We start from the raw sequence: 114,249 nt of genomic DNA, 5'->3' as shown, positions 1-114,249 counted from the left end.
GACGTGCTCGGCCAGGGCATCCACCAGGTCGGTGATGCCGGCGCGCTCGGGCATGACGTCGACGCGCAGGCCGTACTCGCGGGCGGTCGCCGCGGCCATCGGGCCGATGCAGGCGATGATCGTGCGCGCGTGCGGCTTGCCGGCGATGCCGACCAGGTTCTTCACCGTCGAACCGGACGTGAAGCACACGGCGTCGAAACCGCCGGTCTTGATCATGTCGCGGATCTCGGCGCTCGGCGGGGCGGCGCGCACCGTGCGGTAGGCGGTGACGTCGTCGACCTCCCAGCCCAGGTCCATCAGGCCGTCGACCAGGACGTCCGTGCCGATGTCCGCCCGCGGCAGCAGCACCCGGTTGACCGGGTCCATGCCCTCGATGAACTCGGGGAACACCTCCACGACGCCGGCGGCGTTCTGGCGGGCCTCGTCGGGAAGCAGCTCCGGGGTGATGCCCAGCTCGCGGATCGCCTCCGCGGTCTTGTGCCCGACTGCGGCGATGCGCACGCCCGCGAACGACCGCGCGTCCAGGCCGAACTCGACGAACTTGTCCCACACCGCGTTGACCGCGTTGACGGACGTGAACACCACCCACTGGTAGCGACCGTCGACCAGGCCCTTGACCGCGCGCTCCATCTGGGCGGGGCTGCGCGGCGGCTCGATGGAGATGGTGGGCACCTCGATCGGGATCGCGCCGTGGGCGGCCAGGCGCGTGCGCATCGGGCCGGCCTGGCCCTTCGCGCGCGGCACCAGCACGTTCCAGCCGTACAGCGCACGGTTCTCCCACCAGCTGTACTTGGAGCGCTTGTCGACGCCCTTGCCCAGCGTGACCACCAGGGGACCCGACAGATCGCCCGACAGCTGCGCCAGCGTGCCCAGGGTGACGTCGTAGGTGCGCTGCAGGCGCGTGGTGCCGTGGACGGTGACGGACGTCGGCATCGAATCCGGCAGACCGCGGGCCGACAGCTCGCCGGCGATGGCCGACAGGTCGTCCTCCACCGCCTGCAGCACCAGCGGCTGCGGCGCGGCGGCCAGCTCGTCCCAGTCCACGTCGGCGCGGCCGAGGTCGGTTTCGGTGTACGTCGAGCCCAGCGCGATGCCCGCGAAGGCGGGGACCGTCGACGGCACCGACATGCCGGGCACGATCTGGAACTCGATGTTGTTGCGCGACACGGCGTTGATCTCCGCCAGGATGGCGTCGCTGGTCAGGGGGTTGCCCGCGACCAGGCGGACGACGTCGTGGCCCCGGCGGGCCTCGGCGACGAGCGCGCGGCTCATCTCCGTGGGGTCGCCCACGGGCTCGCGGATGTCGGCGGCCGTCGGCGGCGCGGGGCGCGGCGGCTTGCGGCGCGAGCCCGACGCCTTCGCATCGGCGCACAGGCGCTCGTAGGCTTCCTCGGCCTCGCGGAGGACGTCCTCGGGCACCGGGAGATCAGCGGCGACGAGTTCGCGTACGCCCGGCATCACGTCCGGGTCGACGTAGGCGACGGAAGTGCCGGCGAGGACTTCGCGGGCGCGCAGCGTCAGCAGATCCGGGTTGCCCGGGCCTGCGCCGACGAACAGGATGCGTCCGGCGGGCGTCGTGCGGGGGGTGCTCATCGTGGTGGCGTTGCTTTTCTTCTCGGTTGTTCGTGGCGGGTTGTGCGGGTTCGGGTGGGGCGGGCCGGGCCCGCGGGGCGGCGCGGGTTCGCGCCCGGCGCCCCGGGGGTCAACGCAGGGTGTCCCCCATGACGTCGTGGGCCCCCTGCTCCAGCAGGTGCGCGGCGACGGAGCGGCCGATCTCCTCGGCGTCCTCCGGGGCGCCGACGCCGGATTCGATCAGCCGGCGGGAGCCGTCGAGGGCGAATACGCCGGCGGTCAGCTCCAGCTGCCCGTCCTCGGTGATCACCGCGTGCGCGGCGACGGGGGCGGTGCAGCCGGCCTGCAGCTCGGACAGGATCATCCGCTCGGCGCGGGCGCGGGCGTGCGACTCGGCGTCGTCCAGGCGGCCGAGGATCAGCGCCAGGCGCTTGTCCGCGGCGCGGCATTCGACGGCCAGGGCTCCCTGGGCGGGCGCGGGCATGAGCACGTCGACGTCGAGCGACTCGGCGGCGCGGTCGAGCCGGCCGGTGCGGTCCAGGCCGGCGCGGGCCAGCACCACCGCGTCGAGGTCGTCGTCGACGCGGCCCATGCGGGTCTCGATGTTGCCGCGCAGCGGTCGGATGTCCAGGTCGGGCCGCACGGAGCGCAGCTGGGAGACGCGGCGCGGCGCGGAGGTGCCCACCTTGGCGCCCTCCGGCAGCTCGGCCAGCGGCACGTTGCCGCGGGAGACGAGCACCTCGCGCGGGTCGACTCGCTCCGGCACGGCGGCGATGATCAGGTCCTCCTCCGGCGCGGTCGGCAGGTCCTTGAAGGAGTGCACGGCGATGTCGCAGACGTCCTCGCGCAGCGCGTGGCGCAGGGCCTGGGTGAACACGCCGATGCCGATCTTCTCCACCGGGTCGTGCCGGTTGGCGTCGCCCTCGGTCTTCACGATCACCAGCTCGGCGTCGTGGCCCATGCGGATCAGCGCGTCGCGCACGTGGCCGGCCTGCGTGGTGGCTAGCTCGGAACCGCGGGTGCCGATGCGGATGACGGGCCGGTCGTCCCCGGCCACGCCGTCGGTCGAATCGGCGCCCTGGGTGTCGGTGCCCTGGATGTCGTTGTCAGCCACGGTTTCCTCCGGTTCCGGGTCGCATGATGCCGTCGATGTCCGCGGTGCCGCCCATGCGGCCCATGCGGTTGCCGACCATCAGGTCGGCGGGGATGTCGGTGTCCGCGTACAGCGCCTGGGGCGTGGACAGCGGAAGGTCGAACAGGCGCTGCAGGGCCTGGGCGTAGGACGTGCCGCCGGGTTCGCCGGACAGCTTCTTCACCTGGATCGTCGGCACGTGCAGCAGCTTGTCGACGACCCGGCGCACGGTCCGTCCGACCTCCTGGCGCTCGCGGTCGGACAGTCCCGGGGTCTTGGCCTCCAGGCGCAGCAGTTCGGCGGAGACGACCTCGGCGGCCTTCTCGCGCAGGGCCTTCACCGTCGGCGCGACCTCGAGGGCGCGCTGCGCCTGCAGGTAGCCCTCCAGTTCCTCGTCGACGATGGCGCGGGCGGCGTCCTCGTCGTCGCGGCCCAGCTCGCGGGTGGAGGTCATCTGCAGGTGCTCGATGTCGAACAGCGCGATGCCCTGCAGCTCGCCGACGCCCTCCTCGACGTCGCGCGGCATGGACAGGTCGGCGATGGCCAGCGGGCCGACGTCGCGCACGTCGTCGGCGAGGACCACGGGGCTCATGGCGCCGGTGGCGGTGACCAGGATGTCGACGTCGGACAGCACGTCGCGGTAGTCCTCGAGGGGGATGCCGCGGGCCGGGATGCCGGCCTCGATGGAATGGTCGGCGAGGGTCTCGGCGCGGTCGACCGTGCGGTTGGCGACGGTGATGTGCGAGACGCCCGCCCGGCCCAGGTGCGTGGCGGCCAGGGAGCTCATGGCTCCCGCGCCGAGGATCAGCGCGTGGCGGCCGGCCAGCCCGTCGGCGTCGCCGGGCTGGTAGTCGGGGTTGATGGCGCGGATGGCCTCGTCGACCGCGACGGAGACCATGGAGGCGCCGGCTTCGTCGATGCCGGTCTCCGAATGCACGCGCTTGCCGGTGTGCAGCGCGCGCTGCGCGAGGTCGTGGAGGGTGCGGCCCACCGCGCCGCATTCGTCGGCGTCCTGGTAGGCGGCGCGGAGCTGGCCGATGATCTGCTGCTCGCCGAGCACCATCGAATCCAGCCCGGAGGCCACCGACAGCATGTGCTCCGCGGCGCCCTCGGCGTAGCGGACGTACAGGTGCGGCGTCAGGTCGTCGACGTCGACCCCGGAGCGGTCCACGATCTCGCGCACGACGGCCGACAGGCCGGCGTGGAATCCCCGGGCCGCGACGTAGTACTCGACCCGGTTGCAGGTGGAGACCAGCATGGCCTCGGACACCGCGTCCTCCGAGAGAAGGCGGGCGAGCGTCTTGGGCTGGTCCGCGTCGGCCACGGACACCCGCTCCAGCAACGACACCGGCGCGGATCGGTGCGACATTCCCACGAGCAGCACACTCACGGCATAACCACCGCTATCCGTTCCTCCTCCATCCGGCGTCCGCATCGGCGGCCGGATCTCGACTTCCGCGTGGCGCACACGGGGTTCGGCGCCTTCGCTTCGCGGATCTGGATCGAGGTGAAAACGGCGCGAACCGGGGCGACGGCGCCAAGCGCCGACCCCGGTGCGGATGCCAGATCCACCGTGCCCTAGGCTCATGACAGGCGTTGTGCGCCCGCCCATGCCGTGGGCTCATTTTCACCAACGGTAGACCGTGGCGGGGATATTCCACAAACGCGCCCATCCCCCATCGCGCCCCGATGGGCCCGATGCGCGATTCCTATTCACCGCCGTTTCGGGGGCACGGGCCCCGATGCCCCCACCCCCATCGCGGGAGTTTCACCGCAGCGCGTCGATCAGATCCTCGTCGTCGATCTCCCAGCAGGCGATTTCCTCGCCGTCGACGAGCACCACCGGCACGCGGTCGCCGAACTCGACGGCATCGGCCCCGTCGCCGGCATCGACGTCGACGATCTCCACCTCCGCGCCGAAGCGTTCGGCGATCGGGCGGATCTGGGCTTCGACCCGGGCGCAGGAGCCACAGGTGGCGCGGGTCATGAGAGTGACGACGGACATGTCGGCGCCCCTTTCGTTGCGTGCGCGGGCGGCCGGCCGGGCCCCGCCGCCCGCCGCCGGGGCCTCCCCGGCGGAGTGATCGGTGGAAGCATACGATGAACCCCACCGGCGTCCGGCCCGTGGGCCGCCCACCGGCGGCCAAACCCGCAACAATCGCGGCCACCCCGCAAAAGTTTAGGAACCCCCAGTGCCAAGTCCAGGATCCGACCTGCCGTCCCTGCTCCCGGGCGACATCCTGTCGGAACTGCTGCCGTCACACGGCAACGTGCGCCACTTCCTCGAAACCGTGGCGCTGCAACCCCTCGACCCGGAATCGCAGCGGGCCGCCGGCGAGGCCGCGGCGCTGACCGCGATGAGCGAGGTCTACGGCATCGGCTCCGACGAACTGCTGGTCGGCTACCGATCCGTCCACGGCGCCGCGGAATCCGCGGGCGGGCGGGAACGGCTCTCGGACCCGCATCCGGACATCCCCCAGGACAATGGCGCCGCGGCCTTCTTCGACGTCGACAACACGCTGGTCCAGGGTGCGTCGATCTTCCTTTTCGGCGCGGGCCTGGCCCGCCGCGGCTTCTTCGACTACCGCGAACTGGCCGGGATGCTGTGGAAGCAGATCAAGTTCCGGGTGTCCGGTTCCGAGGACGCCGTCGACATCGCGGACACGCGCGAGCAGGCGCTGGCCTTCATCAAGGGCCACGACGTCGACGAGACCGTGGCCATGGCCGAGGAGATCTTCGACGAGATCATCGGCGACCGCGTCTACGCGGGCACCCGCGAGCTGGCGAACCTGCACCTGCAGGCGGGTCAGGAGGTCTGGCTGGTGACCGCCGCGCCGGTGCAGCTGGCGCAGGTCATCGCGAAGCGGCTGGGGCTCACCGGCGCCCTGGGCACCGTCGCCGAGGTCGAGGGCGGCGCGTTCACCGGCCGCCTGGTCGGCGACATCCTCCACGGCCCGGGCAAGAAACACGCCGTCGCGGCGCTGTCCGCGTCCTCGGGCCTCGACCTGTCCCGCTGTACCGCATACTCGGACTCCGCCAACGACGTGCCCATGTTGTCGATGGTGGGGTCGGCCGTCGCCGTCAACCCCGACCGGCGGCTGCGCCGCATCGCGGAGGAGCGCGGCTGGTCGATCCGCGATTACCGGAAGCTGCGCCACACCATGTTCACCGCCGCCCGGTGGGGTGGGCTCGCCTCCGGCGTCGGCGCGACGGCGGCCGGCGGGTACCTGGCCTGGAACGGTCTGCGGTCGCGCGGCCGGTAGGCGACGGCCACTCGGTAGGCGGGCGGCGGCACGGCAATCGGCCGGCGCCCGGATCAGCGGCAGTCCGCGCCCGCCCCCTCAGTAAAAGGCGCTCCTGCGGTCCCGCAGGTTCTTCAGCAGCGTGGACTGGATGCGCCCCTTGACCTCGCCGGACAGCCCCAGCACCGACACCGGGTCGTCGTGAAGCGCAACGGGGCCGGGCACGCCGCCGCCGGCCCCCGGCGCGGGGTCCTCCATGAACCCGCCGCGGTAGCCCTCGGCCCAGTCGCGGGGATCGATGGGGTCGAGGACGTCGATCCGCCACTTCGACGGCAACGGCACCGCGCCCGCCACGCCGAGCCACGGGAAGAACGGCGTCGTCGGGATGTAGGGGATGCCCAGGCCGCGGGCGACGGACAGCACCACGTCGCGCACCAGCTCCAGCAACACCTTCCGTTCGGCGGCGCCCTCCGCGCCGACCAGCCAGGCCGGCAGGTCCTTCAGCGGCGTCGACGCGCCCTCCGCGAGCACGTCGGCCACGCCCAGGACCAGGGACTCCAGGGCCTCGTCCACGGGCGCGGCGCCCTCGGCGCGGCCGATGTTGGACGTCTTCATGCCCTCGGCGCCCAGCAGCGCCGACCCGCGGAACACCGCGCCCAGCTGCGGGTAGATCTCCTCCGCGCCGGTGATGGCCACGGGCACGATCGTCGCCCCGTGGCGCAGCGCCGTCGCCGCGAATCCGCCGCGGCCGAACGCCTGCAGCTGGTACCGCTCGGTGTACGGCTTGCCCAGGCCGCGGTAGCCCTCGGGGAACACGCCGACCATCTCTCCGGCGCGCAGCAGGTCGCCGGCGGCGTCGCGGCTGGCGCGCACCGCGCCCACCATCGTGGCCAGCTCGGACACGATGGGCAGGGAAAACGCCACGTCACCGGCCAACAGTCGCATCAGCCGCCCCGACGCGCGGTGCAGCGACAGCTGGGCCATCAGCGCGTCGACGGGCAGGTTGCCCGAATGGTTGGCCACGATCATCGTGGGGCCGTCGGCGGGGATGCGCTCCCCGCCGTGCAATTCCACGCGGAACCAATGGTCGTGCAGCGGGGTCAGGGCGGGGAACCACGTGTCCTCGACGAACTCGAGGTCCGGTTCCGGAATCATGCCCCCGACGATACCGGGAGCCCTCCCCGGAACGCCGAAACGCCCGCCCCACGCGTGGTGGGGCGGGCGTCGCGGGCCCTCGGGGCGGGAAACCCGCCGCGGGACCTACTTGCCGAGCTTCCGGCGCTGGACTCGGGTGCGTCGGAGCATCTTGCGGTGCTTCTTCTTCGACATGCGCTTGCGGCGCTTCTTGATGACGGAACCCATCGGCTCGACCTCGCTATTCGTTGACTTCTGTGCTGGTTATCGCGTCCGACGCAATGCCCCGGGCGCTACCTCCGCGGGGTGCGGGGGCGAATCATGGGGCGCATCGGGCGCCAATCGGGTCAATCATAGCGGGGAGCCGGGTGCCGGGGTCAAACGCCCCTCACCCGCCACCCTGCGCGAAACGCGGCGGACGACCCGTCGGATGGCCTACCCGGCGTCGTAGAAGGACGAGTCGAGGTACGTCTTCACCGCGCTCTCGTGGACGCGGAAGGAGCGTCCGACGCGCACGGCAGGCAGCTCGCCGGCGTGGACCAGGCGGTACACGGTCATCTTGGACACCCGCATGATCTCGGCGACCTCGGCCACCGTCAGAAACGTCCCGTTCTCGGCATTCGTCATAATCGCATTCCCTTCAGCGCACTCCGCGCGCTGCAGGCTTCCCCTCCTGCAGAGACTGTGAACACGCGGTTGCTTCTTAAACCCTACCGTTATCGGTGGTGCCAATGCGATACAAGGGCGCGAATGGGGCGACCGTTACTGTTGTTGTCGGAACACCCGGGCAGGTGGAAACCGCCCCGCGCCACCCTTCAACTGCGAAAACCCTCCCGCGGGGGCGGGAGGGCTCGGTCCGGCGTTTTTCGCCGGGGTGGGGCGGTCGGGGGCGGTGCGTGCGGCGCGAGGCCGCAGATCTCCTACCCGGTCCCGCTTGACGACGGGTCGGGTCCGCTCACTTGCCGGAGGATTTGCCGGAAGACTTGCCGGCCGGGCGGCCCATCGACGCGGACTTGTCGTGGCAGGCGCGCATGGCGCGGATGACCGCGCGGCGCAGGCCCTCCTCCTCGAAGGTGCTCGTCGCGGCGGCGGTGGTGCCGCCGGGCGAGGAGACGTCGGCGCGCAGGTTCACCGGGTCGGCGCCCTCCGCCATCATCATCTCCGCGGCGCCCAGGGCGGTGGCGGTGGCCAGGCGCTGCGCCTGATCGCGCTTGAGGCCCAGCGTCACGCCCGAGTCGACCATGGCCTCGACGAACTGGAAGAAGTACGCGGGGCCGGAGCCGGACACCGCGGTGACGGCGTCCATCTGCTTCTCCTCGACGACCTCGACGTGGCCGACCTTCTCCAGCAGCGAGCGGACCTGATCGACGTGGTCGTCGTTGGCGAAGCGGCCCGGGGCGATGGCGTTGACGCCCCGGCCCACGAGCATCGGGGTGTTGGGCATGACGCGCAGGACGGGCGTCCCGACGGCGCAGACGGACTCCAGCTCGTCGAGGGTGATGCCCGCGGCCATGGACGCCACGACGGTGTCGCCCTCGCCCTCGTCGATGACCCCGGAGATCTCCTCCAGCAGCGGCACGATGCCGTGCGGCTTCACGCACAGGAACACGACGTCGGCGCCGTCCACGGCCTGCTCGGCGTCATCGGCGTCGACGATGCCGTACATGTCCCGCAGCGCCTTGCGACGCTCGGGCGACCGCTGCACCAGGTAGATGCACTTGGGGTCCACTCCGCCGTCGATGAGGCCGCCGATGAGGGCGCCGCCGATCTTTCCTCCGCCGATAACCGCAATTCGTGTCATGGGAGGCCAGTGTGCCAAAAGCGCCCCTCCTTGGCTAACCGGGGAGGGGCGCTTGCGGGGCACCGGGGGCGACGCCGCCCCCGGCGGGCGATCACAGCAAAGTGATCACGTACGGCGCGAAGGAAACGACCAGGCCGACGATGCCTGCGAGGATCGGGGTCAGTCGGTCTCGTTCGCGGCGGACGAGGTTGACGGCGACGACGAGCCCCAGCGCGAAGACCACCGCGATGACGGCGACGACCGGCACCGGGAGGCTCACCCACAGGAACGTGAAGAGCGCGAAGACGAGGCCGCCGATGAGCAGGCCGACGACGGTCTGGGCGATCAGCAGGCCGATGCTCAGCGAGTTGTCCTCGGCGTAGTCGTCGCGGGACTTCTTCGTCGCACCCGACTCCGGCACGGCCGGAGCCTCGGCGGTCGCCGGGTCACCGTCGAAGTCCGCGGCATCGCGGCGCCGGTCCTCGCCGAAGTCCTCGTCCGCGTACCGGGCGTCGTCACGGCGGTCGTCGTATCGCTCGTCGTCGTAGCGCGCATCGTCATGGCGATCGTCGTAGCGCTCGTCGTCGTAGGGCGCATCGTCGTACCGTGCGTCGTCGTAGCGCTCGTCGGTCAGCGACGACCCGTCGAAGGCGCGGGTGGCCTCGGCGTCCTCGTGATCGGGGCCGTCGAAGGCGTCGGCCCCGACCTGGTGCTCCGCATGCTCCCGCTCGCGTTCGCGGTAGGCCGCGGGCACGTCGTCGACGTGGTCGGCCATGGCGGCGGCACCGCCCGCGGCGCCGGTGCCCGCGATGGCGGAACCGTCGAAGGCGCGATCGTCGGACTCGCCGTCGACCCGGGTGAACTCCGACGTCTTGGCGGAGGCCGGCGACGGCTCGTCCCCGCGGTCGTCGCGGTAGCCCTCGCCGTCGTCGATCACCGGGAGGATGTTCGTCGGACGGTCGTCGTAGGCCATCGAGCCCTGGAGAACCTCGCGGGCCACCGGGCCGATGTCGGCGACGGGCCGGCTGGCCGTGCGGGCATCGTGGAATTTGGTGAACGTGAAGGTGATCTCGCCGGTCTCGTCGTTGGCCATCACCGGGCGCGGGTCGACGGGGACGGCCTGCGGGACCGCGAACGGATCGCGGGTCTCGGCGGGCTCGGGCTCGGCGACGCGTTCCGGGGCGGGCTTTGCGACGACCGGCTCCTCCGCGGGAACCTCGGCGACCGGCTCCTCGGCCGGCGCCTCATCAACCGGCACTTCATCAACCGGGGCCTCGACAACCGGCTCCTCGGCCGGCGGCTCCGGAGCGCGTTCGGTGGCCCGCTCGGCAACCGGCTCGTGAACGTACTCGTACTCGGGCTCCTCGGCCACGGGCTCGTCCGCGACCTCGGCGGCGGGTTCGTCCGCAACAGGTTCCTCGGCGACGGGCGCTTCGGCGGCGGGCTCTTCCACGGGCTGCGGCGCCCGCTCGGCGACGCGCTCCTCCGCGGCCGCAGCCTCCTCGGTCGCCGAAACCTCGGCGGCCTCGGTGGCCTCGGCGGACTCCGCCGCTTCGGCGGGTCGGGCCGCGTGCCGGTCGTCGCGATCCTCGTCCTCGACCACGGCATGGGCGCCGCGCCGCGGCCCGGCGGCCTTGACGCGCGGGATCCCGCCCGTCAGTTCGGCGACGGAGACGCCGCCTTCCTCCAGGCTGCGGCGCCGGCGGCGCGGGCGATCCTCGGACGCGGCGGAGTCGCCCCGTTCCTTTTCACGGCGCGCCAGCAACTCGGCAACGGTGAGCTTTTCCTCGCTCATCTCATCCCTTTCCGTACAGATTGCTGTCGAGTCGGCGCAGGATCACGCCCTCTCGCAGCGCCCACGGGCAAATCTCCACCTGCTCAATCCCCAATGCTCGCATACTTGCCTCGGCAACGAGCGCACCGGCGACGATCTGGTGCGAGCGATTCGAGCTCACGCCCTCCAGTTCGGCACGGTCGGCGGCGGTCATGCGGGAGATGAAGGCGATCAGTTGGCGCAGGCCGGGGGCGGTGAGCGTGCGTTTGACGCGCGGCCCGGCGGAACTCGGCGCGGCACCGGTGAGGCGAGCCAGGGTGCGGAACGTCTTCGACGTCGCCACGGCCAAGTCCGGGTCGCCCAGGGTGCGCAGATGTCGGGCCGGCTCGACGAGCTCGGCGTCGATGTAATCGCGCAGCAGGTCGATCTTCTTGCGCTCCGGCGGGTCGGTGTCGAACCATTCGTGGGTCAGCCGGCCCGCACCCAGCAGCAGCGAGTACGCCGCATCCGGGTCCTCGTCGGTGCCGGAGGTCAGCTCCAGCGAGCCGCCGCCGATGTCGAGGTTGACGATGCGCCCGGCGGACCAGCCGTACCAGCGGCGCACCGCCAGGAAGGTCAATCGCGCCTCGTCCTCGCCGGAGAGGATCTCCAGCCGGATGCCGGTCTCCTTCTCCACGTGATCCAGGACTTCGTCGGAATTGCGGGCGTCGCGGACGGCCGAGGTGGCGAAGCTGATCATTTCCTCGCACCGCATCTGGTCGACGAGGCCCTTGGCCTCGGCGACGTAGCCCGTGAGCTTGTCGATGCCCTTCCTCGACAGATCGTTGTCGTCGTCCAGGTACTCGACCAGCTTCATCGTCGACTTGGTATCGCTCATCGGCGTGGGGTGCCCGCCTCGGCGGGCATCGACCATCACCAAATGAACGGTATTGCTGCCAACGTCCAATACACCTAATCGCACGTGTCTCAGGGTAGACGGTCTACCGTGTTCCGGTGTGAATCAGCTCCACCCCCGCGCCGGACGCGGAACCGCGCCTTCGCCGGCGGAGGTCGCCCCCGACTTCCCCCGCGAATGGTTCGAATTCACCGATCCGGACGACCCCGACCACACGATCACCTGCGATCTCACGTGGCTCCTGTCCACGTACTCGTGCGTGTTCGGCACCGACGCCTGCCGCGGCATCGACTCCGGAAACCCGGACGTCGGCTGCTGCGGCCACGGCGCGTTCCTCTGCGACGAGGACGACCGCGACCGCCTCACGAAAACCGTCCGGGCGATGGAGGCCGACGCCGGGGACGGGCCGTCGGAAAGCGGATGGTGGCAGAACCGGCCGAAGGCCGTCACCGCCTGGTTCCGCGAAATCGACTCCGGCACGGGCGAGCCGCTGGAGCCCTGGCTGGAGTGGGACGAGCTTGACGACGAGGAGGGCAACCCCGAGCCCGCGCTTAAGACGCCCGTCGTCGACGGCGCCTGCATCTTCGCCAACCGCGCCGGCTGGCCCGGCGGCGCCGGCTGCGCCCTGCACCAGTGGGCCGCCGCCCACGGCGTCGACCACGTGAAGGCCAAGCCGGACGTGTGCTGGCAGCTCCCCCTCCGCCGCCTGGAGGCCTACGAGGACCGCCCCGACGGCCACGAGATCCTGCGCACCACCATCACCGAATACGACCGCCGCGGCTGGGGCGACGGCGGCGAGGACTTCGACTGGTACTGCACCGGCGACCCGGGCGCCCACGGGCACGCCGACGCGATCTGGAAGTCGCACAGGTCGGAGCTCGTCGAGCTGATCGGCGAGGCCTGCTACGAGATCCTCGCCGACCACTGCCGCGCCCGGGAATCCGCCGGGCTCGCGGGCGCCTTCGGCCCCTCCGGATATCCGCTGCTGGCCATCCACCCCGCGACGCGGGCGGCACGCGAGGGGCTGGCCGCGGGCGAGGTCTGACCCCGCTTCACGACGACGCCGGGGGCGGGGTCCGGCCTACTCCTCGAACTTGTAGCCCAGCCCGCGCACCGTGACCAGATGGCGGGGGCGCGACGGGTTGACCTCGATCTTCGAGCGCAGGCGCTTGATGTGCACGTCGAGGGTCTTGGTGTCGCCGACGTAATCGGCGCCCCACACGCGGTCGATGAGCTGGCCGCGGGTGAGCACCCGGCCGCTGTTGCGCAGCAGGTACTCCAGCAGGTCGAATTCCTTCAGCGGCATGGACACCGGCTCTTCGTCGACGGTGACGACGTGCCGCTCGACGTCCATGACCACGCGCCCGCCGCGCAGGACGTCCTCCTCCAGCTCCTCGTCGTCGAACTCCGGCTCGCCGCCGCGGCGCAGCACCGCGCGGATGCGGGCGATGAGCTCGCGGGAACTGTAGGGCTTGGTCACGTAGTCGTCGGCGCCGATCTCCAGGCCCACGACCTTGTCGATCTCGCTGTCGCGCGCGGTCACCATGATCACCGGGACGTTGGAGCGCAGGCGGATGTTCTTGCACACCTCCGTGCCGCTCATGCCGGGCAGCATGAGGTCCAGGAGGACGATGTCGATGGGGTTCGCCTCGAACTCGGCCAGCGCCGTCGGGCCGTCGCCCGCGAGCCGGACCTCGAAGCCCTCCTTCCTCAACAGGAACGCCAGGGGTTCGGCGAGGGCGGCTTCGTCTTCGACGATCAGAACGGAGGTCACGGGTGGATCATCCTTCCTTTTTCAGGGCCGGCAGTTCGAGTGTGAAGGTCGACCCCGTGCCGGGCCTGCTCCAGATCTTAATGGCACCCTTGTGGTTCGCGACGACGTGTTTGACGATCGCCAGCCCCAACCCGGTTCCCCCCGTCGACCGCGAGCGGGCCTTGTCGACGCGGAAGAACCGCTCGAAGATGCGCTCCTGGTCCGCCAGCGAAATGCCGATGCCACGGTCGGTGACGCGGATGGCGACGGTGTCGCCGTCGGTCAGCTTCACCGACACGCTCACCGGCGTCTGCTCGGGCGAGTAATTCACGGCGTTGGTGATCAGGTTCGACACCGCGGTGATCAGGAGCGACCGGTCGCCCATGACCATCAGCCCGTCCTCGCAGTCGGTGCCGACGGTGATGCCCGCCTGATCCGCCAGGATCTTGGTCCGGCGCACCGCCGCGTCGATGATCTCGTCCACCGGCAGCGGCTCCATGTCCGGCAGCGCCTCGGCGCCCTGCAGCTTGGACAGGGAGATCAGCTCGGTGATCATCATCGACAACCGCTTGGCCTCGCGCGTCAGGCTCTCGCTGAAATGCTCGACCGCCTCCGGGTCGCCCTTCGCCTCGGCCAGCGCCTCCACCAGCAGGCTCATGGCGCCGACGGGCGTCTTCAGCTCGTGCGACACGTTGGCCACGAAGTCGCGGCGCGCGGCCTCCATGCGGACCAGCTCCGACTCGTCGGTGGCGTAGAGCACCACGAACCTGTCGTCGGACATGGTCAGGGGGCTGACCAGACACCGGACGGACTTGTCGGGCGCGCCGGCGCGGCGGGCGGGGATGACCAGGTTGAGCTCCTGCTCCTCCTGGGTGTCGAACACGCGGAGCGCGGCCTCCCAGCCGAGATCGTGCAGCACGCGCTCGTGCATCAGGCCCAGCTGGTGGGCCTGGGGGTTGGACAGCAGCACGTCGCGCGAAATGTCGACGACCACCACGCCGGTGGGCGAGCCCTGGATGGCCAGGTGCAGGACCTGCGCGATGGTGGTGACGCGCTCCTCCGCCCCGGAACGCTTGCGGGACACCGACTTGACCACACCTGCCACGGCACCACCGCCGATGAGTACCGCGGCCATGACGGCCGCGCCCACTAGAGCCGCGAGGATGGTAGATGTCACGGCACCAACCCTATCGCCCCTCGGCCGAGCCCGCCGACCGACCCCGGCACCCCTTCGCGAGCCCCGCCCCGCGTCCGGCCCGGAGCCGTGCCGGCCCCGCCGGTCCCGCCGGGACGCCGGTCGAAGCCGTTCCCCCGGCACGGAAAAGGGCCGCGCCCGCCGAAGCGGACGCGGCCCGGGGCCTCCCGGGGCGTGCGCCCGGAAAGCACGTTCCTCTCGCAGCCGTCTATTCGCTGCTCGTTGCCCTGGTTTTAATCGGCGCCCGGTTTTACTCGGCGCCCGGTTTTACTTGTTGCCCTGGTTGGCCACGGCGGCGGCGCCGGCCGCGGCGGCCTCCGGGTCCAAGTAGGTGCCGCCCGGGTTCAGGACCTTGCCGTCGGCGTCGATCTCGTAGACCAGCGGGATGCCGGTCGGGACGTTGACCTCGGCGATGTCCTCCGGGGTGATGCCGTCCAGGTACATGAGCATGGCGCGCAGGGTGTTGCCGTGCGCGGCGAGCATGACGGTCTCGCCGTTCTTCAGGCGCGGCAGGATCTCGGCCTCGAAGTACGGGATCATGCGCTCGCGGACGTCCTTGAGGCACTCCGTCTTCGGCGGGTTCTCCACGTGCGCGTAGCGCGGGTCGTTGGCCTGCGAGTACGGCGAATCGTCGGCGAGCTCCGGCGGCGGGGTGTCGTAGGAGCGGCGCCACGTCATGAACTGCTCGTCACCGTACTTCTCCTTGGTCTCGGCCTTGTTCAGGCCCTGCAGGGCGCCGTAGTGGCGCTCGTTGAGGCGCCAGTCGCGCACGACCGGGATCCACAGGCGGTCCGCCACGTCGAGGGCAATGTGGGCGGTGTTGATGGCGCGGCGCAGCAGCGACGTGTACAGGATGGTCGGCTCCAGGCCGGCCTCGACCATCATCTCGCCCGCGCGAACGGCTTCCGCGCGGCCCTTGTCGGTCAGGGCGACGTCATACCAGCCGGTGAACTGGTTCGACGCGTTCCACTCACTCTGGCCATGGCGGACGAGGACAAGTTTTCCGTTGCTCATGCCATCGATCATGCCCGAAAAAAAGGGCGGGCGCTCGTGCTCCCCCCTTTGCGGGAACGCCCGCCGACGCCGCGGGCGCGGGGCGGGGCGGCCGCTCAGGACCCGCCGGTCAGGTGGCGGAATTGCTCCAGATTGGCCAGCGACTCGCCGCGGTCGACGCGCCATTCCCATTCCCGCTTGATCGACGTGGAGAAGCCGCGTTCGAGGATCTTGTTGAAGTCCCCGTCGGACGCCTCGAGCACCTGGCCGAGCACGCGGTCGAGGTCGTCGTCGGCAAGCGAGGGGGGAAGCTGCCCCACCAGATAAATGTCGCCCTGGGCGTCGACCGTGTACGCGATGCCGAACAGGCGGCGATTGCGCTGCAGCAGCCATTCGTGGACGCCGGCGTGGTTCTCCTCGGGGTTGCGGCACACGAACGCCTCGATGCGCAGGGAGTCCGGCGCGGGCGTGAGCAGGCACACCGTCTTGAGCTTGCGGGTGCCCGGCAGCACCACGATCGCCGACCCCTCGGCGGTCTTGTGCTCGACGCCCATGCGGTCGAGCTGGGCAGTCAGCGCCGCCAGTCCCCCGCCCGGCGCGGCCGCCTCCGCCCCGTTTCCTCCGGTCGTCGGCCCATTCTGCCCGGCATCGTCCATTTCATCGGCTCCCTTCGGCTTCGCGCGGGCCGCAATCGTCGTCGTCGAGCCCGGACAAGGCCCGATCGTAAACGGAAAGCAGCTTGTCGACGGTCCGTTCCCACGCGAAGCACGCCGCATGGGCGGGCGCGGCCGACGCCATGGCGATGCGGCGGTCATCGTCGTCGAGCAGTTCCTCCAGCGCATCGGCCCAGCGCTCGGGGCCGTGGCCGTCCACGAGGACGCCGGTCTCCCCGTCCGAGACCGCGATGGGCAGGCCGCCCACACGTGCGGCGACGACCGGGGTGCCCGTCGCCTGCGCCTCCATGGCCACCAGGCCGAAGGACTCGTTGTAGCTGGGCACCGCGACGACGTCCGCCGCGCGGTACAGGCTGACCAGTTCCTCGGGCGGCCGCGGCAGCAGGAAGCGGACGACGTCGCCGAGCTCAAGTTCGTCGGCGAGCTCGAGGAATTCGTCGGGGCGGTCCAGGCCCGTGCCCGACGGGCCTCCGCAGATGATGACCTTGAGGTTGCGGCGCGGCCGGCGCGACACCAGTTCCGCGACGGCGCGCAGCAGCACCTGGGGGCCCTTGAGCCTCTGCAGCCTGCCGACGAAGAGCACCACCTTCGCCTGCAGCGGAATGCCCAGCTCGCGGCGGCAGCGCTCGGTCGCGCGGTCGCTGCCGGGGCTGTAGCGGTGCACGTCCACGCCCGGCGGGATGACCTCGATGCGGGAGGCGTCGGCGTCGTAATGCCGGGTGAGATTGTCCTTCTCCTCGTCGGTGTTGACCACCATGACGTCGGCGTTGTCCGCGATCTGCTGCTCGCAGATGCGGCGGGACTCCGGCTCGGGGGAATCGCCCTCGGCGAGGTGGAGGTTCTTCACCGCCGCCAGGGTGTGCGCGGTGTGCACCAGAGGCACGCGCCACAGATCCCGCAGCAGCCACCCGACCTGGCCCGACAGCCAGTAATGGGAATGGACGACGCAGTAGCGCAGGCCGTGGCAGCGGGCGAAGGCGATCACCCCGCCGGTGAACGCGGCCAGCTGCGTCGGCAGCTCCGACTTGGACAGGCCCTCGTACGGGCCGGCGACGACGTTGATGACGCGCAGGTTCGGCGCGACCTCCACGATTTCGCCCTGGCTGGGGCGCGTGGCGCGGGTGAAGACGTCGACCGCGACGCCGCGCGAGGCGAGCTCCCGGCAGGTGCGCAGCACGTAGACGTTCATGCCGCCGGCGTCGCCGGTGCCCGGCTGCTCCAGCGGCGAGGTGTGCATGGAGATGACCGCGACCCGCTCGGGGCGATGCCCGGCGTGCGCCTCGTTATGGCCGTTCATGGCTCCACAATGCCCGTCGTCAAGCGGGGTCCGCAAACGCCCTTCACCGTCTCACCGCCCGGCCGGAGCGCTTTTCCCGCGCGCGCGTCCGCGCGGCGGGTGCCCACGGTCACGGCGGGAAAACGGCGTTTGGCGGAGACTTGGGGGCGTGGGGAGCGACCGCGGGGCCCCTTCCCGGAAATATGGAAATGATGATAAGTTACGCTCTCGTAGGTTACGAAGGAGGCACCTCATGAGCGCATCGGCCAACAGGACCTGGCTCGAGCATTACCCGGAATGGACCACGCCCCATCTCGATTACGGGGACACCACCCTCATCGACGTCTACGACCGGACCATCGACCGCCACCCGGACCGCACCGCGCTCCGGTTCTTCGGCCGGGGCTGGACGTACGCCGAGTTCGACGAGCAGGTGCGCCGCGCCGCCGCCGGCCTGCGGGCCCTCGGCGTGCGCCGCGGCGACCACGTCGCGCTGGTGCTGCCCAACTGCCCCCAGCACGTCATCGCCTACTGGGCGGTGCTGCGCCTGGGCGCGATCGTCATCGAGCACAACCCCCTCTACACCGCCCACGAACTGCGCCACCCCTTCAAGGACCACGGCGCCCGCGTGGCCATCTGCTGGGACAAGACCGTCCCCGTGCTCGAGGAACTGCGCCGCGAAACCCCGCTGGAGACGATCATCGGCGTGGACATGCGCCGCGACCTGCCCTGGCTCATGCGCACCGCCCTGAAGCTGCCGCTGCCCGCCCTCAAGGCCTCCCGCGACAAGCTCCACTCCCCCGCGCCGCAGGTGATGGGATTCGACGCCGTGCTCGGCGACGGCGTCGGCGGCGACGGGCGCGACATCGTCTCCCCCACCGACATCGGCGTCGACGACGTCGCCGTGATCATGTACACCTCCGGCACCACCGGCACTCCGAAGGGCGCGCAGCTCAAGCACCGCGGGCTGGTGGCCAACATCCTCATGGGCGAAGCATGGGTGCCCGGGCTCGGCGAGGAGAAGGAAACCGTCCTCGGCGTGCTCCCCCTCTTCCACGCCTACGGCCTGACCATCGTCAACAACCTGGCCATGCTCATCGGCGCCGAACTCGTCCTGGTCCCGGCGCCCGAGATGGATCTGATCATGAAGGTGATGAAGAACCACCGGCCGACGTGGGTGCCCGGCGTGCCGACGCTCTACGAGAAGATCATCGCCACCGCCGAAGAGAAGAACATCGACATCACCGGCGTGAAGTACTCGTTCTGCGGCGCCGCGACGCTGCCGGTGTCGACCGTCGAGAAGTGGGAGCGCCTCACCGGCGGCCGCCTGGTGGAGGGGTACGGCCTGACCGAAACGTCGCCGATCATCGTCGGCAATCCGATGGACGGCAACCGCCGCCCCGGCTACGTGGGCATCCCGTTCCCGGACACCGACGTCGCCGTCGTCGACCCCGAGAACCCCACCGAATACGTCCCGGACGGCTCGGAGGGCGAGGTCATCGTCCGCGGCCCGCAGATCTTCGCCGGCTACCTCAACCGGCCCGAGGAGACCGAGGCGTCCTTCACCGACGGGCCCGACGGCGCGGCGGGCGGCCGCTGGTACCGCACCGGCGACGTCGGCGTGATGGAGGCCGACGGCTTCCTGCGCCTGGTGGCGCGCATCAAGGAGGTCATCATCACCGGCGGCTTCAACGTCTACCCCGCCGAAGTTGAGGAGGTCCTGCTGGAGCACCCCGACATCGTCGACGCGACGGTCGTGGGCCTGCCCAAGGAGGACGGCTCCGAGCTCGTCGTTGCCGCCGTGGCCCTGGGCGACTACGCGAACCTGGATGTCCAGGCCTACCGCGCCCACGCCCGCGAGAACCTGACCGGCTACAAGGTGCCGCGGGCGTTCTTCCACCTGGATGAAATGCCGCGCGACCAGATGGGCAAGGTCCGACGCCGCGACGTGCGCGACGTTCTTCTGAAGCAGCTCGAGGACTCCGGCCAGACGGTCGACTCGCTGGCGCCGCGAAAGCGCTGATCCTCACGCCCCGGGTCGTGGCCCGGCAGGTCGCGGACGCCGCCTGCCGGGCGAACCCCTAGTCCAGCTCTGCGCCGATCCACACCGGCTCGGGCACCAGCGTCACGCCGAATGCGTCGCGGACGCCGTCGCGGATCTCCCGGGCCAGGGCGATGAGGTCGGCCGCGGTGGCGTCTCCCCGGTTGGTCAGCGCCAGGGTGTGCTTCGTCGACAAGCGGGCCGGGGCTCCGTCGCCCGGATGTCCCTTCGGGAAGCCCGCGCGCTCGATGAGCCACGCCGCCGACAGCTTGCCGCCCGGGTAGGACGGCATCGACTCGGCGACCCCGGCACCGCACTTCTCCGCGACGCGCCCGCGCACGACCTCGACTTCGGCCTCGCCGACGATGGGGTTGGTGAAAAACGACCCGGCCGACCAGGTGTCGTGGTCGGCGTCGTCAAGCACCATGCCCTTGCCGCGGCGCAGGGCCAGCACCGCCTCGCGGACGTCGGCCACCGGCCGGCGCGCCTGGCCCGACGCGCCCTCCTCCGGGCCGACGCCCAGGCGCTTGGCCAGCTCGCCGTAGCGCAGCGGCGCGGACAGGCCGTCAACGGTCAGGCGGAAGCGCACCGCCAGCACGACCGCGCGGGCGGTGAACTTCAGGTTCGAGTACCTGTACGCCAGCTCGAGCGAGTCGGGCGAGACCCATTCGTCGACGCCGGTGCGGCGGTCGTACAGGCGCACGGCCTCCAGGGTCGAGGACACCTCCGCCCCGTACGCGCCGACGTTCTGCACCGGCGTCGCGCCCGCGGAGCCGGGGATGCCGGACAGGCACTCCAGGCCGCCGAAACCCGCGGCGACGGACATCTCCACGACGTCGTCCCACACCGCGCCGGCCTCCGCCTCGACGGTCGCGCCGTCGACGTCGAGGCCGTGGCCGGACGTGCCCAGCACGACGGCGTCGGCCTCGATGATCACCGCCACCACGTCGCCGGGGTCGTCGGCGACGACGAGGTTCGAGCCGCCGCCGACGATCAGCAGCGGCACGCCCGCGGAGTCGAGCTCCCGGACGACGTCCACGACGGCGTCGACGGTCGCGCAGCGCACCGCGGCGGCGGGTTTCCCGCCGATCCGCAGGGTGGTCAGATCGCGGAAAGCCACGTCGTGGTCGATTTCGGCCCCGGAAACACCGGAGATTCGCGTCAAGGCTGATTCGTGCACGTCCACCACGTTAGTATCGGGGGCATGGCTTCCCACACCGAGATCACCGCCAACGTCAATTACGCCCCCGCCAAGGTCCACGAGGCCCTGTCGGACGTCGCCTACTGGACGTACCTGGCCGAGAACCTTTCCACGCCCGCGGGCGAGGTCGTCTCCTTCGACAACGAGGGCGACCGCATCAACGTCGAGCTCAAGCAGACCCTGGCCACGGACGCCCTGCCGGACGCCGTGAAGACCCTGATCAAGAACGACCTGATCGTCGTGCGCAAGATCTCCTGGGGCCCGCTGGCCGGCGATTCCGCCGACGCCACCGTCGACGCCGACGTCACGGGCATGCCGGTGACCTTCTCCGGCACCCAGAAGCTGACCCCGGCGGGCGACGGCTCGGCCATCGTCACCGGCGCGGACGTCACCGTGAACGTGCCGATGATGGGCGCCGTCCTGGAGCCGAAGGTCGCCGGCGCGGTCGACGGCCTCTTCCAGAAGGAAGCCGGCATCCTGCAGGAGTACCTGGCCAAGAACGCCTAGTTCCCCCGTTCCCGGCCGGGGCCGATCGGCCCCGGCTCCGCGTCGCTTTGCGACGGCCCCTGCCCGCGTGCCCGCCCGGCGCGCGGGTTTTTCCATGTCCGGGGCACCCGTTGGCCCCGGCGGCGAGTTTCCGCCATGCTGTGACTCGTGAACGCCAAGAGGAACGCCAGAACGAATCAGTCCAAGAAACGCGGCAACCCGGTGGGGACGATCGTGGGCGTCGTGCTCGTGATCGCCCTGGTGTTGGTGGCCGGTGAAATCGCCGTGCGCATGTTCCTGGGCAAGGAGATCTCCGACGGTTTCCGCGAGCATGAGCGGGCCCGCGGCGTGGAGGTGACGGAGGACGTGGAGACGTCCTTCGGCTCGAACCCGGTGCTGATGGCCCTGCTGACCAAGAAGCTCGGCGGCATGGACCTGAAGACCCCGTCGACGCTGAAGATCGACGATCCGCGCGGCGACAAGGGCACCCCGTCCATCAAGGGGTCGCCGGCGGCGACCGTGACGCTGACCGACGTCGACGTGTCGAACACGAGCGATCCGGTGGCGGCGAAGGTGGACGTCGTGTCCGATCTGCCGCCGGACCTGATGATCGCCGAGGCGAACATTCGCGTCTCCGACGCCGCCGGCGGTTCGGGGAACATCCTCGAGGACATCGTGTCCTCGGCCGTCCGCCTGACCAACCTGACCCCGCACCCGGACCGCGGCGTGCTCACCGCCGAGTTCTCCGGGGGCATCGCCACCGTCGACATCCGCCCCGTCGTCCGCGACGGCGGCGTCACCGCGGAGGTCGAGGGCGGCTCCGTCCTGGGCGTCGACGTCTCCGGGATGATCTCCCGCTTCGCGGAGGCCGCCGTGGCGGGCCCCGCGCAGCAGATCGGCCACGGCTTCACGGTGAAGGACGTCGCCGTCACCGAGCGCGGCGTGACCGTGACCCTCGAGGGCCGCGACATCGCGCTGTCCGGCATCTCGGCGATCGAGTACCGCTAAACGCCGCGTTCGCGGGGCTTCCACTCGGCCCCCGCGTCCACGACCCGATCGCACCAGCGGGCCAGGAAGCCGTGGTCGTGGCTGATGACCAGCACCGCGATCCCGCGGTCGCGGGCCAGGTCCCGGAGCAGACGGCCGATTCGCTCCGAATTCGCCGCGTCGAGCGCCGACGTGGCCTCGTCGCAGACGAGCACCCGCGGCCCGGCGGCGAGTGCGCGCGCGATGGCGACGCGCTGCCGCTGGCCTCCCGATAGCCGCGGAGGGGTAGCGGCGAGGACCGCATCATCGAGGCCCACGGCGCGGAGGAGATCGACGATCCGCTCCCGCCCGGCGCGCTTTCCGCTTCTCAGCTCGAGCGGGCGCCCGAGGATCCACTCCACGCTGCGCCGGGGATCGAGCGTGCCCCGGGTGTCCTGGGGCACCAGCTGAACCAGGTGGCGGTCCTTCCGCGGCCTGCGCCGGCTCGAGGGCAGCTCCCTGCCATCCACCCGAATCGTCCCGTCGCAGCGGTCCCATCCCGCGAGCGCGCGGGCGACGGTCGTCTTTCCGCAGCCGGAGTCCCCGCAAATCCCGAGGACTTCGCCGGCCGCGGCGGTCACGCCGACGGCATCCGCGATGATCCGCCCATCCGGAGCCGCGACCGTCCGGAGCATCGCGTCGAGGACCTGCGCCCCACCACCGGGATGATCCGGAGAACCCTCCGGCGAGTCGGCCGTGTGCCGGTCCCGCGGTTCCGTCGTCAAGCCCGATCGCCCGGAACCGCCGGATGCGGGCGCCAACGGGCGGGCGATGCACGCGACGTCGTCGAGTCGCGCGCGCACCTGCGGGTCGGAGTCGATCAGATGGCCGGTGACCACGATGGCATGGCCGTGCTCGTCCGCGATGCGGCGCAGCATGTCCACGATCCGCACGCGGGCGCGCGGGTCGAGCCCGGCGAGCGGTTCATCGGCCAGGATCAGTCCGGCATCCTTGGACAGCGCGCGGGCCAGGGCGACGCGGCGCTGCTGGCCCCCGGACAACTGCCCGATGCGGCGGCGCAGAAGACGGTGATCCAGTCCGACCAGATCCGCCAGTTCGCGCGCCGAATGCCGCCCCGCGGACACTTCCCGGAGTATCCGATTCACCGAATGCGTCGGGTTGAGGGCGGTCGCGGGATCCTGATCCACGTACGCGACCGCGGTCCCGCGGAAGTCGCGCAATTCCCGCTCGGCGAGCGCCAGGGGGTCCCTGCCATCGACGGCGATGGACCCCGCGGCCGAGGCCCCGTCCGGCAGCTCGCCCAGGATCGCGCGCAACAACGTCGACTTCCCGGACCCCGAAGCGCCGGTGACCGCGACGACGGAGCCCGCGCCCACGTCGAGGTTCACCGGCGGCAGCAGCGTCCGGCCGCCCGCCGTGACGGAGAAGTCCGCGACCGTGAGCCGGCGGGTCAGCCGCGCGGTCTTCGGCAGCGAGGCATTGACGGAGGTCATCCGCCCACCTCCGCCCGTCCGGACCCGGGTTGCCCGCGGGTGGCCGCCAGCACCGCGATGGAGGCGGCGGCGATGGCCAGAGCCGGGGCGAGGGCCGCCCACGGATTCAGCAGCAGGCCCGCGCCGTTGTCGCGCACCGACTGCGCCCAATTCGTTTCCGCCAGCCCCGTGGGAATGTGCAGGAAAGCCGCGGTGGACACCAGATACGTGGCCTCGACCAGGCGCAGCCCGAAGACCGCGATGATCGTCTGCCGCAGCATCGGCAGCACCTCCGCGAAGATCAGGCGGGGCAGGGATTCGCCGATCCCCTCGGCCGCTTCGACGTGCCCGTTCATCACGGCGACCGCCGCCGCGGATTGGAACACCTTGGCCGCGTACGGGGTGCCGAGCACCACCCCGGCGATTCCGATGGCGGTGAACCCGGCGTCGGGGAGGGCCGCGCCGAGCACCAGCATCGCGAGCACCGCGGGAATCAGCACCGCCCCATCGGTGAGCCACCGCAGGCCGGCGTCGGCGGCCGGCCGGAGCGCGGCCAACGCGCCGAGCACCGCGCCCAGCGCGGTGACGGCCGCGGCGAGGACGAGCGCCACCGCCAGCAGCCCCGCTCCCCCGACGAGCAGCCGGTCGAGGACGTCGCGCCCGAGTTTGTCGGTGCCGAGCAGGTGCTCCGCCGACGGGCCGAGGAAGGGGACGGCCGTCGCGGCACCGGCGTCGAAACCGTCCGAGAACCTTCCGCGGAGGAATCCGCCGATGACGAAAAGCGCGACGGCCAGCGCCGGCACGCACCTTCGAATGACCCCGGCGCTCATGCGGCGCGCCCCGTGACGGCGACCCGCACCGCATCGGAGGCGGTGAGGACGCAGGCGATGAGGATGCCGACGACGGCGACGATCGCGGCGGCGGTGACGGAATCCTTCGCCGCCACCGCCGAGGACAGGAGGTTGCCGATGCCGGGGTGGTTGAACGCGGTCTCCACGACGACGGCGCCGCCGACGAGCATCCCGGTGGAGGTGGCCGCCGACGCGGCGATCGTCGGCAGCGCCATCGGCAAAACGTGATGGAGCAACACCCGCCGGGGCGGCACGCCGTCGAGAATGGCCTGCGTGACATGCGGATCGCCCACGTGATCGGCGACGGCGGCGTGCACCACCCGGCCATTCCAGCCGATTTGGGGAATGACCAGCGCAAGGGCCGGCAACACCCTCATGTCGGGCGCGGCGATCGAACCATCGGCGGTCACGATCGTCGCGGCGGGCAAGGCGTCGAGAAGCAAGGCGAAGAGGACCACCAGCATGGTCGCGATGACGAACTCGGGCACGGCGATCGCGGTGGTCGTGAGCGCGTCCGCCGATCGCCGCGCACGGCGCCCCGCCGACGTCGCCCACCATGCGCCCAGCGCCACCGAGCACGGCACCGCGACGAGCACGGCCGCGCCGACGAGGATCATCGTCTCCGGCAGCGCGGCGGCGACGAGTTCGCCGACCCGCCGGCCCCGGATGGAGGTGCCCATGTCGCCGGACAACAGTCCGCCGAGCCACCGCAGGAACCTGATCGGCCACGCCCGGTCGAGCCCGAGCTCCAGGTTCTTCGCGTGGACGGCGTCATCCGTCGCGTTCGCCCCGAGTACCCCCTTGGCCGCCGATCCGGGCAGCATGTCGACGGCGGCGAACACCAGCGCCAGCACTCCCGCCAGCAGGGCCAGGCGGCCCAGGAAGCGCCGCCCGAGCCGCCGCGCCGGGGATTCCCGCGTGGCCGCGCGTCCGGATCGGGTCCGCCGCACTACGACGCGAGCCACGCTTTCTCCAGCTGCATGCGGCCGAATCCGGGGGCGGTCGGCAGCCCGCGGACGGTTTTCGCGGCGACGTCGATGCCGTCGACGATCCCCCACACCACGTAGCCGCTGCCGTCGTATTCGGCCCGCTGCATCTTCTTCGACGCCGCGCGTTGGGCGGATTCGTCCCGGGCGGCGAGCAGCTCGGAGTACGCGGCCTCGAACGCCGGGTCGTCCCATCCGGTCTCGTTGTTCTTCGCGTCCTTCTTCAGCACCTTGTCCGCGAAGAAGGCCACGGAGTCGTTGGTGCCCCAGGTCATGATGTACAAGTCGGCCTTGCACCAGGTGGAGTCGTAGAAGGTCGTCGAATCCTGCACCTTCACCTCGATCTTGACGCCGGCTTCCGCGGCCTGGCGGGCGAAGAGCTTCGCGGAGTCGACCTGCCCGGTCGCCTCGTCGATGGTGAAGAAGTCGTACGTCCGGGCGGTGTCGAAGTTCGCTTCGGCCAGCAGCCGCTTGGCGCGCTCCAGGTCGCGTTCCCGCTGGGGCAGCGACGCATCGTGGAATTGGTCGCCGGTGCCGAGGATGTCGTTGCCGACCGCGCCGTACCCGGAGAGAATCGACTCCACCATCCGGGGCCGGTCCACGATCAGCCGCATGGCCTCGCGGACCCTCGGGTCGGCGAAGGGCCCCGAGGCCGTGCGCATGATGATCGGCATCACGGAGTCGTTGGGGCGGCGGATCACGGTGAGCCGGTCGTTCGCCTCCGCGGTGCGGCCGGCGACGGCGCCGACGGCCGAGGCGAGGTCGATGTCGCCGCCCTGGATCGCGTTGCCCATTGCTTCGGCGGAGGCGAACGGGATCACCTCGATGGCGTCGAGGTGCGGGGCGCCGCCGTGCCACGCTTCGTTGCGCACCAGCCTGGCGCGGCCGTCGGAGTACGAGTCCATCTTGAACGGCCCGGAGCCGCTCCAGTCCCCGGGCTCGGCGCCCTTCTTCATGACGAAGGTGACCAGCCGCACCAGCAGCGGGATCTGGCTGTTCGGCTGCGGAGACGTCAGCGAGAAGCGGGTGTCGTCGACGACCCGCACCTGGTCGGCGGGCACGGGCACCTTGAACGCGATCGTCTTGTCCTTCGCGATCCGCCGCAGGGACCACACGACGTCTTCCGCGGTGACGGGCGTGCCGTCGTGGAACGTCGCGCCATCGGCGATGGTGAACGTCCAGGTCCGGCCGTCCGGGGATTGCTCCCAGCTGCGGGCCAACCGCGGGGCGACGTTCTCGTCCCGGTTCGGCACGGTGAGCGCGTCGTAGACCAGCGACATGATCAGGAAGTCGCTGTCGTTGGACAGGTTCTGGTGCGGGTCCTGCTGGGTGGCGTCCGGCTTCCCCAGCACCCCGACGCGGAGCGTGCCGCCCTCCCGGGGCGCGTCGCCGGCGCCTTCCGGGGTGTCCTCCGTCCCGCTGTTTCGCCCGCAGGCGGACAGCGCCGCCAGTGCCGCGACCCCGGCAGTTCCGATCAGAAAACGCCGCCGGTCAATTGCGGGCATGTCCCCACCTTCCTGTCGGGCCCGGGGTGCCGGGCCGACGAAGCTTTGCGACGGCCACCGCACCGGACGGTTCGCCCGGCACCCTGGAGCAGCCTCGCGTCGATGTGCGTGAAAGAATCACAGCATAACCTAGCGTGGTTTGCCTCACCTATGGTGAGATTCCTCGGAGTGATGCTCCGGCGATTCGGCCCGCCGGCGCAGCGCCCCGGTTTCGCACGGCGGACCCCGGTCCCCGCAGCCGATCGCCCCCTCCGCCTACTCCGCACCCACCGGCCCCGCCCCCAACCCCGCACAGGAATCCGATGAGCTCAGCCCCCGCCGCGACCCCGCCCGGTTCCCTCCGCCGGCAATTGGTGGCCCTGGCGGCCCCCATCGCGGGCACCCAACTGGCGCAGATCGCCCTGTCCACGACGGACACCGCGATGATGGGCTTGCTCGGGGTCGAGGCGCTCGCCGGCGGCGGTCTCGCGGTCGTGATCTTCAATCAGGTCCGCACCATGGGCGTCGGTCTCGTCGTACCGCTCGGCAACCAGGTCGCGGCCGCCGATTCGTCATCCGCGGGCCGCGACCGGGTGCGCGCGCACGTCCGCGCGGGTTTCCTCGTGGCCACGGTCGCCGCGCTCGTCGGGGCGCTGGCCATCGTCGGCATCGGCGCCCTGCTGCCGTTTCTCGGCCAGCCCGGCGGGGTGGTCGACGCCGCGCGGCCGATGCTGTGGGCGCTCGCCCCGGGCCTTCTGCCCTGCCTGTGGTTCCAGGTGATCCGCCAGTTCACGGTCGGCATGCGGCGGCCGCGCGGCATGCTGGGGATCACGGTCGCCTCCATCGCGGTGAACGCCGCGCTGAACCTGGCGCTGATCCACGGTTGGGGGCCTTTCCCGGTGATGGGCCTGGCGGGCATCGGCGCGTCGACGTCGGTTGTGCATGCGGCGGTCCTGGTGGCGTTTTGGGCGGTGGTGCGCCGCGACGACGTCCTGGCCCCGTGCTTCTCCCCCGCCTTCTGGTGGGCCGCCGCTGCGGACGTCCGCTCCCTCGCGCGGCTCGGCGTCCCGGTGTCGGCCACCTACGCGTCCGAGGCCGGCATGTTCTCCGTGCTGGCCTTCGTCATGGGGTCGATCTCGGCGACCGCGCTGGCCGCGCACAACGTGGTCTACCAGGTCACCTTCATCGTCTTCCAGCTCGCCATCGGCTTTTCCCACGCCTCCTCGATCCTCGTGAGCCGCCAGACGGGCTCCGGTGATGCCGCCGGGGCGCTGGCGGTCATGCGGCTCGCGCTCGGGCACATGCTCGCGGCGGTGGTCATCTCGGGCGTCTTCTACGCGGCGGCCCCGGAGCTGGTCCTGGCGCCGTTCCTCGGCCGCGACGGCGATCCCGCCACGGTTTCCCTGGCCGCTTCCCTGCTGCTCATCGGAGTCGTCATGCAATTCGCGGACTCGGCCCAGAACATCGGCCTCGGTTTGCTGCGCGGGCTCGGCGACACGGTCTCCGGGTTCCGGCTTTCGGTGGTCGGCTACTGGATCGTCGGGCTGCCGGCCGCGCTGGCGCTCGCGTTCGGGGCGCATCTCGGCGCCGCCGGCGTGTGGTGGGGCCTGACGCTGGGCTTGGCGACGACCGCCGTCCTCATGCTCCGCCATTTCCGCCGCAGCCTCCGCGACGTCAGTCCCCGCGATGTCGGGGGCTCTCCCGCGGACGCCTGAACCCGGCCCTGCCCCGACGATTGGGCACGCGGGCCTACTGCGGCTCGTATTCCGCCTGCACCACGTGGGCCCCGGCGGCCAGCAGCTCACCGGCCCGATCGCTTGACGACGCCGACGCCTCCCCCGCTTCCCCGTCGACCGTTTTCACATCGACCGCTTCCCCGTGCACTACGGCGATGATGCCCAGTCCCGGCGCCGCGGCGCGGATGCGGAGGATCTGCTCGGCCCCGGCCGCGGCGGCCGCGCCCCCTCCACCCGGCCGCGCCCAACCCGTGGATGTGGCCACCGCGTCGGCGCCGCCGGCCGCGATCGCCCCGATGATCGCGTCGAAGGTGTCGTCGTCGAGCACCCCCGACGCATGGAGACCGGCCTCCACGACGATGGTCAGCTGCGTCGGCGCCGCCACCGCCCCGCGCAGCGCCACGACCTCGGACAGCACCGCGTTGGCGTCGCCGGCCGCCACCGCCGCCCGATCCACGACCACCGCCACATCATGGGCGCCGTGTTCCGCGGCCAACCGCGCTTCGGCGGCCTTCACCAGAACGTGGGACCGGCCCGTCGGAAAGCCGCAGACCGCCCCGAGCCGGAGCCGTCCCGCCCCGCCCTCGCCGAGCTGATCGAGCATCGCGGGCAACAACCGCACGCCCGCGCACCCCGCACCGGCCGCGGCGGCGACGGCCGACCGGACGACGGCGGCGGGCAGTTCGGGATCGAGGACGGCGACATCGGTTTTCGCGGCATGCCGCGCGGGGATCCGCGGCGTGGGCGGCAACTGCTGGCTCATGGCCCCCAGCGTAGGCGCGGGGACTAAAATCCAGGGAATGACCCGTTCACCGTTGGCCCAACCGAAGCAGGCCCCCCAGGAGCGCCAGTACATCCTCACGCTCGGCTGCCCCGATTCGACCGGCATCGTCTCCCACCTGTCGTCGTTCCTCACCGGGATCGGCGCCTGGATCACCGAGGCCCACTTCTTCTCCGACCCCGAGAGCAAGTGGTTCTTCACCCGCCAGGCCGTCCGCGCCGACGAACTCGACATGACCCTCGAGGAGGTCCGCGAGGCCTTCCGTCCCATCGTCGAGCAGCTCGGCCCCGAGGCCCGCTGGAAGATCTCCGACAACGGCGTGCCCAAGCGGGCGGTCATCCTGGTGACCAAGGAAGGCCACTGCCTGCAGGACCTCCTGGGCCGCGTGGACCAGAACGACTACCCCATGGACGTCGCCGCGGTCATCGGCAACCACGACAACCTCGAGCCGCTGGCCCGCGCCCACGGCGTGCCGTTCCACCACGTGCCGTTCCCCAAGGACGCCATCGGCAAGCGCCGCGCCTTCGACGAGGTCGCCGAACTGGTCAACGCCGAAAACCCCGACGCCATCGTCCTGGCCCGGTTCATGCAGATCCTGCCGCCGGACCTGTGCGAGATGTGGGAGGGCCGCGCCATCAACATCCACCACAGCTTCCTGCCCTCGTTCATGGGCGCCCGGCCGTACCACCAGGCGCACAAGCGCGGCGTGAAGCTCATCGGCGCGACCTGCCACTACGCGACGTCGGACCTCGACGACGGCCCGATCATCGAGCAGGACGTCATCCGCGTGTCCCACAAGGACACCCCGCGCGACATGCAGCGCGAGGGCCGCGACGCCGAGAAGCAGGTGCTGGCCCGCGGCCTGCGTTGGCACCTCGAGGACCGCGTGCAGGTCTACGGCAACCGAACGGTCGTCTTCGACTAGTTGCGGCGGCTAACCCACCCAGAATGGTGACCGGCCGCGCCGGCGGGGCTGCCGTCGCTGCCACGCCGCACCTTCACGGGCTCAACGACGGCACCTCCGCGGCTAACCCACCCCGAATGGTGCCCGGCCACCTGGCCTTCGCCGCTAACCCACCCCGAATGCGCAGACCCACCCGTTACAGCGGGTGGGTCTGCGCATTCGGGGTGGGTTAACCAGCGGGTGGGTTGACGAGCGGGACGACGGGACGCTGCACGGGGTGGGTTAACCAGCGGGTGGGTCGCACGGCCACGCCGGGTACGTCAATGCCCTGGTGGGCGGCGTCAGCTGCCTACCGGGGCACGACAGTCGGTGAGCGGGGACGCTCCGCGCGGTGCGTAACCGGGCGGCGCTACCAACCGCCCTGGGCGTTGTCCAGGATGCCGCGGATCTGCGGGCGCACGTCGAGCCAGTAGATCCCCGTGATCACGAGCGACGCGATGATCGGGATGCCGAGCATCATCCACCCGATCATCGGGAACGCCAGGAACGCCGCGGAACCCGCGAGCATCCCCGCCCACACGCCCTTGCTCTTGCGGTCGGCCGCGTCGAACGCGTCGGCCCGCGTGGTCAGAACCATCACCAGCCCGACCACTGCGGCAACGGCCAGCAGCATCGGCAGGGCGATGCGGAAGATGACCTCGATCATCCTGTAGATCTCGAAAATCATCGGTCCGCTGCATCCCCCTTCGTCTCGTCGGCGCCACCGGTGCTGCCGGCGTCGTCGGCCTTGTCGGCATCGGTCTCGCCGGCAGCGGCCTTCTCGCCGCCCATCGCGTCGGCGACGGCTTCGTCGCCGGCGGACACGGTCTCCGCCGCGTCGGCGGCCTCATCGGCGGCGGGAACGTCCGCCGCCATCCCGGCCGCGTTCTCGGCGCCGCCGAGATCCACGACCTCGCCATCCACGACGTCAGGCTCCGCGTCCACCACATCGCCCTCCGCGGCCTTCTCGCCGGACCCCGCCGAAGCGCTCTCGGCGCGGAGGGCGCCCAGCAGCTGCTCGGTGACGTCGGCGGCCTGGTGCAGGATCGACTCCACGCGGTTGGACAGCTCATCCTGGTCGAAACGGCTCAGGAATTCCTGGCCCGCATCCTGCAGGGGCTTCATGGTCTCGCGGGCGACGTCCTCGAGGGAACCCGTCACGCGCTCGGCGGCGGCACCGGCGAAGGGCAGCTTGCCGAAGATCGCCGACACCGGGTCGGTGGCGCGGCCCGGCTTGTTCTCGTCGCCCTCGGCGCCCGCGCGCCCGCCCGGGAAGCCCACGGCCCCGAAGGACGCACGGCGCTCCCTGGCCACGTTCACGCCCTCGTCCACGGCCTGCTCGCCGCGGGCGGCGAGCTCCCGGTAGATCTTCGAGGCGGCCTCGAGGTAACCGTCCGCCACCGCGCGCAGCTGCTCCGGCTTGAGCTGCTCCGCGCGGGCCGCGACGTCGTCGGGCAGCGAATGGGCCGTGGCAAACGCACGGTCGCCGCCGGCCTGCGCCTTCGTCAGGGCATCATTGAACGCCGTCTGGGCGGCGTCGAGAGCCTTGAGGAACGCCTCCCGGGACTGCTCCCCGGCGTTGTCCCCGAGATCGCGGACCTTCCGGCGCGCATCGGCCACGCGGCCGGCGACGTCATCGGCGATGCCCGAGGGCTCGCGATCCCCGGCCGCACCGGCGGCCGCGGCGTCGTCGCCAAGCGAATCGCCCGCCGCATCGCGGGCCTCCTCCTCGGCGCGGACCCGGGCCCCGATGTCGCCCAGGATCTCGACCGTGCGCACGCCGGCGCCGATCCACGCGTAAAACGGGGTCTTGATCAGATCCAGGACCTGCGCGCGCATCTCGTCGCGGGCCTCGCGCTCGTCGCGGGCGCCCGCATCGGCGCCGCCGACGGCATCGGTGCCGCGGTCATCCCGCGCACCCCCGCCGGTGCCCTTGGGGTCCTCGGGACGGTCGGTGCCGTCGTTGCCGTCGATGGGATCGGTGCGGTCGTGATCGGACATGTCTGCTCCTCGCTGATTGGCCGTGTGCCCCAGTCTACGTACCCCAACGCTCCACGTCAGCGCATTGTTCCCGGCACTGGTCCCGAATGCGGCGGAGCGTGCCCGGTGGGGCTCAGCCGCCGAAGATCAGCGTGGAAAACGTGTAGATGGCCAGCCCCGCCAGCGACCCGACGAGCGTGCCGTTGACGCGGATGAACTGGAGGTCGCGGCCGACCATCAGCTCGATTTTCCGCGAGGCCTCGTCGGCGTCCCACCGCTCGACGGTCTCCGAGATGATCGACGTGATCTCGCCGGCGTAGTTCTCCGCCAGGAAAGCGGCGCCCTTCTCGATGCGGCGATCGATCGACGCCCGCAGCTCGGCATCATCGTTGAGCCTGTGCCCGTAGCGCTCCGCGGCCTCCGCGATCTTGCGGCGCAACAGCGACTCCGGATCGCGGGCGGAGTCGATCAGCGACTGAGACGTCGACTTCCAGATCGCACCCGGCGCGGCCACCACGGCCCGCGAACCCAGCAGATCCGCCTTGAGTTCCTCCACGCGGGCCACAGTGGTGGGGTCCTCGCGCAGGTCGCGCGCCAGCTTCTCCAGCCCCCGCCGCAGCGCCTGGCGCGCCTCGTGGTCGGGGTCGGACTGCACGTGCCACGTCCACTCCACGACCTCGCGGTGGACGCGGTCGCCGATCATGTCGTTGACGAACCGCGGCGCCCACGACGGCGCCCGCTCCCCCACCATCGAATCGATGAGCCCGTGGCTGGTCTGCGCCTTCCGGTGCAGCCATTCCGACAGCTGCTGGATGATCGGCTCGGTGCGGCCTTCCTCGATGAGCTGCCCCAGGATGCGGCCGGCGGGCGGCCCCCATTCGGGCTCCGCCAGCTTGTCGACGACCGCGGATTTGATCACGGCTTCCGCATCCGCCGGATCGACGGCCTCCAGCGCATTGCCGATGAACTTGCCCACGTGCTCGGACACCTTGTCCCCCGACCCGGGCTCGACGAGCCAGCCGCCCACGCGATCGGTGATCCGCAGCGAGCGGACCTTCTCCAGCACCAGTGCGGGATTGAGGAAGTTGTCGCCGATGAAACTCGCCAGCGACTGGCCGACCTGGTCCTTCTTCCGCCGCACGATGGCGGTGTGCGGGATGGGGATGCCCATCGGGTGCCGGAACAGCGCCGTCACCGCGAACCAGTCGGCCAGCGCGCCGACCATGCCCGCCTCGCTCGCCGCGCGGACGTAACCGATCCACGTCGCCGGCATTTCGCCGTCCGCCGCGGCGTCGGCCTCCAGCCACCGGCAGCCGAGGTAGATCAGCGTCGCGATGACCAGGAGGCCCGTGGCGAAGGCCTTGGAGTTGCGCAGCTCGCGCCTCTTGCGCGCCTCCGTCTCCGGGGATGGCCCGGGCACGGCCAGCGGCCCACCACCGGGGGCGGTCGCGGGGGTGCCGCCGGTTCCCGCGCCTGCGGGGCGGCGCGCGTCGCGGGCATCGGCGCGGTGCCGGCCGGAGGCGGGCGGCGCCGCCTGCGCGACGGCGCCGTCGCCGCGGCGAGCGTCATGGGCGTTGTCGTTCACGTGGGCTGGCATGCCCTCGATTATGGCCCCTGCACCGCGCGCATGGGAAAGGGCACGGCCCCGCCTCCGCATGACGCGGCGGCGGGGACGTGCCCCGGAGGTGCCGGACCGGGTCCGGCTGAGTTCGGCGGCCTTTTAGTGACGGGTGCCGAACTCGCGACGGTACGCGAGGTACTGCTTGCGACCGACGAGAATGAGGATGAAACCGGCCACGTCCATCACGATTGCGGTGATCAGGCCGCCCCACATGAACAGCGAGGGGTTGAACGGGCCGCCGCCCGACGGGTGGTAGCCCGGATCGCCCAGGGCCACGTGCCCGGCCTCGTGGGCGGTGGTGCTGTCCATGCCCATCACGGCCAGGCCGAAGATGAAGCAACCCCACGCCGCGAGGGACGCCAGCCACAGGCCGGCGCCGATCCACGTGGCGGAACGGTGCAGGGACGAGTACTCGGCGTTCATGCTCTGCGGCACGTAGCCATCGACGAAGTGCTCTTCGCCGCGGTATCGCTTGGCGGTGGACGTAGCCATTTCTTAATCCTTCCTGAGACCCCGGTTAGTGGGTTCCCAGCTTAGTCTTCCTTGGAGCGGAATGCCGCACGGGCCCGCTCCTTGTTGATCGCGGCAACCGCGGTCAGGGGGATTCCGGCCGGGCAGACGTCGGCGCACTCGCCGTAGAGCGAGCAGGGGCCGAAGTTGGTCTCCATCTCGTCGACCATCTTCGTGGCGCGGCGGCCGCGCTCCTGCTTGCCCATCGGCAGCAGCGACAGGTGCACCAGCTTCGCGCCGGTGAACAGGTGCGCGGCACCGTTCGGGCAGGCCGCGACGCAGGCGCCGCAACCGATGCACGCGGCATGGTCGAGGGCGAGCTCGGCGGTCTGGTGGTTGACGTGCAGGGTGTCGGCGTCCGGGGCGGTGCCGGCGGCCACGGAGACGTAGCCGCCCTTCTCCATCACGCGGTCCAGCGCGGAACGGTCGACGACCATGTCGCGGATGACCGGGTACGCGGCGGAGCGCATCGGCTCGATCTTCAGCGTGTCGCCGTCCTTGTACTGGAACAGGCGCTGCTGGCAGGTCGGGGTGTTCTTGCCCGGGCCGTGCGGACGGCCGTTGACGTTCAGGCCGCAGGTGCCGCAAATGCCCTCGCGGCAATCGGACGCGAACGCGAACGGCTCCTTGCCGGACTCGACGTACTTGGAGTTGACGTGGTCGAGAAGCTCCAGGATGGACATCTCGGCGACGGCGTCATCGACGTCGACGCTCTCGAAGTGCCCCTCGGTCTGAGGACCGGCCTGGCGCCAGATTTCAAGGTGCAGTTTCATTACTTGTAGTTCCTTGTCATGAGCGGGACGGCCTCGAACGTGAGCGGCTCGGCGTGGCGGATCAGGGTGTTGCCCTTCAGATCCCACGCGGGGCCGTTGTCGCCGCGCTCCCACGCGGAGACGAAGCACCAGTTCTCGTCGTCTCGACGGGCCTCGCCCTCGTCGTCGATGTGGTCTTCGCGGTAGTGCGCGCCACAGGACTCGTCACGGTCCAGGGCGTCCACGCACATGAGCTCGCCGAGGTCGAGGTAGTCGGCCACGCGGTTGGCGTACTCGAGCTGCTGGTTCATCTCATCCGGGTTGCCCGGGATGAACAGGTCGGACCAGAACTGCTTGCGCAGCTCGCGGATCTTCTCCAGGCCCTCGGCCAGGTCCTCCTTGTTGCGGGCGACGCCGCACACGCGGTACAGCTCCTCGCCCAGCTGGCGGTGGAAGTACTCGGCGCCGTGGGTGCCGCCGATGCTCATCAGCTTGTCCAGGCGGGTCCGGGCACGGTCCACGGCCTCGGCGACCTCCGGGGCGTCCTCGGAGAGGCGGTCCTCGCCGAGCAGCGGGCCGAGGTAGTTCGGCACGGAGAACGGCAGGGTGAACCAGCCGTCGACGGAAGCCGACAGCAGCGAGTTCGCGCCCAGGCGGTTGGCGCCGTGGTACGTCCAGGAGCACTCGCCGCCGGTGAACAGGCCCGGGATCGAGGTCATCTGGTTGAAGTCGGACCACAGGCCACCCATGGTGAAGTGGCAGGTCGGCGCAATGCGCATCGGGACCTCGTACGGGTCCTCGCCGATGGCCTCCTCGTACATCTGGATGAGGTTCGAGTAGCGCTCCTTGATGGTGTCCTTGCCCAGGCGCTCGATGGAGTCGCGCAGGTCCAGGTACACCGAGTTGTTCAGCGGGCCGACGCCGTAGCCGGCGTTGATCTGCTGGGCGTTCGCGCGGGACGCGACGTCACGCGGAACCAGGTTGCCGAAGGCCGGGTAACGGCGCTCGAGGAAGTAGTCGCGCTCGTCCTCGGGGATCTCGTTGGCCGGGCGGTCGTCGCCCTGCTTGGCCGGCGTCCAGATGCGGGCGTCGTTTCGCAGCGACTCCGACATCAGGATGGTCTTCGACTGCCAGTGCGCGTTGACCGGCAGGCCGGTCGGGTGGAACTGGATGAACGACGGGGACGCGAAGTAGGCGCCCTGGTCGTACGCGCGCATGATGGCCGACGCGTTGGAGTTAATCGCCAGCGTGGACATGTGGTACACGTTGCCGTAACCGCCGGTGGCCAGCACGACCGCGTGCGCGGTGTGGGCCGTCAGCTCGCCCGTGATCAGGTTGCGCATGACCGCGCCCTGGCAACGGCCGTCGGCGACGATGATGTCGACGAGCTCGTTGTGGGTGAACATCTCGACGTTGCCCAGGCCGACCTGGCGCTGCAGGGCCGACGCGGTCGACAGCTGCAGCTGCTGGCCCGTCTGGCCGCGGGTGTAGTACGTGCGGGAGACCTGCACGCCGCCGAAGGAGCGGGTGGCCAGGGCGCCGCCGTACTCGCGCGCGAACGGCGCGCCGATGGCGTTCATGTGGTCGATGACGCGGGTGGACTCGATGCCCAGGCGCCAGCAGTCGTTCTCGCGGCAACGGAAGTCGCCGCCCTTGACGGTGTCCTTGACCAGGCGGTAGGCGCCGTCGTTGTCCACCTTCTTGCCGCGGGCGGAGTTGACGCCGCCCTGCGCGGCGATGGAGTGGGCGCGACGCGGGGCGTCGTGGTAGGTGAAGGCCTTCACGTCGTAGCCGAGCTCGCCCAGGGCGGCCGCGGCGGCGCCGCCGGACAGGCCGGTGCCCACGACGAGGATGCGGAACTTGCGGCGGTTCAGCGGGGAGACCAGGTTGTAGTGGTCCTTCTGGTACTCCCAGTGATCGCGCATCGGGGCCTTGTCGCCCGGCGAGTTGTCGCCGAGGACGCTGCCGATGACAACGCCGTCGACGACGGACTCGGGCGCCTTGAATTCGGTGGCGCCAGTCTGCATTTCAGTGTTCGTCATTATCGATTACCCCTTCTAGGCCTAGCCGACCAGACCGGTGAGGACGGCCACCGGGATCGCGATGTTGCCCACGACCACCAGCAGCGGGATCAGGCCGGACAGGAACAGCAGGACCTTGCGCCAGCGGGCACCCGTGATGCCGAGGTCGCTGGTCGCGGTCCACAGGCCATGGGACAGGTGCAGCAGCAGCGCCAGCTGGGCGATGATGTACCAGATGGCGACGAGCGGGCGGGAGAACGAGGCGACCAGGTTGGCGTAGGCCTCGCCGTGGACGAAGTTCTCCGGGGCCACGGCCGCGCCGATGGTCAGGTCCAGGATGTGGAACACGATGAACGCCAGCAGCACGATGCCGGTGATCAGCATCGTGCGGGCGGTGAACGTGTTCCAGCCCCCGACCATGCCCTGGCGGCGGAACTTGCCGCGGGACTGGCGGGCCCGGCCGCTCAGCGCGAAAGCGCCGTAGACGTGCAGGACGACGGCGACGAGAAGGACGATTCGGAAGATCCACAGGACGCCCTCGTGCGGGATGGCCGGGTAGCCGACCGAGCGCAGGAACGCCGCGTAGGCGTTGAAGTCCTGCTCGCCCATGAAGATCTTCAGGTTGCCCACCATGTGGACGATGACGTAGAGCCCGAAGAGAAGGCCGGTGACGGCCATAATCAGCTTCAGGGCCCAGGACGGGAACTTGGGCCGCTCACGCAGCGGCTCAAAAGTGATTTTTCCGTGCGCGATCGCGTCACGGTTGGAACTTGTAACAGTCATGGCACCTCCAGTGTCACGTTCACTCTAAAGTCACTGAGCCGAACGTCACCATTTATCCCCCATCCGGGTGAGGAGTTTCACAGATTCCGCCGCCTGAGCCGCAGGCAACTCTCAGAATTGGGGATTTTCGCAGGTTTTGCGCGCATAATTCCCCACGAATCACACCCGGGATGAGGCAACGCGGGCGTCGCAAAGCGAAAAGCGGGCGGGATCGGAGATCCCGGCCCGCATGGGTCTGGCTTTTCGACGCCGAAGGTGCTAAACGGAGAAGTTTCGGCGCCGTCCGCCGCCCGCCGTCACCGCTTCGCGCCGTTCGGCTCGCCGGGGTCGCTCTGCATCCCCGTGCCGTTCGGGCCGGGAGGCACGATGGGCGCGTTCTCCTCCTCCGCCTTCCGCGCCCGCTCGGCGACGCGCGCGACCTCTTCCTCCGACGGCTCGGACTCCAGGGGCGGGCGGTAATCCACGCGCTCGCCGACGACGATGGTCATCGGTTCGTGGCCGACGATCACCTCGTGGCCGGCGACGTGGATCGGCCCCAGCGCGTGCTCTCCCTCCTCCACGACGAGTTCGACGGTGCGGCGGCGGACGGTCACGCGCATGCGGCAGCCGTGGATCGTGACGCGGTAGGTCAGGCCGTCCCATTCGTCGGGCAGGCGCGGATCGATGGTGAACACGCCGTCGTGGTCGCGGAAACCGCCGAAGCCGTAGACCAGCGACTGCCACACGCCGCCGGCCGACGCCACGTGGACGCCGTCGGCCGCGTTGCCGTGCAAGTTGGCCAGGTCGACGTACAGGCCGCGGATGAAGAAGTCGATGGCCTTCTCCCCGTAGCCCAGCTCCGCGGCGAGGATCGACTGCACGACCGCGGACAGCGACGAGTCGCCGGTGGTCAGCGGATCGTAGTAGTCGTAGTCGGCGCGCTTCTGGTCCTCGGTGAACTTGTTGCCCTGCAGGAACAGGGCCAGCACCACGTCGGCCTGCTTGATGATCTGGTGCCGGTAGATGGTCAGCGGGTGGTAGTGCAGCAGCAGCGGGCGCTTCGGCCCGATCTCGGGGTCGTCCAGGTTCCAGCGCTTGCGCAGCAGGAACTGGTCGTCCTGGGGGTGGATGCCCAGCCGTTCGTTGAACGGCACGTACATCTTGGCCGCGGCCTCCTCCCACTCCTCGACCTCGGCCATCTCCAGGTTGTAGCGGTGGCACACCTCGCGGAAGGCCTCCGGGCGCTCCACCATCATCTGGCGGACCACGTCGGCGGCGGCGGTGAGGTTATATTGCGCCATCACGTTGGTGTACAGGTTGTTGTTCACCACGGTGTTGTACTCGTCCGGCCCGGTCACCGAGTGGATCTGGAATTCCTCGCGCTCGGCGTCGAAGAAGCCCAGCGACATCCAGAACCGCGCCGTCGACAGCAGCAGGTCGGTGCCCTCGCGCAGCAGGAAGTCGACGTCGCCGGTGGCGTAGACGTACTTCATCAGCGCGTACACGATGTCCGCGTCGATGTGGTACTGCGCCGTGCCGGCGGCGTAGTAGGCCGAGGACTCGAGGCCGTTGATGGTGCGCCACGGGAACAGGGCGCCGTCGTGGGCCAGTTCGTCGGCGCGCTGCCACGCCGCGTCGAGCATGTCCCAGCGGAAGCGCAGCGCATTGCGGGCGAACGCCGGGGAGGTATAGGAGAGGAACGGCAGGACGTAGATCTCGGTGTCCCAGAAGTAGTGGCCGCCGTAGCCGGTGCCGGTCATGCCCTTGGCCGGCACGCCCTGGATCTCCGCGCGGGCGGAGGCCTGGACCAGCTGCCAGATGTTCCAGCGCACGGCCTGCTGGATCTCGGGCTGGTTGTGCACGACGACGTCGGAGCGCTCCCAGAAGCGCTCGAGCCATTCCTGCTGGTTCTCCTGCAGGGTGCGCAGGCCGATGCGGCGGACGCGGTTGAGCGTGCGGGCGCAGCGGAAGGCGAGTTCCTCGCCGCGCACGTGGCGCGACGAGTGGTAGGAGACGAACTTCTCCAGCCGGATGATCGAGCCCTTCGGCGCGTTGACGTGGTAGAGGATCTGCGCCGAGTCCTGTTCGGTGCGCTGGTCGATCTCCAGGTAGGGGTCGCTGCCGTCGGGCGTCGTGATGCTGAACCGGTGGTCCATCGCGCAGGCGACGGTCATGCCGGAGCGCGCGCAGCGGAAGGCGAGCGTCGAGCGTTCCTCGCCCTCTGCCTGGAACGTCGGGTTGAGCACCCGCTCCTCCAGCGTCTCGGCGCGCCGCGGGTCGAGTTCGGCGCCCTGGGCGGCGGAGGCGTCGTGGTATTCGTCCTCGCCGTCCTGGCGGTTGAGGATCTGCGAGTTGATCAGCACCGCGGCGCCGGCGTCGAGGAGCTCGACCTCCAGCGACATGACGGCGACGTGCTTCTCCTGGAAGCTGACCATGCGGTCGCTGGTGACGCGCACCATCTTGCCGCCCGGGGTGCGCCAGTTGAAGCGCCGCCGCAGCACGCCGTCGCGGAAGTCGAGGGACCGCTCGTAGTCGTGGACTTCGGCGTTGCCCAGGCGCAGCGGTTCGTCGTCGATGTACAGGCGCATGGCCTTGGAGTCGGGGGCGTTGATCAGCGACTGGCCCTCGCGAGCCAGGCCGTAGGCGTCCTCGGCGTGGCGGATGTGCCAGGTTTCGTGCAGGCCGTTGATGAACGTGCCGTGTTCGGCGGAGTCGCGGCCCTCCGGCGGGTTGGCGCGCATTCCGATGTACCCGTTGGACAGCGCGAACAGCGTCTCGGACACGCCGAGCGGGATGCCGCCCGGCTTGGCCTCGACCAGCCGCCATTCGTCGACGGGCGTTATGTCGCGGTCCATCATCCCTTCGGCGTCGACCAGGTGGTGGTGGATGTCCGCGCGGGTCGGCTCGAATTCGCGGCGCTTGCGGCGCCGCTCCTCGGAGGTCCGGCTGCCGGGCGCGGTTCCGCTTGACGACGGCCCGCCGCCCGCGTCACCCGGCGCGCCCTTCATTCCGGCCGTTCCCGTCATTCCCGCCGCGCCCGGATCCGCGTCCCGCGGGGTCTCGCCGGCGCTCATCGGATCAGCTCCGCGAGGTCGTCGACGACCTCGTCCGCGCCGCCGTCGAGCAGCGCCTCATGGCCGGCGCCGCGATCGACGCCGACGACCAGTCCGAACTTCCCCGCCGCCCCGGAGCGCACCCCGGAGATCGCGTCCTCCACCACGACGGCGTCGGCGGCGGGCACGCCCAACCGCTCGGCCGCGTGCAGGTACGTCGCGGGCGACGGCTTGCCGTCCAACCCGAGATCGTGGGCGACGTTGCCGTCGACGACGAGCTCGAAGCGATCCAGCAGCCCGGCGGCCTCCAGGACCGGCCGGGCGTTGCGCGACGAACTGACCACCGCCAGCTTCGGCCTGCCGCCGCCCTCCCCCGCGGCCACGGCGTCGAGGTGGTCGAGGAACCGGACCGACCCCTCGTAGGGCTCCACGCCCTCTTCGACCCGCCGCAGGAAGTCCTCGTTCTTCCGCAGTCCCAGGCCGGTGACCGTGTCATCGGCGGACGTGTCGGAGGGCGAGCCGTCGTCAAGCGAAATGCCGCGCGACGCGAGCAGGGCCCTGATGCCCTCGTCCCGCCGGCGCCCGTCCAGGTGCTCGAAATAGTCGGCGTCGGTGTACGGCTCGGCGCCGCGCCCGTCGAGGAACGCGCGGAACATGTCCCCCCACGCCCGCTCGTGGATGTCGGCGGTCGGGGTGAGCACCCCGTCCAAATCGAACAGCACCGCCCCGAAACTCGCGGGGTCGGTCACGCCGGACTGATGGGCTCCCATGTGGCGGTCTCCTCGTCGTGTCGCGGTGGATGCGCCACCCGTTGCGGGCGGCCATTCGGTCATCCAGCCTAGCCGCTGAGCATGCGGGCACCGGGCGCGCGGCGCGCGCGGGCGAGTTCGCCGCCGAATCGTTATCCGGGGCGTCGCGGCGGCGCAATCCGCGAGCAATCTGCGCTCGGGCGCGAAAACGCCCCCGCCCCGGCCGCGGGGTGCGGTCGGGGCGGGGGCGGGTCAACCGGGCGGGCACGGGATGTGCCCGGGGCGGGCCGGGGGCGGGCGGGTTTAGCCCTGGTCGATGCCGTGGCGCTTCTTGAAGGCCAGGCGGGCGCGGTGCAGGATCGGCTCGGTGTAGCCGGACGGCTGCTCGGTGCCCTTGAGGATCAGATCCTTCGCGGCCTGGAAGCCGATGGACTGGTCGAAGTCGGCGGCCATGGGCAGGTAGGCCTCGTCACCCTCGTTCTGGCGGTCGACGACCTCGGCCATGCGGTGGAGCGAATCCATGATCTGCTCCTCCGACACGACGCCGTGCAGCAGCCAGTTGGCCAGGGTCTGCGAGGAGATGCGCAGCGTGGCACGGTCCTCCATGAGGTCGACGTCGTTGATGTCCGGGACCTTGGAGCAGCCGACGCCCTGCTCGACCCAGCGGATGACGTAGCCGAGGATCGACTGGCAGTTGTTGTCCAGCTCGTTCTGCTTCTCCTCGTCGGACCAGTCGGCGCCCGGGTCGCCGGCCTTCGCGGCGGCGACCGGGATGGTCAGCAGGTCCTTGCGGGTGTCGCGGCGGCCGTCGGTGATCAGCTTGTCCTGGACCTCGAACACGTCGACCTGGTGGTAGTGCGTGGCGTGGAGGACGGCGCCGGTCGGCGACGGGACCCACGCGGTGGAGGCGCCCTGCTTCGGCTGGCCGATCTTCTGCTCCAGCAGCTCGGCCATCAGCTCGGTCATGGCCCACATGCCCTTGCCGATCTGCGCCTTGCCCTGCAGGCCGTGCGCCAGGCCGGCGTCGACGTTGTTGTCCTCGTAGGCCAGCATCCACGGCGCGGTCTTCTGCACGGCCTTGCGGAACATCGGGCCCGCCTGGATGGAGGTGTGGATCTCGTCGCCGGTGCGGTCCATGAAGCCGGTGTTGATGAACACCACGCGCTCGGAGACCTCCTTGATGGCGGCGTCGAGGTTGACCGAGGTGCGGCGCTCCTCGTCCATGAGGCCGACCTTCATGGTGTTGCGGTCCAGGCCGAGGAGGTCCTCGACGGCGGCGAACAGCTCGTTGGTGAAGGCGGACTCCTCCGGGCCGTGCTGCTTCGGCTTCACGATGTAGATGGAGCCGGTGCGGGAGTTCTTCCGCGCGTTGTCCTGGTCCAGGCCGGGCATGGCGCAGATCGGGGTGATGACCGAGTCCATGATGCCCTCGTAGATCTCCTCGCCGTTGCGGTCGAGGATGGCGGGGTTCTGCATCAGGTGGCCGACGTTGCGGACCAGGTTGAGCGAGCGGCCGTGGAGGGTCCGCTCATTGCCCTCGAGGTCGGTGTAGGTGCGGTCGTCGTTGATGGCGCGCTTGGCGGGCTTGCCGCCCTTGACGATGTCGACCTCCAGGTCGCCGACGTTCAGGCCGAGCCAGTTGGTGTAGCCCAGGACCTTGTCGGCGGCGTCGACGGCGGCGACGGAGTCCTCGAGGTCCATGATGTTGGTGACGGCGGCCTCGAGGATGATGTCCTTGACGCCGGCCTTGTCGGTCTTGCCGATCGGCGACTCCGGATCGATGAGGATCTGGATGTGCAGGCCGTTGTGCTTGAGGTAAATGGAATCCGGGTCGGCGATCTCGCCGGTGTAGCCGACCAGGGCCTCGGGCTCGCGCAGGCCGATCTGCTCGCCGTCGATGGTGGCCAGCAGGCGGCCGTCGACGATGTCGTAGGACGTGGCGTCGGCGTGGCTGCCCTCGAGCAGCGGCACGGCCTTGTCCAGGAAGTCGCGGCCCCAGGCGATGACGCGGTCGCCGCGGACCTTGTTGTAGCCCTTGCCGTCCTTCTCGGCGCCGCCCTCTTCGGAGATGGCGTTGGTGCCGTAGAGCGCGTCGTAGAGGGAGCCCCAGCGCGCGTTGGCGGCGTTGATGGCGAAGCGGGCGTTGAGCACCGGCACGACCAGCTGCGGGCCGGCGGTGGAGGTGATCTCGGTGTCCACGTTGGCGGTGGTCACCTCGTACTCGCCCGGATCCGGCACGAGGTAGCCGATTTCCTCGAGGAAGGAGACGTAGGAGTCCAGGTCCTGCTCGCCCGGGTTCTCGCGGTAGTAATCGTCGAGCTTGGCCTGCAGCTCGTCGCGCTTGGCCAGGAGCTCGACGTTGCGCGGGGTGAACTTCTCGACGATGTCGCCGAAGCCCTGCCAGAAGGCGTCCTTGTCTTCGATGCCGGCGGCGGGAAGGGCGGTGTCGTTGACGAAGTCGTAGAGGACCTTGGCGACCTGCAGGCCGCCGGCGGTGATGCGCTCGGTCATTGCTCTCCTTAATTAAGGGTTCGGGTTCACGCTCGCTGCGCGCCCGTCGCGGGCGCACCGCGGAATCCGGGGGCACCTGGTCGTGCGGGGACCCCCGCTTCACGACGGCCGGTCTTCGGGCTTTCGGCCGCCATGACCCAAAAGGCCATGGCGGAAAAGGCCGATGCGTCGGACCGCCTTCCGCTTGCGATGCCCCAACCTTATGTGATGCGGGTCTCGCGCGGCACCGTTCCGCCGCCGGAGACCGGGCGGCCCGCCCCGCCGCACCGGGGCTTCCACCGTTCCGCCCGACCCGGGCCACCCCCGGAACCCCGCGAAACGGGGATCCACCCGTTCGGGTTCCGCGAATACGCGCTGACCACGCAATCTCCGCCACACCCGCAGCACCCCCGAACACCGTTCCCCGGCCGCCGAAACGTATGCGACCGATCACATCCGGGAACGTGACGGGGGCCACCCCAAAGCGGGGGGGGTGATCTTCACCGTCTTGCCATGGTCACTGCCGTTATCCGGGCCATCATGTGTTTCGACCTGCAACTAAGGTGAAGTGAACAACCGCATCCGTCTCTTCGCAATCTTTGCACCTTCGCCGAAAAAAAGCACTTAAATTTACAACCCACTTTTCTTGACGGAATGCACGTCGTACCCCATGATGTGAACCACGGCACGCGAAAGCGGGCAGTCACCGTAGCCGTTCGTTGGGTGTGTTTCTCCGCCCGGCGGCGAAGAATCACGGGAGACGTCCGCCTCCGCCGTGTAATCCAGTATCCCGGTTGCCGAAAGCCGCTCGCCGCGTCGGGCGCAGCAAACGGCCCCGGATCCCCAACGTCCTACTTAAGGAAGTGACCCGGATATGTCGAACGTCGGCAAGGCCCGTACCGCCCAGGAAATCCAGAAGGATTGGGACGAGAACCCCCGCTGGAAGGGCATCCAGCGCGACTACACCGCCGAGCAGGTCGCCGAGCTCCAGGGCACGGTCGTCGAGGAGCACACCCTCGCCCGCCGCGGCGCCGAGATCCTGTGGGAGGGCGTCAACGTCGACGACGACTCCTACATCAACTCCCTGGGCGCGCTGACCGGCAACATGGCCGTCCAGCAGGCCCGCGCCGGCCTGAAGGCCGTCTACCTGTCCGGTTGGCAGGTCGCCGGCGACGCCAACCTCTCCGGCCACACCTACCCGGACCAGTCGCTGTACCCGGCCAACTCCGTGCCGTCCGTCGTCCGCCGCATCAACAACGCCCTGCTTCGCGCCGACGAGATCGCCCGCATCGAGGGCGACACCTCGGTCGACAACTGGCTGCTGCCGATCGTCGCCGACGGCGAGGCCGGCTTCGGTGGCGCGCTGAACGTCTACGAGCTGCAGAAGGCCATGATCCAGGCCGGCGCCGCCGGCACCCACTGGGAGGACCAGCTGGCCTCCGAGAAGAAGTGCGGCCACCTGGGCGGCAAGGTCCTGATCCCGACCCAGCAGCACATCCGCACCCTGACCTCGGCCCGCCTCGCGGCCGACGTCGCCAACACCCCGACCGTCATCATCGCGCGCACCGACGCCGAGGCGGCCACCCTGATCACCTCCGACGTCGACGAGCGCGACCAGAAGTTCATCGAGGGCGACCGCACCGCCGAGGGCTACTACCGCGTGAAGAACGGCATCGAGCCCTGCATCGCCCGCGCCAAGTCCTACGCCCCGTACTCCGACCTGATCTGGATGGAGACCGGCACCCCGGACCTGGACGTCGCCAAGCAGTTCGCGGAGGCCGTCAAGGAGGAGTACCCGGACCAGCTCCTGGCCTACAACTGCTCCCCGTCCTTCAACTGGTCGGCGCACCTCGAGGCCGACGAGATCGCCAAGTTCCAGAACGAGCTGGGCAAGATGGGCTTCAAGTTCCAGTTCATCACCCTGGCCGGCTTCCACGCCCTGAACTACGGCATGTTCGACCTGGCGTACGGCTACGCCCGCGAGCAGATGACCGCCTTCGTCGACCTGCAGAACCGCGAGTTCAAGGCCGCCGAGGAGCGTGGCTTCACCGCCGTCAAGCACCAGCGCGAGGTCGGCGCCGGCTACTTCGACCGCATCGCCACCACGGTCGACCCGAACTCCTCCACCACCGCCCTGAAGGGCTCCACCGAGGAGGGCCAGTTCCACTAAGCCGATTCGCGCCCGTCGCCTGACGACGGGACCGTGACACGGCTGGAACGGCGAGGCGGCTCGGATCGGGTCGCCACGTGGCCACCGCGAGAAACCGCCCGGGATTTTCCCGGGCGGTTTTTCCGTGCCCGGGGCATGGAATGATCGGCGGCGATCACACCGAAACGGATGCCGCCCCCCTCGGCGCAGCCCGTCTACCGCGCCGCCCGCACCATGGACGGACTTACACTTGGCAGACTTAACGGATGAAGTTGGCCATTTTGCCAGGGCTGCTAACATTGTTCCATGGCCAAGACGTATGTGGGTTCCAGGCTGCGGCAGCTGCGCCGCGAAAGGGACATGAGCCAGGCCGCGCTCGCGCAGGCGCTGGGGCTGTCCGCCAGCTACGTGAACCAGATCGAGCACGACGTGCGCCCGCTGACCGTTCCGGTGCTGCTGAAGATCACCGAGACGTTCGGCGTCGACGCGACGTTCTTCTCCCGCGACGACGACTCGCGCCTGCTCGCCGAGGTCCAGGACGTGGTGCTGGACAAGGAGGTCTGCCCGGAACCGGTGGATCTGCAGGAGATCTCCGACATGGTGCGCAACCACCCGGAGATCGCGCGCGCGATGGTCGACGCGCACCGCCGCTACCGCAACGTCACCGACAAGCTGTCGCTGGCCACTGATGACCGCAACTTCCCGGGCGACCCCGGGGCCACCGCGGCGTCGAAGGCGCTGACCATGCCGCACGAGGAGGTCCGCGATTACTTCTACACGCGCCAGAACTACATAGACTCCGTCGACCTGGCCGCCGAACGGCTGGCGCTGGAGCTGGGGACGACCGACGACGACAAGGACGTCGAGGAGGTTCTGGCGCGGCGCCTGACCCAGCGGCACGGGGTGACCATCCGCACCCGGTCCGACATGGGCGACACCCAGCACCACTTCAACCCGGACACCGGGCAGCTGGACCTCGCGCGGGGCCTGTCCCCCGGCCAGCGGGCCTTCCGCATGGCCACCGAGCTCGGTTACTTCGAGTGCGGCGACCTGATCCGCGAGGAAGTCTCCGCCGGTCATTTCACCTCGGACGACTCCCGCGAGCTCGCGTTGCGCGGCGTGGCCACGTACTACGCCGGCGCGCTGATCCTGCCGTACGAGAAGTTCCACGCCCTCGCGGAATCCAACCGGTACGACATCGAGTTCCTGTCGCGGCATGCCGGCGTCGGCTACGAGACCATCTGTCACCGGCTGTCCACCATGCAGCGCCCCAGCCTGCGCGGCATCCCGTTCACGTTCGTCCGCGTCGACCGCGCCGGCAACATGTCCAAGCGGCAGTCGGCCACCGGCTTCCACTTCACCAACTCCGGCGGCACGTGTCCGCTGTGGAACGTCTACGAGACGTTCTCGTATCCGGGCAAGATCATGCGGCAGGTGGCCATCATGCCGGACGGCCGCTCCTACCTGTGGATCTCCCGCACCGTCGAGCACCACACCGCCCGGTACAACCAACCGGGCAAGACCTTCGCCATCGGCCTGGGCTGCGAGGCCCGGCACGCCCACCGCACGGTGTACTCCGAGGGCCTGGACATCAACGACGAAAAGGCCGCCACGCCGATCGGCGCCGGCTGCCGCGTGTGCAGCCGCGACGACTGTCCGCAGCGGGCGTTCCCCCCGATCCACCGGGCGATCGACGTCAACGCGCACCGGTCCTCGGTCGCGCCGTACTAGCCGTCATGTCCCGCGGCGTTGCGATTGGCTTCCACGACGTTGCGCTTGGCTTCCGCGACGATCGCGCCTTCCGGCCACCGCGCCCCGCCCGGGACCCGACGGCTAACCCACCCCGAATGCGCAGGCCCACCCGTTACAGCGGGTGGGTCTGCGCATTCGGGGTGGGTCTGCGTGAAAGGGCGCGGCGGCGGACTGGCATTGGTCGCCGTCCCGCCCGCTAGCTCGTCGCCGCCCGGCGGTGCGCGCGGTTCATGTCGGCCATCATCTCGCGCAGATCCGGCTCGGCCATGACCATGGCCACGGTCTGGCAGTCCTCCGGCCCGTTCGCGCCCGGCTGGCACAACGTGCACGGCTCCCCGTAGCGCAACGGGCACCGCGCCTGGGCGACGCGCCGCTTCCGCTTGACGACGGTCGCGGCACCCGAGGCTCCCCCGGTCGTCCCGGCTCCCCCTCCATCATTCCGCGCATTCTTCATGCGCATTACGCTACGCCGCTCGGCCGGGGATGAAAAGGCCGGGTCGTCGTCAAGCGAAAAGCGGCGCGGGCCCGGCATTGCCGGACCCGCGCCGCGAAGCCGAACCCCCGGGTACCACGCGCACGCGGGCCCCGGGAAGTGGCTCGCTAGAGGTTGATCATCTGGCCCATCAGGCCCTCGGCGGCTTCCTTCATCGCCTCGGACATGGTCGGGTGGATGTGGGTGGTGCGGCCGATCTCCTCGGAGGTCAGCTCGTACTTCTGCGCCAGCACCAGCTGCGGCATGAGCTCGGAGACGTTGGCGCCGACCATGTGGCCGCCGACCAGCTCGCCGTGCTCGGCGTCGGCGATGAGCTTGACGAAGCCGGTCGCCTCCGCCAGGCCCTGCGCCTTGCCGTTGGCGGAGAACGGGAAGGTGGAGACGGTGATCTCGCGACCGTTTTCCTCGGCCCACTTCTTCGCCTGCGCCTCGGTCTTGCCGAAGGACGCGACCTGCGGGTTGCAGAACGTCGCACGCGGCATGTTCAGGTAGTCCTCGATGACGTCGGTCTCGTGGCCGGCCATGTGCTCGGCGGCGATGACGCCCATCGTCTCGGCCACGTGCGCCAGCTGCAGCTTCATGGTGACGTCGCCGATGGAGTAGATGTGCTCGACGTTGGTGCGCATGTACTCGTCGATCGGGATCTCGCCGCGCTCGCCGACCTCGACGCCGGCCTTGTCCAGGCCGATGCCCTCGGTGCGCGGGGCGAAGCCGATGGAGACCATGACGCGGTCGACGGTGATGGTCTCGGAGTCGCCGCCGTCCTTCGGCTCGACCTTGACCTCGACCGAGTCGCCCTTGTCTTCGATGGCGGTGGTCTTGTGGCCGGTGAGCAGCTTGACGCCGAGCTTCTTGTACTCCTTGGCGATGACCTTGGAGACATCCTCGTCCTCGTTCGGCAGGACGCGGTCCATGAACTCGACGATGGTGACGTCCACGCCGTAGTTGGCCAGGACGTAGGCGAACTCCATGCCGATGGCGCCGGCGCCGACGATGACCATCGAGTCGGGCAGGTCGGAGGAGAGGATCTGCTCCTCGTAGGAGACGATGTTGCCGCCGAGCTCGACGCCCGGCAGGGAGCGGACCACGGAGCCGGTCGCGATGATGGCGTTGTCGAACGTGAGCTCCTTGCCCTCGTCCTCGCCGTCGGTGATGGCGATGGTGTTGGCGTCCTTGAACTCGCCCCAGCCGTCGACCTCGTCGATCTTGTTCTTCTTCATCAGGTAGTGGACGCCCTTGACGATGCCCGCGGACACCTTGCGCGAGCGGTCGTGCGCCGCACCGAAGTCGAAGGAGGCGTCGCCCGAGATGCCGAAGGTCTTCGCCTGGTGGTTGAAGATGTGCGCCACCTCGGCGTTCTTCAACAGCGACTTGGAGGGGATGCAGCCCACGTTGAGGCAGACACCGCCCCAGTACTGCTTCTCCACGACGGCGACCTTCAGGCCGAGCTGGGAGGCGCGGATGGCGGCGACGTACCCGCCGGGGCCGGCGCCGAGGACAACGAGATCATAATGTTCAGCCACGGGAACAAGATTACGCGGCGTCGTGGTCCGAGTCATCCTCGCCTCGACCGTGGGGGGCGGGGCGGTTTGCTTTGCGACGGCCCGGCCGCCGCACGGTGCCGTCGGCGGCTCGGTGGCCCGGCCAGCGCCTCGGTCAGTGCCTCGGTCAGTAGATGCCGAGGGCGACGAGGATGTCCGCGAGCGAGGCGGACCCCTGGTCGAGGCCGACCCCGAGGAGCTCGAAGAGCTTCACGAGAAGGGATTCATGGGGCTGCATGTCGGTCCTTTCGGTTGGGACGGGTGTCCCCGCGGGGTTCTTCCGGAAATGAGCCTAGTTCACATTCGTCCCAATTTTAACTCCCGTAACACCAGTTCATGCGGGGAATCCGGTTTTCCCAGGCCGTGGACCCGCCGCGAACCCGGCCGCGACCATCTCGCACAACGCTTTCGCACCGGCGTGCGCTGGGGTAATCTCCCCATTGATTTACGCCGCACAGCGTGGACTCAGCGGCATCGAAGGATGCGCGCAGGCGGTCCACGGCATCGACTTGGCCGCCAACCCGGCCGCAGGGAGCCCACGATGAAGAACACCCGCACGCGCCTCTTGTCCGCGACCGCCGCCGCGATGGTCGCCCTGATGCCCGTTGCGCTGGCCCCGACGACCCTGGCCCAGCCGGCCGCCGAGTCGCCGGCCCCGAACCCCGTCGCCACCCCGATCGCCGATGCCGCGGGCGTCACCCCGGCGCCGATCGCGATCGGCAAGCTGGAGAAGGTCAACCCGCACTGGCGCAGCCAGATCGAGGGCCACGACAACGTCAAGGAGGTCTGGGCGGGCTCGACGTCGATGGACCGCGGCGTGCCGCTGGTCTGGATCCACCCGAAGGGCCTGACGGGTAACGACATCTACAAGCCGCGCCCGACGCTGTACGTGCTCAACGGCGCCGACGGCGGCGAGGGCAAGGCGTCGTGGCTGTACCAGACGGACATCATCGACTTCTTCTCCGACAAGGACGTCAACGTCATCATCGTCCAGGCCGGCGAGTTCTCGTACTACACCGACTGGGCGGACCCGAACACCAAGCTGGGCGCCCAGACCTGGGAGACGTTCCTGACCAAGGAGCTGCCGGAGTCCCTGGAGGCCAAGATCGGCGGCAACGGCAAGCGCGGCATCGTGGGCATGTCCATGTCGGCGACGTCGGTGCTGAACTTCGCCCAGCACAGCCCGGATCTGTACGACGGCATCGGCTCCTTCTCCGGTTGCGCCCAGACCTCCGACGAGATCGGCGCGCAGGCCATCAAGCTGGTGCTCGACCGCAAGGGCGTCACCGGCGAGCAGATGTGGGGCCCGCGCCCGGGCGAGCGCTGGAAGCACAACGACCCGCTGGTCAACGCGGAGAAGCTGCGCGGCCAGCAGATGTACATCTCCAACGGCACCGGCCTGTGGGGCGAGTGGGACACCACCGCGCACCCGAACGTCACCGACGAGTCGCAGTTGATCGCGCAGCGCACGACCGGTTCGGCCATCGAGGGCGGCACGAACTTCTGCACCAACGTGTTCAAGGCGAAGCTGGATTCCCTGGGCATCGACGCCCACTGGGATCTGGGCAACGCCGGCACGCACTCGTGGGGCTACTGGCAGGATGATCTGCACGATTCCTGGAACGTGCTGTTCTCCCGCGTCCTCTACTGAGTTTCCGCGGCCGGCGGCCGCCCGGGGAGCTTCCTCCGGGTTCCGCCCGGTTGCGCCCGCCCCATGACCTAGATTCGGGTCATGGGGTTTTCCTTTTCCGACGCCGCCACCGCCACCTCCGATGCCGCGCAGCGTTTCCTGCCCACCGACGGCGTGCCCGGCTGGCTCGACGAGATCACCGGCGAACGCGCGCTGGACTGGGCCCGGGCCCGCAGCGCGGAAACGGAGTCGCTTTTCGACGGCGACGCCTCCCGCGATGAGCTGGAGTCCGCGATCCGCGCCGCACTCGACACCGATGCGCACATCCCCTACCCGGTCCGCCGCGGCGAGCACCTGTACAACTTCTGGCGCGACGGCGATCACCCGCGCGGCCTGTGGCGTCGCACGTCGCTGGAGTCGTTCCTCTCCGGGGAGACCGAGTGGGAGGTGCTGCTCGACGTGGATGCGCTGGCGGCGTCGGAAAGCGAGAACTGGGTGTGGAAGGGCGCGCAGTGCCGGTACCCGGACTACGACCGCGCACTGGTGCATCTTTCGCGCGGCGGCGCCGATGCGTCGGTGATCCGCGAGTTCGACCTGGAAAAGCTCGCGTTCGTCTCGGACCGGCCGTTCGAGCTGCCGGAGGCGAAATCGGACGTGTCGTGGGTCAGCCGGGACGAGATCCTGGTGGGCACCGACATGGGGCCCGGCACGCTCACGGCGTCGGGGTACCCGAAGCAGGTGTTCTCGTGGCGGCGCGGGCAGGCGCTCGGCGACGCGGAGCTGATCTTCGCGGGCCACGATGACGACGTCGCCGTCGGCGGCTGGTTCGACGCCACCGAGGGCTTCGAGCGGCTGTTCGTGGAGCGGGCCATCGACTTCTACCGTTCGCGGCGGTTCGTGCGCACGGACGAGGGCCTGCAGATCATCGAAGTGCCCGACGACTGCCGCGTGAGCGTGCACCGCGAGCACCTGCTGCTGATGCCCCGCACCGATTTCAACGGCGTCCCCGCCGGAGGTCTCGCCGTGGCGGCGCTGGACGACTGGCTGGCGGGGTCGCGGGACTGCGAGGTGCTGTTCTCCCCCGACGCGCGGACGTCGCTGCAGTCGGTGGCGTGGACGAAGAGCCACCTGGTGCTGACGCTGCTGCACGACGTCGCCACACGCCTGGTCACCATGACCATCGGAGACTGGGCGGAAGGCACCGTCCCCGGGCTGCCCGAATCGGCGTCGGTGTCCGTGGTGGGGACCTCGCCCACGCGCGACGACGAACTGTGGCTGGCGGGCTCGTCCACCCTGGAGCCGGCGACGCTGTGGCTGACGGAGTCCGGCGCCGACGACGCTCCCCGCGTCGCCCGGCGCGCCCCCGCCTTCTTCGACGCCGCGGGCATGTCGACCCGCCTGCACTGGGCGACGTCCGCCGACGGCACGAAGATCCCCTACCGGATCACCGGGCTCCTGGACGACGCCGACCCGGAGGGCGCGGGCGAACCGCGGCCCACGCTGGTCCACGCCTACGGCGGGTTCGAGGTGTCGCTCGTGCCGGGTTACTCGGTGACGCGCGGACTGGGCTGGCTCGCGCGCGGCGGGCTGGCCGTCGAGGCGAACCTGCGCGGCGGCGGGGAGTTCGGCCCGGAGTGGCATTCGGGAGCGGTGAAGCTGAATCGAGGGAAGGTCCACGAGGATCACCGGGCGGTGCTCGACGACATCGTCGCGCGGGGCTACGCCTCGCCGGAGACCCTGGCGATCCGCGGCGGGTCCAACGGCGGACTGCTGTCGGCCGTGGCGCTGACGTCGTACCCGGAGAAGCTCGGCGCCGTGGTCTCCCAGGTGCCGTTGGCCGACATGCTGCGCTACCACCGGCTGTCGGCGGGCGCGTCGTGGATGGCCGAGTACGGCGACCCGGACGACGGCGCCGAAGGCGCGGCGATCCGCGAGTGGTCGCCGGTGCAGCGCATCGCCCGGCGCGCCGACCGCCCCTATCCCCCGGCGCTGGTGACCACGTCGACCCGGGACGACCGCGTGCACCCCGCGCACGCCCGGAGTCTGGCATGGTTGCTCCGCGAGGCCGGTCAACCCGTGGACTACCACGAGAACACCGAGGGCGGCCACGCCGGCGCCGCCGACAACTCCCAGGTCGCGCACCTGGAGGCATTGATCCATTCCTGGCTGTGGAGGACCCTGGGATGACCTCGTACGACGACTTCGACGAAGAGTTCCGCCGAGAGTTCGGCCACGCCCGCGATGGGCGGGGCGACGCCGATTGGCACGGCGACGTCGACCCGGAGCGGTCCTCCCGCATCGACGACGCATCGCTGATGATCAGCATCATCGGGATCATGGTCACGCTGGCCGGGCCACTGTCCGGGCTGGTGACGCTGAGCGGCCTGTTCATTCCGGTGGGCGTCGCCGGCATGGTGGCCATGATCCTCGCCGCCGTGACGCGGCAGTGGGTGCTGGTCGGCCTCGGCGCCATCACCGCCGTGTTCCCGCTGGTGGCGCTGCTGGTGATCTCCGAGGTCTTCGGCGCCGCGTGACCCGGCTCCCCCGCTTCCGGTTGCCCGCGGCCGTGCGTCGGTGGCGCAGGCGTCGCAAAGCGGTCTTTTCCGCCCGCCCGGCGCCCCTCCGGGCCCGCCCGTTTACAGTGAGTGGCGTGCAACCGACCAACGACTACACCGGCATCCCGTTCAACCTCGGTTTCCGGGTCGACCACTACGACCTGGACCTCGACTACCGCGTCGGCCCCAACCGCCTGAAGGCGACGGCCGTGCTGCACATCGAGGTCAACGCGTACATCGAGAGCCTGACGCTGGACTTCGCGGACGTCCTCGGCGTCGATTCCGTCGACGCGGACACCGACGTGCGCAACTCGCGGGTCGACGTGGCGCGGTGGCGGCAGTCGGGCCGGAAGCTGCGCGTGACGTTCGACCGGATGCTGGAGCCGGAGGAGACGCTGAACCTGACGGTGCGGTACTCCGGCAACCCCGGGCCGGTGAAGTCGAAGTGGGGCGAGCTGGGCTGGGAGGAGCTGACCAACGGGTCGCTGATCGCCTCGCAGCCCATCGGCGCCGCCAGCTGGTTCCCCTGCGACGATGACCCGGAGGCGAAGGCCCGTTACGACATCGCCGTGACGTGCGACGCCCCGTACACGGTCGTGGCCACCGGCCGCCCGTCGGCGCCGCAGCGGGTCGGCGGGTCGCGCCGCCGCTGGACGTTCGCGTCCGCAGAGCCGATGGCGTCCTACCTGGTCACCATCCAGATCGGCCAGTACTCGCGCATCGAACTGCCGTGCTCCGTCGCGCCGGTGGTGGCCTACGCGCCCATGCACCTGGTGCAGCGCGTCAAGCACGATTTCCGCGACCAGGGACGCATGCTCGAGCTCTACCGCGACCTGTTCGGCGAGTACCCCTTCCCCGGCTACCGGGTGGTCATCGTCGAGGACAACCTGGAAATCCCCCTGGAGGCCCAGGGCCTGTCCATCTTCGGCGCCAACCACGCCGACGGCAAGGACACGTGGAACCGACTGATCGCCCACGAGCTGTCGCACCAGTGGTTCGGCAATTCCGTCGGCCTGTCGCAGTGGCGGGACATCTGGCTCAACGAGGGCTTCGCCTGCTACTCGGAGTGGATCTGGGCGGAGGCGGCCGGCGGCCCGACGGCGGAGGAGTCGGCGCGGAAGCATTACGACGAACTGGTCCGCAAGCCGCAGGACCTGCGCATCGCCGACCCCGGGCCGACCGACATGTTCGACGACCGCCTGTACAAGCGCGGCGCCATCACGGTGCATGCGCTGCGGCTGCTCTTCGGCGATGACGCCTTCTTCGACTTCGTGCGCACGTGGACCAACAAGAACCGCCATTCGGTGGTCGACGCGGTCGATTTCCGGGCGTTGGCCAACCGCATCTGCCGCGAGCGGGGCATCACCACCGCGCACCTGGACGCGATCTTCGACGCCTGGGTGAACCGCACCGAGCTGCCGCCCTTCCCCGTCGACCCGGCGGCGCGCCCGTGAAGTGGTTGACCCTGGCGACGCTGGTCGCCGCCGCCGGCAGTTTCGCCATCCTCTTCCTTTCGGCGTGGGGGCTGGCCACGGACGTCAACATCCAGTTCGTCGCCTACTGGGGCCTGTTCTTCGCCATGACGGGCGTGCTCGGCGGCCTGATGCAGGAGACCACCCGCGCGGTGGGTTCCTCGCTGCGGCCGGTTGGGGGGACGCTTGACGACGCCCCGGCGCCCGCGGAGGTCCACCGTTCTGCCGGCGGCGACGGGGCCGTGATTCGGGCGCGGCCGATGACGGTCGCCGCCGGGGTGGCGGCGGTGACCTTCGTGCTGTTCGCGGCGTCGGGCCCGCTGTGGGTGGACTTCGTGGTCCACGACGGCCACGTGCTCGCGGTGCTGCTCATGGCGGGCGGCCTGGCCATGTACGCCATGCAGGCGGCCGTGTCCGGCGTGCTGTCGGGCGCGCGGCTGTGGGGGCAGTACGCGGCGCTGATCATCCTGGACATCGTCGTCCGCGTCGTGCCGGCCGCCCTGGCCTGGTGGCTCGGGTGGGGGCTGGGCGCGTGGCTGTGGATCACGGTGATCGGCACCGTCAGCTGGCTGCTGCTGGCCGCGGTCTCGCCGGCCACCCGCCGGGCGATGATGCTGCGCGCCGACGTGCCGGTGCGCCGCTTCGTGCCGCTGATGGTCACCGCCATGGGCGCCGCCGGAGCCTCGGCCGTGCTGGTCACGGGCTTTCCCACGCTGGTGAAGATCAGCGCGGACCACGGCGCGGGCGCGCTCGGCGCGGTGACGGCGGCGGGCATCGCCTACGCGGTGACGCTGACCCGCGCGCCGCTGCTGATGCCGCTGGAGAAATTCCAGAACGCCATCATCGTCCACTTCGTCCGCGCCACCGGCGGCCCGCTGGCGGCGCTGGCCAAGCCGCTGGGCGCGCTGTTCGCCTTCGGCCTGTTCGGCTCGGCGCTGGCGTGGCTGATCGGCCCGTGGATCCTGGAGGTCATCCTCCAGCCCGACTACTCCGTGCCGGGCCGCACCCTGGCCGGGCTGACGCTGGGCGCCACGTTCACCGCCGTGCTCATGGTCACCGGCGCGGTCACCCTCGCCATCGGCCGGCACCGGGCGTACCTGCTGGGCTGGCTGGTGGCCACGGTCGTCGCCACCGCCATCCTGTTCGGCCCGGGCACGCTGGAGCTGCGCAGCGTGCTGGCGCTGGTCGTGGGCCCGTCGCTGGGCGTGGCCATCCACCTGCTGGTGCTCAAGGCCGTCGCCCCCGAGGGTGCGGCGGGCATGGCAGCGGCGGCGGCCGCGGAAGGCGCCGGGGAGGGCACGGTCCCGCCCACCGCGCCGCCGCCGGCCGCGCAGATCTAAGGTGTAGCCGTGAGCACCACCCGCGACGATCTCGCCGTTTTGATGACCGTGTACCACCGCGTGGACCCGTCCCACCTCGACGCCGCGCTCGAGTCCCTGTGGGCCCAGACGGTCCGCGCGGGCCGCGTCGTCCTGGTCGGCGACGGGCCGCTGACGCCGGACCTCGACGCCGTCATCGCCCGCCACGCCGCCGCGCACCCGGAGCTGGACTTCCGCCCGCAGCCGGAGAACCTCGGCGCCGGACCCGCGTCGCAGGCGGGCCTCGGCCTCATCGACGAAGAGTGGTGCGCCCGGCTGGACACCGACGACATCGCCGAACCGGAGCGGTTCAAAAAGCAGCTCGCCGTGGTCGACGGGCCCGGCCCGGTCCCCGACGTCGTCGGCACCGCGATGGCCGAGTTCGACGATGACCTGGGCGGCGACATCACCGGCATCCGCGCGCTGCCGGAGAGCCACGACGAGATCGCGAAGTACGCGCGCATCAATTCCCCGTTCAACCATCCTTCCGTGCTGTTCCGCACCGAGCGGGTGAAGAAGGTCGGCGGCTACCGCCACGCCCCGTACATGGAGGATTACGACCTCTGGGCGCGGATGCTCGCCGACGGCGCCCGCTTCGCCAACCTGCCGGAGCCGCTGACGCGCTTCCGCGTGACGGGGATGCTCGACCGGCGGCGGGCCAAGGGCATCGTCGCCTCGGAACGCCGCATGCAGGCGACCCTCGTCGACCTGGGCCTGGTGTCGCGGCCGCGGGCCGCGTTCAACTTCGCCGCGCGCTCGGCGTTCCGGGCCCTGCCGACCGGCCTGCTGCGCCGCGCGTACCGCGCTTTGTTCCATCGCCGCGCGCGCAGTCGCTGATAAGCGGAACCACCCGCTACGATGAGCCACATCATGGATCACAGCGCAACCCCCAACGATGGCGGGATCGATTCCGCGGCCGCGCCCCATCCCGGCGAATTCGCGGACACCTGGCTCATCGTCCCCTGCTTCAACGAAGCGACCGTCATCCGCGGCGTCCTGGAGAACGCCCTCGGGACCTTCCCCAACATCGTCGCCGTCAACGACGGCTCCCGCGACTCCTCGGCGTCGGAGATCCACGCCGCCGGGGCGCACCTGGTCAACCACCCGGTGAACCTCGGCCAGGGCGCGGCGATCCAGACCGGCATCGAGTACGCCCGGTCGCAACCCGGCGCGGAGTACTTCGTCACGTTCGACGCCGACGGCCAGCACCAGGTCAAGGACGTCGTGGCCATGGTGCGCAGGTTGCGCGCCGAACCGCTGGACATCGTCGTCGGCACGCGCTTCGGACGGCCGAAGTCGGAGGATGACCAGGTGCCGCTGATCAAGCGCATCGTGCTGAAGACCGTCGTGGCGCTGTCACCGCGGACGCGGCGCCTCGGGCTGACCGACGCGCACAACGGGCTGCGCGCGTTCAACCGCAAGGTCGCGCTGGAGACGAACCTGCGCATGAACGGCATGAGCCACGCCTCCGAATTCGTGGGGCTGATGGACGAGTTCGGCTGGCGCGTCGCCGAGCAGCCCGTCGACATCCTGTACACCGAATACTCGATGTCGAAGGGGCAGTCGCTGTTCAACGGCGTCAACATCCTCTCCGACTCGCTCATCGCCAGGAGGCTGCCGTGAACGCCAACTACATCCAGATCCTCCTGCTGGCGGCGATGGCGGCGCTGGTCTGGTATTTCGTGTCCAACCGCCGCAAGGCCCGCGCGAAGGCCGGCGTGAAGCTGGGGTTCCTGGTGTTCCTGGCGGCGTGCGTGTGGGCGATCGTCCGCCCGGATGACCTGACCATCGCGGCGAACTGGGTCGGCGTGTCGCGCGGCACGGACCTGCTGCTGTACATGCTGGTGCTGGCGTTCGTGTTCACCACGGTGAGTTCGTACATCCGTTTCCGCGAGCAGGAGCTGCGCTACGCCCGGCTGGCCCGCGCGGTGGCGCTGCAGACCGCGGTGACGCCGGAAGAAGCGATGCCGGAGGGCACCGGGGAAGCCGCCGCGCGCGACGACGGCTGACGCTTCGCGCGTCGTTTCCGGGCCGGCCTTCGGGCCGGCCCGCTTTTTTCGCTCGACGACGCCCCGGTTCTGCGCGGGATCGGCCCACCCTGCACAATGGTCGCCATGACTCGATCCGACGACGACCACCGCAAGCCCGACGACGCCGCCGTGCCGGAGGACAGGCCCGTCGAAGTGGGATGGGGCCAGGACCCGAACGAGGCCGCCACCCGCGCCAACGTGGACGCCAACTCCGATGTCGGCGCCGTGATGGCCGGCGACGGCGAGGCCGCGAAGGCCGACGGCGCGGATTCCGACGCCGACGGCGACGCCGGTGACAAGGCCGGTGCCGACGACAGGGCCGAGGCCGGCACGGACACCCGGTCCATGAAGACCGTCCCGCCGGCTCTGTGGGTGTGGCTCGCCGCCGCCCTGCTGCTGGTGGCGGGCCTGGGCTTCCTGGCCGGCGATCGCTTCGGCCCCGGCATCGGCGACACCGGCGTCAATCTCGCCGGCGCCGCGGCCGGCAAGAAGAACGACGGCCCGGTGGCGAAGGAGGACGGCACCTACGACGCGTCGATCGTCGGCCCGCGCCAGGGGACGGCCGTCGCGACGATGGAGGACATCGAGAACGTCCACCGCCGCAACGAGGCCGACCCGTTCGCCCTGGGCGCCGTCGACGCGCCCGTGGTCATGACCATGTTCTCCGACCTCGAGTGCCCGTTCTGCGCCCGCTACGCGGTGACCACCCAGCCGAAGCTGATCGCCGACTACGTCGACGCCGGCCTGGTGCGCATCGAGTGGAACGATTCGGCGGCGCCGGGCCCGGCCGCGCAGGCGGCCCAGGCGGGTCGCGCCGCCGCGGCGCAGGGCAAGTTCTGGGACTTCCAGCAGGCCGCGTTCGAAGCCGCGACGGCCAAGGGCAACGGCCACCCCGAGTTCACCGTCGAGGAGCTCGTCGACATCGCGCGCACCGCGGGCGTGGAGGACATCGGGCTGTTCGAGAAGCAGCTGAAGGACGGCACCTGGGAGAAGGCCGTCCAGGAGTCCACCGCCTACGCGCAGAGCGTCGGCGTGCAGGGCACCCCGCAGTTCGTCATCGGCACCAAGCCCGTGACCGGCGCGCAGCCGGAAGAGGTCTTCCGCGACACCATCGAGCTGGAACTGATGAAGGCCAAGCGCGCCCGGTAGCGGGCCGCGGCTTACCCGCGACTTACCCGCGACTTACCCGCGGAAGTAGTCGACCGTGCGGCGCACGCCCTCGGCGATGTCCACGGTCGGCTCCCAGCCCAGCACCTCGCGGGCCAGCGAGGGATCCAGCGCCGAACGGGGCACGTCGCCCTGGCGGGCGGGGGCCTGCTCGGGCTCGTCCGGGGCGCCCGCGGCCTCGGCGACCAGCGAATGCAGCCGCCGGTCGGTGGTTTCCACGCCGGTGCCGATGTTGAACCTCATGCCGGACCCCGCGGTGCCGGCCGCCCGCACGAACGCGTCGACGACGTCGCCGACGAACACGTAATCGCGGGTGTTGCCGCCGTCGCCGAACACGCGCGTGCCCTCGCCCGCCAGCAGGCGCTGGGCGAAGATCGCCACGACCCCGGCCTCGCCGTGCGGATCCTGGCGCGGGCCGTAGACGTTGGCCGGCGCGATGTGCGAGCAATCCAGGCCGTGGAGGCGGCGGAACATGTTCAGGTACTGCTCGGCCGCCGACTTCGACGCGGCGTAGGGGCTCAGCGGGCGGACCTCCTGGTCCTCGCCCACGGGAAAGGAATCGGGCGTGCCGTAGATCGAGCCGCCCGAGGACGTGAACACGATCTTGCGCACCCCGTGCCGCCGGGCGGCGTCGGCGATGCGGATGGTGCCGATGATGTTCAGCTCCGCGTCGTGCACCGGGTCCGCGACGGATTCGCGGACGTCGATCTGCGCGGCGAGGTGGAAGATCACCTCGGGGCGCACGCGCCCGAGCAGCCCGTCCCAGTCGACGCCGAGGACGTCGCCCTCCACGAATTCGAACCGGTCCGCGCCCGCCGCCCGCGCGTCCCGCAGATTGTCGAGCTTGCCGTGCGAGAGGTCGTCGACCACCGTGACCGAGTGGCCCTCGGCCAGCAGACGATCCACCAGGGTCGAACCGATGAACCCGGCACCGCCGGTCACCAGCGCGCGGCCGGGCGGGAAGGACGTGTCGGGGGCGGCGTTGTCTCGCGATACGGCTGGCATGAATGGCATGGTACGCGCCCGGTGCCCGCTTGACGACGCCCCTGCGCCCGGCACGTCGGCGTCGTCAAGCGGAAAAGCGCCGGGTCAGTCCCGCCGCAGCCCCCGCCGCGAGTTCAGCGCGATGACCGCCATCATCAGCACCGCAATGACCATGCCGCCGCCGAGCATGACCGGGTACGTCATCCACTCGATCGACTCGGACAGCTTGGTCAGGATCGCGGGGAACGCAAACCCGATGTAGGTGAGGCAGTAGAAGATGCCCGTCAGGCCGGCCAGATCGCGCGGGCCGGCGATGCGCTGGACCTCGTTGAGGCCCGTGAACATGGACAGGCCGTAGCCCATGCCCAGCACCAGCGCCGCGACGATCGCCGCGGGGATCGACGGCGACGCCGACATCCACATGGCCAGGCCCATGCCCACCACCACGATGCCCATCGCCGCCAGCGGGCCGCGGGCGGAGGACTCCGACGCGATGCGCGGGCCGACCTGCTGGATGCCGAAGCCGAACAGCAGCGCGAAGAACGTCACCAGCGCGGAGAAGAACACCGGCTGGGCCACCTCGCCCTGCATCAGCGTCGGGATGATCGCGTAGGCCACGCCCGCCGCGCCGAACACCCACGGGGCGACCATCGCCGCCACCAGCAGGAAGCGCGGGTTCGTCACCGACGGGGTGCGCAGCGACTGCAGGATCGTCTCGCGCGGGCCGCCCGCCAGATGCGGCGACTGGCGCGTTTCGGGGACGACCGTCATCGCGATGATCGTCGGGACCGTCAGCACGATGTGCAGGATGTACGGCAACTGCCCCGGCAGCGGCGCGAACTGCGCCAGCGACCCCGCCACGCCCGCGCCGATGCCGAAGCCCAGCGTCAGCGCCATCGACTGGCGCTTGGCGCCCGACGTCGACTTCGCCGTCGGATCGAAGCGCTCGTGCGACAGCTCCTTCACCCACGACCCGCCGACCGCCATGGCGATGCCCACGCCGACGCCCGACAGCGCGCGGCCGACCAGCAGCAGCGGGCCCGTCGTCTCGCCCGCCGCGATAAGCACCGAACCGATGATGGAGAACAGCGGCGACGCCAGCATGACCGGCTTGCGGCCGACGCGGTCCGACAGCGGGCCGGAGATCAGCAGCGCCGGGGCGATGCCGAGCGCGTAGATGAACAGAAGGAGGTCGACGAAAACCAGGTCGAGGTCGCCGTTGAGGCGGTACATCACCATCAGCGGCGTGAACTGATTTCCGCCCCAGGCCACCGCGAACACGGCGATGGCGACCAGAAACCACGGGGGCATGTGGCTGCGGCGCGCGGCCGCTCCTTCGGTTCGTGACATGCGGCACACTTTACGACGCGACCCCGCGTACATCTCAAATTATTCGCAAACGCCGTTGCCGCCGCCCCGATCGGGGTTGCGGATGAATCGTTTCGCTTGGCTAGGCTTGACCTCGACCACCGCACCCGGCGATCACCTGACCAATCCCGGAATTCTGCGGGGCGATTTTGCCACGCCCGAAAATCCGAGGAGCACCATGCGATCACGAGCACATTCACTTTTGGCCGGATTGGCGGGGATCGTCGTCTCCGCCCTGGCCCTGACGGCCTGCGGTTCCGGCGGGGACGGAGGAGCCGGCACCGGCGCGGACGGCGGCGGTGCGGCCGGGGGCGACGGCGCGTTCCCGGTGTCCGTCGCCTCCGGCGGAGCCGGGTCCGGCGACGAGGTGACCATCGAGAAGCGCCCCGAGCGCATCGTCAGCCTCTCCCCGACCGCCACCGAGTCGCTGTTCGCCATCGGCGCGGGCAAGCAGGTCGTCGCCGTCGACGAATACTCCAACCACCCGGCCGAGGCACCCGTCGTCGAGGGCCTGTCGGGGTACCGCACGAACGTCGAGTCGGTCCTGTCGCACGACCCGGACCTGGTGGTCGTGATGACCCCGGATGACGCACTGGCGCAGGGCATGGCCGCGGTGAACGTGCCGGTCCTGGTGCTGCCCGCTGCGAAAGACCTCGACGGCGCCTACGCGCAGATCGAGACCCTCGGCACGGCCACCGGCCACGTCGGCGACGCCGTCGAGGTGGTGCGGAACATGTCCACCGAGATCGACGAGGCCATCAAGTCCGTGCCGGCCGGCGTGCGCGACGCGGGCCTGAAGTACTACCACGAGGTGACGTCGGATTATTACTCCGTCACCGACGACACCTTCCTGGGCGAGGTGTACCGGAAGTTCGGGCTGTCGTCGATCGCCACCGGCGATTCCGGCTACCCGCAGTTGAGCGCCGAGGCGATCATCGCCGCCGACCCGGACCTGATCTTCCTGGCCGACGCCACCTCCGAGTCGCTCACCGCGGACGACATCGCGGCCCGCCCGGGCTGGGACAAGATCAAGGCGGTGAAGGACGGCAACATCACCGCCCTCGACGAGAACCTCGCCTCGCGCTGGGGCCCGCGCCTGCCGGAGTTCTACCGTTCGCTGGCCGCGGCGCTCAACGACGCCCGCGTCCCCGCGGCCGCGAAGTAGCCGGGGGCGCACGGTGCCCGAGATGGCGACGGCGACGACGAAGGCGGAATCGGGGCGGCGGCTCACGCGGCCCAACGCCCTGGCCGTCGTCGCCGCATCCCTGTTGCTGCTCATCGGCGCGGCGCTGCTGTCCGCGTTCACCGGCGCCGTGAAGCTGCCGCCCGCCGACGTCGTCCGCGAGCTCGTCGGCATCGGCGCGCTGTCCGCCCGCGACCACGCGATCCTCTGGGACATCCGGCTGCCGCGCGTGGCCATGGGCATCGTCGTCGGCGCGACGCTCGCCATCGCGGGCGCGGCGTACCAGGCGGTGTTCCGCAATCCGCTGGCGGACCCGTACCTGCTCGGCGTGTCCTCCGGCGCGGGCCTGGGGGTGACGCTGGCCGTCGTCGCAGGCGGGGCCGTGGGCTTCGGCGGCGGTGGCGCGGGAGTGGTGGCCGCCGCCTTCGCGGGCGGCGTGATCGCCGTGAGCGCGACGTACATGGTCAGCCGCGGCGTGGGGCACGGTGCGTCGGCGACGGTGGTGGTGCTGGCGGGCGTCGCGGTGGCGGCGTTCGCCAATGCGGCGCAGACCTTCATCCAGCAGCGCAACATCGAGACGATCCAGCGGGTGTACTCGTGGATGCTCGGCAACCTCGGCGTGACCCGGTGGGGGTCGGTCGCGCTGGTCCTGGTGCCGGCGGCGGTGTGCTGGCTGGTGCTGCTGGGCGCCGCGCGCGTGCTCGACGTCATGACGGTGGGCGACCTGGAGGCCCGCACCCTCGGCGTCGACCCGGCGACGGCGCGGCTGCTGCTCGTCGCCGTGGCGACGCTGGGCACCGCCGCCGTGGTCAGCGTTTCCGGGCTGATCGGCTTCGTCGGCATCATCGTGCCGCACGCGCTGCGGCTGGTCGTCGGGCCGGGCCACCGCCTGCTGCTGCCGCTGACGCTGATCTGGGGCGCCATCTTCCTGCTGCTCGCCGATACCTTCGCCCGCACGGTGCTGGCGCCGGCGGAGCTTCCCGTGGGCGTGGTCGCCGCGGCCGTGGGTGCGCCGTTCTTCCTTTTCATCCTCCGTCGATTCAGCAAGATGGGCAGGGCCGGGGCATGACCGATCCGACGCGCACCCGCACCGCCGCGGCCGCGGTCGGGGCCGACAACTCCATCCACTGCCATGACGTGCGCGTGCGCCACGAGGGCGCCGACCGCGACGCCGTGGCCGGCGTGACCTTTTCCGTCCCCGCGGGCGGCTGGCTGACGCTGGCGGGCCCCAACGGCTGCGGCAAGTCGACTCTGCTCCATGCGCTGGCGCAGGTGCTCGCCCCGGCCGCGGGCACCATCACGTTGGCCGGCCACGACATCGTGGGCGGTTCGGGGCCGCTGCTGGCGCTGCGGGCCCTGTCCCCCGCCGCGTGGCGGCGCCGCCGGGAGCTCGCGCGCACGGTGGCGCTGATGCCGCAGACGCCCGTCATCCCGGAGGGCATGCACGTGCGCGAGTACGTTCACCTGGGCCGCCATCCCCACGGCGGTGCGTTCGGTTCCGACGACCACTCCGTCACCGACGCCAGCCTGGAGACCCTTCACCTCACGCGCTTCGCCGACCGCCGCGTCGCCGAGCTGTCCGGCGGCGAGCGCCAGCGGGTCACGCTGGCGCGCGCCCTGGCCCAGGAGCCGTCGATCCTGCTCCTCGACGAGCCGACCTCCGCGCTGGACATCGGCCACGCGCAGGACGTCCTGGAGCTCGTGGAGGACGTCCGCGCCGAGCGCGGCCTGACCGTCGTCGCGGCCATGCACGACCTGACGCTGGCGGGCCAGCACGGGGAGCGGGTGGCTTTGCTTCACGACGGCGCGCTGTCCTGCATCGGCGCCCCCGCCGAGATTCTCACCGCCGAACGGATCCGCGACATCTACGGGGCGAGCGTGGAGATCCTGCAGCGCCCGGATGGCCCGGTGGTGGCTCCGGTGCGCGAGCGCCGCCGCTGAGCGGGTCGGGCGTTCCTCTCCGATTCGGGCGCGTTCGCAGGCCCGGGCGGGTCAGCCACCCCCGAATCGGGGTGCGCATTCGGCACCCCCGCCGACCGGCGAGTGACGGCCATGAACCGCACCGCAATCAGGCCGTTGCCGTTCCGTGATGGTCGACTTAACTTGCGTCACAGCACCCTCTCAGCACACACGGATTACGGCCCGCAGGCCCTTCACCACACAAAGTTATGTACTTATCTGGCGTAGGACATTTCATCGTCCGCGCAGGTTATGTGGAAAGTCGCCGAACGGGTGCCCCCGTCGCAAAGCAGCCAGCCCACCCCCGGCCAATACCCCCGGCATGCGCGGGCATGCCCGAGTTGCCCGAAAACACCCCGGGGAGCACCTCCACGGGGTCAAGCAAACACCGGAAATCGCTACCCCCGAGGCCCGAAATCGGCGGTGTCGCGGAAACTCAACGAGCTGCCGGGAGCCCCGGTGCTGTGTCAAAATACGTTCCGCTCGCGACGCGTTCATGCGCCGCCCGCTTTCGCGGCCGCCCACAAGGCAGTCGCGCACCCGATTCCCCCGTGCACCGGGGCGACGCCCCGACAACACGCACACGAACCGACCCGAAAGCCGGAGACTCCATGACCACGTCCGTCATCGCCGCCGAGAAGGACCAGCGCACGCGCGTCCTCTCGGGCACGCTCATCGGCACCACCGTCGAGTGGTACGACTTCTTCATCTACGCGCAGGCCGCCGCCATCATCTTCGGCAGCCAGTTCTTCGATCCCGCCGGCGGCAAAGACTCCCCCGTCGGCCAGATCATTTCCTGGGCCACGCTGGGCATTTCCTTCCTCTTCCGCCCGCTGGGCGCCGTCGTCGCCGGCCACATCGGCGACCGCTTCGGCCGCAAGGGCGTGCTCGTCTTCACGCTCATCGGCATGGGCCTGGCGACGTTCCTCATCGGCGTCCTGCCGACCTACGCCAGCTGGGGCATCGCCGCCCCGCTGATCCTGGTGGCGCTCCGCATCATCCAGGGCATCTCCGCCGGCGGCGAGTGGGGCGGCGCCGCCCTGATGGCCGTCGAGTACGCGCCGAAGAAGCGCCGCGGCCTGTTCGGCTCCGCGCCGCAGGTCGGCGTGCCGCTGGGCCTGGTGCTGTCCACCGCCGTCCTCGTCGCCGTCCAGTCCAACCTGGGCATGGAGGCGTACAAGGAGTGGGGCTGGCGCATTCCGTTCCTGCTCAGCTTCGTGCTGATCATCGTCGGCTACATCATCCGCAAGGCCGTCGACGAGTCCCCGGTCTTCCGCGCCATGCAGGAGGAGTCCGCCGAGCGTTCCGCTCCGCTGCCGCTGCTGTTCAAGAACCACTGGCGCAAGGTCATCCAGGGCGCGCTCATCTTCGGCGCCCAGCAGGCCCCGGGCTACCTGGTCATCGCGTTCTTCGGCAAGTTCGCCCAGATCCCGGTCGAGGCCGGCGGCGCGGGCATCTCCTCGCAGGTCGCGTGGACGGGCACTCTGGTGGCCGGCATCTTCTGGACCATCTTCATGGTCCTGTCCGGCGCCATCTCCGACTCCATCGGCCGCGGCCGCACCTTCATCATCGGCTACGTGCTGCTGATCATCGGTGAGGTCGTCATGTGGAACCTCATCGCCACCGGCAACCCGTGGATCTACGTCGCCACGCTCGGCTTCCTGGCGCTGCCGCTGGCCCTAACCCTCGGCCCGCTGCCGGCCATGTACGCCGAGATGTTCCCGGCCGACGTCCGCTACTCGGGCGTGTCCATCTCCTACGCCCTCGGCGCGATCCTCGGCGGCGCGTTCGCCCCGATGATCACCCAGCTGATCCTCGATGCCACGAAGACCGACACCTACGTCGGCGACACCTGGATGGTCTCCGTGTACCTCATCGCGCTGACCATCCCGGCGTTCATCGCGCTGTTCATGCTCCCGAAGAACCTCGAGGAGCGCGACCTGCTGGCGCTGAAGCACGACGAGGCGTAATCCACGCCCTTCGCTCGCGCGCGAGCCGCGCAGGCCCACGTACGGTCCACGTACGGCCCGCGCAGTCCGCACGCGGCGATCCCCGGCCCCGCAGGGGTCTCCGCGAAAAGAACCCGCCGTCCCGTTTCCCGGGCGGCGGGTTCTCGCGTGTGCGACGATGAAACCCCAATTGCTTCGGGAGGCGCGCAGTGAACATCGGAATCATCGAAGTAGGGATCATTCTTGCGGTGATGCTGTTGGTGCTCCTGAAGGCGGCCGTCGGTGTTCTCGCCGTGCTGGCGCTGGTGTGGGTGGCGCGGGCGATGCTCCGGAAGTAACGGTCGCCGCCGGCGGGGCATCTGCAGTTGATGGGCACGCCCATGGAAGCGGCTCGGCTGCGAGTCGATGCGGGACAGGGCCGGGCACCCCCGAGGAGCGGATGCACACCACCAGTCAGCACGCGCCCAGGCACTGTTCGAACATGTGCGCGCAGCCGATCCGCAACATAGTGAAAGATGACGACTCGACGGTCGGCATCGTGCCGACCCGGTACACGATGCTCCCGTGGACCGAACCACCTCAAGGACGAATCCCCAATCTCTGACAGGGAAACCCGTGAAAGGTACGGTACGAGTCATGAACAGGACGAACGCGATGACCAGGGGAGCCGGCCGGATGACGCTGGCAACCTCCCCGCGGATCCGCGACGTCGCGGAGGAAGCTCACCGGCGCAACCGGACCCGAACGCTTCGGTCGTTCCAGAAGGTCGGGAACTCGATCCGTCTCGAGATCAACCGACGCTCCCCGGACTAGACGTCGTTCAAGCGTACTCCCTGCAGTATGAGGGCCCCCTGCCCCCGCCGGGAGTCCTCGCCGAATACGAGCATTTCGCCCCGGGAACCGCACGCCGAATTCTCGATGACGCCCACGAGAACGAAGTTCTCGACCGCGAGGTGACCCGCAAATCGTTCGAGACTGCATTGTGGCTGGAGAAGGGTGGGTTCATTGCCGCTGCCGCAATCACCGTCACATGCTTGGTGTTTGCCTTGCTGTGCTTGTTCTTTCTTGAACCACCGGAATCGATCGCGGGCACCGTGGTCTTTGCCCTGGGAAGCGCCACGCCCATCGTTCTCGGTTTCCTTGGCAACCACGGAGCGGTGAAACGCGGCGATGCAAAGCGGTCCACCGAGGAGTCACGGGATGCGTGACGCCCTCCCCCGGGGGCCGGGCGGACAGCGGATCCGTACGGTATCCGTACGGTTTCGGTACGGTACGTCGGGCCACGACCAGCAACAACGCGCAACAACGTCCGTGCCCGAAAAACGAGGAAACCCCAGGCCAACCGGGTGGTTGACCTGGGGTTTCGGTGGAGCCGCCTGCGAGAATCGAACTCGCGACCTTTTCATTACGAGTGAAGCGCTCTACCAACTGAGCTAAGGCGGCGCAGTCGCCACGGCATGCGTGGTTACCGCCGAAATCTTATCGCACCACCCCCGCGCCCCAAAATCCGCCCCCTACCGGCCAGAACGCGCCTGCTTTACGACGACCGCGTCACCTCTGCCCCACCCGGCACGCCACTTGCATCGCGCCCATCATCCCGTCGAGGGCGACGGCGGACCGCACGTTTCGGGCCATGGCCTTGCGGGCCCCCATCACCGCGTCGATGCATGCCACCAACCCTTCCGGAGGAACCCGGCGCGCCAATTCCGAGGCCGTGCGCCGCCGGTCGGGATTGATCGGCGTCGGACCGGCTCCCCCGCCTGTGCCACCACCGGAGCCACCACCGCCGCTCCCATCCGCACCGATCCCCGAGGAGACCAGCAGCGCGTCGCGAAGCAAACCGACCATGTCCATCAGCGCCATGTCCACCAACTCGAACTCGGTGCGCTTGCGGCGGCGCTTCTGGTTCTCCTCCAGCTCCTTGATCACGCCCGCCGACCCGCGCGTCGCCGCCTGCGCGCCCTTGCCCTTCGCGCCGAGGCCCAGGGAATTGGTCAGCTGCTCCAGCTCCTTCTCCTCGCGCGGGGCATTGCGCCGCTTCGACTCGGCCTCCGCCTTCGACGCCAGCTCCCGAGTGCGCAGGTACGCGCGGGAAGGGTCGAACACCGCCTCCACCAGATCCAGCGCCCGGCCGCGCCACTCGCGCGTGCCCTCATCGGTGGCCAACCCCTTCGCCCTGCCGATGTGGCCGTTGGCGATGGTGCCCGCCCACTCGGCCTGCTCCACGGTCAACTCGGGGTTGCTCATCCGCAGCGCGGCCACCACGTGCTCCCGCGTCGGAGTGGGCACGTACACGTGCCGGCACCGCGACCGCAGCGTCACGGAAAAGTCCGACGGATCCGTCGTCGGCGCGCACAACAGGAACACCGTCCGCTCCGGCGGCTCCTCCACCGCCTTCAGCAGGGCATTGGCGGACTCGTCGTTGAGCCGGTCGGCGTCCTCGATGATCACCACCCGCCACTCCGCCGTCGTCGGCCGGCGGTGCGCCCACGGGATCACCTCCGAGCGCACGACCTTCACCTGGATCACCGCGCCCTCGGTGGTCACGTTCATCAGGTCGCCGTGCGTGTTCGCCTCCGCCGTCAGGCACCCCCGGCACCGGCCGCAGCCCACCACGTCCGGGTCGGTGCACAACAGCGCCTGCGCGAACGCCTTCGCCGCCACGGACCGCCCCGACCCCGGCGGCCCCGTGAACAACCACGAATGCGTCATCGCGCCGTTCGGGTCCGCCGCGGCACGCGCCGCCGGATCATCCCCCGCCCGGGCCATCGCACGCGCCGCACGGGCCGCGGCCGCCAACGTCGCCCGCGCTCCCCCGGACTCCGTCACGCGGTCGAAAACGCCGGTTTCATCCATGGGCACCACGATAGCCGCCGCACCGGACCGGACCGTCGCAAAGCAATCCCCGCCCCCGCCGACCAGCGTTCGCCATGGCGTCCCAAGCATCCGCGAGGGGCGATAAGGTGGTCTGCATGCAACGGTTGTGGAGGAACCTCCGGTGGCTGCGCAGCACGCCCTGGCCCGCGTACGCGGCGGCGGTGTTCCTGTGCAACCTCATCGGCGCCGTCGGCGTCGGGTTCTTCCTCGGTGCCCTGCTGCCGCTCGAGGGCCTGTCGGGGTTCACCGAACTGCCCGGGCCCGCGTTCATCGGGCTGCTCGTGTACCTCGCCGCCGCCGTGGCGGCGGGCATCGGCACGACGTGGCTGCTGTTCAAACCCGTGCTGCGCTGGCAGCGCAACCCCGACGGCCACGACCCGCGGCGCGTGCGCTACCTGGTCATGCGCATCCCCGGGTACCAGGCGATCCTCGGCGCCATCATCTGGGGCGTCGGCGTGCTGGTGTTCGGCATCGTCGCACTCGTGCATTCGCCGCGCCTGGGGCTGGTGGTGGTGATCACCTCGGTGTTCGGCGGCGCCATCGTCGCGCTGATGACGTACCTCATCTCCGAACGGCTCGTCCGCCCCGTCGCCGCGGAGGCCCTCGCCCGCCGCGCCCCCGACTCGTCGCTGGAACCGCCGATCGGCCAGCGCCTGCAGCAGACGTGGGTGCTCACCTCCGGGCTGCCCGTCGTCGGCATCCTGCTCGTGTTCCTCGCCCAGAGGCTCGGGTACTTCACCGACGACCTCGGCGACATCCTGCCCGCCATCGTCGCGCTCGCCGTGCTGGCGCTGGTGACCGGCTACGTGGGCACGTCACTCGCCGCCATGAGCATCGTCGACCCCATCCGCGACCTCACCGGCGCCGTCAACCGCGTCCGCCGCGGCGACACCGGCACCCGAGTGCCCATCTACGACGGCTCCGAAATGGGCGTCCTGCAGGCCGGCTTCAACGAAATGATGCGCGGCCTGCAGGAACGCCAGCGCGTCCGCGACCTGTTCGGCCGCTACGTCGGCTCCGAAGTCGCCCGCAAGGCACTCGAGGAGAAGCCGACGCTGGGCGGCGAGGACCGCCTGGTGGCCGTGCTGTTCGTCGACGTCATCGGGTCGACGACGTTCGCCGTGCAGAACTCGCCGGAGGTCGTCGTCCGCGAGCTCAACGCGTTCTTCGAGCACGTCGTCGACTGCGTGCACCGGAACAAGGGGATCATCAACAAGTTCCAGGGCGACGCGGCGCTGGCCGTGTTCGGCGCCCCGCTGCCGCTCGACGACACCGCCGGGCACGCCCTCGCCGCCGCCCGCGAGCTGCGCCAGGAGCTGCGCGACCTGAAGCTGTCGGCGGGCATCGGCGTCTCCGCCGGGCGCGTCGTCGCCGGGCACATCGGCGCCCACGACCGTTTCGAGTACACCGTCATCGGCGACGCCGTGAACCAGGCCGCCCGCCTCACCGAGCTGGCCAAGGACACCCCCGGCCAGGTGCTGGCCACCGCGTCGACCGTGCGCCTGGCCAACGAGGACGAGCAGGCGCGCTGGACGTCCCTGAAGTCCGTCGAGCTGCGCGGTCGCACCCACATGACGCAGCTGGCGAGGCCGATCCGCCCGACGCTCGCGGACCGTTCCTGACGGCCGCCGCGGCCGGCGGCTTTTGCTTGACGACGGCCGGCCCACGGCCCGTTCGCCCGCGCCCGTGCCCGGGCCCGCGCCCGCCGAACGGAGGAAAGGCCGACCGACGCGAAAACGGCCGGCCCGGGAAACCGGACCGGCCGCGGGCGGCTCAGGACTTCTTGGCCGTCTTTTTCGCCGTCTTCTTGGTGGCCTTCTTGCTTGTCTTCTTGGCGGCCTTCTTCGCGGTCTTCTTGGTCGTCTTCTTCGTCGACCGCTTCGCCGTCTTCTTCGCCCCCGGGCCACCCGTGGCGGCCTCCTTCGCGCGGCGCTCCGACAGCAGCTCGTTGGCGCGCGCGTCGGTCAGGGTCTCCGGGTTGTCGCCCTTGCGAAGCGACGCATTCGTCGTGCCATCGGTGACGTACGGGCCGAAGCGGCCGTCCTTCACGGTCATCGGCTTGCCGGACACGTCGTTGTCGCCCAGCTGCTTCAGCGGCGGCTTCGCGGCCGCGCGGCCCCGGCGCTTCGGCTCCGCGTAGATGCGGCGGGCCTCGTCGAGCGTGACCGTGAAAAGCTGCTCCTCCGACGCCAGCGACCGCGAGTCCGAGCCCTTCTTCAGGTACGGGCCGTAGCGGCCGTTCTGCGCCGTGATCAGCTCCCCGTCGGTGGGGTCGACGCCGACCTCGCGCGGCAGCGACAGCAGCTTCAGCGCCTCCTCCAGCGTCACCGTCGACGGCTCCATCGAGGAAAACAGCGACGCCGTCTTCGGCTTCAGCGTCTCCTCGACGATCTGCGCGATGCGCTTCTCCTTCTGGTTCGCCGCGGTCTTGGTGTCCCAGTTCTTCTTGCGCTTGCCCTCGGCGGCGCGCTGGGCGTCCTCCGCGGCACGCTCCTCGGCGACGATCTGCTCCGCCTTGACCTCGACGCCGGCCTTCTCCTCGTCGGTGACGATCTCGGTGACGTACGGGCCGTAGCGGCCGTCCTTGGACACGATCATGCGGCCGTTGGCCGGGTTGAGGCCCAGCTCGCGGCCGCCCTGCGGCATGGCCAGCAGCTTCTCGGCGGTCTCCAGGTCCAGCTCGTCGGGGGTCATCGACTCCGGCACGTTGGCGCGCTGCACCAGGTCGGCGCCCTCCTCGCCGGCGCCGGGGCGCACGCGCTCCAGGTACGGGCCGTAGCGGCCGACGCGGACGACGATGGGGTTGCCGTCGGCGTCGTCGAAGATGTGCAGGGAGTTGACGCGGCGGGCGTCGATCGCCTCGAGGTTGACGTCGATGATGTTCTTCAGGCCGCCGCGCGCCGCGATGACGTCGGCACCGCCGGATCCGTTTTCGGCGGAGTCTCCGAAGTAGAACCCGCTGAGCCAGCGCGTGCGGTCCTCGGACCCGGCGGCGATCTCGTCGAGCTCATCCTCCAGGTCGGAGGTGAAGTCGTAGTTGATCAGGTCGGCGAAGGAATCCTCCATCAGGCCGACGACGGCGAACGCCACCCACGACGGCACCAGGGCGTTGCCGCGGGAGTACACGTAGCCGCGGTCCTGGATGGTCTTGATGATCGACGCGTACGTCGACGGGCGCCCGATGCCGAGGTCCTCCATCTTCTTCACCAGCGACGCTTCGGTGTAGCGCGCCGGCGGGTTGGTGGAGTGGCCTTCCGGGGTGACGGAGTCGACGCCGAGTTCCTGGCCGGTTTCCAGGCGCGGCAGGCGGCGTTCGGCGTTGTCGGCGACGTTGCGGCCGTCGCCGAGCTGCGACACCTCCACGTAGGCCTTCAGGAAGCCGGGGAAGGTGATGGTGCGGCCGGTGGCGGACAGTTCCACCTCGCGGGCCCCGGCCCCGGCCCCGGCACCTTCACCGGCGGCTGACGTGCCCGCGACGACCACCTTCATCGACGTGCCGCGCGCGTCGGACATCTGGGAGGCGACGGTGCGCTGCCAGATCAGCTCGTAGAGCTTGAATTCCTCGGCATCGAGGGATCCGGCGAGCTCGCCGGGCGTGGCGAACCGTTCGCCGGCGGGGCGGATGGCCTCGTGGGCCTCCTGGGAGTTCTTCACCTTGCGCTGGTACTGGCGCGGAGCGTCGGCGACGTACTCGGGGCCGTAGAGGTCGCGGGCCTGACGGCGGGCGGCCTCGATGCCCGACTTCGACAGTGTGGTCGAGTCGGTTCGCATGTAGGTGATGTGGCCGTTTTCGTACAGGCGCTGGGCGATGCGCATGGTGCGCTCGGAGGTGAAGTGGAGCTTGCGGCCGGCTTCCTGCTGCAGCGTCGACGTCATGAACGGCGCGTAGGGGCGGCGGGTGTACGGCTTCTCCTCGACGGACGCGACGGTCAGCGTCGCGCCGGTCAGGCCATCGGCGAGCGAGCGGGCATCGGCTTCGGCGAGGACGGTGACGCCCTCGGGCTTCTTCAGCTGCCCGCGGTCGTCGAAATCGCGGCCGGTGGCGACGCGCTTGCCTTCGACGGAGGTCAGGCGGGCGTCGAAACGCCGCGGCTGGGTGGAGTCGACGGGCTCGGATCCGGTGTCGAGCGTCGCGTCGAGGTCCCAGTAACCGGCGGAGATGAACGCCATCCGCTCCCGCTCGCGCTCGACGATGACGCGGGTGGCCACGGACTGCACACGGCCGGCGGACAGGCGCGGCATGACCTTCTTCCACAGCACGGGCGACACTTCGTATCCGTACAGGCGGTCGAGGATGCGGCGGGCTTCCTGGGCGTCGACCAGGTTCTGATCGAGTTCGCGGGTGTTGGCGGCGGCTTCGAGGATGGCGGGCTTGGTGATCTCGTGGAACACCATGCGGCGCACGGGCACCTTGGGCTTGAGCACCTCGAGCAGGTGCCACGCGATGGCCTCGCCCTCGCGGTCGGGGTCGGTGGCGAGGTACAGCTCGTCGACGCCGGCGAGCAGCCGCTTCAGCTCGGTGACCTTCTTCTTTTTGTCGGGGCTGACCAGGTAGAGGGGCTGGAAGCCGTGGTCGACGTCGACGCCGAGGCGGGCCCAGGGTTCCTTCTTGTATTTGGCGGGGATGTCGGCGGCGCCGCGGGGCAGGTCGCGGATGTGGCCGACGGATGCCTCGACGATGTAGTCGTCGCCCAAGTACGGCTGGATCTTGCGCGCCTTGGTCGCCGACTCGACGATGACGAGTCGCTTCGTGCCTTTGTCGTCTGCCACCTGGAATCTGCCCTGCAACTTTCGGGGTCGGTTCGGGGCCCTTCAGGCCGGGCCCCAGGTCGGGCGCATTGCCTTCACCTGAATCTAAAAGCACACCGTACACATGCCCCGACGCCGCACAGTCGAATAGGGGTGTGACGGGAATCCCCCTCACGGGGGTCTCGGGGCGCCCCTGACCCGTGCGTGACCTGCGATTTCGCGGGGTTGTTGCGGTCCGTGAAATTTTTCGCCCCCTGCTTTGCGACGGCCGGTCCACCGTGGGCGCGGTTCGTCGTAAAGCGCGACGGCGCGAAACCGGCGGCGCCCCAGGAGAAGGAGCTGCGGCAAAGCCGAGGCAGAACCACTGCAGAGCCGAGGAAGAACCAGTGCAGAGCCGAGGCGGAACCCGCGAAGAAGCCGCCGAAGACCCCGGGAACGACGACGGCCCGCCGTGGAGAACCACCCTGGGGTGGAACTTCACGACGGGCCGTTGGCCCCGCTTGAACTGCAGCGGAACCGGCGTCTGTTCAGCTCAGGCGCGAACGCCCACAACCGATGTAGATGTGTCGATTAGAGACCGCGGACGTTCAGGGCCTGCGGGCCCTTCTGGCCTTCGCCGATCTCGAACTCGACGGGCTGGTTCTCCTCGAGGGTCTTGAATCCGGAACCCTGAATCTCGGAGTAGTGGACGAAGACGTCGTTGCCTCCGTCGGCCGGGGCGATGAACCCGAAGCCCTTCTCCGAGTTGAACCACTTAACGGTGCCCTGTGCCATTGTTGATGTACCCCTTTAGGTTGTTGGACGTGAGCGCGCCGCCTTAGAGACGACGATTCAATCCGTCAGTCTGCCACGTATCGCCCGAATGTTCTGCTTTCGGGGTAGACCAATACGCTCACGGGGCACGCCGCGCAGACGTCGATTTCACGGAGGGGGTGGTCAGGTGCATGGTTTCGGGAGAGAACTACTCGAACCGGTGATCTCCGCCCACCCCCGCGCGACCGTCACGCACATCGCCGATCTGCCGCCGCGGGTCGGCCGGACCGCCGAATGGCCCGAGTGGGCCCCCGGGCATTTGCTGTCCGCGCTGTCGGATCGGGGCATAGAAAAGCCCTGGACGCATCAGGCCGAAACCGCCGCCCACGCGTGGGCCGGGCGGCACTGCGTCGTGGCCACGGGCACGGCGTCGGGGAAGTCGCTGGGCTACCTGCTGCCGGTGCTCACCGAGCTCATGGCGGACCCCGCCGCGACCGCGCTGTACCTGTCGCCGACCAAGGCGCTCGGCGCGGATCAGCTCGCCGCCGCGCGCGAGATCGCCGTCGACGCCGTGCGATACGGGCGCGAGGGCGGCGGGAGCGACGCGGATGTGGGACGCGGCGGCGCGGGAGGCGGCGGCGCGCGCGAGCGCGGTACTGGCGGAAACGGCGCGGACCCGCACCCCGTCGCCGTGGCCTCCTACGACGGCGACACCCCGAAGGACGTCCGCCGGGCCGTGCGCGAGGGCGCGCGGTGGATCTTCACCAATCCGGACATGCTGCACATCGGCATGCTCGCCCGGCACCAGTGGTGGGCGCGGGTGCTGCGCAAGCTGCGGTACGTCGTCGTCGACGAGTGCCACGCCTACCGCGGCGTGTTCGGTGCGAACGTCGCGCTGGTGCTGCGGCGCCTGCTGCGGATGGCCCGCCACTACGGCGCGGAACCGACCGTGGTGTTCGCCTCCGCCACGACGGCCGACCCCGCCGCGCAGGCCGCGCGGCTGATCGGCGAGCCCGTCGAGGCCGTGCTCGACGACGGCGCGCCCGTCGGCGAACGCACCATCGCCCTGTGGGAGCCCGGCCTCCTTCCCGACCTGGCCGGAGAAAACGGCGCCCCCGTGCGACGCCCCGCCGTCACCGAAGCCGCCGACATCATGGCCGACTTGCTTGCCGACGGCGCCCGGACGCTGACCTTCACCCGGTCGCGGCGTTCGGCGGAGACGATTGCGCTGGGAGTTCGGGAGCGGCTGGACAAGCGCGGGCGCGGGGACGTCGGCAAGCGGGTCGAGTCCTACCGCGCCGGCTACCTGGCCGAGGACCGCCGCGACATCGAGCGTCGCCTCGACGACGGCGACCTGCTGGGCGTGGCCACCACCAACGCGCTGGAGCTGGGCATCGACGTCGGCGGCCTGGACGCCGTGGTGCAGGCCGGGTTCCCCGGGACCGTCGCGTCGTTCTGGCAGCAGGCCGGGCGCGCGGGCCGCCGGGGCCAGGGGGCGCTGGTGGTCATGGTCGCCCGCGACGACCCGATGGACACCTACCTGGTGCACCACCCATCCGCGCTGCTCGGCAGACCCGTCGAGGCGACCGTCTTCGACCCCGCCAACCCGCACGTGCTGCGCGGCCACATCTACTGCGCGGCAGTCGAATTGCCGCTGACGGATGCCGTGCTCGAGGAGTGGGGCGCGCTCGGCGTCGCGCGGGAGATGGCCGGCGACGGGTGGCTGCGCAAGCGCCGCGACCGCTGGTACCCCACCGACCGCGACGAGGGTCCGCGCATGTCGGGGGCGCATGCGGCCGTGGATCTGCGCGGCGGGAGCGGTCAGGACGTCGCCATCGTCGACGGCACCGACGGTCGGCTGCTGGGCACCATCGACGTCGGCCGCGCGATGCAGCAGATCCACGACGGCGCGGTGTACCTGCACCGGGGCGAGAGCTTCGTCATCGACCACCTCGACCTGGACTCGCTGCTGGCGCTGGCGCACCCGGAGGACCCGGAGTGGTCGACGCATGCGCGGATGGACACCGACATCCGGATCCTCGAGGTCGACGTCGTCCGCGACGTGGCACCCGGCATCCAGGTCGCGTCGGTCGACGTCGAGGTGGAGCACCGCGTGACGTCGTACCTGCGGCGCCTGCCATCGGGCGAGGTCCTCGACTCGGTGGAGCTGGACTATCCGCCGGAGGTGCTGGAGACCCGCGCCGTGGCCTACACCCTGTCGCCGGCGGTGCTGCGCCGGTGGGGCGTCGACGTCGCCGACGTGCCCGGTGCGCTGCATGCGGCGGAGCACGCGGCGATCGGCCTGCTGCCGCTGGTGGCCACCTGCGACCGGTGGGACATCGGCGGGGTGTCCACCGCGCTGCACGTCGACACCGGCCAGCCGACGGTGTTCGTCTACGACGGCCACCCGGGCGGGGCGGGGTTCGCCGACCGCGGTTTCGAGGCGTTCACCGCCTGGATCCGCGCCACCCGCGACGCCGTCGCCGCCTGCGAATGCGAGGCCGGCTGCCCGTCGTGCATCCAGTCCCCCAAGTGCGGCAACGGAAACGAACCGCTGGACAAGGCCGGCGCCATCAAGGTGCTGTCGGGGCTCGCGGCGGCGCTGGAGGGCTGACGGCGCGGGGCTTCCGCGTCGGCGCTCGGCCCGGGCCCAACCCCGAGCTCCGGTTCCGGTCGCCGGTTCCGGGCTCGACCTCGGATCCAGGTTCCCCTCTCCGCCGTTTTTCCCGACCCGCCCGGCGACGGGCCGCGCAGGCAGTTAGTATCCGGAAACATGATCGACGCCGACCAGATCCCCGTCAATGCCCTGAAGGGCCTCAAGGTCCTCAACCTCGCGGTCAACGTCCCCGGCCCCTTCGCCGCGGCGCGCCTGAGGAGGCTCGGGGCGGAGGTCGTCAAGGCCGAACCCCCGGTGGGCGACTCGCTGGAGACGTGGTGCCCCACCTGGTACCGCGAGATGGCGGAGGGCTGCGAGATCGAGCGCATCGACGCGAAATCGGGCGAGGGTCGTGCCCGACTGGGCGAGCTCCTGGAAGGAGCGGACGTCCTGATCACCTCCGTGCGTCCTTCGGCGCTGGCCCGCATGGGCATCGCCGATGCCGTCGAGGATCACCCGCACCTGTGCCACGTCGAGCTCGTCGGCGATTCCGACGATCCCGAGCACCCCGGCCACGACCTGACCTACCAGGCCGCGGCGGGCACGCTGGTCCCGCCGACGATGCCCCGCGTGCTGCTCGGCGATCTGCTCGGCGCGGAGCGCGCGGTGTCGGCGGCGCTGGCGCTGCTGGTGCGCCGCGGCGTGACGGGCCACGGCGGCCATGCCCGCATCGGCCTGCGCCAGGCCGCCGACGCGGGTGCCGCCGGCCACCGCCACGGCCTGACGTCGGAGGGAAGCCTGCTCGGCGGCGCCGTGCCCACCTACGGCATGTACGAGGTCGAGGACGGCTGGGGCGCCGTCGCCGCCCTCGAGCCGCACTTCCACTCGCGACTGCAGGACCTCACCGGCGCGACCGATCACGAGTCGCTGGCGAACTACCTGCGCGGACGCAAGCTCGCGACGGTGCTGCGCTGGGCGCAGGACCACGACCTGCCCATCGCCGCGGTGGAGTAGCGGCAGAGTAGCGGCGGGGGCTCCCGTCACCCGGGTTCTTCCGCCGGGCCCGCCCGCGCCACCGCGGAGCGTTCCCCGCGGCTGACGGTGACCTGGACGTCCTCGCCCGCGACCGCGCACCCGGTCAGGTCCGCGCCGTTTTCCGCCGCCACCGTTGCGGCGGCGTCGCATCCTCCTCCCCCTTTTTGCTTGTCGACGGCCCCGGCCACCGCCGCCAGATCCGCCGCCGTCTCGGTACGCCGCTGCTCCACCAGCACCGCGCCGGCCTGGATCGCCACCATGGTCAGCGCCAGAACCATTGCCGTGATGAACGCCCCCGTCACCGTCGTCGAGCCCCGCTCATCGCGGCACAGTTCCCGGAAGCTCTTCCCTCGCCGGCCCTCCCCTCGCGGGCTTTTCCCCATCCAGCTTTCCCGGCGACGGCTCTCCCCTCGGAGGCTCCCCCGCCGACGCCTCAACCGCTGCGCTCCCCGGTTCATTGCTCGACCAGGGCGGACGCGCGGCCGGTGACGTCGTGAAGCGGGAGCCGTTTGGTGACGGTCACCCGGATCATCTCCTCCCGCGCCACCACGGTCACCTCGGCGCCCGCGATGGCTTCCCGCGCCGACTGCGCCGCGGCGGCGTCGCCCCGTGCCTCGGCGCGGGCGATGTGCCCGGCGGCGTCGGTGACCGCGAGATGCATCGCCACCACGGCGATCGCGCCGAGCGCCACCATGAGCACGGCGATGAGCGCCGACAGCGCGAACGCGGTCTCCACGGTCGCCTGCCCGCGGTCGTCGGCGAGCAGGCGGCGGGTTCGGCGGGTCACCGGGTGTTCAGCGCCCGCTCGATGATGTCGGTCAGGGCGTCGGTGATCTGGCCGCCCGTGACCACGGTGTACAGCAGCGCGCCGAATGCCGCGGCGGCGATCGTGCCCAGGGCGTATTCCACCGTGCTCATGCCGCAGTCATCGGCGGCCACGCCCAGCGCGCGGTCGCGGAGGGCGCGGAAAAGCTTTGCGACGGGACCGTCCGCCGCCCGCGCTGGAGCGGCGGCGCCGATTGCGCCGGAGTCGAAGGGGTCGTCGAGCCAGATGTCGGGATCGTCGTGGGACATGGTTCCTCCTGAAGTGAGTGAATGATCCTGAAGTGAGTGGATGCTGCGGTCGTCGAGGCACCTCGCCGGCGCGGGGGCGCGCGGGCCCGTGCGCGGCGGCCCGTCACGTCGGCCCCGCCGTCAGCGGGCCGAGCATCGACTCGGCCAGGCCCGCGATCGTCGGGATCAGCCCCAGCACCACGAACGCCGGCAGGAAACACAGGGCCAGCGGTCCGGCGATGAGCACGCCCGCCCGTTCGGCCGTCGCCTCCGCGCCGTCGCCGGCTTCGGCCCGGCGCGCCGCCGCCAACTCGGCGACGCCCATCGACATAGCGGCCCCCGAATCACCGGAACGCCTGGCCAGGGCCACGAGATCGGCCATTTCGGGAACGTTGTCGAGCACCTTCCACGGCGCGGCCACGCCGAGTGCGAGGCGCATCGAGACGTCGTGAAGCGGCCCCGCGAGCCCGGGCGACGCGGCCGACGCCGTCGCCGACGCCGCCTCCCCCGGCGGCATGCCCGCGCCCAGGCACGCGGCCAACAGGTCCAGCGACGATGCCGCGTCGAGCAGCCGCATCGGATCAGGCGCACGCGAACGGCCGCCGACGCGGTCGCGGAGGAAACGCGACCATTCCGGACCCCGGTTCGCCGCCGGCCATTCCCGGCCGAGTGCTGACTGCGGATTCGGGTCATGCGCCCGTGTGCCCGCTCCTGACCTCCGCCCGGCGGCAGTTCCGGACCTTCTCCCGGCGGCCGTTCCCGCTCCCCTCCGGAGACCCGCCCCGGCACGTTCGAGTTCGGGCCACCGCTCGCTCGCGCGGATGCCGGTGGGGATCAGGGCGGCGAGGGCGAGCAGCAGCATCGCGAGGCTCATCGCGTTCCCTCCGCCGCCGCGAGAATCCGGCTCCCCCACAGCGCGCCTGCGCAGGTCAGCCCCACTCCGACGATGAGCACCACTCCACCCACGCCCCCGGACGACAGGAATTGCAGGGGCCGCGCCCCGAGCGCTTGGCCCATCGCCACCCCGAAGAGCGGCAGCGCCATGAGAATCAACATGGTCACGCGCGGGCCCGCCAGCGCCGCCGCCGTCCGCGACCTGTGCGCCCGGCGCGCCGCGATGTCGCCGCGCCCGTGGTCGATGACGTCGGCCAACCGCAGCCCGTGGGTTTCGGCCACGCGCCACGCCCGCGCGAGCCTGCGCAGTTCCGTCATAGCGGGCGCATCGTCCACCGCCCGGTCGAGCGAGCCCGCCACCGACCCGCCCAACCGCGCACGCGACGACGCCTCGCCGAGCGCCGCCGCCAAAGGTTCGCCGGCTTCGTCCGCCGCGGCCGCCAAGGCCGCGACCGGAGTCGCACCCGCACGCAGATCGGCGGCGAGCACCTCCGCCGCACGGGCCGCCGCCGCGGTGCCGGCATCGAGGTCACGGCGCCGCCGCGCCTGCCCGACCAGCGACATCACCGTGCGCACCGCCATCACCGCGGACAGGGTCACGTGCGGGCCGGCCAGCAGCAGCGGCGCGGCTGCCAGGAACCACGCCCACCCGGGCAGCGTGACGACGTCCCGGCCGCCGCCCAGTCCGGCCCTCCCGGCGATTTCGGGGATGCGGTCTCCCGGTGCCGGCGACGGCCATCCCCACAGCGCCGCAGCGAGCAGGAAGGGAACCGTGGTCGAGGGCAGAGAATCCGCGAGCGTCATGCCGACCGCTCCCCCGTCCCCGCGTCGGCGGTGAGCCCGCGGAACACGCCCATCGCCTCACCCTCGCCATCGCGGTGGTGCCAGGCGGTGCGCACCCGCACCGGGTTGCCGTCGAGCACTCCGATCTGCGCCAGCCGTCGCGTCCCCGCGACACGTTCAACGGCGAGCACCACCCGCAGCGCCGGGGCCAATTGCGCATGCAGCGCAGCGCTCCCCAAACCGCCGAGAGCCCCGAGCGCTTCGAAACGTGCGGGCACGTCGGCGGCGGAGTTCGCGTGCACCGTCCCCGCCCCACCGTCGTGGCCGGTGTTGAGCGCGGCGAGCAGATCCACGACCTCTGCCCCGCGGATCTCCCCGACGACGATCCGGTCGGGCCGCATGCGCAGCGCCTGCCGCAGCAGCGTCCGCTGGGTGATCTCGCCGGCGCCCTCGATGTTCGGGGGCCGGGCCACCAGTTTGACCACGTGCGGATGGTTCGGGTGCAGCTCCGGGGTGTCCTCCACGCAGAGGATCCGCTCGCGCGCCGGCACTTCGCCCAGCAGCGCCGACAGCAGCGTCGTCTTGCCGGTGCCGGTTCCTCCGACGACCGCGAAGGCCCGTCGGGAAGCGATCACCCGCCGCACCATGTCGGCGGCCACGGGCGCCACCGACCCCGACGCCACCAAATCGCCCAGCCCCATCGCGGCCCGGCGCAGCACGCGGAGGCTGATTAGCGTCGCGCGACCGGCCGGCGGCGACAGCATCGCATGGACTCGCACGCCCGCATCCCCCGCCCCGCCGGGCAGGTGGCCGTCGACGAAAGGCTGCGCGTCATCGAGCCGCCTGCCGCACGCGGTCGCCAGACGGACGGCCAACCGGCGCACCTCGGCGTCATCGCGGAACCGCACGTCGGCGGGTTCGGGCCCCGCTCCCCTGTCCACCCACACCTCATCCGGAGCGGTGACCAGCACATCGGTCACCCCGGGCAGCCGCAGCAGCCGATCCAGCGGCCCCGCGCCGACGAGCTCCCCGCGCAGCGTCCGCAGCAGCGCCAGCAACTGCGCATCACCGACCACGCCTCCGGTTTCCTCCCGCACGGCCCGCGCGATCTCATCGGCGCCCAACCCCGCCGCCGACTCCACCAGCCGCCGTCGCACGCGGTCGAGCAGGCCCGCGTCGATCACGGCGTCCCCCGGCGCCCGCGCCGGCTCCCGCGCCGCCTCCCACGGGGACTCCGGCACGACGCCGAGGCCGCAATCGACGTCCTTCACCTGCACCTCCCGTCCCCGACGTCCGCGCAGTCCGCGAGGTCGAGCACCGGCTCCAGGGCCCGCATGAGCTTCACGACGCCCCTGCCCAACCCCTCCACCTCGATTTCCCTCGGCACAGAGCGGATGTGGGGAATCTCGGCGACGACGTCGAGGCCGGTCGCGAAGCTCACGTCGTCGACGGTCACACCACCCGGCGCCGGCCAGCGGACGACGGCCACCGGATCGCCACCGGCCGCCCTCATCGCGGCTGCGACACGCGTGGCGGCGGCCAGCCCACGGACGGTGGCGGGGACGACGACGGCCAGGGCATCGGCCCGCGGCGCGACCGCATCCGCGATCCGGCCCGGCCCGGGCAGATCGACGACCGCCGTGCCGCCCGCACCGACCACCGCGTCGATGACGGCGGATGCGGCGCGCGGGGTGATCGTCCACCCGTCGTCGGCGCGCGACCTCGGGCCGGTGAGCACGCCCGGGCCCTCGTCATCGTGGAAGAACACCGCCCCGCCCCGGCCGGCCGCGCCCCGGGCACGGGCTCTCGGCACCGCGCCAAACAGGGCCCGGGCGTCCAGCGCCCCGGCTTCGGCGCGGACGTCGGGCCACCGCACGCCGGGTTCAGTTTCCGCGCCGAGGAGCAGGTCCGCGCCGCCGGAATACTCGTCGGCGTCGACGAGCAGCGCTTCGCCTTCGCGGGCCGCGGACATCGCCAGAGCCGCCGCCGCGACCGAAGCGCCCGCTCCCCCGACTGCCGGGACGCAGGCGATGACCCGCCCCGCGCGCGACCGCCCGGGCCTGCCGATCCACCCGACCAGGTCGGCGCCGCACGACGGCAGGGGGACGGGATCGCCGCAGCCCAAAGCCCGGGCGAGATGATCGGGTGGGGCGGAATCGTCGGAATGGAGCAGGTGGAGGCCATCGCGCGATGCGCACCCGGCGCCGACGGCATCGAGCAGCGACTCCGCCCGCCTCTCGTCGAGGAGGATCGCCGCGCACCTGCGCCAGGCCGCGTCGGCGGGGTCGGGTGCCGAGACCCGCACCGCACGCCGGCCCGTCGCGGCGACGACGGTCGCGGCTTCCTGCTCCAGTTCGGGATCCTCGACGGCGATGATCACGTCCTCCGGACCGGCGGGCCCGGATGTCTGCTCGTCCATGCCCCGAACCATGCCGACGGGGCCGGAAATCCACGCGTCGGGTGGCCGTCGCAAAGCCCCGGAATGTGGATGGATCGGGCGCTGTGGAAAACGCTCGCGTCGCCGGCCACCACCACTGGCGATAGTGTTTCCCAACAGGTACATCCATCCAATCGCCCAGGAGTTCCACCATGACGAAGAAGGTCATCCTCCACCCGTTCGAAGGCGTCGAGTTCCCCACCCCGCACGGCACCGGCATGGTGCGCTTCGGCGACGGTCTCGACGACGTCACCGCCGTGCTGGGCCCGGACTTCAGCCGGACCGACGGCTCGTCGACGATCACGTTCCCGGAACCGTTCGTCAACGTCTCCATCGGCGACGACGGAGTGGAGTTCATCGAACTCGCCGTCGACGAAGACAGTGGCCCCATCGAGCTCGGTGGCGTCGACCTCACCTGGCTCGACGCCATCGAATGCGCCCGCCACCTGCGCGAGATCAACGGCGACGCGGACGTCAACGAGGACGAGGCCCCCTCCAGTTACGTGTACGCGGGCATCGGCGTCTCCGTATGGCAGGGCCACGCGCTGCAGACCGCGCTCGACGAATTGGAGGCCGCCCGGGCCGCAGACGAGGAACCCGAGGAAGGCATCGGCTACTTCGAGGAGGAAGTTGAACTGGCGCGACACTTCGAGTCGATTGGCCTGGCTTCCCGCGAGTACGTGCGGGGATACTTCGCGTAGCCCCGGCACGCACGGCCCAAGCGGAAATAGCGACGCCCCGCGCCGGGGGGGGGATGGCGCGGGGCGTCTGACCCGGCTTCGGGGGGTGAGCCGGGGGCGGCCGCACTGTATATCGGGGCCAGCCAGCACAAGTATGGCACAACACCAGAAGGCTGCCAACCCGAACGCAAAATGGTTCCCGCCCACCTGTTGCGGGGGCGAATCGCCGCCCGCACCAGCGCCGGAGCACGCCGAACCACCACCCCGGCTCGCGGACGCCGCCCGCGGAACCGTCACGTCGCTATGCTCGGTGCCGTGACCGTCGAAGATCCCCGCCACACGGCCGCGCCCCGCCGCGCGTCGCCCGTGGCCGCGTTCTTCGACCTGGACAAGACCATCATCGCCCGCAGCTCGGCCTACGCGTTCCGCCGGCAGTTCATGGAATCCGGCCTGATCACCGCCTCGGGGATGATGCAGATGGCGCTGGGCCAGGCGCTGTACATTTCCGGCGGCCACGACCACGACCAGATGGAGGCCGCCCGCGACCAGCTGTCGGCGATGGTGACCGGCTGGCGCGCCGACCATGTCCGCCAGATCGCCGAAGAGTCCCTGCACCAGGTGATTTCGCCGTACGTGTACAAGGAGGCCGTCGAGCTGATCCGGCATCACCGGGCGCTGGGCCACGAGGTTTTCGTGGTGTCCGCGTCGGCGGCGGAGCTGGTCGAGCCGATCGCCGCGGAGCTGGGCGTCCGCGAGACGGTGGCCACCCGGCTGGAGGTCGTCGACGGCGTGTACACGGGCAAGGTCCCGTTCTTCTGCCGCGGCGGCAACAAGGCCGCCGAGCTGCGGCGCATCGCCGAGGAGCGCGGCTACGACCTGTCGCGCTGCTACGCCTACTCCGATTCGGGCACCGATGAGCCAATGCTGTCGGTCGTCGGCCATCCCGTCGCGGTCAACCCGGACAAGCCGCTGCGCAAGATCGCGGAGGAGCGCGATTGGCCCATCCGCATCTTCCGCAATCCCGAGCCTCTGTTCCGCCGCACGGGCCCGCGCGTGACGGGCATCGCCGCGGCCGCTGTGGGTGCGGCTGCGCTGGTGGCGGGCATCATCGCTTCACGACGCGGCGGGGATCAAGGCTAGGCCGGCACCGGAGTTTCGCCGGGCATCGGGTCCACCGGCGCGACGGCGCGGTGTCGCGGGTTCCGCCCACGACGATTCGACGGATCGACGGCGCGAGCCCCGATGATCCCTCCCCTACACCGCTTCGGCGATGCCGCGCGCCTCGGCCGCGCCGGCTTCCAACCCGGCCAGGTGCAGCAGAATCCAGCGGCGCACGCCCTCCGGGGAGCCCGACGCGAAGGCGTCGGCTGCGGCGCGGTACTCGTCGCGGTGGCGGGTCCAGTGCACCTCCGGCACGCCCAGGCCGCGGGGGTCGGAGCCGCCGGCGATCGTCGTCAAGCGCGAGGCCGCGCGCGCGACGATGCCGTTGTTGTCCGCGAAGGGGCGCATGGTCAGCAGCTCGCCGTGGACGACGGCGGACAGCACCGTGTCCGGCACCGACGTGCCGCCGGTGATCAGGTCGCCGAGCAGGTGCAGGCGCTGCTCCTTCATCGCCGCCGACAGGTTCTCGTCGCCGACGGGGCGGCCGGCTTCGGAGGATCGGGCGTCGGTGGGGGCGTCGGAAAGCTCCGGGCCCGTCGGGGATGCGATCAGCGCGAGGCGGGCGAGCACCTGGATCGGCGCGCGGCGCCACACGCGGACCGTTTCCTCGATCGCCTCCGGCGAGATCGGGTCGGCGGCGCGCAGGGCGGCGGCGAGGATGGGGTCGGTGACGTCGCCCTCCGACGGCAGGGCGGGCTCGCCGCCCTCCAGCCACGCCGACGCCCGCGCGCCGCGCAGCACCGACTCGGCGCCGGTGACGGTCCATTTGCGCAGGTTGGCGCGGTGGCGATGCACCCCGGACACCGCATCTGCGGCGCGTTGGGCGGCCTCGGCGACGCCCTCCAATTCCATCAGCGGGGCGAGCGGGTCGGGGCGGGTGGTTCCGTCGGTCATGCCCCCAGAGTAGGGGCGGCGTCCGGCGGCGCAGCCGAAAGCCCGGGAATCGGTTGGCGGCGACGGGCGCGACCCGCGGGAGTGCGCGGAGCGGGGAGACCGGAGTGCGCGGGGTGAATCGCGGTGAAAATCGCGACCGCACCGCGCGGAGGCCGCCGGGATGGGTAGTATGGCCAGCAGAGTTGCGCCGTTGCCAATGGCGGGACGGGTCCTCCGGACGGCCCCCGATCGGGTGCCCCACCGGGGATCCAGCAGCATAGACCCACCGATCATCGCATCGATTTACGCAGGAGGACGCACGTGAGCAGCGACAACAACAAGGGCCTTTTCACGGATGGCAGCTCGGCCGTGTCGCCGCGAGTCACCGCAGTGCCGCTGAGCGACGTGGACACCCACGCCCCGGGCGAGGCCAGCATCGGCACGCTGGTCCAGTCGGCGTCGGCCCAAGTGTCGTCGCTCGTCCGCGCCGAGGTCGAGCTGGCCAAGGCCGAGCTCGCCGGTGAGGCGAAGAAGGCCGGCGTCGGCGCCGGGTTCTTCGCGGTGGCGGGCGTGGTGGCCCTGTACTCCTCGTTCTTCCTGTTCTTCTTCCTGGCCGAGCTCATCGCCGTGTGGCTGCCGCGCTGGTCGGCGTTCCTCATCGTCTTCGTCCTGATGCTGGTCATCGCCGGCATCGCGGCCTTCCTGGGCCTGCAGAAGGTGAAGAAGGTCGGCAAGCCCGAGAAGACCATCCAGTCGGTGCAGGACCTCAAGACGGTCATCCCGTCCTCCGGCCAGGGCCGGACCACCCCGTCGCACGCCGCGTCCGACGGCCTGTACACCTAAACGGCATCACACCACCAACCAACGGGAACCGCGGCGGGCGCGAACGCGCCCGCCCGGTCTTCGGCATCGACGCGAGGAATGACGCGGTGAACGGCGAACTTCCCGGCGGCGCCGACGCCCCCGCCCCGCACCCCGACGAGGTGCTGCTCGACGGTCCGTGGACCCACCGCATGGTCCACGTCCGCGGACAGCGGCTGCACGTCGCAGAGTGCGGGGCTCCGTCGTCGCCGCTGGTCCTTTTCATCCACACGGCCACCGGAGGCTGGTTCGACTGGCGGCGCGTGCTGCCGCTGCTCGCCGATCTGCCGGTCCATGCGGTGGCGGTGTCCCTGCGCGGCTACGGCACGTCCGACCGCACGCCCTCCGGCTACCGCCCCAACGCGGCCGCCGATGACGCGGCGGGGCTGATCCGCGCGTTGGGCCATTCGCGGGCGACCGTCGTCGGACAGGGCTACGGCGCCCTCGTCGCATGGACGCTGGCGGCGCGCGCGCCGAAGCTCGTCTCCGGCATCGTGTCCTGCGGCATGCCGCATCCCGCCGCGTGGCGTCGCGAAGCCATCCGCCGACCCTTCTCCCGGCCGCTGCGGGCGTCGTGGGCGTTCGGCAGGTACGCGTCGATCATCCGCAAAGTCGGCCGCGGCAGCGGGCGCACGGCGACGGGCATCGTCGCCGACGCCATGAAGATCGCCGGCCCCGGTTTCGCCGACACCCCGGAGGGAACCGAATCGGCGCGCCTGATGGAGCGCTCGTTGCGTGCGGGCGCCCTGGCGCCGGCGTTGCAGCACCTCGAATGGCTGGCCGCCCCGACCGGTCCGGCGTGGCGGCGCTGGATGCGCATTCTGGCGCGCACGGCGATGCCGCCGACGTGGATCGTCGTCGGCGCGGGCGACCCGATGGTCAGCGAACGCACGCTGGCGGAATCCCCGGTGGTCGAATCGGTGACCCTGCCGGGCGTCGGCCACTACCCCGCGCTGGAGGCCCCCGACGAGGTCGCGGACATCGTCATCGCCGCGGTGCGCCGGGAGCACCCGGACCTCGGCTGAGGCCGCCCGCCCCTACTGGGCCACGCATTCCCTCGTGTCCGCGGGCTCGATGAGGTCGCGGGCCATCTTGATGTGCGCTTCGGTCTCCGCGGCGGTCAGCGCGTAGCCGGTCTGGTCGTCGTTGACGCCGGCGCCGAACACCACGCCCAGGGCCTCGCCCCGCGGATTGATCAGCGGCCCGCCCGAATTGCCGTGGCGGACGTCGGAGCGCAGGACGTACGCCTCGCGGTCGTGGCGGCTGGCCGAGTAGATGTCGGGGCCGCGGATCAGCAGCTTCTCCTCGATGCGCGCGGCGGTCGCCGTGAACGGGCCGGACTCGGGGAATCCGAGCACGACCGCGCCCTCGCCGGGCTTGCCCTCGTTCGCGGCCCACGGCAGCGGGGTCAGCGGCAGATCCCAGGACCGCAGGATGGCGATGTCGTCGAGCGGGTCGAAGTGGACCACGCGCGCGTCGACCATTCCGGCGACGGTCTCCATGCGCACCGTCTCCACGCCGGCGACGACGTGGGCGTTGGTGACCACCAGGTCGGGGGCGATGACGAAACCCGTGCCCTGGAGCAGGCGGCGGCACTGCGGCGCCTCGCCGAGCACGCGCACGATCGACGGGCGGATGCGGTCGACGACGCCCTGGTCGATGACCGACGGGTCCGCCGGGGTGGCGTCGTGCACGGGCCGCTTTTCGAACGGGGCGATCGCCGCGGGCACGCCGGAGTCGTCGATGCGGCGGACGATGGACGACGGGAGGCCGGCCCACGATTCGGGGGCGACCTCGTCGACGGTGGCCAGCACCGCCGAGTCGCGGATCGAATCGCCGAACTGCCCGGGCAGCACCGTGGCCAGCGGCAGCGCCACCATCCACGCGACGATCAGCGTCGCCGCCGCCTGCACCACCGCACCGAAACCCGAGTCCAGGCCGACGGCCATGGGCGAGCGCATGCGGTTGCGCAGCGACTGCCCCGACACCGCCCCGACCGTGTGGCCGAGCACGACCATGCCGATGAGCACGGCCACGCCGATGATCAGCCGCGCGGCGCGGCCCTCCACCAGGTCCATGGCGGGCGGCGCGAGTTCCAGGCCGACGATGCCGCCGGCGATGACGCCGATGATCGACAGCGCCGACGCGAGCGCGCCCTGCCGCCAGCCGAGCGCCATCGCGCTGAGCACGGCGAGAATGAGCAGCACGTCGAGCACGAGCCCGCCGTCGATCGCGGCCGTCATCGTTTCGCCCCGTCCCTTCCGAAGGTTTCCCGGTTCGCCGACCGCGCCAGCGTTTCGCGCAGGTCGAGCACCGTGCCATCATCCCACGGCTCCGCCCAGCCGGCGCCTTCCAGCAGGTGATCGAGCACGCCCCCGGTGAACCCCCACACGACGAAGTCGCCGACGCGGAAAGCCGGGCCCGACCAGTTGCCCCAGCCGACGCGGATGCGGTTTTCGGGGTCGATGAGGTCGGAGATGCGCACGGGCAGCACGGCGTCGGTTTCGTTGGGGTCGACGACGCGCAGGTCGTGCGGATCGTGCCAGTAGGCGAGCACGGGGTGGACGGCGAAGCCGGTGCGGTTGATGTCGATGGAGTCGAGCACCCGCAGCGGCGTCACCGCGTCGGGCCGCAGGCCGGTTTCCTCTTCCGCTTCGCGCAGCGCGGTGTGCACGGCGTCGCGGTCGCCCGGGTCGCGCCGGCCGCCGGGGAAGGCCATCTGCCCGGCGTGGCGGCGCAGCGTCGGCGACCGGTGCGTGAGCACGACCAGCGCGTCCTCCGGCCGGTTCGCCGCCATCGCATCGCCGCCGAGCAGGACCAGCACGGCGGATTCGTCCGGATTCTCCAGCGGCTCATCGACGGTCGACGCCGCCCGCCGCAGCGCCGTCAGACCCGGGTCCTCGCCGTCGCCGAGCACGGGCGCGAGCCACGGCGGGGTGACTTCGATGGCCTCGTGGACGGGCTTGAGGCCGGGGATGCGGTGCCCGGCCGCTCCGCCGGCGGTCATGCGAGCGCCTCCCGGACGGCGGCGTCGAACTCGTCGACGGATGCGAAGGCCTTCGGCAGCACCTTGGCCACGGTGCCGTCGGCGCGCAGCACGACGGTGATGGGCACGACGCGCGGCAGCTCCAGCGCGGGCCCGACTGCGTCGAATCCGTCCTGGTAGGAGACGAAGTTCTTCACGCCGAGGTCCTCCAGCAGCGCCGCGCCGCGGGCTTCGCTGGTCGCCGCCTGCACTCCGACGACGCGCACGTCCGGGTTGGCCGCCGCCCATTCCTCGAGCACGGGCAGTTCCTCGCGGCACGGGGCGCAGTTCCACGACCAGACGTTGACCACGGCGGGCTTCCCGGCAAGCGCGGCGGCGACGTCGATTTCGCCCTGGTGCCCGGCGCCGAGGCACGGCAGCGTGACGCCGGCCAGCGGGCCGTATCCGGTGGCGCCCGGCGCGGGTTCGGGGCATTCGGGCCGCTTGGCGACGACGTCCTCGGCGAGTTCGCCGTCGCCCGACCCTGCGGCCGGTTCGTTGCCGCCCATGGTCTGCGACACCGCGAACCAGAGCACGGCGACGGTCCCGAGCACGGCCAGGAGCACGGCGATGACGGTCGACGGCCTCGCCGAACCCCGCGGCACGGACACCGGGCTCGGCTCTCTTATCGAACCGGGCTCGCCGGCGTCGCCGCGGCCGGAATCGGCGCGGTTCATGTCGTCGTTCACGCGGTCACGTCCTCACGTCGGTCGTCGTCAAGCGGCCCGGGGTCCTCCCCCAGCCCGGCCAGGGCCAGCAGGTGGTCCCGGTCGGGGGACTTGATCAGCTTTTCGGCCGTCTCGGGTTCGGCGGGCCCGGCGAGACCATACGACGGGCAGTCGGCCGCGAGGAAACAGGCCCCGCACGCCGCCCTGCGCGAATGGCACACGCGGCGGCCGTGGAAGATGATGCGGTGCGAGAACCACGTCCACTCTGGGCGCTCGATGACGTCCATCATCTCCCGCTCCACGCGCACCGGATCGTCTTCCGCGGTGAAGCCGAGCCGCCGGACCAGCCGCCCGAAATGCGTGTCCACCGTCAGCCCCGGCACGCCGAAGGCATTGCCCAGCACCACGTTCGCGGTTTTGCGGCCCACGCCGGGCAGCGCCGTCAGCTCCTCGAGCGTGCCCGGCACCTCGCCGTCGTGCCGCTCGACCACGCCGCGCGCGAACCCGATGATGTTCGCCGCCTTCGCCCGGTAGAACCCGGTCGAGCGGATCAGCTCCTCGACCACCGCGACATCCGCCCCGGCCAACGCGCGCGCATCGGGGAATGCCGCGAACAGCGCGGGCGTGACCATGTTGACCCGCACGTCCGTGCACTGCGCCGACAGGATCGTCGCCACCGTCAGCTCGTACGGGTCGGTGAAATCGAGCTCGCAATGCGCGTCCGGGTAGCCGACGGCCAGCGTCCGGTTGACGCGGCGGGCGCGGCGCACCATCCCCAGCCGCGTTTCCTTCCCCTTCGCCGCAGGGTGCGTCCCCGGCTTGCGGCGCCGCGTGCCGGTCAGCGTCCCCGTGGGTCGGGTCGGCTGCGGCACGGGCACTGGGTTTGCGGGCATGGGGCACATCCTAGCGACCGGCGCGGATCCGTCCCCCGCCTTCGCCGACATGCTTCACGACGGCCCGGACCGCCGCCCCCGAGGTCCCATGCCGTGGGATCCGTCACATAATCCAGAGGTTGCGCAGAGAATCCGCCGATTTTCCCACGCGGCGTTTCCCCATGAAAGAGGATATTCATCTAGAGTGGGATTCGTCACAAAGAAGTGCGGCCAGACGCCGCCCAACAGCGGCGCGCCCGGACGAGGCTCGCCCGATCCTCAATCACCACGCCGCGCTCTGGCACGCGACAGGACAGGAGAACATGACCGTGGACGACGTACAGGAGATCCTCTCCCGCGCCGGAGTATTCCAGGGAGTCGACCCGGAGGCGGTCCAGGCCCTGCTCACCGAGCTGGAAACCGTCCGCTTCCCCCGGGGCACCACCATCTTCAACGAGGGTGAGCCGGGCGACCGCCTGTACATCATCATCGACGGCAAGGTGAAGCTCGCGCGCCATTCCTCCGACGGCCGCGAGAACCTGCTCACCATCATGGGCCCCTCCGACATGTTCGGCGAGCTGTCCATCTTCGACCCCGGCCCGCGCACGTCGTCGGCCGTCTGCGTCACCGAGGTCACCGCGGCGTCGATGAACTCCGACCTGCTGCACCAGTGGATCGACGACCACCCGGACATCTCCGCCCAGCTGCTGCGCATGCTGGCCCGCCGCCTCCGCCGCACCAACAACTCGCTGGCCGACCTCATCTTCACCGACGTTCCCGGCCGCGTGGCCAAGGCGCTGCTGCAGCTGGCCAACCGCTTCGGCACCCAGGAAGGCGCCAACCTCCGCGTCACCCACGACCTGACGCAGGAGGAAATCGCCCAGCTGGTCGGCGCCTCCCGAGAGACCGTGAACAAGGCCCTCGCCGAATTCGCCCACCGCGGCTGGATCCGACTGGAGGGCAAGTCCGTGGTCATCTGCGACACCGAGCGCCTCGCCCGCCGCGCCCGATAGCGCCGGCGGTTCGCCCCGCCCGAAACGGACAAAGCGCCGTCCCCCCACGGGGACGGCGCTTTCCGCGTCGCAAAGCAAAAGGGAAGGGCGCGGGCTACTGCGCCTCGAGGTAGCGCATGGTCACGCGCGTCGACTGTTCGGCCGCATGGCGCAGCACCGGGTCGACGTCGGTGTAGATCTCGTCGACGATCTGCCCCACGGTGGCGTCCTCGCCCAGCTTCTCCAGCGCCTCCTTGACCTGGGTCAGGCGCTGCTCGCGGCGCTCGATGTACTTCTTGGTCATGACCGTGATGTCCGGCAGATCCTCGCCGTGCCCCGGCAGCAGTCGCACCCCGTCGCCGCGATCCTGGAGCAGGTGGAGGGTCTTGATGTACTCGCCGAGGTCGCCGTCGGTCTCGGAAATCATGGTGGTGTGGCGGCCGGCGATGGTGTCGCCGGTCATGATGCCCTCGACGTCCTCGTCGCCGCCGTCGCCGGTGTGGACGAAGAAACAGACGGAATCGGCGGTGTGGCCCGGCGTCGACACGACCTCGACCTGCGGCGTGATGCCATCGAGCACGATGCGCTCGCCGTCCTTCAGCGGCTCCGCGTCGCTGGAGCAGTAGCGCTCGTCGAAGGCCCGCACCGGGGCCCCGGTGAGCTGGCGGAAACGGTGGGCGCCGTCGGAGTGGTCTTCGTGGCGGTGGGTCAGCAGGATCAGCGCGACGTCGCCCGCGAACCGGTGGAGGACGTTGAGGTGCCCCTCGTCCTCCGGCCCGGGGTCGACGACGATGCTGCGCTCGTCGCCCTCCGCCCTGATGACGTAGGCGTTCGTGCCCTCCAGCGAGCTGTAGCTGGGGTTGGGGCACAGGACGACGCCGACCGACTCGGTGATGGGACGCAGTTGGCTGTAAGCGGGATGCTCCATGCCCACCATCCTACGTGCCGCGGCCGGGGGTTTCGCCGCCGACCGCATCACACGCCCGGTCCCCCACCCGGCGGCGTACTCGGTTGCATGCCCGGCCACATGCCCGGTCCCCCACCCGGCCGCATGCCCGGCCACGTGCCAGGTGAAGCGCCCGCCCCACGCGGCGGCGGGCCGGTGGGGCGGGCGGTGTCGGAGCCGGGACCGGCGCCAGGGCCGGACCCCGGGCCGGAGTCGTGCCCGAGGTCAGGAGCGCACCTGCGCGATGACCTCGACCTCGACGGGGGCGTTCAGCGGCAGCTGGTTGACGCCGACGGCGGAGCGGGCGTGGCGCCCGGCATCGCCGAAGACCTCGCCGAACAGCTCGGATGCGCCATTGAGGACGCCGGGCTGGCCGGTGAAGCCGGGGTCGGAGGCGACGAAGCCGGTGACCTTGACGATGCGCTCGACGTTGTCGATGCCCACCAGGTCGTCGATGGCGGCCAGGGCGTTGAGCGCGCAGATGCGCGCGGCGGCCTTGGCGTCCTCCGGCCCGACGGAGCCGTGGGTGTCGGAGTGGCCGGCGGCGGAAATCTCGCGGACCTTGCCCACGGCGTCGAGCTCACCGTCGACGAAGGGCAGCTGGCCGGAGGTGTACACGAGGTCGCCGACGCGCACGGCCGGCACGTAGTCGGCGACGGGTGCGGCGACGGCGGGCAATTCGATGCCCAGTTCGCGGAGGCGATCGGAGACGGTCATGGCTACTGCCCCTTCTGGCGCTTGAGGTAGGCGACGTGCTGTTCGCCGGTGGGCCCGGGAAGGACGGTGACGAGCTCCCAACCGTCCTCGCCCCAGGTGTCGAGGATCTGCTTCGTGGCGTGGGTCAGAAGCGGAACGGTGGCGTATTCCCAAGTTGTGCTCATGCTCACACAGTAACCGCCCGCCCCGTCTATCGTTGATGGGGTGAGCGACGACGGCGCCCGGGCGGGCTCGGGATCAGGTGCGGGGGACGGCTTTCGGCCGTCCCCGCCTTCTTCGTCCGCGCCTTCTTCGTCCGCGGAGCCCGGGGCGGCCGCGGTGCACGTGATCACGGGCAAGGGCGGCACCGGGAAGTCGACCATCGCCGGTGCGCTGGCGCTGCGGCTGGCCGCCGGCGGCGGGCGCGTGCTGCTCGTGGAGGTCGAGGGCCGGCCGTCGATCGCGGCGACGCTGGGCCTGGGCGAATTCCCGCGGATGCCGGAGAAGGTCGCCTCGGCGGCGGGCGGCGGCGAAGTCCACGCCTGCTCCCTGGACGCCGAGACGGTGCTCGAGGATTACCTGTCCTCCAACGTCGGCTCTTCGCTGGCCATCGCGGCGGCGCGCAGGCTCGGGGTCACCGAGTTCGCCACGACCATCGCCCCGGGCCTGCGGGACGTGCTGTTGTCCGGGTTCATCGTGGCGGAGGCGCGGCGCGGCGGGTGGTCCGCCGTCGTCGTGGACGCCCCGCCGACGGGCCGGGTGGTGCGGTTCCTCGACGTCACCCGCGCGCTCGGGGACATCGCCACATCCGGGCCGATCCACCGCCAGGCCGCCGACACCGCCGCGTTCCTGCGGTCCGGGTCGACGCGGGTGCACATGGTGGCGCTGGCCGAACCGCTGCCGGTGCGCGAGTCGCTGGAATCGCTCGACGAGCTCGCCGAGGCCGACCTGCCGCTGGGTTCGGTGGTGGTCAACCGCATCCTCGACGACGCCCTCTGCGATGCCGCGCTGTCCCTCGACCACGCCGACGTCACCGCCGTGGGCCGCCGGCTGGCCGCTCGCGGGGGCGGCGGGCCGTCGTCAAGTGAAGACGCGCTGACCACCGCATTGCTCGACGAACTCGACGACGTCGCCGCCCGGGCGCGCGTGCAGCGCAGCTCGCAGGCCGACCTCGCGGGCGCGTGGCGCGGGCCAGTCACGCGCGTGCCGGCACTGCCGGGCGGCGTGCGCATCGAGGGGCTTTACGACGTCGCCGGGCTCCTCGGCGGCCTCGATCATCGGGAGGAGCGCGATGAGTGACTCGGCGGAAATGAACGCGGGGACCGCAGGAGACGGCGCCGGGGGCGCGCCGGAGCCGGGCGGGAACGGCCGGGACGAAAACGGTTGGGGCGGCGCCGGTCAGGGCGAGAATCGTCGTGGCGAAAACGGCCGGGGCGAGCCGCGGGTGATCGTGATGGTGGGGTCCGGGGGCGTCGGCAAGACCACCTCCGCCGCCGCCCTGGCCGTGGGGCTGGCCGAATCGGGGCTGCGCACCGTCGTGATGACCATCGACCCCGCGAAACGCCTGGCGCAGGCGCTCGGACTCGCCGACCTGGGCATCACCCCGCAGCCCGTCGCCGGACAGGACGGCCTGCACGCCCTGATGCTCGACCAGGACGCCCGCTTCGGGGCGCTGCTCGCCGAGGCCGGGGCGCCGGAACTCGTGGACAACCGCATCACCGCCACCGTCGCCCGCAGCTTCGGAGGCCTGCACGACTACCTGGCCATGGACCTGCTGGCGAAGCTGCATGACTCCGGCGAATGGGACGCGATCGTCGTGGACACCCCGCCCGCGCTGTCCGCCCTGGACTTCCTCGACTCCGCCGACCGCGTGCGGCGCCTGGTGCTCCACCCGCTGATGAGGCTGCTGACGTCGTCATCGGCGCTGGTCGGCACCGGCGTCATGCTGCTGGGGCAGATCGTCGGCAGCGAAACCCTGGCGCAGGCGGCGGCGTTCGCGCGGGGCCTGCGGCCGGTCGCCGATTCGATGCTGGAGAGGTCGCGGTCGATGCGCCGGCGCCTGGACGAATCCGGCGAATTCCTGGTGGTCACCGCGCCGACGGCGGAGGCGCTGCGCGAGGCGCGGTCCTTCGCGGAATCGCTCGGATCGCAGGGACTGCCCGTCACCGGGGTCGTGGTCAACCGCACCCACCAGGTGCCCGACGCGCTCCGCGACCGTGACTTGGACTGGGATGCCGTCGGCGGGGTTGCTCTCGACCGGGGAGATGAGGATCGGATGGATCTCGACCCGGATGCCGGTGACCGGGGCGATGAGGAAGGCACGGGCGACGCGGAGGGCGCAGTCGACGCAATTGCCGCGATGCGACTGATCCACGAATCCCGCGTCGCGCTGGCCGGCGCGGAGGAGAAGCAGATCAAGCGCTTCGTCCGCCGCTTCCCCGATGTGCCGCTGACGCATGTGCCGTCGACGCGCGGCGGCGTGACCAGCCTCGCCGATCTGCGCGGGCTGGCGGAGCGAATTCTCCCCGCCCTGGATTAGCCGCCGCACCTTGACGTAGACCCACCCCGAATGCGCAGACCCACCCGCTGCAACGGGTGGGTCTGCGCATTCGGGGTGGGTTGGCGGGCGGAGCCAAGCGCGGCGGAACTACGCGCGGCGGGCCTTCTGCGCGACCTTCTGCGCGGCAACCTGCGAAGCGTAGAAATCGGCCCAGCTGGTCACCTCCGGATGCTCGCGGAGCATGGCGCGGCGCTGACGCTCGGTCAGGCCACCCCACACGCCGAACTCGACGCGGTTGTCCAGGGCATCGGCGCGGCACTGCAGAACGACGGGGCAGTGACGGCAGATGACGGCTGCCTGGCGCTGCGCGGCGCCGCGGACGAACAATTCGTCGGGGTCGATGTCGCGGCACTTGGCGCGGGTGACCCATTCCTGGCGATCCCGGAAACTCTCGGCGGCGTCTTCGCGTTCCTCCACGAGATCGGCCACACGGGCGGATCGGTTCCGGTCGGGGATAGTGGCGGTCATCATGGCCTCCTTCGGCATGTCGCGGTCCCCGCGACAAACGGCGGGGATTCGTTGCACATCCCGCATGTCGGGACGGTGCGGCGGTGACGCCCGGCGCGTGGTGCTGCCTGCCCGGCGCTTCCTCTACCAGCCCGGGAAGGTCCCCGGCGCTGATTCCGTGCTGATTTGTTGTTGTAAGTCTATTCACACAATTTCTGCAATGTCACCTAGGTCACATTCCGGGGGTGACCGTGACACATAGCGGCAGGTCGTACCGTTTACAGACGTATCCAGCGGGGGTAAACGTTGACACCCCCACCATGTAACACTTCGGAAAACAATGCCGAAATCGCCACCGCTCCGGCGATGCGGTCTCATGGGATGGCGGCGGGCGTCGCAAAGCAACCCGCGAAACGGGACGCCGACGCGGGGCGCACAGGCGGGGACGAACGCTTCGCGGGAGGAACGGGAATTCCGCGAGCGGGCCCCTCCCATTAGGGTTGACGGCGTGAACGTGGGACGAAATCTGCTGAAGCTCGCCGTGGCCGTGGCGCTCGCCGGGCTGATGGTCGCCGCCGCGTTGTTCCCCATCGTCGGTGGCGGCGGCTACCTGATGGCGCGCACCGCCGACGATCTGGCCATGTCGTCCCGCTCCGTCATCGGCGGCGAAGCCCCCGAAATCACCACCATCACCGACGCCAAGGGCGAACCGATGGCCTGGCTTTACGAGCAGCGCCGCACCTCCGTGGACCAGTCGCAGATCTCGCGGAACATGAAGGACGCCATCGTCTCCATCGAGGACCGCCGCTTCTGGGAGCACTCCGGCGTCGACTGGCAGGGCACCCTCCGCGCCGCGCTGGCCAACTTCACCTCCGGCTCCGTGCGCCAGGGCGCGTCGACCATCGAGCAGCAGCTGATCAAGAACTACACGCTGCTCGTCGAAGCCGAAACCGAAGCGGAGCGCCGCGCCGCCACCGCCGCCGACTACGGCCGCAAGCTGCGCGAGATCCGCATCGCCCAGGACCTCGAAGACGGGCTGACCAAGGAAGAGGTGCTCACCGGGTACCTCAACATCGTCCCCTTCGGCAACGGCGCCTTCGGCGTGGAAAACGCCGCGCAAACCTACTTCGGCATCCCGGCGAAGGACCTCAACATCCCGCAGTCGGCCCTGCTCGCCGGCCTGGTGCAGCAGACTTCGGGCCTGAACCCCTACACCAACCCGGACGGCGCGATGGGCCGGCGCAACGACGTCCTCCGCGCGATGGCCGACACCGGCGCCATCACCCGCGCGCAGGCCAACGACGCCATCGCCACCGACCTCGGCGTCCTGCCCGAACCCAACCGCCTGCCGCAGGGCTGCATCGCCGCCGGCGACCGCGGCTTCTTCTGCGACTACGTCATCTCCTACCTCGCCGACCACGGCCTGGACCGCAAGAAGCTCGCGCGCGGCGGCTACACCATCCGCACCACCCTCGACCCCGCCGCGCAGGAGAACACCCAGCGTGCGCTGCGCGAGCACGCCTCCCCCACCGCCGGTGGCGTCGCCGAGGTCATGAGCATCATCGAGCCGGGCACCGACTCCCGCCGCGTGCTGTCGATGGCGTCGTCCCGCGTCTACGGCCTCGACGCCGACGCGATGCAGACGGTGCAGCCGCAGCCGTTCACGCCCGTGGGCAACGGCGCGGGGTCGATCTTCAAGATCTTCGCCGCCACCGCCGCGGTGGAGAAGGGCATGGGCATCGACACCTCGCTGCCGGTCCCCCGCCGCTACGAGGCGTCGGGCCTGGGCTCCGGCGGCGCGGCCGGCTGTCCGGCGGGCATGTACTGCGTGGAGAACACCGGCAACTTCCCGCCGAACATGACGCTGCGCGAGGCGCTGGCGAAGTCGCCGAACACCCCGTTCGTGGCCATGAGCGAGCAGGTCGGCGTCGACGGCGTCGTGGACATGGCGGTGCGCCTGGGCATGCGCTCCTACACCCAGCCGGGCAGCTTCGACGGCGAATCGTCGGTGGCGCAGTACGTCTCGGAGAACACCCTGGGGTCCTTCGTGCTCGGCCCGACGCCGGTCAACGCGGTGGAGCTGTCCAACGTCGGCGCGACGCTGGCGTCGGACGGCATGTGGTGCGAGCCGAACCCGATCGAGGAGATCACCGACCGCGACGGCAACCCCGTCCAGATCGACCGCCCGGCCTGCGAGAAGGCCGTCGACCCGGGCGTCGCCCACGCGATGGCGCAGGCGCTGTCGGCCGACACGGTCAACGGCACCGCCGAGGACGCCGCGAAGTCGGTGAACTGGGACGGCCCGGTGGCCGCGAAGACGGGCACCACGGAGTCGAACCAGTCGGCGGCGTTCCTGGGCTTCACCAAGGGCCTCGCCGCGGCGGTCTACGCCTACAACGATTCCCCGGTGGTCACGCAGCTGTGCTCCTCGCCGCTGCGCCAGTGCGGGTACGGCGACCTGTACGGCGGCCGCGAGCCGGCGCGCACGTGGTTCTCGGGCATCGCGCCGATCATCGAGGACCACGGCGGCAAGGTGCTGCCGGAGATGGACCCCGAGTACGCGGCGGGCACCGCGAAGGCGTCGTTGCCGCAGGTGGTGGGAATGCAGGAGGCCGATGCCCGCAAGGTCCTCGAGGAGGCCGGCTACAAGGTCGACTCGGTGATCGCGTCGCAGACGGGCCGGCCGCGCGGCACGGTCACGGGCGTGCGGGTGCCGGGCCTGCTTCTCGACGGCGGCACCGTCACCATGGAGGTGTCGGATGGGACCAGGCGTCCGCCCCCGCCGCGCCCCTCGCCCGGTGGCCCCGGCGGCGGTGGCGGTGGCGGCGGCCCCCGCCTGCCGGATTCGATCGACATCCCGGGCTTCGGGCGCATCCCGCTGCCGCGGTAGCGGCGCACCGCACGACGGCTGTGCCCGGGCACGATGGCGCGCACCGCACGCAGGCGGTGCCCGCTCCAGGTGGGCTGCACCGGACGACGGCTGTGCCCGGGCCCGGTGGCGCGCTTAGCCCTGCAGCCGTTCCTTCACGGCGCCGGACAGGCGCTTGCCGTCGACGCGGCCGGCGGCCTTGGCCTGCGCCGCCTTCATGATCTGCCCCATCTGCTTCATCGACGCCGGCTCATCCCCGCACACCTCGGCGACGGCGCCGTCGACCAGTGCGGCGAGCTCGTCGTCGTCAAGCTGCTTCGGCTGGTAGCGGGCGAAGACCTCGGCCTCCGCGAGCTCGTTGTCCGCCAGCTCCTGGCGGCCGTTCTCGGCGTACATCTCGGCGGACTCGCGGCGCTTCTTGATTTCCCGCTCGATGACCTTCAGCACTTCCGCGTCCGTCAGCTCGTGCTTGGATCCGGAGACCTCCTCGGTCTGGATCGCGGCCTTGAGCATGCGCAGTGCGCCGACGGTGTCCTTGTCGCGGGCCTTCATGGCGGCGGTCATGTCGGAGATGATGGTTGCCTTGAGTTCGCTCATGGCAAAAACTCTACGCAGCATTCCCCCGCGCGTGCGCCGCATGGCGAGACGACGTCCGTGGCGGGGGCGCGGGACTGTAGCGTGGTGGCCGTGGCTCATAACACCGACTCCGCTTTCCGACGCACCTTGCCCGCCCTCTCCGCCCTCGCCGGCGCATCCGGCGGAAGGGAGAAATCGGCGGGGGCGGCCGGCGTCGTGAAGCAAGCGGCCAAGGTCGCCGGCGCAATCGTCGGGGGCCTGGGGCTGGCGGGGGCGGCGACGTTCCTGTACGCCAACCAGATCGAGCTGAAGGCGTTCCGCGTCAAGCGCGTGCGGGTGCCCGCCCTGCCCGCGGGGCATGCCCCGATGCGGATCCTGCACGTCACCGACTTCCACATGACCCGATCGCAGCGGAAGAAGCAGCGCTGGATCGCCGGGCTGGACGCGCTGGAGCCGGACCTGGTGGTCAACACCGGCGACAACCTCGGCGGCGCGGATGCCGTGCCCGGCGTCCTGACGGCCCTGGGCCCGCTGCTGAATCGGCCGGGCGTGTTCGTGTTCGGCACCAACGACTACTTCGGGCCGAAGCCGCTGAATCCGCTGCGCTACCTGACCGGCAAAAAGCGCCGCCCCTCCACCGAGAAGCTGCCGTGGGAGGGCATGCGCGCGGCGTTCATCGAGCACGGGTGGCGCGACGCGACGCACCGGCGCCTGGAGTTCGTCGCCGGCGGCGTGCGCCTGGCCGTCACCGGCGTCGACGACCCGCACCACGAACTCGACGACTACGACCTGGTGGCGGGCCCGCCGAACGCCGACGCGGACCTGGCGATCGGCCTGTCCCACTCCCCCGAGCCGCACGTGCTCGACCGTTTCGCCGAGGACGGCTACGACCTGGTCATGTCCGGCCACACGCACGGCGGCCAGGTGTGCCTGCCGTTCGAGCGGGCGATCGTGACCAACTGCGGCATCGACCGGTCGCGCGCGTCGGGCCTGTCGCGGTGGACCGAGCGGACGTGGCTGCACGTCTCCAACGGCCTGGGCACGTCGCCGTACGCGCCGGTGCGGCTGTTCTGCCCGCCGTCGGCGACGCTGATCGAGGTCGTGCCGCGGGACTAACCGGGCTGCGGCTCAGGCGGGCGGCTCGGGGCGCGTGGCCCGGGCGGCGGCTCGGGCGGGCGGACCTCCGCATCGCCCCACCCATCGGCCCGAATAACCCCCCGATCTGCCGTTTTGCCTTTTCCGACGGCGGGGGTCTAGAGTTGTCGACGTTGCAGCGCACGCCGCTGGACCGCGATCGCGGCCCGGGCGCGGTGCGACTTTCTTTTCCGGGGTATGGCGCAGCTTGGTAGCGCGCTTCGTTCGGGACGAAGAGGCCGTGGGTTCAAATCCCGCTACCCCGACCAGTCGGAAACCGCCGACCTGCGAAAGCAGGCGGCGGTTTTCTATTTCCCGCCATCCGCCGTGCCATCCGGGGCCTCTGTGGTCGGGTCCGCGGCCGGCGCGGCGGTCGTGTCGGATGAGGTCGTGCCGGATGAGGTCGAGGCCACGGCAACCGCCGGGGCCTTCCGGCGGCCTTCGCCGAAGCGGCCGATGATCGCGCCGATGACCACCAGCGCCAGCAGCACGCCCGCCGACGTCCCCCACATCACCGTCGAGCCGGCGTTGCCCAGCGCCGTCAACGCCGCAGTGGGATGGTGCAGCGGCATCAACGCGGAGACCACGCCCCAGGCGGCGGCCATCTCCTCGCCGCCGGACGCCTGCGCCGCCGCGCTGCGCCACACCCACCCGATGACGCCGACCTGCACGAGCATCCCGGCGAGGATCACCGCTCGGCCCCACGGCCCGCCGAACACCGCGAGCACCGCCCGCGACACCGCCGTCGCCGCCAACGCGGCGAGCGCGAGCACGAGCACGCCGGCCGTCCCGCGCAGCAGATCCATGCCCTCGGCCATGATGAACAGCACCAGCGAACCGATGGCCACGATGCCGACCAGCGCACCCGCGAACGCGCCGTTCGGCATCACGCGGGACCACCGGCCGCGGCGATCGGTCCCCTCTCCCGCCCCCTTTACGCCCCGCCGCGGCACGGAGATCAGCCACAACGCGGACGCGGCCAGCATGACCAGGGCGGACACCATGAACGCCAGGGTCGGCGCGAGCGTCGCGTCGCCGGCCGCATCCTCGGAGCCTTCCCCGCCTGCCAGCCCCGCCGCGGCCAGCTGCTCGCGGGAGGGCACGGGCATCGCGCGCTGCGCCGCCCCCACCTTGTCGACGGTCGCCGTGGCCATGCCATCGAGCCGCCCGGCGCCGTCGTCGAGCTGCTTCAGCCCGCCGTCGAGCTTCTTGGCGCCCTCGTCCAGATCCGCCGTCGCGGTGCGCAGCCGGTCGGCGCCGACGGTGGCGTTGTACACGCCGTCGCGGTACGGGGCGCCGGGTGTGTTGAGCTGGTACGACAGGTCGTCGGCGCCCTTGCGGAACTTCTCGGCCTGACCCGAGATGGCCTCGAAATCGATGGCGCCGAGCTGGCGCTCCAGGGCCTCCAGGTTGGCCACCGCATCGCCGTCGCCGGCCGCGCGCAGCGACTCCTTCGCCGGGCCGATCGACGTCTCCACCTGGCCGATGGCCACGTTGAGCAGCCCCATTCCGTCGGCGATGGCCCCGGCGCCCTCGGCGATGTCCTTCGCTCCGGCACCCAGCCGCCCGGTGCCGGCCTGCAGCTCCTTCATCCCGGTGGCCAGATCGGACGCGCCCTTGCGGACCCCGCCGGTGCCCTCGACCAGCTCGGTGCCGCCGCCCTTCAGGTCGCCGATGCCGTCGGTGGCCTGCTTCATTCCCGATTTGAGGAAGCCCGCCTGCGTGTTCGCCTCGCCGATCGCCCGGCGCGCCTCCTGCACCTTGGCGACGTCGATGCCGGGCACCGGCCCGGGGACGGACCCCTCCTCCGCCCCGTCGGCAGTCCACGCGGACGACAGTCCGGTCCCGGACCAGCCGAGATACGCCGCGCCGGCGATCAGCGGCAGAACGAGGAGCAGGGACAGCAGCGTGCGGCGGATTCCGCCTTTCCGGGAAGCCATGCCCCTCACGGTAACGCCCGCACCTGCGATTTCGTCGGTGCTACGCCGGGGCGCGGCGGACGGGCCCGCCGCCATCGACGCATCGACCGTGGGGGCACCCACGTGAGCGTCGCAAAGCCGCGGCCCGAGATATAGGAGAACGGGGCGCTGCGCAGCTTTCGCCGCCTAAACCGCATCCACCCCGGTTGCTAAGCTGGAATTCGGCCATTTACCAGATCCGCGCGGCCCCGCGCCGCCGGATCTGCCCCCGATACGCAAACAGGAAGGCGACCCTGTCGTGACATTGATCAGCGTCCCCGCCCTGGTTGCGGTGGCGCTGGCCCTCACCCCCTTATTCGTGAAAGTGCTCGGCAGGCACGCCGGCTGGCCGATCGTGGCGTTTTTCGTCGCCGCGATCGTCCAGCTGGCGCGGCTGGCCGGCGGCGTCCTCGACGGGGATGCGGTCACGTGGGGGATGACGTGGGCCGGTGCGCTGCTGCCAGGCGGAACCGGGGTGGACTTCGCGCTCCGCCTCGACCCGCTATCCCTCGTGTTCGCCCTGCTCGCGCTGGTGATCGGTTCCGCGGTATTCGTGTACTCGACCGCGTACCTGCCGCCGAAGGGCGGCACCATGAGCTTCTACGTCCTCATGACGTCGTTCATGCTGGCCGTGCTGCTGCTCGTCCTCGCCGACGACGTGGTGCTGCTGTTCATCGGCTGGGAGCTGGTGTCCATGGCGTCCTTCCTGCTCATCGCCCGATCCGGCTCCAGCGGCGAGGCGGGGTCGATCCGCACCCTGCTGCTGACGTTCACCGGCGGCCTGCTGCTGCTCGCCGCGCTGGGCGTCGCCGTATGGGCGACGGGCACCACCAACCTGACCGAGCTGCTGGCCCACGAGGTGTGGGGCACCGGCCCGGGCGCCAACACCGGACTGACCACGACGGTCGCGGTGCTGGTGGCGCTCGGCGCGTTCACCAAGGCCGCCCAGCTGCCGTTCCAGGCCTGGCTGCCGGAGGCCATGGCGGCGGCGACGCCGGTGTCCGCCTTCCTGCACGCAGCTGCGGTGGTCAAGGCCGGCATTTACCTGCTCCTGCGCTTTTCGACGGCCTTCGCCCACGTGCAGGCATGGCAGATCCTGCTGATCGTCGTGGGCATGTCCACCGCCGTCGCGGCGGCAGTGTTCGCCATCCAGCAGACGGACCTCAAGCGCCTGGTCGCCTACTCGACGGTGTCCCAGCTCGGCTGGATCGTCGCGACCATCGGCGTGGGCACCCACTTCGCCATCGTCGCCGCGGTGGTCCACACCCTGGCGCACGCCCTGTTCAAGTCCTCGCTGTTCATGCTCGCGGGCACCGTCGACCATCAGGCCGGCACCCGCGACATCCGCCGCCTGGGCCCGCTGTGGCGCCGCATGCCGTGGACCTTCGGGTCGATGGTCATCGGTTCGGCGTCGATGGCCGCGATCCCGCCGACGCTGGGCTTCCTGTCCAAGGAAGGCATGCTCGAGGCGTTCACCGAGGCGCCGCTGGCCGACGCCGGCGTGGTCATCCTGCTGGCCGCGGCGACCATCGGCGCGATCGCGACGTTCACGTACTCGGCGCGCCTGATCTTCGGCGCGTTCGTCGACGGCCCCCGCGACGTTTCCGAGGTCCGCGAGGCCCCCGTCGCCCTGTGGCTGCCGGCCGCCGTCCCCGGCGTGCTGTCGCTGCCGCTGGCCTTCTTCGTCGGCCCGCTTCTCGACGGGTCCCTCGACGCGGTCGCCCGCACCGTTCTCGGCGGCGACTACCACGCCACCCACCTGAAGCTGTGGCACGGGATCAACGTGCCGCTGCTCATCTCTGTGGGCGTGCTCGTCGCCGGCGTGCTGCTGGTGCTGGTGCGCAAGCGGATGAACGCCGCCCTCGCCGACCGCAAGCTGTTCCCCTTCACCGGCGTCGAGGCGCTGGCGTTCGGCACCCGCGCCGGCGCGCGCCTGGGCCGCGTCTTCGCGGCCATCTCCGATTCCCACGCGCCCACCCGCCACCTGCTGCCCATGCTGTCGGTCATCGTGGTCTACGCCGCGGCGATCCTGATCGCGCCCGGCCTCGGCGGCATGGAGCTGCCCGACAAGGTCGACGGCATCGACTCCTGGATGGACCTGATCCCGCTGGTGGTCGTGGTCATCGGCGTCATCGCGACCATGCAGGCCCGCAACCGCCTGCAGGCCGCGGTGCTGCTGGGCGTCACCGGCACGGGCGTGACCCTGCAGGTGCTGCTGCTCGGCGCCCCCGACGTAGCCATGACGCAGTTCCTGGTGGAGATCCTCACCGTCGTGCTGATGATGCTGGTGCTGCGCCACCAGCCGCGCGCCTTCTCCCCCACCGGCCGCGCCCGCCGCATCGTCGCGGCGGTCGTCGCCGTCGGCGTGGGGCTGGCGACGTTCGGTGCGGTGTGGACCCTCACGGGCCGGCGCGGCAAGCCGGAGATCGCCCAGTGGTACCTCGAGGAGGGCCCGAAGATCACCGGCGAGAACAACGTCGTCAACACGATCCTCGTCGAGTTCCGCGCCTTCGATACTTTGGGCGAGCTCGCGGTGCTGGGCATGGCGGGCATCGCGACGGCCGCCGTGGTGGCCTCGATGCCGCGCTGGCAGCACCACCCGGGACGGCCGGGGCCGCTGCCGCAGCCGGGGCTGAATTCGCTGCCGCTGCGCAAGCTGACCAAGTGGATGACGCCGCTGCTGTTCGGCCTGTCCGTCATCGTCCTGTTCCGCGGCGGCAACGAGCCGGGCGGCGGCTTCAACGCCGCGCTGATCGGCGCGTCGTCGCTGATGCTCATGTACCTGTCCCACCCGGACGACCGCCCGCTGACCAAGCGCAACGTCCCGTACCTGCTCAGCGGCTTCGGCGTGATCGTGGCCATCGCCATCGGCTTCGTCGGTTACCTGGAGGGCTCCTTCCTGGCGCCGCTGCACGGCACCGTCGCCGGGCAGCACCTGACGACGGCATTGATCTTCGACGTCGGCGTGTACCTGGCGGTGCTGGGCATCGTGGCCACGGCGCTGAACCACCTGGGCGGCCCGACCCGCCCCGGCTCCCCGAAGACGGACGACGAGCTCGGGCCGAAGGTCACCAATCGCACCGGCCTGAACGTCCCGCCGCTGCAGAATCCCGATCGGGCGGACTCCCCCGACCCCGCCCCGGCACCCGCCGGCGGCGCGAATCACGGTTCCACCGACGACGAGGAGGTGCGGGCATGATCATCGCCCTCATCGCGGCCGTGCTGGCCGGCGGCGGCGCCTACCTGGTGCTGCAGCGCGGCATGGTGCGCATCATCATCGGGATGACGTTCATCTCGCACGCCGCCAACCTGATCATCCTGTCCACCGGCGTCGGCGCCTGGCGGCAGGAGCCGCTGATGGCCCGCGCGGACGCGGATACGGCGGCCGACCCGCTGCCGCAGGCGTTCGTGCTCACGGCCATCGTCATCACCATGGCGGTGACCGCCTTCATGCTGGCCATGTCGGCGCTGGGCCGCGACGACGACACCCGCATCCAGGAGGACCGGGAGGCCAACGCGCAACTGTCCACCGCGGGCCGCGGGGCCCGGCGCCGCCGCCCGGCCGACGCCGGCTCCGGGGTCGGTTCGATCCGCCACGAGAACTACCCGCCCGAGGACCCCCAGGACGGTGATCGCTGATGACCGGCATGTCCGCGGAGACCATCTCCGCCCTGCTGCCGCTGCTGGCCATCTTCCCGCTGCTGCTCGCGGCCATCGCCGCGGTGCTGCCGTGGGCGCCCGCGCGGGTGGCGCTGTCCCTGGCCACGCCGGCGGGCATGGCCGCGGTGGCGTTCGCGCTGCTGTACCGGGTGATGGAATCCGGGCCGATCGGCCACAACGTCGGCGCGTTCCCCGGCGGCGTGTCCATCCCCTTCGTCGCGGACTCGTTCTCGCTGCTCATGCTCGGCGTCGCCGCGCTGGTGGTCTTCGCCGGCTCCTGGTTCGCCCAGGCCGTCGGCGAGAACAAGTCGCGCTTCTTCCCCGCCCTGACGCTGATGATGCTGTCGGGCATGGCGGGGGCGTTCCTCACCGCCGACCTGTTCAACTTCTTCGTGTTCATGGAGGTGATGCTGCTGCCGTCGTACGGCCTCATCGCCGTGACGGGCACGTGGCACCGCCTCGCAGCCGGCCGCTCCTTCGTGCTGGTCAACCTGATGACGTCGACGGTCCTGCTGGTCGGCGTCACCCTGGTCTACGGTTCGGTCGGCTCGGTGAACATCGCGCTGCTGGCCGGCATGGCCTCCGGCGGCGGCCCGGGCGCGGTGGCGCTGGGCCTGGTGGTCATCGCGCTGAGCGTGAAGGCGGGCCTGGTGCCCACGCACACGTGGCTGCCGCGGACCTACCCGTCGACGTCGCCCGCGGTGATGGCGATCTTCTCGGCGGTGCACACCAAGGTCGCCGTGTACATGCTGTTCCGCGTGTACGTGGTCATCGTGGACATGGAGCCGTCGTGGCACTGGCCGATCATCGCGCTGATGGCGGTGTCGATGATGATCGGCGCCTACGCGGGCATCGCCGAGACGACGATGCGCCGCGTGCTGGCGTACCAGATGGTCAACGGCATGCCGTTCATCCTGGTGGTGCTGGCGTTCACCGACGGCGACGCGCCCGCGGTGCTGGCCGCCGGCATCTTCTACGCGCTGCACCACATGGTCACCGTCGGTTCGCTGGTGCTGGCCTCCGGCGCGATCGAGGAGACGTACGGTACCGGGACTCTTTCGCGCCTGTCCGGCCTGGCCCGCAGGGATCAGCTCGTGGCGTGGGTCTTCGCGGCGATGGCGTTCTCCATCGTCGGCTTCCCGCCGTTCTCCGGGGTGTGGGGCAAGGTCGGCGTCGTCTTCGCGGCGGCGTCCTCGGGCGACGCGCGCTCGGTCGTGGTCATCGCGGTCATCGTGCTGGCGTCGCTGGGCGCCATGCTGGCCATGATCCGCGTTTGGCGGGGCGTGTTCTGGGGCCGGCCGATGCAGGGCATCGACGATGACCTCCACGTCCGCGGCGGCCTGGTGGCCCCCTCCGCGTTCCTGGCGGTGGCGAGCTCTCTCATGTTCGTCTTCGCCGGCGTGGTCGCGGGCTGGACGGGCGCGGCCGGCGATGCGCTGGTCGACGTGCCCGCCTACGTCGACGCCGCGCTGGGCAACCCGTCCGAGGCGATTTCCTTCGGCAACCTCGACAACGTCCGGGAAGGGGCGACCCGATGAGCTTCCTGCACATACCCCTCTATTCGGCGTGGCTGGTCGGCCAGGTCATCTCGGCGGCCACCGACGTGCTCGTGGACGCCGTGCGGCCCCGGCAGAAGCAGAAGCCGATCCTGATCGGCATGCCGCTGCGCATCACCACCGACAACGAGATCGTCGGCCTGTCCGCGTCCATCACCATGACGCCGGGCACCCTGGTGTGCGGCACCAGGTCGCTGGAGGGCGGCGGGCGCATGTTCATCGTCCACGTCATGTTCGGCGAGGACCTGGAAGCCGCGTACGACGCCCTCTACGACATGGAGGAGCGCATGGCCCCGCGGGTCCGCGACCTGCCGCGGCCGCGGGCGTTCGTGTTCGAGGGCTACGACGCGACCATGCACGCGGACCCGGGCGCGCGCGTCGGCACGGCCGCCGAAACGCGCGACGGGCTGCCCGATCTGCCCGACGGCATCAGGGTCGTCGACGATCCGATGGAGGAAGACGTCATCCCGGAACAGACGGCGGACCACAGGGGCGGGGCGGATGACCCCACGGTGGACGTCGTCACGCACGACAGCGGCGACCCGGACACGGACCCGGACGCCGGCGCGGCGGCCGACCGGCGCCGCACGCCCGCGAAGGAGGCGGACCATGAGTGAAACCCTCGTGCACGCAGTCGGAGGCATCGGCGTCGCCCTGTGCTCCGTGGCTTTCCTGATCACCGTGATCCTGGTGTTCCGCGTGAAGGGCAACGTCTCGCGCGCGGTGATGTCGGACGTCGCGTTCTTCTCGATGGTCGGCGTGTTCCTGACCACCGCGCTGTTCCGCGAAACGGCCATCACGTTCGACATCGCCATGTTGGCGGGCCTGCTGGGCATCCTGTCGACCGTGGGCCTGTCACGCGTGATTTCGCGGGGAAGGAGGTAGGACATGGCCATCGGAACCGTGATCACCGCGATCCTGTTCACCTTCGCCGTAGTCGGCGGGTCGGCGTACCTGCTGGGGGCGGCGGTCGCGATGTGGCGCGCGCCGGACGCCCTGTCGCGCCTGAACCAGCTGTCCGCCGGCGTGATGGTCGGCGTGCCGCTGCTGGTGGCGGGCAATCTGATCCTGGAGTTCGATCAGGGGACGCTGACGGTGGGCAAGGTGCTAAGCGCCCTGCTGGCGGTGGTGGCGCTGCTGATCGTGGCCACCGTCGCGTCGGAGGTCCTCGGGCGGGCCGTGCTCGGCTCGCGGGACGGGTCGTCGGAGGACCACTCGGATCGGCGCTGAGCGTCGCCGTCCCGCGTCCCGGCTCAGATCCGCGGCGCGCGTCCGCTTTACGACGCTCACCGGGCCCCTCTTCCCCGTTGCCGGGGAGAGGGGCCCTTCCGCGTTTTCGGGGGCGCGGGGAGGGACCGGCCCGTGAACGCCCGTCACCTGTGCGTTACACATAATTCGGAAATACCCCCGGACGGGGGCATGTTAACCCTTTCCCCGAGCCGCCGGGATGTGTGTTAGCTCACATTAACGCGCGTAACGGGACGACCGGATCCGGCGATCGAAGTTTGGCCGGGGCGAACCCCGAAACATCTCGTTCACCTCGATAATGAGGCTAGCCTTGCCTGCGAGAAAGTCGTTACACAATCGTTTCCGCTGGCAGTGCCAAAATTAGAAAGAGCTAACGTCGTTACCTTCCCGATGGTGAAGGTAAACAACTCGTAAACAACTGGCACGCAGCGCTTTTAGGGATACGTCAATAAACGCCATAACCCCTTACGTTTGGGGCGTTTTCGGCAAGTTCGAAGGCGGAGATAACGATTGCGCAAAGCCAAGAACGGTCTTAGTGTCTACCGCGAGAGATTCAGGGAGACCTCAGGGGGTCGACCACCCGCGCGCCAAGCGCAAAGGTTCTCAGCCACCACTTCGCACTCAGACACAAAGGGGAGTCGTTCACATGGACGCCAACACCATTTCCGCCATCGCCGAGGTCGTCGCCGCCGCGCCGACCGGTCCGTACATCACCTTCGAGACCCCGTTCCCGGCCCTGGAGCAGATCGCCGGCCGCGACGTCAACCTGGGTTCCACCTTCGGTGACATCAACATGCCGTTCGGCGAGGACTTCCTCGACGTCCACACCGAGGATGACCACTCCACCCACGTTTCCGACATCCTGGACATCAACGCGGGCAACGGCGTCGCCACCAAGGGCTAGTAACGGCCTCCGGCTCGAATCACCGATTCGAGCCACCCGCGAGCTCAGCTCGCACGCACGGGAATCCCCGTCCAGGCGGCGGCCCCGGAATGCCACGGCGTTCCGGGGCCGCTTTCGGCCACGTTGCCACCGCGTTCCAAGTGAGCGTTCTGCCTGCACGGGGTTTCCCCCCATCGCCCGCGCGACCGGCCCCACGCCGGTCGCGTCCGCCCCGTCATACGCACAGCTGCAGCATTCAGAAGGAAGCGCCTAATGGACGCCGCCACCATTTCCGCCATCGCCCAGGTCGTCGACGCGATCCCGGATGGCCCCTACATCGTCGTCGAATCCCCTTTCCCCGCCCTCGAGCGCATCGGCGGCGGCGACGTGAATCTCGGCTCGACGTTCGGTGACATCAACCTCCCGTTCGGCGAGGACTTCCTGGACGTCCACACCAAGGACGACAACTCCACCCACGTGTCGGACATCACCGACGTCAACACGGGCAACGGCATCGTCACCGACTCGATCGACGTTCCGAAGCCCGAGACCCCCAAGCCCGAGACCCCGGCCACCCCCGAGACTTCCGGCGGCAACGCCGCGGAGACCGCGGAGAACACCGGGGCGTCCAAGCCCGCCGAGGGCGCGGACGCCGCCAAGCCGTCCGAGGCCGCTGCGGCCACCCAGGCCGCCCAGGCCGCCGCCCCGGCTGAGGCCGCCGAGGCCGCTCAGGCCGCCACCCCGGCCGAGGCTGCCGAAGCCGCCAAGCCGGCGGAAGCCGCCACTCCGGCCGAGGCTGCTCAGGCCGCGACCCCGGCCGAGGCCGCCGAGGACGCCGTGGCCGCCACTCCGGCGGAGCCCGCCGAGTCTCCGGCTTCCCGGCTTTTCCCGAAGCTCTTCTTCGCGTAAAACCGGGCCGATCGCGTCCGGCGGGGCGAGTCCTCCCCTCTTCCCGCCGACGACCGAAACCCGCCCCGGGCCACCGCCGAACCATTGGTTCGCGGTCGCCCCGGGGCGGGTTTTCCGTGCCGCAGGTGCGCGGCGCAGCGGTTACGCCTACTTGGCGGCGGTGAAGCGCTTGCGCACCTCCGCGCCGAGCCACTCGTCGACGTTGGTCCAGTAGGCGTAGACGCGCTCCTCGACCTCCGGGGTCACGCCGGCCATGGCGCGGGCGATGTTGCCGGCCAGGCGGTCGCGGGCGGCGTCATCGAGGACCTCGCGGACCAGGATGCCCGCCTGGATGAAGTCGTCGTCCTCCGGGTGCTCCACGTACGCGCCGCGGAACGGCTCCTCGCCCTCCGAGGCCCACAGACCGAGGTCGCCGTGGTCACCCGACTCCTGGGAACCGCGGCCGGCGGCGTTGGAGCCGTGGACGGGCAGCTTCGGGTCGGCGAAACGGTGGGTGGCGGCACCGTCCTGCGCGAAGGAGTTGACCTGCACCGTCGGGCAGTTGACGGGCAGCTGGTCGGAGTTGGCGCCCAGGCGGTAGCG

General features: G+C 70.8%; 102 protein-coding genes and 2 tRNA genes (2 of these 104 running past the window's edge). 46 read left to right on the top strand and 58 right to left on the bottom strand.

Annotated features, from left to right (window positions below):
* From CHAN_RS01490 to CHAN_RS01475, 4 genes are all read right to left on the bottom strand, one after another.
* Window positions 1-1,593: the 5' portion of a bifunctional uroporphyrinogen-III C-methyltransferase/uroporphyrinogen-III synthase gene (locus CHAN_RS01490; RefSeq protein ID WP_290291069.1), read on the bottom strand. It extends 141 nt beyond the left edge of the window; only the first 1,593 of its 1,734 coding nucleotides appear in the window; the start codon lies at window positions 1,591-1,593; the stop codon falls past the left edge of the window.
* A gap of 109 nt (window positions 1,594-1,702) precedes the next feature.
* Window positions 1,703-2,605, bottom strand: a complete 903-nt coding sequence (gene hemC / locus CHAN_RS01485; RefSeq protein ID WP_048740224.1) for a hydroxymethylbilane synthase — start codon at window positions 2,603-2,605, stop codon at window positions 1,703-1,705.
* 73 nt (window positions 2,606-2,678) lie between these two features.
* Window positions 2,679-4,094, bottom strand: a complete 1,416-nt coding sequence (locus CHAN_RS01480) for a glutamyl-tRNA reductase (protein ID WP_377748390.1) — start codon at window positions 4,092-4,094, stop codon at window positions 2,679-2,681.
* 378 nt (window positions 4,095-4,472) lie between these two features.
* Window positions 4,473-4,709, bottom strand: a complete 237-nt coding sequence (locus tag CHAN_RS01475) for a glutaredoxin family protein (protein WP_048739993.1) — start codon at window positions 4,707-4,709, stop codon at window positions 4,473-4,475.
* A 187-nt stretch (window positions 4,710-4,896) separates the two neighbouring features.
* On the opposite strand from CHAN_RS01475, the gene CHAN_RS01470 reads away from it, so the two are divergent.
* Window positions 4,897-5,967 carry an HAD family hydrolase gene (locus tag CHAN_RS01470; protein ID WP_153251433.1) on the top strand — a complete coding sequence of 357 codons (1,071 nt, stop codon included), beginning with the start codon at window positions 4,897-4,899 and terminating at the stop codon, window positions 5,965-5,967.
* 78 nt (window positions 5,968-6,045) lie between these two features.
* On the opposite strand, the gene CHAN_RS01465 is transcribed toward CHAN_RS01470, so the two are convergent.
* From CHAN_RS01465 to CHAN_RS01440, 6 genes are all read right to left on the bottom strand, one after another.
* On the bottom strand, window positions 6,046-7,101 hold the full coding sequence (locus tag CHAN_RS01465; protein ID WP_290291066.1) for a lysophospholipid acyltransferase family protein: 1,056 nt from the start codon (window positions 7,099-7,101) through the stop codon (window positions 6,046-6,048).
* A 105-nt stretch (window positions 7,102-7,206) separates the two neighbouring features.
* On the bottom strand, window positions 7,207-7,308 hold the full coding sequence (locus tag CHAN_RS01460; protein ID WP_003855542.1) for a 30S ribosomal protein bS22: 102 nt from the start codon (window positions 7,306-7,308) through the stop codon (window positions 7,207-7,209).
* A 207-nt stretch (window positions 7,309-7,515) separates the two neighbouring features.
* On the bottom strand, window positions 7,516-7,707 hold the full coding sequence (locus CHAN_RS01455; protein WP_035120050.1) for a helix-turn-helix domain-containing protein: 192 nt from the start codon (window positions 7,705-7,707) through the stop codon (window positions 7,516-7,518).
* A gap of 328 nt (window positions 7,708-8,035) precedes the next feature.
* A complete protein-coding gene (proC, locus tag CHAN_RS01450; protein WP_290291064.1) occupies window positions 8,036-8,881 on the bottom strand; it encodes a pyrroline-5-carboxylate reductase in 846 nt (281 codons plus the stop codon).
* Between the two features lie 91 nt (window positions 8,882-8,972).
* Window positions 8,973-10,655, bottom strand: a complete 1,683-nt coding sequence (locus tag CHAN_RS01445; RefSeq protein ID WP_290291062.1) for an Rv0497 family membrane protein — start codon at window positions 10,653-10,655, stop codon at window positions 8,973-8,975.
* 1 nt (window position 10,656) lies between these two features.
* Window positions 10,657-11,595, bottom strand: a complete 939-nt coding sequence (locus CHAN_RS01440; protein ID WP_082144273.1) for a Ppx/GppA family phosphatase — start codon at window positions 11,593-11,595, stop codon at window positions 10,657-10,659.
* Window positions 11,596-11,629: 34 nt separating this feature from the next.
* Between CHAN_RS01440 and CHAN_RS01435 the strand changes: the two genes are divergently transcribed.
* Window positions 11,630-12,574, top strand: coding sequence for a DUF3109 family protein (locus CHAN_RS01435; protein WP_290291060.1), 945 nt, complete (start codon window positions 11,630-11,632; stop codon window positions 12,572-12,574).
* Between the two features lie 36 nt (window positions 12,575-12,610).
* On the opposite strand, the gene CHAN_RS01430 is transcribed toward CHAN_RS01435, so the two are convergent.
* The 5 genes from CHAN_RS01430 to mshA all read right to left on the bottom strand — a co-directional run bounded on the left by CHAN_RS01430 (window position 12,611) and on the right by mshA (window position 17,441).
* Window positions 12,611-13,303, bottom strand: a complete 693-nt coding sequence (locus CHAN_RS01430; protein ID WP_048739980.1) for a response regulator transcription factor — start codon at window positions 13,301-13,303, stop codon at window positions 12,611-12,613.
* Window positions 13,304-13,310: 7 nt separating this feature from the next.
* Window positions 13,311-14,459, bottom strand: coding sequence for a sensor histidine kinase (locus tag CHAN_RS01425; RefSeq protein WP_290291057.1), 1,149 nt, complete (start codon window positions 14,457-14,459; stop codon window positions 13,311-13,313).
* Between the two features lie 285 nt (window positions 14,460-14,744).
* A complete protein-coding gene (locus CHAN_RS01420; RefSeq protein ID WP_048740217.1) occupies window positions 14,745-15,491 on the bottom strand; it encodes a phosphoglyceromutase in 747 nt (248 codons plus the stop codon).
* Between the two features lie 95 nt (window positions 15,492-15,586).
* Entirely contained in the window at window positions 15,587-16,126 is a 540-nt protein-coding gene (locus CHAN_RS01415) for a type III secretion system chaperone family protein (protein WP_082144271.1), read from the bottom strand.
* A gap of 1 nt (window position 16,127) precedes the next feature.
* Window positions 16,128-17,441, bottom strand: a complete 1,314-nt coding sequence (gene mshA, locus CHAN_RS01410; RefSeq protein ID WP_290291053.1) for a D-inositol-3-phosphate glycosyltransferase — start codon at window positions 17,439-17,441, stop codon at window positions 16,128-16,130.
* 232 nt (window positions 17,442-17,673) lie between these two features.
* Here mshA and CHAN_RS01405 point away from each other — a divergent pair, with 232 nt between their 5' ends.
* Complete coding sequence (locus CHAN_RS01405) at window positions 17,674-19,443, top strand: long-chain-fatty-acid--CoA ligase (RefSeq protein ID WP_290291052.1); 1,770 nt, start codon at window positions 17,674-17,676, stop codon at window positions 19,441-19,443.
* Window positions 19,444-19,501: 58 nt separating this feature from the next.
* Here the strand turns inward: CHAN_RS01405 and CHAN_RS01400 are convergent, their stop codons facing one another.
* On the bottom strand, window positions 19,502-20,641 hold the full coding sequence (locus CHAN_RS01400; RefSeq protein ID WP_290291050.1) for a UDP-N-acetylmuramate dehydrogenase: 1,140 nt from the start codon (window positions 20,639-20,641) through the stop codon (window positions 19,502-19,504).
* A gap of 24 nt (window positions 20,642-20,665) precedes the next feature.
* Here CHAN_RS01400 and CHAN_RS01395 point away from each other — a divergent pair, with 24 nt between their 5' ends.
* Window positions 20,666-21,169, top strand: coding sequence for a DUF2505 domain-containing protein (locus CHAN_RS01395; protein WP_048739973.1), 504 nt, complete (start codon window positions 20,666-20,668; stop codon window positions 21,167-21,169).
* A 147-nt stretch (window positions 21,170-21,316) separates the two neighbouring features.
* On the top strand, window positions 21,317-22,156 hold the full coding sequence (locus CHAN_RS01390; RefSeq protein WP_290291046.1) for a hypothetical protein: 840 nt from the start codon (window positions 21,317-21,319) through the stop codon (window positions 22,154-22,156).
* Here CHAN_RS01390 and CHAN_RS01385 read toward each other — a convergent pair.
* Genes CHAN_RS01385 through CHAN_RS01370 form a run of 4 tightly spaced genes read right to left on the bottom strand, consistent with a single transcriptional unit; the run spans window position 22,153 to window position 26,949 of the window.
* Window positions 22,153-23,628, bottom strand: a complete 1,476-nt coding sequence (locus CHAN_RS01385) for an ABC transporter ATP-binding protein (protein ID WP_290291044.1) — start codon at window positions 23,626-23,628, stop codon at window positions 22,153-22,155. The two genes, CHAN_RS01390 and CHAN_RS01385, sit on opposite strands and share 4 nt — an antisense overlap.
* Window positions 23,625-24,437, bottom strand: a complete 813-nt coding sequence (locus tag CHAN_RS01380) for an ABC transporter permease subunit (protein ID WP_290291042.1) — start codon at window positions 24,435-24,437, stop codon at window positions 23,625-23,627. The genes CHAN_RS01385 and CHAN_RS01380 overlap by 4 nt, the downstream gene beginning before the upstream one ends.
* A complete protein-coding gene (locus CHAN_RS01375; RefSeq protein WP_290291040.1) occupies window positions 24,434-25,423 on the bottom strand; it encodes an ABC transporter permease in 990 nt (329 codons plus the stop codon). The genes CHAN_RS01380 and CHAN_RS01375 overlap by 4 nt, the downstream gene beginning before the upstream one ends.
* The gene (locus tag CHAN_RS01370) at window positions 25,408-26,949 is read right to left on the bottom strand and encodes an ABC transporter substrate-binding protein (protein ID WP_290291038.1); all 1,542 of its coding nucleotides are present in this window, start codon (window positions 26,947-26,949) and stop codon (window positions 25,408-25,410) included. Before CHAN_RS01370 ends, CHAN_RS01375 begins: the two co-directional genes overlap by 16 nt.
* Before the next feature lie 302 nt (window positions 26,950-27,251).
* Between CHAN_RS01370 and CHAN_RS01365 the strand changes: the two genes are divergently transcribed.
* Window positions 27,252-28,643, top strand: coding sequence for an MATE family efflux transporter (locus CHAN_RS01365; RefSeq protein WP_290291036.1), 1,392 nt, complete (start codon window positions 27,252-27,254; stop codon window positions 28,641-28,643).
* A 34-nt stretch (window positions 28,644-28,677) separates the two neighbouring features.
* Here CHAN_RS01365 and CHAN_RS01360 read toward each other — a convergent pair whose 3' ends face one another.
* Window positions 28,678-29,427, bottom strand: a complete 750-nt coding sequence (locus CHAN_RS01360; RefSeq protein ID WP_290291034.1) for a beta/alpha barrel domain-containing protein — start codon at window positions 29,425-29,427, stop codon at window positions 28,678-28,680.
* Between the two features lie 37 nt (window positions 29,428-29,464).
* Here CHAN_RS01360 and purU point away from each other — a divergent pair, with 37 nt between their 5' ends.
* A complete protein-coding gene (gene purU / locus CHAN_RS01355) occupies window positions 29,465-30,370 on the top strand; it encodes a formyltetrahydrofolate deformylase (protein WP_048739968.1) in 906 nt (301 codons plus the stop codon).
* A 388-nt stretch (window positions 30,371-30,758) separates the two neighbouring features.
* Here purU and CHAN_RS01350 read toward each other — a convergent pair whose 3' ends face one another.
* From CHAN_RS01350 to CHAN_RS01305, 10 genes are all read right to left on the bottom strand, one after another.
* Complete coding sequence (locus tag CHAN_RS01350) at window positions 30,759-31,076, bottom strand: DUF2516 family protein (protein WP_241485456.1); 318 nt, start codon at window positions 31,074-31,076, stop codon at window positions 30,759-30,761.
* Entirely contained in the window at window positions 31,073-32,389 is a 1,317-nt protein-coding gene (locus CHAN_RS01345) for a hypothetical protein (protein ID WP_290291031.1), read from the bottom strand. Before CHAN_RS01345 ends, CHAN_RS01350 begins: the two co-directional genes overlap by 4 nt.
* 112 nt (window positions 32,390-32,501) lie before the next feature.
* Window positions 32,502-33,965: a DUF445 domain-containing protein gene (locus CHAN_RS01340; RefSeq protein ID WP_290291029.1), complete on the bottom strand. Its 1,464-nt coding sequence runs from the start codon at window positions 33,963-33,965 to the stop codon at window positions 32,502-32,504.
* A gap of 123 nt (window positions 33,966-34,088) precedes the next feature.
* Window positions 34,089-34,481 (bottom strand): hypothetical protein, encoded by a 393-nt coding sequence (locus CHAN_RS01335; RefSeq protein ID WP_290291027.1) that lies wholly within the window; start codon window positions 34,479-34,481, stop codon window positions 34,089-34,091.
* A gap of 41 nt (window positions 34,482-34,522) precedes the next feature.
* Window positions 34,523-35,272 (bottom strand): succinate dehydrogenase/fumarate reductase iron-sulfur subunit, encoded by a 750-nt coding sequence (locus CHAN_RS01330; RefSeq protein ID WP_048743452.1) that lies wholly within the window; start codon window positions 35,270-35,272, stop codon window positions 34,523-34,525.
* Window positions 35,272-37,293, bottom strand: a complete 2,022-nt coding sequence (locus CHAN_RS01325; RefSeq protein WP_048743451.1) for a fumarate reductase/succinate dehydrogenase flavoprotein subunit — start codon at window positions 37,291-37,293, stop codon at window positions 35,272-35,274. Before CHAN_RS01325 ends, CHAN_RS01330 begins: the two co-directional genes overlap by 1 nt.
* Before the next feature lie 21 nt (window positions 37,294-37,314).
* Complete coding sequence (locus tag CHAN_RS01320; protein WP_048743450.1) at window positions 37,315-38,055, bottom strand: succinate dehydrogenase cytochrome b subunit; 741 nt, start codon at window positions 38,053-38,055, stop codon at window positions 37,315-37,317.
* A gap of 296 nt (window positions 38,056-38,351) precedes the next feature.
* Window positions 38,352-40,892: a glycoside hydrolase family 65 protein gene (locus tag CHAN_RS01315; RefSeq protein ID WP_241485460.1), complete on the bottom strand. Its 2,541-nt coding sequence runs from the start codon at window positions 40,890-40,892 to the stop codon at window positions 38,352-38,354.
* Window positions 40,893-41,104: 212 nt separating this feature from the next.
* The gene (locus CHAN_RS01310) at window positions 41,105-41,857 is read right to left on the bottom strand and encodes an HAD family hydrolase (protein ID WP_290291022.1); all 753 of its coding nucleotides are present in this window, start codon (window positions 41,855-41,857) and stop codon (window positions 41,105-41,107) included.
* A 282-nt stretch (window positions 41,858-42,139) separates the two neighbouring features.
* Window positions 42,140-44,347: a malate synthase G gene (locus CHAN_RS01305; protein ID WP_290291020.1), complete on the bottom strand. Its 2,208-nt coding sequence runs from the start codon at window positions 44,345-44,347 to the stop codon at window positions 42,140-42,142.
* Between the two features lie 853 nt (window positions 44,348-45,200).
* Here CHAN_RS01305 and aceA point away from each other — a divergent pair.
* Both aceA and ramB read left to right on the top strand, forming a co-directional pair.
* A complete protein-coding gene (gene aceA, locus CHAN_RS01300; RefSeq protein WP_048743447.1) occupies window positions 45,201-46,496 on the top strand; it encodes an isocitrate lyase in 1,296 nt (431 codons plus the stop codon).
* Window positions 46,497-46,781: 285 nt separating this feature from the next.
* Window positions 46,782-48,206: an acetate metabolism transcriptional regulator RamB gene (gene ramB / locus CHAN_RS01295; protein WP_290291016.1), complete on the top strand. Its 1,425-nt coding sequence runs from the start codon at window positions 46,782-46,784 to the stop codon at window positions 48,204-48,206.
* Between the two features lie 217 nt (window positions 48,207-48,423).
* Here ramB and CHAN_RS01290 read toward each other — a convergent pair whose 3' ends face one another.
* Both CHAN_RS01290 and lpdA read right to left on the bottom strand, forming a co-directional pair.
* Window positions 48,424-48,681: a DUF6767 domain-containing protein gene (locus CHAN_RS01290; protein ID WP_290291014.1), complete on the bottom strand. Its 258-nt coding sequence runs from the start codon at window positions 48,679-48,681 to the stop codon at window positions 48,424-48,426.
* A 146-nt stretch (window positions 48,682-48,827) separates the two neighbouring features.
* Window positions 48,828-50,243 (bottom strand): dihydrolipoyl dehydrogenase, encoded by a 1,416-nt coding sequence (gene lpdA, locus CHAN_RS01285; protein ID WP_048743445.1) that lies wholly within the window; start codon window positions 50,241-50,243, stop codon window positions 48,828-48,830.
* Window positions 50,244-50,802: 559 nt separating this feature from the next.
* Here lpdA and CHAN_RS01280 point away from each other — a divergent pair.
* The 9 genes from CHAN_RS01280 to CHAN_RS01240 all read left to right on the top strand — a co-directional run bounded on the left by CHAN_RS01280 (window position 50,803) and on the right by CHAN_RS01240 (window position 60,455).
* Entirely contained in the window at window positions 50,803-51,912 is a 1,110-nt protein-coding gene (locus tag CHAN_RS01280; RefSeq protein WP_290291011.1) for an alpha/beta hydrolase, read from the top strand.
* A gap of 81 nt (window positions 51,913-51,993) precedes the next feature.
* Window positions 51,994-54,078, top strand: a complete 2,085-nt coding sequence (locus tag CHAN_RS01275; RefSeq protein ID WP_290291008.1) for a prolyl oligopeptidase family serine peptidase — start codon at window positions 51,994-51,996, stop codon at window positions 54,076-54,078.
* The gene (locus CHAN_RS01270; RefSeq protein WP_290291006.1) at window positions 54,075-54,425 is read left to right on the top strand and encodes a hypothetical protein; all 351 of its coding nucleotides are present in this window, start codon (window positions 54,075-54,077) and stop codon (window positions 54,423-54,425) included. Before CHAN_RS01275 ends, CHAN_RS01270 begins: the two co-directional genes overlap by 4 nt.
* Window positions 54,426-54,541: 116 nt before the next feature.
* Entirely contained in the window at window positions 54,542-55,900 is a 1,359-nt protein-coding gene (locus CHAN_RS01265) for a M1 family metallopeptidase (RefSeq protein WP_290291005.1), read from the top strand.
* Window positions 55,897-57,258 (top strand): hypothetical protein, encoded by a 1,362-nt coding sequence (locus tag CHAN_RS01260; protein WP_290291003.1) that lies wholly within the window; start codon window positions 55,897-55,899, stop codon window positions 57,256-57,258. Before CHAN_RS01265 ends, CHAN_RS01260 begins: the two co-directional genes overlap by 4 nt.
* A gap of 9 nt (window positions 57,259-57,267) precedes the next feature.
* Window positions 57,268-58,113 carry a glycosyltransferase gene (locus CHAN_RS01255; protein WP_290291001.1) on the top strand — a complete coding sequence of 282 codons (846 nt, stop codon included), beginning with the start codon at window positions 57,268-57,270 and terminating at the stop codon, window positions 58,111-58,113.
* Window positions 58,114-58,146: 33 nt separating this feature from the next.
* Window positions 58,147-58,899, top strand: coding sequence for a polyprenyl-phospho-N-acetylgalactosaminyl synthase PpgS (gene ppgS, locus CHAN_RS01250; RefSeq protein WP_153251581.1), 753 nt, complete (start codon window positions 58,147-58,149; stop codon window positions 58,897-58,899).
* The gene (locus CHAN_RS01245) at window positions 58,896-59,285 is read left to right on the top strand and encodes a DUF2304 domain-containing protein (RefSeq protein ID WP_048743433.1); all 390 of its coding nucleotides are present in this window, start codon (window positions 58,896-58,898) and stop codon (window positions 59,283-59,285) included. The genes ppgS and CHAN_RS01245 overlap by 4 nt, the downstream gene beginning before the upstream one ends.
* Before the next feature lie 105 nt (window positions 59,286-59,390).
* On the top strand, window positions 59,391-60,455 hold the full coding sequence (locus tag CHAN_RS01240) for a DsbA family protein (protein ID WP_290290996.1): 1,065 nt from the start codon (window positions 59,391-59,393) through the stop codon (window positions 60,453-60,455).
* Window positions 60,456-60,488: 33 nt separating this feature from the next.
* On the opposite strand, the gene CHAN_RS01235 is transcribed toward CHAN_RS01240, so the two are convergent.
* Together CHAN_RS01235 and CHAN_RS01230 are read right to left on the bottom strand one after the other, a co-directional pair.
* The gene (locus CHAN_RS01235; RefSeq protein ID WP_290290994.1) at window positions 60,489-61,478 is read right to left on the bottom strand and encodes an NAD-dependent epimerase/dehydratase family protein; all 990 of its coding nucleotides are present in this window, start codon (window positions 61,476-61,478) and stop codon (window positions 60,489-60,491) included.
* 84 nt (window positions 61,479-61,562) lie between these two features.
* Window positions 61,563-62,807 (bottom strand): MFS transporter, encoded by a 1,245-nt coding sequence (locus CHAN_RS01230; RefSeq protein WP_290290992.1) that lies wholly within the window; start codon window positions 62,805-62,807, stop codon window positions 61,563-61,565.
* Window positions 62,808-63,003: 196 nt separating this feature from the next.
* Here CHAN_RS01230 and CHAN_RS01225 point away from each other — a divergent pair, with 196 nt between their 5' ends.
* The 7 genes from CHAN_RS01225 to CHAN_RS01195 all read left to right on the top strand — a co-directional run bounded on the left by CHAN_RS01225 (window position 63,004) and on the right by CHAN_RS01195 (window position 69,124).
* Entirely contained in the window at window positions 63,004-63,990 is a 987-nt protein-coding gene (locus tag CHAN_RS01225; protein ID WP_290290990.1) for an ABC transporter substrate-binding protein, read from the top strand.
* Window positions 63,991-64,012: 22 nt separating this feature from the next.
* Window positions 64,013-65,077, top strand: coding sequence for a FecCD family ABC transporter permease (locus CHAN_RS01220; protein ID WP_290290988.1), 1,065 nt, complete (start codon window positions 64,013-64,015; stop codon window positions 65,075-65,077).
* Window positions 65,074-65,949 (top strand): ABC transporter ATP-binding protein, encoded by an 876-nt coding sequence (locus CHAN_RS01215; protein WP_290290986.1) that lies wholly within the window; start codon window positions 65,074-65,076, stop codon window positions 65,947-65,949. The genes CHAN_RS01220 and CHAN_RS01215 overlap by 4 nt, the downstream gene beginning before the upstream one ends.
* 629 nt (window positions 65,950-66,578) lie before the next feature.
* Window positions 66,579-67,937 carry an MFS transporter gene (locus CHAN_RS01210; protein WP_290290984.1) on the top strand — a complete coding sequence of 453 codons (1,359 nt, stop codon included), beginning with the start codon at window positions 66,579-66,581 and terminating at the stop codon, window positions 67,935-67,937.
* A gap of 188 nt (window positions 67,938-68,125) precedes the next feature.
* The gene (locus tag CHAN_RS01205; protein WP_290290982.1) at window positions 68,126-68,254 is read left to right on the top strand and encodes a hypothetical protein; all 129 of its coding nucleotides are present in this window, start codon (window positions 68,126-68,128) and stop codon (window positions 68,252-68,254) included.
* Window positions 68,255-68,552: 298 nt separating this feature from the next.
* Window positions 68,553-68,729, top strand: coding sequence for a hypothetical protein (locus CHAN_RS01200; protein ID WP_290290980.1), 177 nt, complete (start codon window positions 68,553-68,555; stop codon window positions 68,727-68,729).
* Window positions 68,730-68,869: 140 nt separating this feature from the next.
* Window positions 68,870-69,124: a hypothetical protein gene (locus CHAN_RS01195; protein ID WP_048743420.1), complete on the top strand. Its 255-nt coding sequence runs from the start codon at window positions 68,870-68,872 to the stop codon at window positions 69,122-69,124.
* A 159-nt stretch (window positions 69,125-69,283) separates the two neighbouring features.
* Here the strand turns inward: CHAN_RS01195 and CHAN_RS01190 are convergent.
* A tRNA-Thr gene (locus CHAN_RS01190) sits at window positions 69,284-69,359 on the bottom strand.
* Window positions 69,360-69,467: 108 nt separating this feature from the next.
* A complete protein-coding gene (locus tag CHAN_RS01185; RefSeq protein ID WP_290290978.1) occupies window positions 69,468-70,772 on the bottom strand; it encodes a DNA polymerase III subunit delta' in 1,305 nt (434 codons plus the stop codon).
* Between the two features lie 116 nt (window positions 70,773-70,888).
* Between CHAN_RS01185 and CHAN_RS01180 the strand changes: the two genes are divergently transcribed.
* Complete coding sequence (locus CHAN_RS01180; protein WP_048743418.1) at window positions 70,889-72,415, top strand: adenylate/guanylate cyclase domain-containing protein; 1,527 nt, start codon at window positions 70,889-70,891, stop codon at window positions 72,413-72,415.
* A gap of 151 nt (window positions 72,416-72,566) precedes the next feature.
* Here CHAN_RS01180 and topA read toward each other — a convergent pair whose 3' ends face one another.
* The gene (gene topA, locus CHAN_RS01175) at window positions 72,567-75,563 is read right to left on the bottom strand and encodes a type I DNA topoisomerase (RefSeq protein WP_290290975.1); all 2,997 of its coding nucleotides are present in this window, start codon (window positions 75,561-75,563) and stop codon (window positions 72,567-72,569) included.
* A gap of 549 nt (window positions 75,564-76,112) precedes the next feature.
* Window positions 76,113-76,316 carry a cold-shock protein gene (locus CHAN_RS01170; RefSeq protein ID WP_048743413.1) on the bottom strand — a complete coding sequence of 68 codons (204 nt, stop codon included), beginning with the start codon at window positions 76,314-76,316 and terminating at the stop codon, window positions 76,113-76,115.
* Window positions 76,317-76,515: 199 nt separating this feature from the next.
* Between CHAN_RS01170 and CHAN_RS01165 the strand changes: the two genes are divergently transcribed.
* Both CHAN_RS01165 and CHAN_RS01160 read left to right on the top strand, forming a co-directional pair.
* Window positions 76,516-78,909: a Zn-binding domain-containing protein gene (locus CHAN_RS01165; protein WP_290290974.1), complete on the top strand. Its 2,394-nt coding sequence runs from the start codon at window positions 76,516-76,518 to the stop codon at window positions 78,907-78,909.
* A 159-nt stretch (window positions 78,910-79,068) separates the two neighbouring features.
* Window positions 79,069-79,905, top strand: coding sequence for a CoA transferase (locus CHAN_RS01160; RefSeq protein ID WP_290290973.1), 837 nt, complete (start codon window positions 79,069-79,071; stop codon window positions 79,903-79,905).
* A 26-nt stretch (window positions 79,906-79,931) separates the two neighbouring features.
* Here the strand turns inward: CHAN_RS01160 and CHAN_RS01155 are convergent, their stop codons facing one another.
* The 7 genes from CHAN_RS01155 to ssd all read right to left on the bottom strand — a co-directional run bounded on the left by CHAN_RS01155 (window position 79,932) and on the right by ssd (window position 85,075).
* Entirely contained in the window at window positions 79,932-80,309 is a 378-nt protein-coding gene (locus tag CHAN_RS01155) for an Rv3654c family TadE-like protein (RefSeq protein WP_290290972.1), read from the bottom strand.
* 71 nt (window positions 80,310-80,380) lie between these two features.
* Window positions 80,381-80,713, bottom strand: a complete 333-nt coding sequence (locus tag CHAN_RS01150; RefSeq protein ID WP_290290971.1) for a TadE family type IV pilus minor pilin — start codon at window positions 80,711-80,713, stop codon at window positions 80,381-80,383.
* Complete coding sequence (locus CHAN_RS01145; protein ID WP_290293244.1) at window positions 80,710-80,871, bottom strand: DUF4244 domain-containing protein; 162 nt, start codon at window positions 80,869-80,871, stop codon at window positions 80,710-80,712. Before CHAN_RS01145 ends, CHAN_RS01150 begins: the two co-directional genes overlap by 4 nt.
* A 232-nt stretch (window positions 80,872-81,103) precedes the next feature.
* Window positions 81,104-81,853, bottom strand: coding sequence for a type II secretion system F family protein (locus tag CHAN_RS01140; RefSeq protein ID WP_290290970.1), 750 nt, complete (start codon window positions 81,851-81,853; stop codon window positions 81,104-81,106).
* A complete protein-coding gene (locus CHAN_RS01135; protein WP_290290969.1) occupies window positions 81,850-82,677 on the bottom strand; it encodes a type II secretion system F family protein in 828 nt (275 codons plus the stop codon). The genes CHAN_RS01140 and CHAN_RS01135 overlap by 4 nt, the downstream gene beginning before the upstream one ends.
* Window positions 82,674-83,837 carry a TadA family conjugal transfer-associated ATPase gene (locus CHAN_RS01130; RefSeq protein ID WP_290293242.1) on the bottom strand — a complete coding sequence of 388 codons (1,164 nt, stop codon included), beginning with the start codon at window positions 83,835-83,837 and terminating at the stop codon, window positions 82,674-82,676. Before CHAN_RS01130 ends, CHAN_RS01135 begins: the two co-directional genes overlap by 4 nt.
* An 86-nt stretch (window positions 83,838-83,923) precedes the next feature.
* Window positions 83,924-85,075 carry a septum site-determining protein Ssd gene (gene ssd / locus CHAN_RS01125; RefSeq protein WP_290290968.1) on the bottom strand — a complete coding sequence of 384 codons (1,152 nt, stop codon included), beginning with the start codon at window positions 85,073-85,075 and terminating at the stop codon, window positions 83,924-83,926.
* 170 nt (window positions 85,076-85,245) lie between these two features.
* On the opposite strand from ssd, the gene CHAN_RS01120 reads away from it, so the two are divergent.
* Together CHAN_RS01120 and CHAN_RS01115 are read left to right on the top strand one after the other, a co-directional pair.
* A complete protein-coding gene (locus CHAN_RS01120) occupies window positions 85,246-85,794 on the top strand; it encodes a hypothetical protein (RefSeq protein WP_290290967.1) in 549 nt (182 codons plus the stop codon).
* 294 nt (window positions 85,795-86,088) lie between these two features.
* A complete protein-coding gene (locus CHAN_RS01115; RefSeq protein WP_290290964.1) occupies window positions 86,089-86,913 on the top strand; it encodes an HAD family hydrolase in 825 nt (274 codons plus the stop codon).
* 114 nt (window positions 86,914-87,027) lie between these two features.
* On the opposite strand, the gene CHAN_RS01110 is transcribed toward CHAN_RS01115, so the two are convergent.
* Window positions 87,028-87,828 carry a Fic family protein gene (locus CHAN_RS01110; protein WP_290290962.1) on the bottom strand — a complete coding sequence of 267 codons (801 nt, stop codon included), beginning with the start codon at window positions 87,826-87,828 and terminating at the stop codon, window positions 87,028-87,030.
* A gap of 300 nt (window positions 87,829-88,128) precedes the next feature.
* Here CHAN_RS01110 and CHAN_RS01105 point away from each other — a divergent pair, with 300 nt between their 5' ends.
* Both CHAN_RS01105 and CHAN_RS01100 read left to right on the top strand, forming a co-directional pair.
* On the top strand, window positions 88,129-88,650 hold the full coding sequence (locus tag CHAN_RS01105; protein ID WP_048743392.1) for a phage holin family protein: 522 nt from the start codon (window positions 88,129-88,131) through the stop codon (window positions 88,648-88,650).
* 86 nt (window positions 88,651-88,736) lie between these two features.
* Window positions 88,737-89,693, top strand: coding sequence for an alpha/beta fold hydrolase (locus CHAN_RS01100; RefSeq protein WP_048743390.1), 957 nt, complete (start codon window positions 88,737-88,739; stop codon window positions 89,691-89,693).
* Between the two features lie 12 nt (window positions 89,694-89,705).
* Here CHAN_RS01100 and CHAN_RS01095 read toward each other — a convergent pair whose 3' ends face one another.
* From CHAN_RS01095 to nth, 4 genes are read right to left on the bottom strand one after another with little or no spacing between them, the layout of a single operon-like run.
* Window positions 89,706-90,911 (bottom strand): MarP family serine protease, encoded by a 1,206-nt coding sequence (locus tag CHAN_RS01095; RefSeq protein ID WP_290290957.1) that lies wholly within the window; start codon window positions 90,909-90,911, stop codon window positions 89,706-89,708.
* Window positions 90,908-91,675: an NUDIX hydrolase gene (locus CHAN_RS01090; RefSeq protein ID WP_290290955.1), complete on the bottom strand. Its 768-nt coding sequence runs from the start codon at window positions 91,673-91,675 to the stop codon at window positions 90,908-90,910. Before CHAN_RS01090 ends, CHAN_RS01095 begins: the two co-directional genes overlap by 4 nt.
* Window positions 91,672-92,382, bottom strand: coding sequence for a TlpA family protein disulfide reductase (locus CHAN_RS01085; protein ID WP_290290953.1), 711 nt, complete (start codon window positions 92,380-92,382; stop codon window positions 91,672-91,674). Before CHAN_RS01085 ends, CHAN_RS01090 begins: the two co-directional genes overlap by 4 nt.
* On the bottom strand, window positions 92,379-93,254 hold the full coding sequence (gene nth / locus CHAN_RS01080; RefSeq protein ID WP_048743386.1) for an endonuclease III: 876 nt from the start codon (window positions 93,252-93,254) through the stop codon (window positions 92,379-92,381). The genes CHAN_RS01085 and nth overlap by 4 nt, the downstream gene beginning before the upstream one ends.
* 308 nt (window positions 93,255-93,562) lie before the next feature.
* Here nth and glxR point away from each other — a divergent pair, with 308 nt between their 5' ends.
* Window positions 93,563-94,246 carry a CRP-like cAMP-activated global transcriptional regulator GlxR gene (glxR, locus tag CHAN_RS01075; protein ID WP_048743503.1) on the top strand — a complete coding sequence of 228 codons (684 nt, stop codon included), beginning with the start codon at window positions 93,563-93,565 and terminating at the stop codon, window positions 94,244-94,246.
* A gap of 94 nt (window positions 94,247-94,340) precedes the next feature.
* Here the strand turns inward: glxR and CHAN_RS01070 are convergent, their stop codons facing one another.
* The 3 genes from CHAN_RS01070 to sp36 form a co-directional block, all read right to left on the bottom strand.
* Complete coding sequence (locus CHAN_RS01070; RefSeq protein ID WP_290290949.1) at window positions 94,341-95,153, bottom strand: MBL fold metallo-hydrolase; 813 nt, start codon at window positions 95,151-95,153, stop codon at window positions 94,341-94,343.
* A gap of 243 nt (window positions 95,154-95,396) precedes the next feature.
* The gene (locus CHAN_RS01065) at window positions 95,397-95,888 is read right to left on the bottom strand and encodes a RidA family protein (protein ID WP_048743381.1); all 492 of its coding nucleotides are present in this window, start codon (window positions 95,886-95,888) and stop codon (window positions 95,397-95,399) included.
* A 2-nt stretch (window positions 95,889-95,890) separates the two neighbouring features.
* On the bottom strand, window positions 95,891-96,058 hold the full coding sequence (gene sp36, locus CHAN_RS01060; protein WP_494337342.1) for a Sp36 family protein: 168 nt from the start codon (window positions 96,056-96,058) through the stop codon (window positions 95,891-95,893).
* Between the two features lie 154 nt (window positions 96,059-96,212).
* On the opposite strand from sp36, the gene CHAN_RS01055 reads away from it, so the two are divergent.
* Window positions 96,213-97,166, top strand: a complete 954-nt coding sequence (locus CHAN_RS01055) for an ArsA-related P-loop ATPase (protein ID WP_290290943.1) — start codon at window positions 96,213-96,215, stop codon at window positions 97,164-97,166.
* Window positions 97,159-98,406 (top strand): ArsA family ATPase, encoded by a 1,248-nt coding sequence (locus CHAN_RS01050; protein WP_290290942.1) that lies wholly within the window; start codon window positions 97,159-97,161, stop codon window positions 98,404-98,406. Before CHAN_RS01055 ends, CHAN_RS01050 begins: the two co-directional genes overlap by 8 nt.
* A 108-nt stretch (window positions 98,407-98,514) precedes the next feature.
* Here CHAN_RS01050 and CHAN_RS01045 read toward each other — a convergent pair whose 3' ends face one another.
* Window positions 98,515-98,895, bottom strand: coding sequence for a WhiB family transcriptional regulator (locus tag CHAN_RS01045; RefSeq protein WP_048743501.1), 381 nt, complete (start codon window positions 98,893-98,895; stop codon window positions 98,515-98,517).
* 544 nt (window positions 98,896-99,439) lie between these two features.
* Here CHAN_RS01045 and CHAN_RS01040 point away from each other — a divergent pair.
* Window positions 99,440-101,764, top strand: coding sequence for a transglycosylase domain-containing protein (locus CHAN_RS01040; protein WP_377748424.1), 2,325 nt, complete (start codon window positions 99,440-99,442; stop codon window positions 101,762-101,764).
* A gap of 114 nt (window positions 101,765-101,878) precedes the next feature.
* Here CHAN_RS01040 and CHAN_RS01035 read toward each other — a convergent pair whose 3' ends face one another.
* Window positions 101,879-102,340: a GatB/YqeY domain-containing protein gene (locus CHAN_RS01035; protein WP_048743377.1), complete on the bottom strand. Its 462-nt coding sequence runs from the start codon at window positions 102,338-102,340 to the stop codon at window positions 101,879-101,881.
* A 195-nt stretch (window positions 102,341-102,535) separates the two neighbouring features.
* Here CHAN_RS01035 and CHAN_RS01030 point away from each other — a divergent pair, with 195 nt between their 5' ends.
* Both CHAN_RS01030 and CHAN_RS01025 read left to right on the top strand, forming a co-directional pair.
* Entirely contained in the window at window positions 102,536-103,435 is a 900-nt protein-coding gene (locus CHAN_RS01030; protein ID WP_377748426.1) for a metallophosphoesterase, read from the top strand.
* 210 nt (window positions 103,436-103,645) lie between these two features.
* Window positions 103,646-103,722: transfer RNA gene (locus CHAN_RS01025), tRNA-Pro, on the top strand.
* 39 nt (window positions 103,723-103,761) lie between these two features.
* On the opposite strand, the gene CHAN_RS01020 is transcribed toward CHAN_RS01025, so the two are convergent.
* Window positions 103,762-105,393, bottom strand: coding sequence for a hypothetical protein (locus tag CHAN_RS01020; RefSeq protein ID WP_290290937.1), 1,632 nt, complete (start codon window positions 105,391-105,393; stop codon window positions 103,762-103,764).
* 277 nt (window positions 105,394-105,670) lie between these two features.
* Here CHAN_RS01020 and CHAN_RS01015 point away from each other — a divergent pair, with 277 nt between their 5' ends.
* The 8 genes from CHAN_RS01015 to CHAN_RS00980 all read left to right on the top strand — a co-directional run bounded on the left by CHAN_RS01015 (window position 105,671) and on the right by CHAN_RS00980 (window position 113,667).
* Window positions 105,671-108,610 (top strand): DUF4040 family protein, encoded by a 2,940-nt coding sequence (locus tag CHAN_RS01015; protein ID WP_290290935.1) that lies wholly within the window; start codon window positions 105,671-105,673, stop codon window positions 108,608-108,610.
* Complete coding sequence (locus CHAN_RS01010) at window positions 108,607-109,050, top strand: cation:proton antiporter subunit C (RefSeq protein WP_048743368.1); 444 nt, start codon at window positions 108,607-108,609, stop codon at window positions 109,048-109,050. The genes CHAN_RS01015 and CHAN_RS01010 overlap by 4 nt, the downstream gene beginning before the upstream one ends.
* Window positions 109,050-110,609, top strand: a complete 1,560-nt coding sequence (locus CHAN_RS01005) for a monovalent cation/H+ antiporter subunit D family protein (RefSeq protein ID WP_241485447.1) — start codon at window positions 109,050-109,052, stop codon at window positions 110,607-110,609. Before CHAN_RS01010 ends, CHAN_RS01005 begins: the two co-directional genes overlap by 1 nt.
* The gene (locus CHAN_RS01000; protein ID WP_290290929.1) at window positions 110,606-111,244 is read left to right on the top strand and encodes a Na+/H+ antiporter subunit E; all 639 of its coding nucleotides are present in this window, start codon (window positions 110,606-110,608) and stop codon (window positions 111,242-111,244) included. Before CHAN_RS01005 ends, CHAN_RS01000 begins: the two co-directional genes overlap by 4 nt.
* Window positions 111,237-111,512 carry a monovalent cation/H+ antiporter complex subunit F gene (locus CHAN_RS00995; RefSeq protein WP_048743367.1) on the top strand — a complete coding sequence of 92 codons (276 nt, stop codon included), beginning with the start codon at window positions 111,237-111,239 and terminating at the stop codon, window positions 111,510-111,512. Before CHAN_RS01000 ends, CHAN_RS00995 begins: the two co-directional genes overlap by 8 nt.
* A gap of 3 nt (window positions 111,513-111,515) precedes the next feature.
* Window positions 111,516-111,857, top strand: a complete 342-nt coding sequence (locus tag CHAN_RS00990) for a monovalent cation/H(+) antiporter subunit G (protein WP_290290927.1) — start codon at window positions 111,516-111,518, stop codon at window positions 111,855-111,857.
* A gap of 664 nt (window positions 111,858-112,521) precedes the next feature.
* Entirely contained in the window at window positions 112,522-112,779 is a 258-nt protein-coding gene (locus CHAN_RS00985; protein WP_290290925.1) for a hypothetical protein, read from the top strand.
* Between the two features lie 252 nt (window positions 112,780-113,031).
* On the top strand, window positions 113,032-113,667 hold the full coding sequence (locus CHAN_RS00980) for a hypothetical protein (RefSeq protein ID WP_290290923.1): 636 nt from the start codon (window positions 113,032-113,034) through the stop codon (window positions 113,665-113,667).
* A gap of 147 nt (window positions 113,668-113,814) precedes the next feature.
* Here the strand turns inward: CHAN_RS00980 and CHAN_RS00975 are convergent, their stop codons facing one another.
* Window positions 113,815-114,249, bottom strand: the 3' portion of a protein-coding gene (locus tag CHAN_RS00975; RefSeq protein ID WP_290290921.1) for a catalase. It continues 1,065 nt past the right edge of the window; only the last 435 of its 1,500 coding nucleotides appear in the window; the start codon falls outside the window, past its right edge — the gene reads right to left on this strand; the stop codon is at window positions 113,815-113,817.

This window comes from Corynebacterium hansenii, assembly GCF_030408795.1.
Taxonomy (GTDB): Bacteria; Actinomycetota; Actinomycetes; order Mycobacteriales; family Mycobacteriaceae; genus Corynebacterium; species Corynebacterium hansenii.
Note: the sequence above shows the minus strand (reverse complement) of the source record. Positions and strands in the feature narration are given on the sequence as shown.

What these genes read in the sequence shown, in the direction of transcription:
- CHAN_RS01475 (WP_048739993.1), bottom strand. Translation starts at nt 4,709, where the DNA reads ATGTCCGTCGTCACTCTCATGACCCGCGCCACCTGTGGCTCCTGCGCC.
- CHAN_RS01465 (WP_290291066.1), bottom strand. Translation starts at nt 7,101, where the DNA reads ATGATTCCGGAACCGGACCTCGAGTTCGTCGAGGACACGTGGTTCCCC.
- CHAN_RS01460 (WP_003855542.1), bottom strand. Translation starts at nt 7,308, where the DNA reads ATGGGTTCCGTCATCAAGAAGCGCCGCAAGCGCATGTCGAAGAAGAAG.
- CHAN_RS01455 (WP_035120050.1), bottom strand. Translation starts at nt 7,707, where the DNA reads ATGACGAATGCCGAGAACGGGACGTTTCTGACGGTGGCCGAGGTCGCC.
- proC (WP_290291064.1), bottom strand. Translation starts at nt 8,881, where the DNA reads ATGACACGAATTGCGGTTATCGGCGGAGGAAAGATCGGCGGCGCCCTC.
- CHAN_RS01445 (WP_290291062.1), bottom strand. Translation starts at nt 10,655, where the DNA reads ATGAGCGAGGAAAAGCTCACCGTTGCCGAGTTGCTGGCGCGCCGTGAA.
- CHAN_RS01420 (WP_048740217.1), bottom strand. Translation starts at nt 15,491, where the DNA reads ATGAGCAACGGAAAACTTGTCCTCGTCCGCCATGGCCAGAGTGAGTGG.
- CHAN_RS01415 (WP_082144271.1), bottom strand. Translation starts at nt 16,126, where the DNA reads ATGGACGATGCCGGGCAGAATGGGCCGACGACCGGAGGAAACGGGGCG.
- mshA (WP_290291053.1), bottom strand. Translation starts at nt 17,441, where the DNA reads ATGAACGGCCATAACGAGGCGCACGCCGGGCATCGCCCCGAGCGGGTC.
- CHAN_RS01405 (WP_290291052.1), top strand. Translation starts at nt 17,674, where the DNA reads ATGAGCGCATCGGCCAACAGGACCTGGCTCGAGCATTACCCGGAATGG.
- CHAN_RS01395 (WP_048739973.1), top strand. Translation starts at nt 20,666, where the DNA reads ATGGCTTCCCACACCGAGATCACCGCCAACGTCAATTACGCCCCCGCC.
- CHAN_RS01385 (WP_290291044.1), bottom strand. Translation starts at nt 23,628, where the DNA reads ATGACCTCCGTCAATGCCTCGCTGCCGAAGACCGCGCGGCTGACCCGC.
- CHAN_RS01380 (WP_290291042.1), bottom strand. Translation starts at nt 24,437, where the DNA reads ATGAGCGCCGGGGTCATTCGAAGGTGCGTGCCGGCGCTGGCCGTCGCG.
- CHAN_RS01370 (WP_290291038.1), bottom strand. Translation starts at nt 26,949, where the DNA reads ATGCCCGCAATTGACCGGCGGCGTTTTCTGATCGGAACTGCCGGGGTC.
- CHAN_RS01365 (WP_290291036.1), top strand. Translation starts at nt 27,252, where the DNA reads ATGAGCTCAGCCCCCGCCGCGACCCCGCCCGGTTCCCTCCGCCGGCAA.
- CHAN_RS01360 (WP_290291034.1), bottom strand. Translation starts at nt 29,427, where the DNA reads ATGAGCCAGCAGTTGCCGCCCACGCCGCGGATCCCCGCGCGGCATGCC.
- purU (WP_048739968.1), top strand. Translation starts at nt 29,465, where the DNA reads ATGACCCGTTCACCGTTGGCCCAACCGAAGCAGGCCCCCCAGGAGCGC.
- CHAN_RS01350 (WP_241485456.1), bottom strand. Translation starts at nt 31,076, where the DNA reads ATGATTTTCGAGATCTACAGGATGATCGAGGTCATCTTCCGCATCGCC.
- CHAN_RS01345 (WP_290291031.1), bottom strand. Translation starts at nt 32,389, where the DNA reads ATGTCCGATCACGACCGCACCGATCCCATCGACGGCAACGACGGCACC.
- CHAN_RS01340 (WP_290291029.1), bottom strand. Translation starts at nt 33,965, where the DNA reads ATGCCAGCCCACGTGAACGACAACGCCCATGACGCTCGCCGCGGCGAC.
- CHAN_RS01335 (WP_290291027.1), bottom strand. Translation starts at nt 34,481, where the DNA reads ATGGCTACGTCCACCGCCAAGCGATACCGCGGCGAAGAGCACTTCGTC.
- CHAN_RS01330 (WP_048743452.1), bottom strand. Translation starts at nt 35,272, where the DNA reads ATGAAACTGCACCTTGAAATCTGGCGCCAGGCCGGTCCTCAGACCGAG.
- CHAN_RS01325 (WP_048743451.1), bottom strand. Translation starts at nt 37,293, where the DNA reads ATGACGAACACTGAAATGCAGACTGGCGCCACCGAATTCAAGGCGCCC.
- CHAN_RS01320 (WP_048743450.1), bottom strand. Translation starts at nt 38,055, where the DNA reads ATGACTGTTACAAGTTCCAACCGTGACGCGATCGCGCACGGAAAAATC.
- CHAN_RS01315 (WP_241485460.1), bottom strand. Translation starts at nt 40,892, where the DNA reads ATGATGGACCGCGACATAACGCCCGTCGACGAATGGCGGCTGGTCGAG.
- CHAN_RS01310 (WP_290291022.1), bottom strand. Translation starts at nt 41,857, where the DNA reads ATGGGAGCCCATCAGTCCGGCGTGACCGACCCCGCGAGTTTCGGGGCG.
- CHAN_RS01305 (WP_290291020.1), bottom strand. Translation starts at nt 44,347, where the DNA reads ATGACCGAGCGCATCACCGCCGGCGGCCTGCAGGTCGCCAAGGTCCTC.
- aceA (WP_048743447.1), top strand. Translation starts at nt 45,201, where the DNA reads ATGTCGAACGTCGGCAAGGCCCGTACCGCCCAGGAAATCCAGAAGGAT.
- ramB (WP_290291016.1), top strand. Translation starts at nt 46,782, where the DNA reads ATGGCCAAGACGTATGTGGGTTCCAGGCTGCGGCAGCTGCGCCGCGAA.
- CHAN_RS01290 (WP_290291014.1), bottom strand. Translation starts at nt 48,681, where the DNA reads ATGAAGAATGCGCGGAATGATGGAGGGGGAGCCGGGACGACCGGGGGA.
- CHAN_RS01280 (WP_290291011.1), top strand. Translation starts at nt 50,803, where the DNA reads ATGAAGAACACCCGCACGCGCCTCTTGTCCGCGACCGCCGCCGCGATG.
- CHAN_RS01275 (WP_290291008.1), top strand. Translation starts at nt 51,994, where the DNA reads ATGGGGTTTTCCTTTTCCGACGCCGCCACCGCCACCTCCGATGCCGCG.
- CHAN_RS01270 (WP_290291006.1), top strand. Translation starts at nt 54,075, where the DNA reads ATGACCTCGTACGACGACTTCGACGAAGAGTTCCGCCGAGAGTTCGGC.
- ppgS (WP_153251581.1), top strand. Translation starts at nt 58,147, where the DNA reads ATGGATCACAGCGCAACCCCCAACGATGGCGGGATCGATTCCGCGGCC.
- CHAN_RS01240 (WP_290290996.1), top strand. Translation starts at nt 59,391, where the DNA reads ATGACTCGATCCGACGACGACCACCGCAAGCCCGACGACGCCGCCGTG.
- CHAN_RS01235 (WP_290290994.1), bottom strand. Translation starts at nt 61,478, where the DNA reads ATGCCAGCCGTATCGCGAGACAACGCCGCCCCCGACACGTCCTTCCCG.
- CHAN_RS01230 (WP_290290992.1), bottom strand. Translation starts at nt 62,807, where the DNA reads ATGTCACGAACCGAAGGAGCGGCCGCGCGCCGCAGCCACATGCCCCCG.
- CHAN_RS01225 (WP_290290990.1), top strand. Translation starts at nt 63,004, where the DNA reads ATGCGATCACGAGCACATTCACTTTTGGCCGGATTGGCGGGGATCGTC.
- CHAN_RS01220 (WP_290290988.1), top strand. Translation starts at nt 64,013, where the DNA reads ATGGCGACGGCGACGACGAAGGCGGAATCGGGGCGGCGGCTCACGCGG.
- CHAN_RS01215 (WP_290290986.1), top strand. Translation starts at nt 65,074, where the DNA reads ATGACCGATCCGACGCGCACCCGCACCGCCGCGGCCGCGGTCGGGGCC.
- CHAN_RS01210 (WP_290290984.1), top strand. Translation starts at nt 66,579, where the DNA reads ATGACCACGTCCGTCATCGCCGCCGAGAAGGACCAGCGCACGCGCGTC.
- CHAN_RS01200 (WP_290290980.1), top strand. Translation starts at nt 68,553, where the DNA reads ATGAACAGGACGAACGCGATGACCAGGGGAGCCGGCCGGATGACGCTG.
- CHAN_RS01185 (WP_290290978.1), bottom strand. Translation starts at nt 70,772, where the DNA reads ATGGATGAAACCGGCGTTTTCGACCGCGTGACGGAGTCCGGGGGAGCG.
- CHAN_RS01180 (WP_048743418.1), top strand. Translation starts at nt 70,889, where the DNA reads ATGCAACGGTTGTGGAGGAACCTCCGGTGGCTGCGCAGCACGCCCTGG.
- CHAN_RS01170 (WP_048743413.1), bottom strand. Translation starts at nt 76,316, where the DNA reads ATGGCACAGGGCACCGTTAAGTGGTTCAACTCGGAGAAGGGCTTCGGG.
- CHAN_RS01160 (WP_290290973.1), top strand. Translation starts at nt 79,069, where the DNA reads ATGATCGACGCCGACCAGATCCCCGTCAATGCCCTGAAGGGCCTCAAG.
- CHAN_RS01155 (WP_290290972.1), bottom strand. Translation starts at nt 80,309, where the DNA reads ATGGGGAAAAGCCCGCGAGGGGAGGGCCGGCGAGGGAAGAGCTTCCGG.
- CHAN_RS01140 (WP_290290970.1), bottom strand. Translation starts at nt 81,853, where the DNA reads ATGAGCCTCGCGATGCTGCTGCTCGCCCTCGCCGCCCTGATCCCCACC.
- CHAN_RS01135 (WP_290290969.1), bottom strand. Translation starts at nt 82,677, where the DNA reads ATGACGCTCGCGGATTCTCTGCCCTCGACCACGGTTCCCTTCCTGCTC.
- ssd (WP_290290968.1), bottom strand. Translation starts at nt 85,075, where the DNA reads ATGGACGAGCAGACATCCGGGCCCGCCGGTCCGGAGGACGTGATCATC.
- CHAN_RS01120 (WP_290290967.1), top strand. Translation starts at nt 85,246, where the DNA reads ATGACGAAGAAGGTCATCCTCCACCCGTTCGAAGGCGTCGAGTTCCCC.
- CHAN_RS01110 (WP_290290962.1), bottom strand. Translation starts at nt 87,828, where the DNA reads ATGACCGACGGAACCACCCGCCCCGACCCGCTCGCCCCGCTGATGGAA.
- CHAN_RS01095 (WP_290290957.1), bottom strand. Translation starts at nt 90,911, where the DNA reads ATGACGGCCGCGATCGACGGCGGGCTCGTGCTCGACGTGCTGCTCATT.
- CHAN_RS01090 (WP_290290955.1), bottom strand. Translation starts at nt 91,675, where the DNA reads ATGACCGCCGGCGGAGCGGCCGGGCACCGCATCCCCGGCCTCAAGCCC.
- nth (WP_048743386.1), bottom strand. Translation starts at nt 93,254, where the DNA reads ATGCCCGCAAACCCAGTGCCCGTGCCGCAGCCGACCCGACCCACGGGG.
- CHAN_RS01070 (WP_290290949.1), bottom strand. Translation starts at nt 95,153, where the DNA reads ATGGAGCATCCCGCTTACAGCCAACTGCGTCCCATCACCGAGTCGGTC.
- CHAN_RS01065 (WP_048743381.1), bottom strand. Translation starts at nt 95,888, where the DNA reads ATGACCGTCTCCGATCGCCTCCGCGAACTGGGCATCGAATTGCCCGCC.
- CHAN_RS01050 (WP_290290942.1), top strand. Translation starts at nt 97,159, where the DNA reads ATGAGTGACTCGGCGGAAATGAACGCGGGGACCGCAGGAGACGGCGCC.
- CHAN_RS01045 (WP_048743501.1), bottom strand. Translation starts at nt 98,895, where the DNA reads ATGACCGCCACTATCCCCGACCGGAACCGATCCGCCCGTGTGGCCGAT.
- CHAN_RS01040 (WP_377748424.1), top strand. Translation starts at nt 99,440, where the DNA reads ATGGTCGCCGCCGCGTTGTTCCCCATCGTCGGTGGCGGCGGCTACCTG.
- CHAN_RS01035 (WP_048743377.1), bottom strand. Translation starts at nt 102,340, where the DNA reads ATGAGCGAACTCAAGGCAACCATCATCTCCGACATGACCGCCGCCATG.
- CHAN_RS01020 (WP_290290937.1), bottom strand. Translation starts at nt 105,393, where the DNA reads ATGGCTTCCCGGAAAGGCGGAATCCGCCGCACGCTGCTGTCCCTGCTC.
- CHAN_RS01010 (WP_048743368.1), top strand. Translation starts at nt 108,607, where the DNA reads ATGATCATCGCCCTCATCGCGGCCGTGCTGGCCGGCGGCGGCGCCTAC.
- CHAN_RS01005 (WP_241485447.1), top strand. Translation starts at nt 109,050, where the DNA reads ATGACCGGCATGTCCGCGGAGACCATCTCCGCCCTGCTGCCGCTGCTG.
- CHAN_RS01000 (WP_290290929.1), top strand. Translation starts at nt 110,606, where the DNA reads ATGAGCTTCCTGCACATACCCCTCTATTCGGCGTGGCTGGTCGGCCAG.
- CHAN_RS00995 (WP_048743367.1), top strand. Translation starts at nt 111,237, where the DNA reads ATGAGTGAAACCCTCGTGCACGCAGTCGGAGGCATCGGCGTCGCCCTG.
- CHAN_RS00990 (WP_290290927.1), top strand. Translation starts at nt 111,516, where the DNA reads ATGGCCATCGGAACCGTGATCACCGCGATCCTGTTCACCTTCGCCGTA.
- CHAN_RS00985 (WP_290290925.1), top strand. Translation starts at nt 112,522, where the DNA reads ATGGACGCCAACACCATTTCCGCCATCGCCGAGGTCGTCGCCGCCGCG.
- CHAN_RS00980 (WP_290290923.1), top strand. Translation starts at nt 113,032, where the DNA reads ATGGACGCCGCCACCATTTCCGCCATCGCCCAGGTCGTCGACGCGATC.